Source organism: Methanococcus maripaludis (genome assembly GCF_002945325.1).
Taxonomy (GTDB): Archaea; AGJL01; Methanococci; order Methanococcales; family Methanococcaceae; genus Methanococcus; species Methanococcus maripaludis.
The window spans coordinates 1,375,405-1,490,747 of the sequence record NZ_CP026606.1; the positions used below are offsets into that span (position 1 = coordinate 1,375,405).

General features: G+C 33.4%; 123 protein-coding genes, 6 tRNA genes and 1 pseudogene (1 of these 130 running past the window's edge). 70 read left to right on the forward strand and 60 right to left on the reverse strand.

Annotation, left to right across the window (positions count from 1 at the left end):
* The 3 genes from MMJJ_RS07480 to MMJJ_RS07490 form a co-directional block, all read left to right on the forward strand.
* On the forward strand, positions 1-807 hold the 3' portion of the coding sequence (locus tag MMJJ_RS07480; protein WP_104838286.1) for an FAD-dependent oxidoreductase. Its footprint begins 348 nt before the window's first position; the window shows 807 of its 1,155 coding nt (coding positions 349-1,155); its start codon lies off the left edge, out of view; it ends in the stop codon at positions 805-807.
* 38 nt (positions 808-845) lie between these two features.
* Entirely contained in the window at positions 846-1,319 is a 474-nt protein-coding gene (locus MMJJ_RS07485; protein ID WP_104838287.1) for a YqaA family protein, read from the forward strand.
* A 96-nt stretch (positions 1,320-1,415) separates the two neighbouring features.
* Entirely contained in the window at positions 1,416-1,682 is a 267-nt protein-coding gene (locus tag MMJJ_RS07490) for a HypC/HybG/HupF family hydrogenase formation chaperone (protein WP_011171274.1), read from the forward strand.
* Positions 1,683-1,707: 25 nt separating this feature from the next.
* Here MMJJ_RS07490 and MMJJ_RS07495 read toward each other — a convergent pair whose 3' ends face one another.
* The 13 genes from MMJJ_RS07495 to MMJJ_RS07555 form a co-directional block, all read right to left on the reverse strand.
* Positions 1,708-1,896 carry a 4Fe-4S dicluster domain-containing protein gene (locus MMJJ_RS07495; protein WP_011171273.1) on the reverse strand — a complete coding sequence of 63 codons (189 nt, stop codon included), beginning with the start codon at positions 1,894-1,896 and terminating at the stop codon, positions 1,708-1,710.
* A gap of 47 nt (positions 1,897-1,943) precedes the next feature.
* A complete protein-coding gene (locus MMJJ_RS07500) occupies positions 1,944-2,879 on the reverse strand; it encodes a phosphopyruvate hydratase family protein (RefSeq protein WP_011171272.1) in 936 nt (311 codons plus the stop codon).
* Positions 2,880-2,910: 31 nt separating this feature from the next.
* Positions 2,911-3,084, reverse strand: a complete 174-nt coding sequence (locus tag MMJJ_RS07505; RefSeq protein ID WP_011171271.1) for a DNA-directed RNA polymerase subunit K — start codon at positions 3,082-3,084, stop codon at positions 2,911-2,913.
* 37 nt (positions 3,085-3,121) lie between these two features.
* Positions 3,122-3,195, reverse strand: a tRNA-Pro gene (locus MMJJ_RS07510).
* A gap of 37 nt (positions 3,196-3,232) precedes the next feature.
* Complete coding sequence (locus tag MMJJ_RS07515; RefSeq protein ID WP_011171270.1) at positions 3,233-3,439, reverse strand: DNA-directed RNA polymerase subunit N; 207 nt, start codon at positions 3,437-3,439, stop codon at positions 3,233-3,235.
* Positions 3,440-3,477: 38 nt separating this feature from the next.
* Entirely contained in the window at positions 3,478-3,882 is a 405-nt protein-coding gene (locus MMJJ_RS07520; RefSeq protein WP_104838288.1) for a 30S ribosomal protein S9, read from the reverse strand.
* 13 nt (positions 3,883-3,895) lie between these two features.
* A complete protein-coding gene (locus MMJJ_RS07525) occupies positions 3,896-4,309 on the reverse strand; it encodes a 50S ribosomal protein L13 (RefSeq protein ID WP_011171268.1) in 414 nt (137 codons plus the stop codon).
* Between the two features lie 20 nt (positions 4,310-4,329).
* Positions 4,330-4,692 (reverse strand): 50S ribosomal protein L18e, encoded by a 363-nt coding sequence (locus tag MMJJ_RS07530; protein WP_011171267.1) that lies wholly within the window; start codon positions 4,690-4,692, stop codon positions 4,330-4,332.
* A gap of 56 nt (positions 4,693-4,748) precedes the next feature.
* The gene (locus MMJJ_RS07535) at positions 4,749-5,291 is read right to left on the reverse strand and encodes a DNA-directed RNA polymerase subunit D (protein ID WP_011171266.1); all 543 of its coding nucleotides are present in this window, start codon (positions 5,289-5,291) and stop codon (positions 4,749-4,751) included.
* 57 nt (positions 5,292-5,348) lie between these two features.
* On the reverse strand, positions 5,349-5,723 hold the full coding sequence (locus tag MMJJ_RS07540; RefSeq protein WP_011171265.1) for a 30S ribosomal protein S11: 375 nt from the start codon (positions 5,721-5,723) through the stop codon (positions 5,349-5,351).
* 9 nt (positions 5,724-5,732) lie between these two features.
* Positions 5,733-6,269: a 30S ribosomal protein S4 gene (locus MMJJ_RS07545; RefSeq protein ID WP_011171264.1), complete on the reverse strand. Its 537-nt coding sequence runs from the start codon at positions 6,267-6,269 to the stop codon at positions 5,733-5,735.
* 23 nt (positions 6,270-6,292) lie between these two features.
* Positions 6,293-6,742: a 30S ribosomal protein S13 gene (locus MMJJ_RS07550; protein WP_104838289.1), complete on the reverse strand. Its 450-nt coding sequence runs from the start codon at positions 6,740-6,742 to the stop codon at positions 6,293-6,295.
* A gap of 58 nt (positions 6,743-6,800) precedes the next feature.
* A tRNA-Ser gene (locus MMJJ_RS07555) sits at positions 6,801-6,888 on the reverse strand.
* Between the two features lie 397 nt (positions 6,889-7,285).
* Between MMJJ_RS07555 and MMJJ_RS07560 the strand changes: the two genes are divergently transcribed.
* From MMJJ_RS07560 to MMJJ_RS07625, 14 genes are all read left to right on the forward strand, one after another.
* Positions 7,286-7,359, forward strand: a tRNA-Cys gene (locus tag MMJJ_RS07560).
* A gap of 202 nt (positions 7,360-7,561) precedes the next feature.
* Entirely contained in the window at positions 7,562-9,163 is a 1,602-nt protein-coding gene (gene lysS, locus MMJJ_RS07565) for a lysine--tRNA ligase (protein ID WP_104838290.1), read from the forward strand.
* Between the two features lie 145 nt (positions 9,164-9,308).
* A complete protein-coding gene (locus tag MMJJ_RS07570; protein WP_104838291.1) occupies positions 9,309-10,085 on the forward strand; it encodes a hypothetical protein in 777 nt (258 codons plus the stop codon).
* A gap of 99 nt (positions 10,086-10,184) precedes the next feature.
* Complete coding sequence (locus tag MMJJ_RS07575; RefSeq protein WP_104838292.1) at positions 10,185-10,982, forward strand: 2-oxoacid:ferredoxin oxidoreductase subunit beta; 798 nt, start codon at positions 10,185-10,187, stop codon at positions 10,980-10,982.
* A gap of 9 nt (positions 10,983-10,991) precedes the next feature.
* On the forward strand, positions 10,992-11,525 hold the full coding sequence (locus MMJJ_RS07580) for a 2-oxoacid:ferredoxin oxidoreductase subunit gamma (RefSeq protein ID WP_104838293.1): 534 nt from the start codon (positions 10,992-10,994) through the stop codon (positions 11,523-11,525).
* Positions 11,526-11,842: 317 nt separating this feature from the next.
* Positions 11,843-14,128 carry a DHH family phosphoesterase gene (locus tag MMJJ_RS07585; protein WP_104838294.1) on the forward strand — a complete coding sequence of 762 codons (2,286 nt, stop codon included), beginning with the start codon at positions 11,843-11,845 and terminating at the stop codon, positions 14,126-14,128.
* Between the two features lie 37 nt (positions 14,129-14,165).
* Positions 14,166-15,140: a flap endonuclease-1 gene (gene fen, locus MMJJ_RS07590; RefSeq protein ID WP_104838295.1), complete on the forward strand. Its 975-nt coding sequence runs from the start codon at positions 14,166-14,168 to the stop codon at positions 15,138-15,140.
* Positions 15,141-15,148: 8 nt separating this feature from the next.
* The gene (locus MMJJ_RS07595; protein ID WP_104838296.1) at positions 15,149-15,775 is read left to right on the forward strand and encodes a hypothetical protein; all 627 of its coding nucleotides are present in this window, start codon (positions 15,149-15,151) and stop codon (positions 15,773-15,775) included.
* Positions 15,776-15,793: 18 nt separating this feature from the next.
* On the forward strand, positions 15,794-15,952 hold the full coding sequence (locus MMJJ_RS07600; protein WP_104838297.1) for a DUF362 domain-containing protein: 159 nt from the start codon (positions 15,794-15,796) through the stop codon (positions 15,950-15,952).
* A gap of 29 nt (positions 15,953-15,981) precedes the next feature.
* Positions 15,982-16,587: an IMP cyclohydrolase gene (locus MMJJ_RS07605; protein ID WP_104838298.1), complete on the forward strand. Its 606-nt coding sequence runs from the start codon at positions 15,982-15,984 to the stop codon at positions 16,585-16,587.
* Between the two features lie 32 nt (positions 16,588-16,619).
* Positions 16,620-17,231, forward strand: a complete 612-nt coding sequence (locus MMJJ_RS07610; protein ID WP_104838299.1) for a DUF2119 domain-containing protein — start codon at positions 16,620-16,622, stop codon at positions 17,229-17,231.
* A 75-nt stretch (positions 17,232-17,306) separates the two neighbouring features.
* Positions 17,307-17,954 carry a fructose-6-phosphate aldolase gene (fsa, locus tag MMJJ_RS07615; protein WP_104838300.1) on the forward strand — a complete coding sequence of 216 codons (648 nt, stop codon included), beginning with the start codon at positions 17,307-17,309 and terminating at the stop codon, positions 17,952-17,954.
* A gap of 51 nt (positions 17,955-18,005) precedes the next feature.
* Positions 18,006-19,148, forward strand: a complete 1,143-nt coding sequence (locus MMJJ_RS07620; RefSeq protein WP_104838301.1) for a class I SAM-dependent rRNA methyltransferase — start codon at positions 18,006-18,008, stop codon at positions 19,146-19,148.
* Between the two features lie 62 nt (positions 19,149-19,210).
* Complete coding sequence (locus MMJJ_RS07625) at positions 19,211-19,972, forward strand: 4-phosphopantoate--beta-alanine ligase (protein WP_104838302.1); 762 nt, start codon at positions 19,211-19,213, stop codon at positions 19,970-19,972.
* 23 nt (positions 19,973-19,995) lie between these two features.
* Here MMJJ_RS07625 and MMJJ_RS07630 read toward each other — a convergent pair whose 3' ends face one another.
* A complete protein-coding gene (locus MMJJ_RS07630) occupies positions 19,996-21,399 on the reverse strand; it encodes an FIST signal transduction protein (protein ID WP_104838303.1) in 1,404 nt (467 codons plus the stop codon).
* Between the two features lie 215 nt (positions 21,400-21,614).
* Between MMJJ_RS07630 and MMJJ_RS07635 the strand changes: the two genes are divergently transcribed.
* The 8 genes from MMJJ_RS07635 to MMJJ_RS07670 all read left to right on the forward strand — a co-directional run bounded on the left by MMJJ_RS07635 (position 21,615) and on the right by MMJJ_RS07670 (position 30,013).
* On the forward strand, positions 21,615-21,974 hold the full coding sequence (locus MMJJ_RS07635) for a response regulator transcription factor (RefSeq protein WP_104838304.1): 360 nt from the start codon (positions 21,615-21,617) through the stop codon (positions 21,972-21,974).
* A gap of 27 nt (positions 21,975-22,001) precedes the next feature.
* Positions 22,002-23,921, forward strand: a complete 1,920-nt coding sequence (locus MMJJ_RS07640) for a cache domain-containing protein (protein ID WP_104838305.1) — start codon at positions 22,002-22,004, stop codon at positions 23,919-23,921.
* 209 nt (positions 23,922-24,130) lie between these two features.
* Entirely contained in the window at positions 24,131-24,376 is a 246-nt protein-coding gene (locus MMJJ_RS07645; RefSeq protein ID WP_104838306.1) for a selenium-binding protein, read from the forward strand.
* Between the two features lie 244 nt (positions 24,377-24,620).
* Positions 24,621-25,445 (forward strand): formate/nitrite transporter family protein, encoded by an 825-nt coding sequence (locus MMJJ_RS07650; protein WP_104838307.1) that lies wholly within the window; start codon positions 24,621-24,623, stop codon positions 25,443-25,445.
* Between the two features lie 37 nt (positions 25,446-25,482).
* A complete protein-coding gene (locus MMJJ_RS07655; protein WP_013999684.1) occupies positions 25,483-26,016 on the forward strand; it encodes a hypothetical protein in 534 nt (177 codons plus the stop codon).
* Positions 26,017-26,036: 20 nt separating this feature from the next.
* Positions 26,037-26,489 carry a beta-class carbonic anhydrase gene (locus MMJJ_RS07660; RefSeq protein ID WP_011171243.1) on the forward strand — a complete coding sequence of 151 codons (453 nt, stop codon included), beginning with the start codon at positions 26,037-26,039 and terminating at the stop codon, positions 26,487-26,489.
* Positions 26,490-26,789: 300 nt separating this feature from the next.
* Positions 26,790-28,814: a formate dehydrogenase subunit alpha gene (fdhF, locus tag MMJJ_RS07665; RefSeq protein ID WP_104838308.1), complete on the forward strand. Its 2,025-nt coding sequence runs from the start codon at positions 26,790-26,792 to the stop codon at positions 28,812-28,814.
* Positions 28,815-28,849: 35 nt separating this feature from the next.
* Positions 28,850-30,013 carry a Coenzyme F420 hydrogenase/dehydrogenase, beta subunit C-terminal domain gene (locus tag MMJJ_RS07670; protein ID WP_104838309.1) on the forward strand — a complete coding sequence of 388 codons (1,164 nt, stop codon included), beginning with the start codon at positions 28,850-28,852 and terminating at the stop codon, positions 30,011-30,013.
* Between the two features lie 12 nt (positions 30,014-30,025).
* Here the strand turns inward: MMJJ_RS07670 and pfkC are convergent, their stop codons facing one another.
* Genes pfkC through MMJJ_RS07685 form a run of 3 tightly spaced genes read right to left on the reverse strand, consistent with a single transcriptional unit; the run spans position 30,026 to position 34,357 of the window.
* Positions 30,026-31,417, reverse strand: coding sequence for an ADP-specific phosphofructokinase (gene pfkC / locus MMJJ_RS07675; RefSeq protein ID WP_104838310.1), 1,392 nt, complete (start codon positions 31,415-31,417; stop codon positions 30,026-30,028).
* 23 nt (positions 31,418-31,440) lie between these two features.
* Positions 31,441-32,757, reverse strand: coding sequence for a glucose-6-phosphate isomerase (gene pgi / locus MMJJ_RS07680; protein ID WP_104838311.1), 1,317 nt, complete (start codon positions 32,755-32,757; stop codon positions 31,441-31,443).
* A gap of 31 nt (positions 32,758-32,788) precedes the next feature.
* Positions 32,789-34,357 (reverse strand): glycogen synthase, encoded by a 1,569-nt coding sequence (locus MMJJ_RS07685; protein WP_104838593.1) that lies wholly within the window; start codon positions 34,355-34,357, stop codon positions 32,789-32,791.
* Positions 34,358-34,461: 104 nt separating this feature from the next.
* Between MMJJ_RS07685 and MMJJ_RS07690 the strand changes: the two genes are divergently transcribed.
* The 5 genes from MMJJ_RS07690 to rplJ all read left to right on the forward strand — a co-directional run bounded on the left by MMJJ_RS07690 (position 34,462) and on the right by rplJ (position 40,254).
* Positions 34,462-35,637, forward strand: coding sequence for a glycosyltransferase family 4 protein (locus MMJJ_RS07690; protein ID WP_104838312.1), 1,176 nt, complete (start codon positions 34,462-34,464; stop codon positions 35,635-35,637).
* 104 nt (positions 35,638-35,741) lie between these two features.
* Positions 35,742-37,607 (forward strand): glycoside hydrolase family 15 protein, encoded by a 1,866-nt coding sequence (locus tag MMJJ_RS07695; protein ID WP_104838313.1) that lies wholly within the window; start codon positions 35,742-35,744, stop codon positions 37,605-37,607.
* Between the two features lie 67 nt (positions 37,608-37,674).
* Positions 37,675-38,898, forward strand: coding sequence for a glycoside hydrolase family 57 protein (locus MMJJ_RS07700; RefSeq protein WP_104838314.1), 1,224 nt, complete (start codon positions 37,675-37,677; stop codon positions 38,896-38,898).
* A gap of 16 nt (positions 38,899-38,914) precedes the next feature.
* Complete coding sequence (engB, locus tag MMJJ_RS07705; RefSeq protein ID WP_104838315.1) at positions 38,915-39,607, forward strand: GTP-binding protein EngB; 693 nt, start codon at positions 38,915-38,917, stop codon at positions 39,605-39,607.
* A gap of 125 nt (positions 39,608-39,732) precedes the next feature.
* On the forward strand, positions 39,733-40,254 hold the full coding sequence (gene rplJ / locus MMJJ_RS07710; RefSeq protein ID WP_011171233.1) for a 50S ribosomal protein L16: 522 nt from the start codon (positions 39,733-39,735) through the stop codon (positions 40,252-40,254).
* 62 nt (positions 40,255-40,316) lie between these two features.
* Here rplJ and MMJJ_RS07715 read toward each other — a convergent pair whose 3' ends face one another.
* The 3 genes from MMJJ_RS07715 to dnaG are packed head-to-tail and all read right to left on the reverse strand — an operon-like array spanning position 40,317 to position 43,271.
* The gene (locus MMJJ_RS07715; protein WP_104838316.1) at positions 40,317-41,594 is read right to left on the reverse strand and encodes a UbiD family decarboxylase; all 1,278 of its coding nucleotides are present in this window, start codon (positions 41,592-41,594) and stop codon (positions 40,317-40,319) included.
* Positions 41,595-41,633: 39 nt separating this feature from the next.
* Entirely contained in the window at positions 41,634-41,927 is a 294-nt protein-coding gene (locus MMJJ_RS07720) for a UPF0058 family protein (protein ID WP_011171231.1), read from the reverse strand.
* A 33-nt stretch (positions 41,928-41,960) separates the two neighbouring features.
* A complete protein-coding gene (dnaG, locus tag MMJJ_RS07725) occupies positions 41,961-43,271 on the reverse strand; it encodes a DNA primase DnaG (RefSeq protein ID WP_104838317.1) in 1,311 nt (436 codons plus the stop codon).
* 233 nt (positions 43,272-43,504) lie between these two features.
* Here dnaG and MMJJ_RS07730 point away from each other — a divergent pair.
* The 3 genes from MMJJ_RS07730 (at position 43,505) to MMJJ_RS07740 (ending at position 44,589) form a co-directional block, all read left to right on the forward strand.
* A tRNA-Gly gene (locus MMJJ_RS07730) sits at positions 43,505-43,577 on the forward strand.
* An 18-nt stretch (positions 43,578-43,595) separates the two neighbouring features.
* Positions 43,596-43,668: transfer RNA gene (locus tag MMJJ_RS07735), tRNA-Gly, on the forward strand.
* A 120-nt stretch (positions 43,669-43,788) separates the two neighbouring features.
* Positions 43,789-44,589 carry a DUF2334 domain-containing protein gene (locus MMJJ_RS07740; protein ID WP_104838594.1) on the forward strand — a complete coding sequence of 267 codons (801 nt, stop codon included), beginning with the start codon at positions 43,789-43,791 and terminating at the stop codon, positions 44,587-44,589.
* Here the strand turns inward: MMJJ_RS07740 and MMJJ_RS07745 are convergent.
* A complete protein-coding gene (locus MMJJ_RS07745) occupies positions 44,586-47,021 on the reverse strand; it encodes a DUF5814 domain-containing protein (protein WP_104838318.1) in 2,436 nt (811 codons plus the stop codon). The genes MMJJ_RS07740 and MMJJ_RS07745 overlap by 4 nt on opposite strands.
* A 112-nt stretch (positions 47,022-47,133) precedes the next feature.
* Between MMJJ_RS07745 and MMJJ_RS07750 the strand changes: the two genes are divergently transcribed.
* The gene (locus MMJJ_RS07750) at positions 47,134-47,337 is read left to right on the forward strand and encodes a class III signal peptide-containing protein (protein ID WP_011171227.1); all 204 of its coding nucleotides are present in this window, start codon (positions 47,134-47,136) and stop codon (positions 47,335-47,337) included.
* Positions 47,338-47,374: 37 nt separating this feature from the next.
* Positions 47,375-47,926, forward strand: coding sequence for an AAA family ATPase (locus MMJJ_RS07755; protein WP_104838319.1), 552 nt, complete (start codon positions 47,375-47,377; stop codon positions 47,924-47,926).
* Between the two features lie 54 nt (positions 47,927-47,980).
* On the opposite strand, the gene MMJJ_RS07760 is transcribed toward MMJJ_RS07755, so the two are convergent.
* Positions 47,981-48,487 carry a GNAT family N-acetyltransferase gene (locus MMJJ_RS07760; protein WP_104838320.1) on the reverse strand — a complete coding sequence of 169 codons (507 nt, stop codon included), beginning with the start codon at positions 48,485-48,487 and terminating at the stop codon, positions 47,981-47,983.
* Between the two features lie 71 nt (positions 48,488-48,558).
* On the opposite strand from MMJJ_RS07760, the gene MMJJ_RS07765 reads away from it, so the two are divergent.
* Positions 48,559-48,897 carry a DMT family protein gene (locus tag MMJJ_RS07765; RefSeq protein WP_104838321.1) on the forward strand — a complete coding sequence of 113 codons (339 nt, stop codon included), beginning with the start codon at positions 48,559-48,561 and terminating at the stop codon, positions 48,895-48,897.
* Between the two features lie 71 nt (positions 48,898-48,968).
* Here the strand turns inward: MMJJ_RS07765 and MMJJ_RS07770 are convergent.
* Positions 48,969-49,043, reverse strand: a tRNA-Arg gene (locus MMJJ_RS07770).
* Positions 49,044-49,143: 100 nt separating this feature from the next.
* Between MMJJ_RS07770 and crcB the strand changes: the two genes are divergently transcribed.
* Genes crcB through tfrA form a run of 3 tightly spaced genes read left to right on the forward strand, consistent with a single transcriptional unit; the run spans position 49,144 to position 51,488 of the window.
* Complete coding sequence (crcB, locus tag MMJJ_RS07775) at positions 49,144-49,512, forward strand: fluoride efflux transporter CrcB (protein WP_104838322.1); 369 nt, start codon at positions 49,144-49,146, stop codon at positions 49,510-49,512.
* Between the two features lie 4 nt (positions 49,513-49,516).
* On the forward strand, positions 49,517-49,846 hold the full coding sequence (locus MMJJ_RS07780) for a DUF190 domain-containing protein (protein ID WP_104838323.1): 330 nt from the start codon (positions 49,517-49,519) through the stop codon (positions 49,844-49,846).
* A 22-nt stretch (positions 49,847-49,868) separates the two neighbouring features.
* Positions 49,869-51,488, forward strand: a complete 1,620-nt coding sequence (tfrA, locus tag MMJJ_RS07785; RefSeq protein ID WP_104838324.1) for a fumarate reductase (CoM/CoB) subunit TfrA — start codon at positions 49,869-49,871, stop codon at positions 51,486-51,488.
* A gap of 15 nt (positions 51,489-51,503) precedes the next feature.
* On the opposite strand, the gene MMJJ_RS07790 is transcribed toward tfrA, so the two are convergent.
* Positions 51,504-51,950, reverse strand: coding sequence for a hypothetical protein (locus MMJJ_RS07790; RefSeq protein ID WP_104838325.1), 447 nt, complete (start codon positions 51,948-51,950; stop codon positions 51,504-51,506).
* A 261-nt stretch (positions 51,951-52,211) separates the two neighbouring features.
* Between MMJJ_RS07790 and MMJJ_RS07795 the strand changes: the two genes are divergently transcribed.
* From MMJJ_RS07795 to MMJJ_RS07820, 6 genes are all read left to right on the forward strand, one after another.
* Positions 52,212-52,766 (forward strand): helix-turn-helix domain-containing protein, encoded by a 555-nt coding sequence (locus MMJJ_RS07795; protein ID WP_104838326.1) that lies wholly within the window; start codon positions 52,212-52,214, stop codon positions 52,764-52,766.
* 46 nt (positions 52,767-52,812) lie between these two features.
* Complete coding sequence (locus MMJJ_RS07800) at positions 52,813-54,486, forward strand: AMP-binding protein (RefSeq protein ID WP_104838327.1); 1,674 nt, start codon at positions 52,813-52,815, stop codon at positions 54,484-54,486.
* Between the two features lie 83 nt (positions 54,487-54,569).
* Complete coding sequence (locus tag MMJJ_RS07805; protein WP_011171217.1) at positions 54,570-54,809, forward strand: 4Fe-4S dicluster domain-containing protein; 240 nt, start codon at positions 54,570-54,572, stop codon at positions 54,807-54,809.
* Between the two features lie 10 nt (positions 54,810-54,819).
* A complete protein-coding gene (locus MMJJ_RS07810) occupies positions 54,820-55,875 on the forward strand; it encodes a 3-methyl-2-oxobutanoate dehydrogenase subunit VorB (protein WP_104838328.1) in 1,056 nt (351 codons plus the stop codon).
* Position 55,876: 1 nt separating this feature from the next.
* On the forward strand, positions 55,877-57,316 hold the full coding sequence (locus MMJJ_RS07815; RefSeq protein ID WP_104838329.1) for a 2-oxoacid:acceptor oxidoreductase family protein: 1,440 nt from the start codon (positions 55,877-55,879) through the stop codon (positions 57,314-57,316).
* 82 nt (positions 57,317-57,398) lie between these two features.
* A complete protein-coding gene (locus MMJJ_RS07820) occupies positions 57,399-58,715 on the forward strand; it encodes a bifunctional hexulose-6-phosphate synthase/ribonuclease regulator (RefSeq protein WP_104838330.1) in 1,317 nt (438 codons plus the stop codon).
* 39 nt (positions 58,716-58,754) lie between these two features.
* On the opposite strand, the gene MMJJ_RS07825 is transcribed toward MMJJ_RS07820, so the two are convergent.
* Together MMJJ_RS07825 and MMJJ_RS07830 are read right to left on the reverse strand one after the other, a co-directional pair.
* Positions 58,755-59,045, reverse strand: a complete 291-nt coding sequence (locus tag MMJJ_RS07825; RefSeq protein WP_104838331.1) for a YciI family protein — start codon at positions 59,043-59,045, stop codon at positions 58,755-58,757.
* A 17-nt stretch (positions 59,046-59,062) separates the two neighbouring features.
* Positions 59,063-60,079, reverse strand: a complete 1,017-nt coding sequence (locus MMJJ_RS07830; RefSeq protein WP_104838332.1) for a DUF1786 domain-containing protein — start codon at positions 60,077-60,079, stop codon at positions 59,063-59,065.
* 138 nt (positions 60,080-60,217) lie between these two features.
* On the opposite strand from MMJJ_RS07830, the gene MMJJ_RS07835 reads away from it, so the two are divergent.
* The 11 genes from MMJJ_RS07835 to MMJJ_RS07885 all read left to right on the forward strand — a co-directional run bounded on the left by MMJJ_RS07835 (position 60,218) and on the right by MMJJ_RS07885 (position 72,340).
* Positions 60,218-60,928 carry a peptide arginase family protein gene (locus MMJJ_RS07835; protein WP_104838333.1) on the forward strand — a complete coding sequence of 237 codons (711 nt, stop codon included), beginning with the start codon at positions 60,218-60,220 and terminating at the stop codon, positions 60,926-60,928.
* A gap of 96 nt (positions 60,929-61,024) precedes the next feature.
* Complete coding sequence (gene gatD, locus MMJJ_RS07840; protein WP_104838334.1) at positions 61,025-62,281, forward strand: Glu-tRNA(Gln) amidotransferase subunit GatD; 1,257 nt, start codon at positions 61,025-61,027, stop codon at positions 62,279-62,281.
* A 48-nt stretch (positions 62,282-62,329) separates the two neighbouring features.
* Positions 62,330-64,225: a Glu-tRNA(Gln) amidotransferase subunit GatE gene (gatE, locus tag MMJJ_RS07845; RefSeq protein ID WP_104838335.1), complete on the forward strand. Its 1,896-nt coding sequence runs from the start codon at positions 62,330-62,332 to the stop codon at positions 64,223-64,225.
* A 78-nt stretch (positions 64,226-64,303) separates the two neighbouring features.
* Positions 64,304-65,797, forward strand: a complete 1,494-nt coding sequence (locus MMJJ_RS07850) for a helicase HerA domain-containing protein (RefSeq protein ID WP_104838336.1) — start codon at positions 64,304-64,306, stop codon at positions 65,795-65,797.
* 15 nt (positions 65,798-65,812) lie between these two features.
* A complete protein-coding gene (locus MMJJ_RS07855) occupies positions 65,813-66,625 on the forward strand; it encodes a YkgJ family cysteine cluster protein (RefSeq protein WP_104838337.1) in 813 nt (270 codons plus the stop codon).
* 17 nt (positions 66,626-66,642) lie between these two features.
* Complete coding sequence (locus MMJJ_RS07860; RefSeq protein WP_104838338.1) at positions 66,643-67,170, forward strand: hypothetical protein; 528 nt, start codon at positions 66,643-66,645, stop codon at positions 67,168-67,170.
* Positions 67,145-67,717: a zinc ribbon domain-containing protein gene (locus tag MMJJ_RS07865; protein WP_011171205.1), complete on the forward strand. Its 573-nt coding sequence runs from the start codon at positions 67,145-67,147 to the stop codon at positions 67,715-67,717. Before MMJJ_RS07860 ends, MMJJ_RS07865 begins: the two co-directional genes overlap by 26 nt.
* Positions 67,718-67,828: 111 nt before the next feature.
* A complete protein-coding gene (locus MMJJ_RS07870; RefSeq protein WP_104838339.1) occupies positions 67,829-68,977 on the forward strand; it encodes an ABC transporter substrate-binding protein in 1,149 nt (382 codons plus the stop codon).
* Positions 68,978-69,204: 227 nt separating this feature from the next.
* Entirely contained in the window at positions 69,205-70,533 is a 1,329-nt protein-coding gene (locus MMJJ_RS07875) for an FAD-dependent oxidoreductase (RefSeq protein WP_104838340.1), read from the forward strand.
* A 142-nt stretch (positions 70,534-70,675) separates the two neighbouring features.
* Positions 70,676-71,644, forward strand: coding sequence for a porphobilinogen synthase (gene hemB, locus MMJJ_RS07880; RefSeq protein ID WP_104838341.1), 969 nt, complete (start codon positions 70,676-70,678; stop codon positions 71,642-71,644).
* A gap of 18 nt (positions 71,645-71,662) precedes the next feature.
* Complete coding sequence (locus MMJJ_RS07885; protein WP_104838342.1) at positions 71,663-72,340, forward strand: nuclease-related domain-containing protein; 678 nt, start codon at positions 71,663-71,665, stop codon at positions 72,338-72,340.
* On the opposite strand, the gene MMJJ_RS07890 is transcribed toward MMJJ_RS07885, so the two are convergent.
* From MMJJ_RS07890 to MMJJ_RS07950, 13 genes are all read right to left on the reverse strand, one after another.
* Positions 72,341-72,844 (reverse strand): pyrimidine dimer DNA glycosylase/endonuclease V, encoded by a 504-nt coding sequence (locus MMJJ_RS07890; RefSeq protein WP_104838343.1) that lies wholly within the window; start codon positions 72,842-72,844, stop codon positions 72,341-72,343. It abuts the gene before it with no gap.
* A 65-nt stretch (positions 72,845-72,909) separates the two neighbouring features.
* A complete protein-coding gene (pheT, locus tag MMJJ_RS07895) occupies positions 72,910-74,574 on the reverse strand; it encodes a phenylalanine--tRNA ligase subunit beta (protein WP_104838344.1) in 1,665 nt (554 codons plus the stop codon).
* A gap of 40 nt (positions 74,575-74,614) precedes the next feature.
* Positions 74,615-75,664 carry a phosphoribosylformylglycinamidine cyclo-ligase gene (gene purM, locus MMJJ_RS07900; protein ID WP_104838345.1) on the reverse strand — a complete coding sequence of 350 codons (1,050 nt, stop codon included), beginning with the start codon at positions 75,662-75,664 and terminating at the stop codon, positions 74,615-74,617.
* A gap of 62 nt (positions 75,665-75,726) precedes the next feature.
* A complete protein-coding gene (locus tag MMJJ_RS07905; RefSeq protein WP_104838346.1) occupies positions 75,727-76,626 on the reverse strand; it encodes a damage-control phosphatase ARMT1 family protein in 900 nt (299 codons plus the stop codon).
* A 120-nt stretch (positions 76,627-76,746) separates the two neighbouring features.
* Positions 76,747-77,586 (reverse strand): CBS domain-containing protein, encoded by an 840-nt coding sequence (locus MMJJ_RS07910; RefSeq protein ID WP_104838347.1) that lies wholly within the window; start codon positions 77,584-77,586, stop codon positions 76,747-76,749.
* Between the two features lie 22 nt (positions 77,587-77,608).
* Entirely contained in the window at positions 77,609-78,169 is a 561-nt protein-coding gene (locus MMJJ_RS07915; RefSeq protein ID WP_104838348.1) for a CBS domain-containing protein, read from the reverse strand.
* 90 nt (positions 78,170-78,259) lie between these two features.
* Entirely contained in the window at positions 78,260-78,763 is a 504-nt protein-coding gene (locus tag MMJJ_RS07920; protein WP_011171194.1) for a 6-carboxytetrahydropterin synthase QueD, read from the reverse strand.
* A gap of 92 nt (positions 78,764-78,855) precedes the next feature.
* On the reverse strand, positions 78,856-79,674 hold the full coding sequence (gene fwdC / locus MMJJ_RS07925; protein WP_104838349.1) for a tungsten-dependent formylmethanofuran dehydrogenase subunit FwdC: 819 nt from the start codon (positions 79,672-79,674) through the stop codon (positions 78,856-78,858).
* 33 nt (positions 79,675-79,707) lie between these two features.
* Positions 79,708-81,411 carry a tungsten-dependent formylmethanofuran dehydrogenase subunit FwdA gene (gene fwdA / locus MMJJ_RS07930; protein WP_104838350.1) on the reverse strand — a complete coding sequence of 568 codons (1,704 nt, stop codon included), beginning with the start codon at positions 81,409-81,411 and terminating at the stop codon, positions 79,708-79,710.
* A 22-nt stretch (positions 81,412-81,433) separates the two neighbouring features.
* The gene (gene fwdD / locus MMJJ_RS07935; protein WP_104838351.1) at positions 81,434-81,820 is read right to left on the reverse strand and encodes a tungsten-dependent formylmethanofuran dehydrogenase subunit FwdD; all 387 of its coding nucleotides are present in this window, start codon (positions 81,818-81,820) and stop codon (positions 81,434-81,436) included.
* A 40-nt stretch (positions 81,821-81,860) separates the two neighbouring features.
* Positions 81,861-82,103: a 4Fe-4S binding protein gene (locus MMJJ_RS07940; RefSeq protein WP_012194160.1), complete on the reverse strand. Its 243-nt coding sequence runs from the start codon at positions 82,101-82,103 to the stop codon at positions 81,861-81,863.
* Between the two features lie 22 nt (positions 82,104-82,125).
* On the reverse strand, positions 82,126-83,184 hold the full coding sequence (gene fwdF, locus MMJJ_RS07945; RefSeq protein ID WP_104838352.1) for a tungsten-dependent formylmethanofuran dehydrogenase subunit FwdF: 1,059 nt from the start codon (positions 83,182-83,184) through the stop codon (positions 82,126-82,128).
* Positions 83,185-83,206: 22 nt separating this feature from the next.
* Entirely contained in the window at positions 83,207-83,653 is a 447-nt protein-coding gene (locus MMJJ_RS07950) for a 4Fe-4S binding protein (RefSeq protein WP_011171188.1), read from the reverse strand.
* 203 nt (positions 83,654-83,856) lie between these two features.
* On the opposite strand from MMJJ_RS07950, the gene MMJJ_RS07955 reads away from it, so the two are divergent.
* Positions 83,857-84,471 carry a ThiF family adenylyltransferase gene (locus MMJJ_RS07955; protein WP_104838353.1) on the forward strand — a complete coding sequence of 205 codons (615 nt, stop codon included), beginning with the start codon at positions 83,857-83,859 and terminating at the stop codon, positions 84,469-84,471.
* 52 nt (positions 84,472-84,523) lie between these two features.
* Complete coding sequence (gene nadA / locus MMJJ_RS07960; protein WP_104838354.1) at positions 84,524-85,441, forward strand: quinolinate synthase NadA; 918 nt, start codon at positions 84,524-84,526, stop codon at positions 85,439-85,441.
* Between the two features lie 10 nt (positions 85,442-85,451).
* Here nadA and MMJJ_RS07965 read toward each other — a convergent pair whose 3' ends face one another.
* From MMJJ_RS07965 to MMJJ_RS08000, 8 genes are all read right to left on the reverse strand, one after another.
* A complete protein-coding gene (locus MMJJ_RS07965; RefSeq protein WP_104838355.1) occupies positions 85,452-85,811 on the reverse strand; it encodes a hypothetical protein in 360 nt (119 codons plus the stop codon).
* Positions 85,812-85,816: 5 nt separating this feature from the next.
* Positions 85,817-86,959, reverse strand: coding sequence for an O-phospho-L-seryl-tRNA:Cys-tRNA synthase (pscS, locus tag MMJJ_RS07970; protein WP_104838356.1), 1,143 nt, complete (start codon positions 86,957-86,959; stop codon positions 85,817-85,819).
* 27 nt (positions 86,960-86,986) lie between these two features.
* A complete protein-coding gene (gene larE / locus MMJJ_RS07975) occupies positions 86,987-87,754 on the reverse strand; it encodes an ATP-dependent sacrificial sulfur transferase LarE (protein WP_220127021.1) in 768 nt (255 codons plus the stop codon).
* 5 nt (positions 87,755-87,759) lie between these two features.
* Positions 87,760-88,743 (reverse strand): biotin synthase BioB, encoded by a 984-nt coding sequence (gene bioB, locus MMJJ_RS07980; RefSeq protein ID WP_104838358.1) that lies wholly within the window; start codon positions 88,741-88,743, stop codon positions 87,760-87,762.
* 77 nt (positions 88,744-88,820) lie between these two features.
* On the reverse strand, positions 88,821-89,021 hold the full coding sequence (locus MMJJ_RS07985) for a hypothetical protein (protein ID WP_104838359.1): 201 nt from the start codon (positions 89,019-89,021) through the stop codon (positions 88,821-88,823).
* 30 nt (positions 89,022-89,051) lie between these two features.
* Positions 89,052-89,795, reverse strand: a complete 744-nt coding sequence (locus tag MMJJ_RS07990; RefSeq protein WP_104838360.1) for a UPF0280 family protein — start codon at positions 89,793-89,795, stop codon at positions 89,052-89,054.
* A gap of 37 nt (positions 89,796-89,832) precedes the next feature.
* On the reverse strand, positions 89,833-90,258 hold the full coding sequence (locus MMJJ_RS07995) for a molybdenum cofactor biosynthesis protein MoaE (protein ID WP_104838361.1): 426 nt from the start codon (positions 90,256-90,258) through the stop codon (positions 89,833-89,835).
* Positions 90,251-90,970, reverse strand: a complete 720-nt coding sequence (locus tag MMJJ_RS08000; RefSeq protein ID WP_104838362.1) for a HesA/MoeB/ThiF family protein — start codon at positions 90,968-90,970, stop codon at positions 90,251-90,253. Before MMJJ_RS08000 ends, MMJJ_RS07995 begins: the two co-directional genes overlap by 8 nt.
* Before the next feature lie 79 nt (positions 90,971-91,049).
* On the opposite strand from MMJJ_RS08000, the gene fdhD reads away from it, so the two are divergent.
* Positions 91,050-91,751: a formate dehydrogenase accessory sulfurtransferase FdhD gene (gene fdhD / locus MMJJ_RS08005; protein WP_104838363.1), complete on the forward strand. Its 702-nt coding sequence runs from the start codon at positions 91,050-91,052 to the stop codon at positions 91,749-91,751.
* Between the two features lie 50 nt (positions 91,752-91,801).
* Positions 91,802-92,692: a phosphoadenosine phosphosulfate reductase domain-containing protein gene (locus MMJJ_RS08010; protein ID WP_104838364.1), complete on the forward strand. Its 891-nt coding sequence runs from the start codon at positions 91,802-91,804 to the stop codon at positions 92,690-92,692.
* Positions 92,693-92,712: 20 nt separating this feature from the next.
* Here MMJJ_RS08010 and MMJJ_RS08015 read toward each other — a convergent pair whose 3' ends face one another.
* The 5 genes from MMJJ_RS08015 to MMJJ_RS08035 all read right to left on the reverse strand — a co-directional run bounded on the left by MMJJ_RS08015 (position 92,713) and on the right by MMJJ_RS08035 (position 96,006).
* The gene (locus MMJJ_RS08015) at positions 92,713-93,162 is read right to left on the reverse strand and encodes an HAD family hydrolase (protein ID WP_181505166.1); all 450 of its coding nucleotides are present in this window, start codon (positions 93,160-93,162) and stop codon (positions 92,713-92,715) included.
* 28 nt (positions 93,163-93,190) lie between these two features.
* Positions 93,191-94,249 carry a nucleotidyltransferase domain-containing protein gene (locus MMJJ_RS08020; protein ID WP_104838366.1) on the reverse strand — a complete coding sequence of 353 codons (1,059 nt, stop codon included), beginning with the start codon at positions 94,247-94,249 and terminating at the stop codon, positions 93,191-93,193.
* Between the two features lie 72 nt (positions 94,250-94,321).
* Positions 94,322-94,624, reverse strand: coding sequence for an FUN14 domain-containing protein (locus tag MMJJ_RS08025; protein WP_104838367.1), 303 nt, complete (start codon positions 94,622-94,624; stop codon positions 94,322-94,324).
* Between the two features lie 94 nt (positions 94,625-94,718).
* Positions 94,719-95,366, reverse strand: a complete 648-nt coding sequence (locus MMJJ_RS08030) for a hypothetical protein (protein ID WP_104838368.1) — start codon at positions 95,364-95,366, stop codon at positions 94,719-94,721.
* Between the two features lie 13 nt (positions 95,367-95,379).
* Entirely contained in the window at positions 95,380-96,006 is a 627-nt protein-coding gene (locus tag MMJJ_RS08035) for a cobalt-precorrin-7 (C(5))-methyltransferase (protein ID WP_244901527.1), read from the reverse strand.
* Between the two features lie 114 nt (positions 96,007-96,120).
* Here MMJJ_RS08035 and MMJJ_RS08040 point away from each other — a divergent pair, with 114 nt between their 5' ends.
* Positions 96,121-97,278, forward strand: coding sequence for a geranylgeranyl reductase family protein (locus tag MMJJ_RS08040; protein ID WP_104838370.1), 1,158 nt, complete (start codon positions 96,121-96,123; stop codon positions 97,276-97,278).
* Positions 97,279-97,293: 15 nt separating this feature from the next.
* Here MMJJ_RS08040 and MMJJ_RS08045 read toward each other — a convergent pair whose 3' ends face one another.
* The gene (locus MMJJ_RS08045) at positions 97,294-98,058 is read right to left on the reverse strand and encodes an ABC transporter substrate-binding protein (protein WP_104838371.1); all 765 of its coding nucleotides are present in this window, start codon (positions 98,056-98,058) and stop codon (positions 97,294-97,296) included.
* A 115-nt stretch (positions 98,059-98,173) separates the two neighbouring features.
* Positions 98,174-98,938, reverse strand: coding sequence for an ABC transporter substrate-binding protein (locus tag MMJJ_RS08050; RefSeq protein ID WP_104838372.1), 765 nt, complete (start codon positions 98,936-98,938; stop codon positions 98,174-98,176).
* A 289-nt stretch (positions 98,939-99,227) separates the two neighbouring features.
* Between MMJJ_RS08050 and MMJJ_RS08055 the strand changes: the two genes are divergently transcribed.
* The gene (locus tag MMJJ_RS08055; RefSeq protein ID WP_104838373.1) at positions 99,228-100,706 is read left to right on the forward strand and encodes a methanogenesis marker 14 protein; all 1,479 of its coding nucleotides are present in this window, start codon (positions 99,228-99,230) and stop codon (positions 100,704-100,706) included.
* Between the two features lie 91 nt (positions 100,707-100,797).
* Here the strand turns inward: MMJJ_RS08055 and radA are convergent, their stop codons facing one another.
* The gene (radA, locus tag MMJJ_RS08060; RefSeq protein WP_104838374.1) at positions 100,798-101,766 is read right to left on the reverse strand and encodes a DNA repair and recombination protein RadA; all 969 of its coding nucleotides are present in this window, start codon (positions 101,764-101,766) and stop codon (positions 100,798-100,800) included.
* A gap of 148 nt (positions 101,767-101,914) precedes the next feature.
* Between radA and cbiT the strand changes: the two genes are divergently transcribed.
* The 8 genes from cbiT to MMJJ_RS08100 all read left to right on the forward strand — a co-directional run bounded on the left by cbiT (position 101,915) and on the right by MMJJ_RS08100 (position 111,833).
* Positions 101,915-102,460 carry a precorrin-6Y C5,15-methyltransferase (decarboxylating) subunit CbiT gene (cbiT, locus tag MMJJ_RS08065; RefSeq protein ID WP_104838375.1) on the forward strand — a complete coding sequence of 182 codons (546 nt, stop codon included), beginning with the start codon at positions 101,915-101,917 and terminating at the stop codon, positions 102,458-102,460.
* A 97-nt stretch (positions 102,461-102,557) separates the two neighbouring features.
* A complete protein-coding gene (glgP, locus tag MMJJ_RS08070; protein ID WP_104838376.1) occupies positions 102,558-104,120 on the forward strand; it encodes an alpha-glucan family phosphorylase in 1,563 nt (520 codons plus the stop codon).
* Between the two features lie 122 nt (positions 104,121-104,242).
* Positions 104,243-106,252 carry an ATP-dependent DNA helicase gene (locus tag MMJJ_RS08075; RefSeq protein WP_104838377.1) on the forward strand — a complete coding sequence of 670 codons (2,010 nt, stop codon included), beginning with the start codon at positions 104,243-104,245 and terminating at the stop codon, positions 106,250-106,252.
* Positions 106,253-106,378: 126 nt separating this feature from the next.
* Positions 106,379-107,626: an ornithine cyclodeaminase, nickel-pincer nucleotide-dependent gene (locus tag MMJJ_RS08080; RefSeq protein WP_104838378.1), complete on the forward strand. Its 1,248-nt coding sequence runs from the start codon at positions 106,379-106,381 to the stop codon at positions 107,624-107,626.
* 17 nt (positions 107,627-107,643) lie between these two features.
* Entirely contained in the window at positions 107,644-108,303 is a 660-nt protein-coding gene (locus MMJJ_RS08085) for a DUF2100 domain-containing protein (RefSeq protein WP_104838379.1), read from the forward strand.
* Positions 108,304-108,339: 36 nt separating this feature from the next.
* Positions 108,340-109,455, forward strand: coding sequence for a histidinol-phosphate transaminase (gene hisC / locus MMJJ_RS08090; protein WP_104838380.1), 1,116 nt, complete (start codon positions 108,340-108,342; stop codon positions 109,453-109,455).
* Positions 109,456-109,578: 123 nt separating this feature from the next.
* Entirely contained in the window at positions 109,579-111,057 is a 1,479-nt protein-coding gene (gene cobQ, locus MMJJ_RS08095; protein WP_104838381.1) for a cobyric acid synthase CobQ, read from the forward strand.
* A 98-nt stretch (positions 111,058-111,155) separates the two neighbouring features.
* On the forward strand, positions 111,156-111,833 hold the full coding sequence (locus MMJJ_RS08100; protein ID WP_104838382.1) for a hypothetical protein: 678 nt from the start codon (positions 111,156-111,158) through the stop codon (positions 111,831-111,833).
* A gap of 46 nt (positions 111,834-111,879) precedes the next feature.
* Here the strand turns inward: MMJJ_RS08100 and MMJJ_RS08105 are convergent, their stop codons facing one another.
* From MMJJ_RS08105 to MMJJ_RS08120, 5 genes and pseudogenes are all read right to left on the reverse strand, one after another.
* Positions 111,880-112,269, reverse strand: coding sequence for a Zn-ribbon domain-containing OB-fold protein (locus MMJJ_RS08105; protein ID WP_104838383.1), 390 nt, complete (start codon positions 112,267-112,269; stop codon positions 111,880-111,882).
* Between the two features lie 21 nt (positions 112,270-112,290).
* On the reverse strand, positions 112,291-112,380 hold the full coding sequence (locus tag MMJJ_RS09545; RefSeq protein ID WP_394340095.1) for an Rdx family protein: 90 nt from the start codon (positions 112,378-112,380) through the stop codon (positions 112,291-112,293).
* Positions 112,371-113,486 (reverse strand): annotated as a pseudogene (locus MMJJ_RS08110) (thiolase domain-containing protein); the annotation flags it as partial. The pseudogene MMJJ_RS08110 and the gene MMJJ_RS09545, both read right to left, overlap by 10 nt.
* A gap of 18 nt (positions 113,487-113,504) precedes the next feature.
* Positions 113,505-114,554 (reverse strand): hydroxymethylglutaryl-CoA synthase, encoded by a 1,050-nt coding sequence (locus tag MMJJ_RS08115; RefSeq protein WP_104838384.1) that lies wholly within the window; start codon positions 114,552-114,554, stop codon positions 113,505-113,507.
* Between the two features lie 62 nt (positions 114,555-114,616).
* On the reverse strand, positions 114,617-115,306 hold the full coding sequence (locus tag MMJJ_RS08120; protein WP_011171154.1) for a helix-turn-helix domain-containing protein: 690 nt from the start codon (positions 115,304-115,306) through the stop codon (positions 114,617-114,619).
* Positions 115,307-115,343 lie beyond the last annotated feature (37 nt).

The following is a 115,343-nucleotide window of genomic DNA, read 5'->3' on the forward strand; positions in this document are numbered from 1 at the left end:
GATTACGTGGTTTATGCGACAGGGCAAAATTATTCTAAAAATTATTTAGGAATTGAATGTGCAACACACAAAGAACTTCCATATTTAAAAAAATTGCCAAAAAAAATTTTAATAATTGGTGGTGGGACTGTTGCAGCAGAATATGCTTCGATTTTTTCTATTTTTGGAAGTGATGTAACAGTTTATGCAAGGTCAAAATTCTTAAAAAAAATTAAAGATGATGAAGTCAGGGATTACATCATAAATGACCTTTCAAATTTTAAAATAACAAATAATGAAGAAGAAATGAAGAAAATGCTTTACAATGACGAATATTTTAATATTTTGGCGATAGGCGGTAAAAAAAGATATGAAACAAACGAATATTTTCAGGTTTCTGGAAAATCAAAAGTTTATGCGTGTGGAGATTCAGTAAGGGGCGGATATACACCAATTGCCAACCGGGAAGGCAGAATTGTTGCAGAAAATATATTTAATGAGATAAATAATCTTCCCTTAAAAAAAATGGATTATGGGGTGGAAGTTGCTACAATTCGAATGCCAATTAATATATCCGTTGTTGGAAAACAGACTAATGATTTTAAAACGTCTTACAACCGTCCGGGAACAGGATATTACTTCAAAAAAGCTGAAAAACGTGGAATGAATAGAATTTATTATGAAAATGGAAAAGCAGTTGGAGCAGTTGTAATGACTAATTCGACTGAGCTTGCACCGTATTTTGCACAGTACTTAAAAGGAATTGAAGTTTACAAAGATTTTGTGGAAGTTTACCCAACAACAGATCCTTTTTACTGGCAGTTTTAAATACAAATTAAATTATATTTTTTAAAAAATGGTATAGTATGGATTTTGTTGCAGTGGGTATGGACCTTGTTAATACATATGGACTTTTGGCTATTTTTTTAATTGGATTTTCAGAGCCAATTTTCCAACCAATTCCAACCGAAGTTTTTATGGTGGGCGGCCTTGCTCTCGGACTTGATTGGCGGTATGTAATATTGGTATCCACGTTAGGGAGTACGTTAGGGGGAATTGTAACATATTTTATAGCTTCGAAATATGGTGAAAATCTATTTTTAAAACTATTTAACAAAGAAAAGTATTCAAGCGCAGAAGAATTTTTAACTAAATGGGGCCCTCTTGGAATAATTATTATAAGTTTCACCCCAATTCCATTTGAGGTTATCTGCTGGCTTTCAGGGATATTTAAAATGCCATTTAAAATTTACGTTTCAGCATTGATTATAAGCAGGATTATAAAACACGGGCTTGTAGTACTTCCTTTTGCGGCTTTAGGCAGTATATTTCCTTTTTAATGATCTTTTTTTAAAAATTTTATCGATATTTATAAATAGATTAATTGCAGATTTAGAAATATCACTTTTATCTTATGTTATTTCGGGTGAAATCAAATGTGTCTTGCAATTCCATCAGTAGTTATCGATATATTCGAAGAAGATGGTGAAAAATATGCTCTTGCAGAATACAAGGGTGTAAAACAAAAAGCAAAACTTGCACTCATAGAGGGCGTTGAAATTGGGGATTATGTATTGATCCACACGGGATACGCTCTTGAAAAAATGAGTGAAGATGAAGCAAAATTGAGTTTGGATGCATGGGAAGAATTGTTTGATGTACTCGATGAAATGGATGGAGTCAAAAAAGAAAATTCTGAATAAGTTAAATTGAAAAAATAATTAATATTTAGTCTTCTTTTACTGTTATTGCATCAGTTGGGCATACATCAACGCATACCATACATAATGTACAGTCTGATTCTTTTGCAACAACTACTTTGTCGTCCTGAATTTCAAAAACTTCTACAGGACATGTGTTTACACATTCGGCACATTCTGGGCCTTTACATTTATCATAATCAATTACAACACTCATTTTATCCCCTCATTTTGTTTACACAATATATTTTAAAACTCAAAGTATTAAAATCTTGTAATATTGGGGCTGTTTAAAATCCGTTCAATGTTCCAGATTTCATTTAATACTTTCGAGTTAATATTTGCACGCAAAAACGGAACTTTAAATCCAATTGCTATGTGGGGAAATGATGTGTTGTTTCCAGAAATTGTTGGAGTTAATCCTTTTTCAATTGTGTAATTGATATAATAATTCATTTCTGTAAGTGTTCCCATTAAATATGGGTCTACTTTTGAAAAATCCGCTTCTTCATCGATATTTTCAGTACATAAAATTCCGTCGAATTCGATTATTTCGGAACTTTCTAAGTAATCGAGTTCCTCGATTTCAGGGCTAAATTCAGAAATTTTTGCACCAACTAATATTTCGATATCTTCTTCTTCTGAAATATTTGCGACAATTCCTTTGAATTTTCCAATGTCGTTGAATAAATTTTTAGAAATATATTCTCCATAATTATTTTTAAAAGCGTATTCTTCAGAAAGTTCTGATAATAATTTATTGTAAATATATACCATTTCGCCAATCGATTCAGCCATAGGGATTGTCAAAAGCTGGTTTAAACCGTCTGAAACTAAAGAACATCCTACAATCGGGAGATTTGTCGATAATACTCCACCAATATGCTTAAACAATGGAATTTCAATACTGTTTGCAGCAGCTCTTGCAACACTTAACGAGGTACCCATTGTAGCTTTTGGGCTGTCTACTGAGGTGTCACATATTATTGAATCAATGATATCTTGGTCATACGCAGGATATCCAACAAGCTCTGGAGCAATTACATTTTCGACATCAGAAATTATATAGTCAGGATTTTCTGCATTTATTGTATCATAACCAATTCCTTTATCGGTCAGTGTAGCAATCCTTACTTGGATTTTTGAGTCTTTAAAAACCTTTTTTGCAGTTATCCTTTTTATGGATGTGCTGTTTTCCACGAAAATCCCCCAAAAGATTTAAAATAGTTATTTAATTTTTAGCCTGTTTTTTAACACATAATGGGAGTTTACCCTGTTTTACTTCATCATCTGCTAGATCTAACGATGAAGTCTTTTCTGATTCGATTGCGAGTGGAGCACCGTCCGAAATTTGGAGGGATCTTGCACCGATTAATCGCGCAGTTTCAAATTTGGTTAATTTCATAAAATCACCCAAAAGGACGTTATAAATTAATAAAAAGTGGGGCCGCCGAGATTCGAACTCGGGTTGCACGCCCCCCAGACGCACAGGATGGCCAGGCTACCCCACGGCCCCGTCTGAATAGATTGGTAATAAGTAAATAATAAAGTAATTATTTGTATTCGACTATGTCGTCAAATAATTCTCTGTCATTGTCCAATCTGTGGGATGCGAACATTCTTCTACAACAGTATTTTTTGATTTCTAAATCGTTTAAAATTTCTTCTGGGTTTTCGCCATTTTTGAGTCTAGTTCTGTATTCTTCATAAACTTCAGAAATTACATTCCCACAAGAAAAACATCTGATTGGAAATATCACTATTACCACCTAAAAAACGTAAAGGGAAAGAAAAATAATTATCTGTATGATTTCTGTCTTTTAGCTCTTGGACCTTTTGAGGACTTACTTGGTTTGTGTGGTTCGGTTCTTCTTGCGTCACTGACAAGTAATGTTCTGTCGTAACTTAAGAATTTTTCTTTCAAATCCATTTTACCAGTAAATTCAACAATAGCTTTACCTAAAGCGGTTCTTGTAGCATCCATTTGGCTTACTATACCGCCACCTTTAACATCAATATCTACATCAATGCTGCTTAAAGCTTCGCCTGCTAAGATAACAGGTTCCATTAATTTCATTTTGATGTATTTAGGTTCCATTAATTCTAATGGTTTTTTGTTAATTCTGATTTTACCGCTTCCTTCTTTTGCAGTAGCTCTTGCAATTGCGGTTCTTCTTTTACCTACTGTGTGGACTACTTTCACACTTTCACCTCAATTAGAATTTAGCACCTAAGAATTGGCTTAATTCTCCAACGGTTACATATTTGATTGTATTTGGTGCGCTACCTAAGTTAATATCGATAGAAACCCCTTCAGGAACTCCAACTTCAATTTTAATTTTTTTGAAAGCTTCTACTCCTCTAGGTTTTTTGTAGGGAAGCATTCCTCTGATAACTCTTCTTACGATGTCGTCAGGTCTTCTAGGGTATTTTGGACCCATTTTTTTAGGGTTTGAAATACTTTTTCTTGTTCTGAGTTGTACATATTTTTGGAATATGTATTCTTTGTTTCCAGTCATAATTGCTTTTTCAGCGTTTACAACGGTTATTTCTTCACCGCTTAGTGCAAGTTTAGCAACGTATGAAGCTAATCTTCCAACAACTGCATTTTCAGCGTTTACAACAACCATAATTCCACCTTCGTGTTTAATTACGCCATAATGGTTACTTTAGAACCTTTAGGGTTTTCTGCAATAAGTTCTTCGATTGTTAAACATTTTCCGCCTACAGCTTCAATTGCTGATTTCGCAGTTTCTGAGAATGAAAATGCTGCAACGGTTACGTTTACTTTTAATGACCCAGCACCGAGTACTTTGCCTGGAATTAATAATACATCGCCTTCTGATGCATATCTGCTGATTTTGCTTACGTTTACTTCAACTTTTTTTCTAGCTGGTTTAGCTAACTTTTTAGCAACATCTTTCCAGATTGGTGCGCTGTTTTTGAATGATTCTTCTTTTAACTTCTGAATCAATTCAGGAGTTTTTGGGTTTGTTGACATGATTTTTTTCATAAATTCACCCTTATGATATTGATTCATAATTTCCAATAATTTGGAAGAAAGAGTAATTAATTTTCGTCACTTAATTCTTGGCCTTCTAATTCTAATAAGAATTTTTCAGCTTTATTTTTTAAAATTTCAAGTGAAGATCTTATAATGTCTTCAGCATCCATGTTTCCGAATGACTCAATTTTAAATTCCACTTCGTCATTTGATATTTGTTTGTAACTTGCATTGCAGGGTTGCCATTTTGCATGAATTTTTCCTGTGCCAACAAGAGCTTCGGTTTCTAACTCAAGTTTTTGGTCTTCTGCTAATTTTACTATAGGAATATTTTCAAAAGCAGGCTCACCGGATTCTGATTTTAAATCTGATGAATATACTGTACAAGGTCCTTCTTTGGATATTGTAAGTACTATAACTTCATCACCGCTTACCGGAACTCCTTTTATTGGAATTAATCCAAGTCTGTGAGCTAGAACTTCATCGTACATTGAAGATGTGTTTTCATAAAAGTATACATTTTCAATAGCATATGTAGGAACTTCTGAAATCATTATTCTTCTCAATGCACTGGAAAAAGATAAAGGGGCTTTTAATTCCATTTTCATGATTTCCCCTATTCTCTTTTCCTCTTTTTGGATATTTTTTATCAAAAAAATCACCAATTATCTGTTCTTTCTTTTTGGTGTAGTACCATCGTGTGGAATTGGTGTAGCATCTTCAATTCTTCCGATTCTGATTCCTGCTCTTGATAATGCTCTGATAGCAGCTTGTGCACCAGGTCCTGGGTTTTTGGATTTCTGGCCGCCTGTAGCTCTGACCTTTACGTGTACCTGATCAATTCCTTTATCTCTCATCAAGTCTGCTATTTTGAATGCAGCTTGCATTGCAGCGTATGGAGATGATTCATCTCTCTGGTTTCTTACAATCATACCGCCTGAAACTTTAGCGATTGTTTCTGCTCCAGTTAAATCAGTAACGTGGAGAATTGTATTGTTGTATGATGCATAAATGTGTACTAATCCCCATTTTTGACTCATGTAATCACCTTATTGATTTTCTTCGCTTGTTGCGGCAGTTCTTTCTGGGTGGTTTTCTGAAGCCATTGGTGAGTTGGACACGTATTCTATCGCATCATTTTCAGCTACTGAAATCAAGTATGCTGGAGCTGTAACTCTTTTGCCGTTTACTGCAATGTGGCCGTGAACAATGAACTGTCTAGCTTGTTTTGGTGTTTTAGCGAGACCTTTTCTGAATACAATGGTCTGCAATCTTCTTTCTAAGATACTTTCAATGTTTAATGAAAGAACGTGATCGAGTGTTGGTTCTTCTTCAATTAAAATTGCGTATCTTTTTAAGACATTGAATAATTGAACAGCTTCTTTTCCACCTTGTGTGGTAGTGTCGCTGATTAATTTTCTTGCTTGTCTTCTGTAGTTCCTTAATTGGGTTTCCATTTTCCAGAGTTCTTTTTTGTTAACTAACCCATATTTTTGGCTAATTTCTTTTTCTTTCTGGATCCTTTCCCCAATCCATGGATGGTTAGGTGTGTCGTATTTTTTACCCAATCTTCTTGGATCTCCCATTTTTTCACCTTTTTATCATTTTATTATTTTTTCCTCTTAACTCCCATTGAAGTTCCTTTTCTGAATGAACCTCTGGTTCTCTGTCCCCTACATGGTAATCTTAATTCGTGTCTGATACCTCTATAGCATCTGATCTTTTTCATGTTGGTGATATCTTCTTGTACTGTGAGTACGAGGTCTGTTTCGATTAGGTGTTTATCGAGTCCTGAGTAAACATCTTTTTTCCTGTTAAACATCCATGAAGGAATTCCATGTGTTGCAGGGTCTTCTAATACTGATTCTATTTTTAAAACGTCTTCGTCAGCTAAGTAACCAGCTTGTTGTTTAGGGTCTAATTCAGTAACTCTAATTACTGCTCTAGCCATCGCTCTACCGATACCTTTCATGTCCTGTAGTGCGTATTCAAGTGGATTTTTACCTTCAAGGTCTGTTTTTGATATTCTAATTCTGTGTTTGAATTCTGTCTGAGTCACTCTTGCACCTCCAGAGATCTTCGTGTTTGACTGATAATTATAGTAATAAAAAAATAAATGGCGCAGAGAGGGGGATTTGAACCCCCGGGAGGCAAAGCCTCATACGGTTTCCAGCCGTACGCCTTCCCAGGCTAGACTATCTCTGCACACAGTACTCGTGCCAATAGACATAAATTTGGGCTATTACACTTTTTTATTTTATTATCTTATTAACCGTGTTTTATTTTATGGTCTCGTGTTTTCTATCACACTATACCTTATGAAATTTCATTTATATAGATTTCGATTTAATCTATGATCTGCCAATTTGGCGTCGTGTTTCTACCTTAATGACTCTCTACTTAACAACACATTTATTGTATATATTCCTTTGCATGGCTTAACCATATATTTTTAAGCTGTAACATTTATAATGTAATGATGCAGTTAAGAATAATGAATAATTAATACCCTGGAATGAAAAAAGAAAAAAAGAAAAATAAATCAATAGGTTTATATAGTTGAACCATAATTCTTATTCATGCGTCTAATCGTAGGAAATGTGCCAAGGTAGTCTAGTCCGGCGAGGCAGCGGACTGCAGATCCGCTTCAGAGGGGTTCAAATCCCTTCCTTGGCTTTTTTTATTTTGGGAATATTAATTTGTAAATTTTGATTAACGGATATAAATCTATTTTCAAAAATTTTTTTAACTTTTTCAACACATAATTATATAAAATGTTTTAGCCATAACCTAAAAAATTATGAATCTCGATTTAATTCAATATTTTTGTTTTTTTAATTGTTTAATTTAAATAATGGAAATCTCCGGAGGAAACACAATGCACTGGGCTGATGCAACATCGGAAAAAATCATGAAAAAAAGAAATGCAGAGGAATACGTGGTATCAAGTGGAATTACTCCATCTGGTCACATTCACATTGGGAATGCAAGGGAAACATTAACTGCAGATGCAGTTTACAAGGGCATGCTAAAAAAAGGTGCAGAAGCTAAATTAATTTTTATTGCGGACGATTATGATCCTTTAAGAAAATTATATCCATTTTTACCAAAAGAATTTGAAAAATACATAGGAATGCCGTTAAGTGAAATTCCATGCCCACAAGGTTGCTGTAAAAGCTATGCAGATCATTTTTTAATGCCGTTTTTAAACAGTCTTGAAGATTTAGGCGTTGAAATTACTACCCATAGGGCAAATGAATGCTATAAAGCTGGAATGTACAACGAAGCAATTATAACTGCACTTGAAAACCGGTTAAAAATCAAAGAACTTCTCGATTCTTACCGAAAAGAACCACTTGCTGATGATTGGTATCCTTTAAACGTTGTATGTGAAAAATGCGGTAAAATGCACGAAACAAAAGTTACCAGTTACAATTCTGAAGACAAAACAATAACTTACGTTTGTAAATGCGGATTTGAAAACACGGTTCAACCATTTAACGGCATTGGAAAGCTTCCGTGGAGAGTTGACTGGCCTGCAAGATGGAATATATTTGGAGTTACTGCTGAACCGATGGGAAAAGACCACGCAGCGTCAGGCGGTTCATACGATACAGGAATTAAGATTGCAAGACAGATTTTCAACTACCAAGCACCAGAAAAAATGGTTTACGAGTGGATTCAGTTAAAAATCGGGGATAAGGCAATGCCAATGTCTTCTTCATCAGGAGTTGTATTTGCAGTAAAAGACTGGACTGAAATCTGCCACCCTGAAGTTTTAAGATTTTTAATTTTAAAAGGAAAACCAACAAAACACATAGATTTTGATTTAAAAGCAATTTCAAATTTAGTTGACGATTACGACGAACTTGAAAGAAAATACTTTGAATTAATCGAAAAACAAAAAACTGAAGAATTAAACGACAACGAAAATGAAAAAATAAGTTTATATGAACTTGTTACACCAAAAATACCTGAAAGATTACCATTACAAGTTGCATACAGGTTCTGTTCAATTATTGCTCAGATTGCACTCGATAAAGAAACCCAAAAAATTGATATGGAAAGAGTTTTCGACATTTTGGGAAGAAATGGATACAATCCAGCAGAATTTTCAGAATACGACAAATCAAGGCTTGAAAAAAGGCTTTATATGTCTAAAAAATGGGCATCCGACTACGGTGAAAATTTAGAAATAAATGATTTTGAGCAAGCAAAAGAGCAGTACGAAACACTCTCAGAAGAGCAAAAAGCATGGTTAAAAGCATTTTCCAAAGAAGTAGAAAATATCGAAATTGATGCGAACACGATTCACGAATTGATGTATGAAACTGCAACAAAATTAAATCTTGCACCAAAAGAAGCGTTTGTTGCATCATACAAAATACTTCTCGGTAAAAACTACGGGCCAAAGTTAGGAAGCTTTTTAGCATCCCTTAAAAAAGAGTTCGTAATTGGAAGATTTAATTTAACAGAATAATATTCATAAAAACCCTTTTTTTTATTTTTTAAGTACTTACAGCGATTTTATCAATCTAAAAAACAGATTTATATTATTCAAATTTTATAAAGTTATAAAAATAGTAAGATAATATATAAGTCCTAACGAGTTTGAAGAGGATACTATGATTGAAACTATATCATACCAAGAATTAAAGGGAAATGACAAACAGATAGTCGATGAAAAGTTTGAGAATTTAATTGCAGAATTAAAAGAAACTTACAGCGCAGAAATTTTATCAAACGAGTCAGACGACGAAGGGGAACTTTATACTAAAATTGCGGAACTCAAAATAAAATTTGAAACAATTTTGGATTACATTAAATACTGTTTAAGATATGGTGCAGATTTGGATGTAGTATCTCCTACAAAATTGAAAATTTCTGGAAATGAAATGGGAAACACTATTCTTTACATTATCGACTTTTTTAAAAAATTTGCTAAAAAATACGGTGTCGCGTTCAACGTCTATGTAAAAAATGAAATTGATGCAGACATAAACGCTCTAAAAGAAGGCATCTATGACGAAGATGATATCTATTTGATGGAAAGTGAAGAAGGCCTTTTAAAAATAAAAACGGTATTTGAAGGCGATGGCAAATCCGAAGAAATAATCATTAAAAAAATACTTTCATCATTAAATCCCGACATTGTTGTAAACAAAGTAATTACAAAGTCAATGGATGAATCAAAAGGAATTTTTTCAGGACTTGTTGCAATAGAAATGTTTTGTAAACCTTTTGACATTGTAGAAGTTGCGTACAAATTTTTGCCTGTTGCAATTTCCTTTGAGAATGCAGACATTGAGCTAGATATTTCAGAATTACAGGATATTGGAAATGACCTTGGTGGAGCAGTATTTGAGCTTACACATGCTGCCGCAAATATGAATAAAAAATAACGATAAACATTAAGAATGACTTAAACAAATTATATTTGGATTTTAATTTTTTTATTTATTCGACTTATTAAACATGGTTTAGACATTAGGTGAGACAGAATGCATCCTTCGCTAAAATACATGAGAAAGGACCGGTTACCACACATATTTTGTTCCGGTTGTGGTAATGGTATTGTTTTAAACTGCTTTACAAATGCTCTTGATAAATTAGCCCTTAAAAACGAAGATTACATCGCAATTTCAGGTATTGGATGTTCTTCAAGAGTTTCAGGCTATCTCTTTTGTGATTCTCTTCATACAACTCACGGAAGACCAATAGCTTTTGCGCTTGGAACCAAAGTAATTCAAAACGATAAAAAAGTTGTCGTATTTACTGGAGATGGTGACCTCTCAGCAATTGGTGGAAATCACTTTATTCACGGATGCAGGAGAAACATTGACATAACTGTAATCTGTATAAACAATAATATTTACGGAATGACTGGAGGACAATGTTCACCAACAACTCCGCACGAGAAAAAAGCAACAACAGCACCTTACGGAAACCCTGAAAACCCGCTTGATTTATGCGAACTTGCAAAAGCAGCAGGGGCAACTTATGTTGCAAGATGGACAACTGCAAACCCGATTCAACTTGCAAATTCAATTAAAAAAGGAATGGAAAAGAAAGGATTTTCATTTATTGAAGTAGTTTCACAGTGTCCGACATACTACGGAAGATTCAATGTTTCGAGAAAACCTTCTGAAATGATGAAAAATTTAAAAGAGAGTGCTGTAACTCTTAGAAAATCAGAAAACATGGAAACGGAAGAACTTTTGAACAAAATAGTTGTTGGGGAGTTTTTAAATATTGAAAAACCAGAATATGTCGAACAGCTTAAAAAATTACAGGAATAATGTGATATCATGAGAAAAGAGATAAGATTTTCAGGTTTTGGCGGTCAGGGAATAATTTTAGCAGGTGTTATCTTAGGGCGTGCTGCATCCCTTTATGCTGGAAAAGAAGCAGTTCAAACACAGAGCTACGGTCCTGAGGCAAGAGGGGGGGCCAGTAAATCTGAAGTTGTAATTTCTGAAACTGAAATAGATTTTCCAAAAGTAATTCAGCCAGATATCCTCGTTTCAATGTCGCAACCTGCTTTTGATAAATATGGCTATGATTTAAAAGAAAATGCGAGAGTAATTGTTGATAGGGATTTAGTAACTCTTCCTGAATCTTACGAAGAAAAATACGAAGTATACAAAGTTCCATTTACTGAAATTGCAAACAAGGAAGTTGGACTTGGAATTGTTGCAAATATTGTAATGCTTGGTGCACTAACGAAATTGGCAGGACTGGTTTCAAAAGAAGAAGTTGAAAAAGCACTTCTTGACAGTATCCCAAAAGGAACCGAAAAAAAGAATTTAATGGCTTTTGAAAAAGGTTACGTTTACCTTTAAATTAAAATATTTTATTTAACTTTAAACTTTCATATTACAATGTTTAATTGTTTAAATTTCTAAAATACTAATTTTTATGGTTTAAATTTAATATTATTTAGTAAAAATTGAAAATTGTTAATATTTAAGCATGATTATTCGTTAAATGTCAATTATATATTTTTAGAACCTTTAAAAACAGTTAAAAACCCGAAAAAGCTTTTTTAGCGCAATTATTTTTTAATTAATTATATATAATTAAATCAACATTGTTTTTTAAAGAACTTGATAATTTTTTTATGATTTGGATATTTATCAATCTAATTTAAGAGGATACTATGATAGAAAACTGTAAAATATGTGGCGGAACCGGAAAAAAGGTAGTAAAATACGCGGAATGTCCGGAATGCGAAGGAACAGGATATTTAGAAGAGTTTGAAACAAAAAGTCATTTTAAAAATGCTTCCAAAAATTCAAAATACGATTTTGATGACGAGGAAATTCCATGCCCGACATGCAATGGATCTGGAAAAATTCCCGAATATGAAGATTGCGATTACTGCAACGGAACCGGAAAAGTTGTAAAATGCGACTCTTGTGGTTGTGAAATTGGAAAATACCCTGAAGACAAGGATTTAAAGATTTGTGAAAACTGTAAACAAAAAGAAGACGTAAAGAACGATAATAAAAAAGTAGTTTATGTTTTAGACAACATGTTTACCATGAACGACCTTGAAGAAGGCAAATTTTACAAAGGAAAAATTAACAGAACTGAAAAATACGGGGTATTTGTCCAGTTGAATGAAAAAACAAGAGGTCTTTTAAGATTTAGGGAAGTTGTTGGAAAAAGACCAAGCGATTTTAAAATCGGAGACGAAATTATTGTTCAAGTTTCTGAATTAAAACTCGAAAAAAGAGAACTTGATTTAAGATATGTTCCAATTGCAGGATACAAGCTCGAAAAACTCGAAAAAGAACACGAATTAATCGATATCAAGGAAATATTCGATACCGGATTAATGAATATGAAAGATAAAGTTATTAGGGTTCAAGGAGAAGTTCTCCAGGCAGCTCAAACTCCAGGTCCAACTGTATTTACTATTACAGATGGTTCAGAAGTTGCATGGGTTGCTGCATTTGAATCTGCAGGAGTTAGGACGCACCCTGATGTAATAATGGGTTCGATTATTGATGTAGTTGGTTCAGTATCTGTAAGAGATGGAAAACTTCAGATAGAAAGGATGAAGCTTGTAAAACTCGAAGGCGATGAAGAACAAAAAGTAAAAGACAAAATAGATGTTGAACTTGACAAAAAAGCAGAACCTGAAAGCGACATTGAATTTTTAGTTGAAAGCGACATATTGGAAAAATTAAGGCCAAAAATGGCAGATGTTGCAAAAAGGATTCGAAGAGCAGTTTTGGATGGAAGACCTGTAATTATCAGGCATCACGCAGATACTGATGGTTACTGCGGTGGAATTGCACTTGAAAAAGCAATAGTTCCTATTTTGGAGAAATTTTCAATGGATTCTGGTGCACAGTGGCACTACTTTAGAAGAAGCCCTTCAAAAGCTCCATTTTATGAGTTAGAAGATGTAACAAAAGATCTGTTATTTTCAATTGAAGATTACTTAAGATTTGGACAGAAAATGCCGTTAATCGTTCTTGTAGATAACGGAAGTACGGATGAAGATATTCCTGCAGTGTCCCAGGTCAAAGCATACGATATTGAAGTTGTTGTAGTTGACCACCACTTCCCTGGCGAAGTAATTGATGGAAAAGTAGAAATTGATGAATTTGTTGAAGCACACGTAAATCCCTACCTTGTTGGAGGGGACAGCAATCTTACAGCAGGTGCTTTAGCAACAGAAGTTGCAAGAATGATAAATTCAGACGTGACTGACCTTGTTGAACATTTACCTGGTATTGCAGTTGTTGGGGACCACGCAAAAGGCGATGCTGTAGAAGCATACATAAAAATAGCTCTTGAAAGACTTACAAAATGCAGTGCAGAATTTGGATCTGGAAAAATATATTCAAGAGAAGACGTTGAAAAAATTGGACAGTGCATGGATTTTGAAGCATTTTACTTGAAATTCATGAATGGAATGGGTATCGTAGAAGATATTTACGGAATGAACAAAAAAGACTTTGCAAGACATGAAAAACTCATAAAAATACTTTATGAAAGAGCAATGGCAATGGTTGACAGGCAAATGAAAGCTGTACGTCCTGCAATAAAAACAAAAACCTTACCAAATGGAATTATTTTCAACACATTAGATGTTGAAAAATATGCACACAAGTTTACATTCCCGGCTCCCGGAAAAACATGTGGATTTGCACACGATTCAATTGTTGAACAGTATGAACCAGGCACTCCAGTAATTACCCTTTCATACGGGCCTGATTTTGGAGTAGTTCGTGCAACAGATGCAGTAAGTGAAAAATTCAACTTTAACTTAAATCATATAGTAACTCAGTTTATCGATGAAATTCCTGAAGCATCCCTCGATGGTGGAGGACATGAATGTGCGGGAAGTTTGAAGTTTGTTGAAGGATTAAGAGAAAAAGTAATAAATAGATTTGCAGAAGTAGTTTTAGAAATGAAAGAAAAAGATTAATTAAATTAACTTTTTTTGGCGTAAATTTGGTGTTAACATGGGAGTTCAATTTGGAGATTTGATACCCAAAACAGAAATCTCTTTAAAATTTTTAAGAAATAAAACTGTTGCAATCGATGCAATGAACGTAATTTACCAGTTTTTATCGAGTATTCGGCTTAGGGATGGCAGTCCTTTAAAAAATAAAAATGGGGATATTACTTCAACTTACAACGGTATTTTTTATAAAACAATTTACATGTTAGAAAATGGGATGACCCCCATATGGGTTTTTGATGGCAAATCTCATGAATTAAAAGAAAAAACAAAAGAAGAAAGAAGAAAATCTCGAAAAGGTGCTCTTGATAGTTACATGGAAGCAAAAGAGCAAAATAATTTAGAAGAAATGCAAAAATATGCTAAAAGAGCAAATTTTTTGGATAGAAAAACAGTAGATAATTCCAAAAAGCTCCTCGAATTGATGGGAATTCCTTATATAAATGCCCCTTCAGAAGGGGAAGCTCAGTGTGCAGAACTTGTAAAAGCAAACAATGCATTCTGTGTTATAAGTCAAGATTACGATTCAATTCTTTATGGTGCGGAATACGTTGTAAAGAACATAACTTCATCAAATAAAGACATTGAATTGATAGAACTTGAAAAAACCCTGTCTGAACTGAATATTTCTCGCGATCAGCTAATTGATGCCGCAATACTGATTGGAACAGATTATAATCCTGGCGGTTTGAAGGGATTCGGTCCGAAAAAAGCGATCGATACGGTTAAAAAAGGTAAAATGGAAAATTACATTTCAGAAATTGAAAATTATTCTGAAATTAGAAAGATATTTGATGAACCTGATGTAGTATCTAACTATGATATAACTTTAAAAACCCCTAACTGTGATGAATTAGCAGAATTTTTGATCGAAGAAAATGATTTTTCCAAAGATAGGATACTCCCAAATATTGAAAAAATTAGCAACCTTTTGGGCAATAAAAAATCCCAAAAAAGTCTTGAAGCCTGGTTTTAGGTGTAAATATGATGAAAATATACAGTTTAAATAGAATATCCCCAATATTCTGGATATTTTTAATTCCTTTGATAATACTTGGATTAATTTTGATTATCCCCATAATATTTTTAGCAGTAGTTTTGGGAGCAATTTATCTGGGTTACAAAAAAATTAAATCCGGAATAAACGGAATTATTAGAAAATTAAAGACTAAAAAGATTAAAATTAACGGCAGTTCCGAAAATGGAGACGTTAAAATAAACTTTTCAAAAAAATTGGAAATTGTGGAAGAAACCCTCGAAGAATCTATACCTGTAATTTCTGAAGATGTTGGGGAAAAATGGGAACATAAGCAGTTTATTAATTATTTAAAAGACAATGGTTTATCCGAAAATAGTGAAAAACTATATTATTTCGATAAATCAGTGTATCCAATTTATAAAAAGACTTATCCTGTAAACGAGATCATAAAACTTTATGATGAAACTCCAGAAGAAGATATGATTGTTTTGGGTTTGAAGGGTGGTTATGATGACCCTAAATTATTATATTTGATTCCAAAAGAAGAATGTAAAAACAGGATGAGCATTTCGGAACTAAAAGATTATGAAATAAATTTAAAAAACCAAGAAATAAATAACCTTAATTTATAATGTAGTTAGTGTGAAAACATGGAAATATTGGATAAATGTGTAGGTTGTGCAGGATGTGTTCCATTCTGTCCAGTAGGGGCTATTTCGGTATTTGGAAAGGCAGAAATTGACATGGAAATGTGTACAAACTGTGCAGTATGTAAAGATTATTGCCCATTAGATGCGATATCTGAATAAAATAATAGGCTTTAAAATCAGGTGGTTTGATGTATATTGGTAGATTTTTGGTACTTGGAAAAACGGATGAAGGAAATCCTTTTGTTACATACAGGGTTTCAAGCAGGAGCTTTCCAAACAGGGTTGCAAAAGTAATGGATGATGAAACAGTTGCAATTTTACCAAAAGACTTGGAAGAAATGTTTAAAAATCCATACATTACATACAACTGTGTAAAACTTGTAGGAAACGTTGCAGTAGCTACAAACGGTTCACATACCGACATAATTGCAGACAAAATTAAGCTTGGACTTCCAATAAGGGATGCTTTATCATACTCATTATTAACTATGGACTATGAAAAAGACGACTACAACACTCCAAGAATTGCAGTCGTTTTAACAAAAGACAGTGCATACATGGGTTATGTTTCTGATAACGACGTTAGAGTTAAAAAAGTTGAACTTGAGGCTGGAAAAGCGTACTATTTGAGTGTATACGAAGCATGTAAAATTACGGAACACCAAGTAATCTCAGTTGCTGGAAAAACTGCAGAAGAATTAACTAAATTCGTAATGGAATACGAAGAATTTGAAAAACCAGTAACTGCAGCAACCGTTTTAGTAAAAGATGGATTTAAACTTGCAACACTTTAATTTTATTATTTTTTTAACTTTTTGGTGAAATTTTGAAAATTTACAATAATTTTGAAAATAATGTTCCAAAAAAGCTTTTTTTAGCAGGGATTCATGGGAATGAATCAAAATACACTTCACAGATTTTAGAAAATTTACAAAAAAATATTTCAAATTTAAAAGTTTTTGGAAATGTAATAATTGTTCCAGAACTTGTAAAAGATTCAAAGTATTATTCAACTCTAAATCCAAAATACTATGAAACAGCAGAAGGAAACTTCCTTTTAAAATTAATAGAAAAATATAAACCTGAATTTTATTTTGAAATCCATTCATATTCTGAGAAATCTTATTCTAATCTAACAGAATTAAAAAGAGTCGATTTAAAAGGAATTCCACCATTTGTTGATTTAAATAATGGAGTTTTAATGGCATCGATTTCTCCAATATTGCGAGAAAAATTTAAAAAAAGTGATTTTTGCATGACCCTTGAAGTTCCAAACTGGAAGGTTTTGGAAGTTGAAAATATTGTTCTTGAAATTTTGGAATTTGCAGTGACTTCAAAAGATAGAAATGAAATGATCGAAAAAATTTTTAATAAATATCCTAAATCTGCGAAAACTGCAAAATGGCTTGCCGATGAATTTAATCTAACTTTTTTATAAAATTTTCAAGCTACATTACTTATAAATATCTTTATTTATAACGTTAATAAAAGCGAAACACAAAATGGTGAAAGGATGAAGTTTTTTTTAGACACTGCAAATGTTGAAAAAATTAAAGAATTTAACGCACTTGGTTTAGTTGACGGAGTTACAACAAACCCAAGTTTAATCAAAAAAGAAGGAAGAGACTTCTACGAAGTAATCAAAGAAATCTGCTCAATTGTTGACGGTCCAGTAAGTGCTGAAGTTATCGCACTTGATGCTGAAGGAATGGTTAAAGAAGCAAGAGAACTCGTGAAACTTGCAGAAAACGTTGTAGTAAAAATCCCAATGACCAAAGAAGGAATGAAAGCAGTAAACATTCTTTCAAAAGAAGGAATAAAAACAAACGTTACATTAATCTTTTCAGCAAACCAGGCATTACTCGCAGCAAAAGCTGGAGCTTCATACGTTTCCCCATTCGTTGGAAGACTCGACGATGTTGGACAGGATGGAATGTTTTTAATTTCTGAGGTTATGCAAGTATTTGGCGCATACGGAATCGAAACAGAAGTTATCGTAGCTTCAGTAAGACACCCAATCCACGTTTTAGAATCCGCAAAAATGGGCGCAGACATTGCAACAATTCCATTTGATGTAATCGACAAATTATTCAACCACCCGTTAACAGACAATGGAATTGCAAAATTCCTTGCTGACTGGGAAGCACACATGAACAGATAATTTCTTTTAAATTATTTTATTTCGATTTTTTTTATAAATCCGGTGGTTTTTATGTCATTTCAAATTGATAAACGGGCTTATCAGTCTTTAAAAAATTTTTCAAACATAATTTACAAAAAAGCTATAGTTAATAAAGATGATTTTTCAAAAAACGAAGAAATTGTTGATATATCATACAATGGAAATTTCGTTGCAAAAGCACTTTATGATCCAAAATTTCCGTTAATAAAGATTTTAACGAGGAAAAACGAAGAAATTGATAAAGATTTCTTTTTTAAACGGATAAATAACGCAAATAATTACAGAACTGATATATTAAATTATAAGGATACTTACAGGATGATTTATGCAGAAGCTGACTATTTACCGTCAATAATACTTGATAAATACAATAAAATCGCTTCAATTCAGATTTCATCGAATATTATGGATAATTATTCAGATTTAATTTTTGAATGTATTTCTGAAATTACCGATGTCGAAACGATGTATGTTCAGAGTGGTAAAAAGGGAAGTGACGTAAAAACGAAGATTTTTGGAGATAAGTCGCAAATTGAAACCGTAATTTCCGAAGGAAACGCCAAATTTAACGTAAACATGAAAGGTCACAAAACCGGATTTTTCTTAGACCAAAGAGACAATAGGGCTGATCTTGAAAATTATGTTAAACCAGGAGATAAAGTACTTGATATTTGCAGTTACACTGGAGGATTTGCAGTTCATGCTGGAATCAAGGGTGGAGAAGTTACCGCAGTTGATTTATCGGATAAAGCACTTGCTGTTGCAGAAGAAAACATGGAATTAAACGGTGTTAAAAATTACAACTGCATAGTTTCAAATGCATTTGACGCAATGAAAGAAATGATTGGTAATAATGAAAAATTCGATGTTGTAGTGCTTGACCCACCTGCATTTACCGATTCTTCAAAAGACATTAAAAATGCACTAAATGCTTATAATTCAATGAATTACCTTGGATTAAAATTAGCAAAAAGAATACTTGTAACATGCTCTTGTTCACACCACATTGATCGGGAAAACTTTAAAAATACGATTGTTTCTTCATCAATACGGGCTAAAAAAGAGATAAGACAAATCGGTTCATACCGAACACAGGCATCTGACCACATAATAACAATGGCAAATAGGGACCTTGAATATTTGAAGTGCCTTTTCTTCAATGTAGTAAACTAATAAAAATGATCAATGCATATCTTTGAAAAATAAAAATTGTGAGAATAAAAAACGGTGAGAACATGATGGTTCCAGAATCCCATCCACGGTACAAATCATTATTAAATCGAGACAGAATTGTAGAAGCATTTGAATCAGGAGTTTTGGCAAAAGGCGGAATGATTGCTCATGGAAGAGGCGAAACTTTCGATTATTTAATTGGGGAAAGTACGACAGATATTGCACTAAATTCTATAAAAGTTTCAGCAGCTCTATTAGTTTTAGCAGAAAATCCTGTAATTTCAGTAAATGGAAACAGTGTCGCTTTAGCAAAAGACGAGTTTGTCGAATTAGCAAAAGAATTAAATGGGAAAATCGAAGTTAATTTATTCTACAGGACAACTGAACGGGAAGAAAAGATAAAGGACGTATTTGAAAGTGATATTAAAAATGGAATTGTTCTTTTAGGAATCGATAATGCAGATAAACAAATTCCCGGGATTGATCACTTAAGGGGAAAAGTTTCAGAATCTGGGATCTACACTTCAGATGTCGTTTTAGTTCCTCTTGAAGATGGTGATAGGGCTGAAGCACTTGTTAAAATGGGAAAAACAGTAATTGCAATTGATTTAAATCCCCTTTCAAGAACCGCAAGAAAATCAACAATTTCAATAATTGACGAGCTTACAAGATGCATTCCATTAATTACTGAATACGTAAGAGAATACAAAAAAATGGATAGTACTGAACTTTTAAAAATTGTTGAAAATTACGATAACGAAGAAAATTTGCGAAATATCTTGAATTTGATTTCAAAAAGGTTAACTTCAGTAGATTTAATTTAAATTTTTATTTTATTATTTTTTAATTAAAATTCGAATTTAAGAAGCAGTTTTCCAAATTCCGTGATATTTATTACGGCCTGATCTTTTTCGATAAATCCGTATTTTAAAAGCGGATCGATTCTATCATATGCAGATCTTCTATGTATTCCAAGCGATTTTGCAAGTTCTTCAACTTTTACTGAACCGCCAAGTTCATGGATTTTTATGAGGGTTTCTTTTGTAGCAGGATGTTTTGTGAACATGTGAATTCCTTCTTTTGCACTTATTGTAACCAGATCTGGTGCAAAAGAACACATACTAATTGAATAATTTCCATATTTTTTAAGGGAAATTTCTCCAAACGTCGAACTTCCAAAAAATGGATTAATGTCTGATTTTTCAATCAATTTTTCAATTTCAGCAGGATTAATTTCTGATAAAAATGATGAAATATTGCAAAAAGTGAGTGCTGGTTCATAATGCGGTTGTGTATTGTTTAAAACGGATGTATTGGTTTTAAATATATTTTTTATCGCATTTTTATCAATATTTTCTATTTTTAATTCATTTGAATTGCTTATATTTGAGCCAGTAATTAATTTTTTATTTTTTATTGAAATTGGGCCTTTAAGGTGGATATCGCCCGTAGTATCTAAAATACCAAGTGGGTGGGATAAATAAAATTCAGGATCATTTTCAAGTTCGTTTACAGTTCCTTTGTATCCCGAAATTTCAATATATCTTTTTACGGCTGAAATATTTCCTATCTCTTCGATAGAACGCTTTTCAGATTTTGTAATTATATTTTCTAATTTTCCTGAATTTTCCCCATATTCGTAGTTATTGTAAGAAATTTTTGGTACTATGTCTCCGCCAAACGCGACACAGACGATACTATCTAAATAAACGTCGTTTCCGTACTGGTATGTATGTTCAAATTCAAAGTCATCTGAGGAAACTCCTCCAAAAATAGGGATGGTAACACCAAGTTCCTCAATAATTCCTTTCAAAACCTGTTCTTCACATTTGCAAAAATCTGTTATTACATAGAGAAGTTTTGGAAGCATTCCAAGGTTTTCAACTGCATCTTTAACTGCTTTTTTTCCTGATTCTTTCGGATTTATCGAAATTCCAAGGCCAACACCCATTCCGGTATTAAAATATTTTGAACCCAAAATTCCAACTGAAACCCCGTTTTCTAAAAATTTATTACCACAAATTTGGAATTTTGAACTGCCCCCTACTATTTGGACGCTATTTCCAAGAATTAGTTTAACGCCATTAAGTACCTCTTCAGGGTCATAATCGGGAGAGGAGTATAAAAAAACGATATTTGGTTTTTCAGAATACTTTTTCATCATTTTGAGTGCATCGGATGCGGCATGTGCCCCCGCCTTTAAAGAGTTTTCATCTGTTGAAGTACCATACCCAAATTCGATAAATTCCACAATAACACCAGTATTTAGATTAAATAATAAGTTTAAAGCACAGGTAAGCAAATAACAATATATATGCTTCGTAATCTATAAATATTATATTGTCGTAGGTTTTTATTAGTATATTAGGTCGTATTTATATATTTGATGTGTGCTCCGAGTACCACAACCATCTTTTTTAAATTAAAGGTTTTATAATAACCTAAACCTAAAATCAGGTGTGCATAATGAAAAAAATTTTAGTAGTTGAAGATGAAGAAGATATATTAAATCTCGTTAGAATTATTTTGGAGATTAATAATTATAAAGTTATTGTTGCACATGATGGCTATCAGGGACTTGAAATGGTTAAAGAAAATCCTGATCTTATCTTACTCGACATTATGATGCCAGGAATGACAGGATGGGAGTTTTTAGATAAAATTAGCGCAGATGGATATGATATTCCTGTAATTGTCCTGACTGCAAATGCGCAAATGAGTACTCTCGAAACTGCAATTAATAAAAAAGTAGATGATTGCGTTGTAAAACCTTTCGATAGGGAAGATTTAATGGAAAAGGTTAACTCTATACTCAATAAAAATTAAGGTCTATTAAAGGGTTAGGGGATTAATATGAACACTATACCACCTATTAAACGATTAGGAACTAAATTAATAATTTATTCCATAATCACAGCATTAATTCCGATAGTGATGCTTGGTGCGGTATCTACTGACACGATAAATACCGAAATGACCAAACAAGCACAGGAAAAAATAAACGATGATTTAAATACTGCAGAAAGTGTAGTAAATCTCAAATTGGATAAGATTTCTTCATTGAATAAGTATATTATTTCAAATGAAAAAACGATTAATATTTTAAAGAATAATGATACGAAAGAACTAAAAACTTTAGCAATATCTTATAAAAATACATCTGCGCCGGATTTTGTGGTCTTTTTTGATGGGCAGGGAAATGTTGTTGCAAGATCAAATTCTGATGTGACAGGGGATAATTCTTACGAAGATCTTTTCAAAAAAGTAGTAAACAGTACCGGATATACCTCGATAGAAGTTCTTGACAAAGATTCCATAAAATACGAAAATGTAGGCGAACTTGTAAATATTGACATAAAAGGAACTGATGATTCTATAGACTATTCAGACAGTGTCCAAGACAGTGCAATGGCTTTGGTATCTATAGAACCAATTTACGATAAAAATGGAAAACTACTTGGGGCTGCAATGGCTGCCGATATTTTAAACAAGGATTATTCTATTGTTGATACAGTAAAAGATGCCTCAAAAGATGCTACAACCATATTTTTAGATGGGGTTAGGGTTTCTACTAATGTTCAGGACAACGGCGGAAGGGCCATTGGAACACTTGTTTCAAAGGAAGTTTATAATCACGTTGTTTTGGATGGAAAAACCTATTATGGTAGGGCTTTTGTTGTAAATGAATGGTATTTGACAGCTTATGAGCCAATATATGATTCTGATAATGAAATTATAGGAATGCTCTTTGTAGGAACTCCTGAAAGTAAATTTTTAGCACTTCAGGCAAATGTTAGAAATCAAACATTTGTAGTTGGATTGATCGGGTTATTAATTGCTTTAATTGTTTCATACCTTATAAATCGAGGAATAATAAAACCACTCGAACAGTTAAAACAAGGTGCTGAATGGGTAAGTAACGGTAGATACGATCAAAAAGTTATTGTTGATTCAGACGATGAATTTGGTGAACTTGCAAAAGCATTTAACAAAATGGCAACCCAGATCAATATTTCTGATGAAAAATTAAAAAAACACGCAGAAGAGTTAAAAACATCTTACAATGAATTAAAAGAACTTGATAAGTTAAAATCTGAATTAATTGCGATTGTTTCACACGAATTAAGAACACCACTTACATCCATAAAAGGTTACGTTGAACTGGTTTTGGATGGAACAATGGGTACAATAAATGATTCCCAGAAAAAGTGCCTGCAGGTTGCAGACGACAACATTGTAAGACTTAGAAGATTAATTGAGAGCATGCTCGATCTTTCAAAAATAGAGCGTGGAGAACTCGAAATGTATCGAGAAAAGGTAAATCTCAGGGCAATTGTATGCGATGTAATTGAATATTTAAAACCTCTTGCTACAGAAAAGAATATTAAATTAAACAAGGAAGTTGAAGATATTGCTATTGAAGCAGATAAGGATAGAATTACTCAAGTTTTGACAAATCTGATAGAAAATGCGATAAAATTCAGCCCGGCAAATGAATCCATACTTGTAAGTGGTGTTTTAGAAGACGAACACATTCATTTAAAAGTAACGGATCGTGGAGCAGGTATTCCTAAAAAAGACATGGAAAAAATATTCAATAGATTCTATCAGGTTGATTCATCAACAAAACGGAAAAAAGGTGGATCAGGTCTTGGTCTTGCAGTGTGTAAAAGTATTGTTGAAGCACACAAGGGTTCGATATGGGTTGAGAGTGAACTTGGAAAAGGAAGTACTTTCCATATCATTCTTCCAATTTCTGCAAAAGATCAGTAAATTATTATATTAATTTTTTTAAAATTTTTTAAAGGAAAAGTGACATTTTACACTTATTTTTAAATTCAAAGGGGAATTGCCTTTAAAAACGATTTTTAATATTTATTTTACAATTTTTATTATTAATATTCAGATAATAAATTATATATATTTTCAAAATCAAAAATATAAATGGTTTTGTGGGGCGCACATATATAAGAGGTGTCCTTATGGTTTTTGAAGGAAAGTTTATAATTACTACTGCAGATGACATTCCCGGACTCGGGCTGTACTATATGGGCATAGTCTCTGCAGAATCTGATAACGTAGACGCTATCGTTGAATCTTTAAAAGAAAAGGTACTTGCTAAAGGCGGTATGGGATTAGTTGCTTTTAGAATTACTCACGCAGATGGTAAATATTTGGGATACGGTACTGCAGTTAAAGCAGACGAAGGTCAGTTTACAATGGCATAATCTTAATTTTCTACTTTTATTTTATTTTTAAAGATGCAGTTACTAAAAATTTCAACCACTTGATGTTAATTACTACTAATTAACAAAAATTATTATTTAATTTCTATAAATTACCCTTTTTTTGGACTATAACGCAGTATTTAACCTTTATGATATCGTTCCAACCGATAACTATAATATATACTACATACATATGTGGTGTTAGTACCCCACAAGACCACAATATTCACATGGAGGTAATATCATGGATGTAAACCCACCTGACAAAATGGTGGAACTTGCAGGAAATGCAGGCCAAGTAAAAGGAAACCTTAGTCCAAGCCAACTTCTTGTCAGAGGAGTTATGGGCGGTGCTTACATTGCAATGGGTGGTGGACTTGCTACCGTTGTAGGAACAGGAATTGGTGCAGCAATGGGTGCTGGTTTAGGTAAATTCATGGCAGCCGCAGTATTCCCCGTAGGGCTGATCTTGATTATCTTAACCGGAATGGAGCTAGTTACTGGAGATATGATGTTATTACCAGTGGCAGTTTTCCAGAGAAAGGCGTCATATGCACAGTTAATAAAAGTATGGATTTATGTTTACATTGGTAACCTCATTGGTTCCTTAATATATGCTTCAATGATGGCATTTGGCCCATTGAGATCATTTGATTCAGCGACTGGCGCAGCTAGCGTAAATGCATTTGGTCAATCAGCAATAAACACTGCACAAGCTAAAGTTTTACCTTACATGGCAGCAGGATCCATGGGTTGGCTTGCAGCACTTGTTAAAGGTATTGGTTGTAACTGGTTAGTTAACCTTGCAGTTATAGGTTCAATGGCTTCAACAAGTATCCTCGGTAAGTTCTTCATGATTTGGTTCCCAATCATGGCGTTCGTTGCAACAGGATTTGAGCACTGTGTGGCAAACATGTACTTTATTCCAACAGGAATGATGCTTGGTGCAACCGTGAGTGTTGCAGACTGGTGGCTTTGGAATATCATTCCAGTAACCATCGGAAACATTATCGGTGCAGTAGTATTCGTAGCAATGATATACCAATTCGCATACGGTAAAAAAATCTAAAGATGAAGACTACTAACTTCATCTTTTTGGTGTTAAAATGCAGTTAAACGTATCTCTAAGTGATCTAAAAAGACATGCGAAAACCACGCCTTCAGCATTTATTTCGCTGATGATATGCTTGGTATTTACCGCATGGTCACTTTATATCAGTAGAAATATTTGGATATTAATAATGGCAATTCCATTTATCTTAGGTTTAACATTAATTCCGATTAAAATTTCACAAATGAATAAAGAATTATCTGATCAACTTCTCCCCGAATACATACATTACGCAGATGAATACAATATATCGGAAATAAATAAAGATACTTTAAACCAGAGAGTTAAAATCGTAGGAAAATTGGATAAAATAATATACGGAATATCTACAAAACCAACGATTCGAATTAAGGATGATACTGGAGAGATATTCTCCAACTTAATTTCCCCAGTTCCGGAAGGAATAAAAAAAGGAGATATTATAGAACTCTATGGGGTTGTAGCTAAACACTACAAATTTTTCGGAATAATGGGTATTCCAAACCTTTGGAAGCCTAAAATATATGGAATCGGTGTCCGAAAAATCTAAAAATACATGGAGGTTATAACTTGGGAGAAAATGCAAAACCAAAGAAGAAACTCGCAATTGTGACCTGCATGGATACAAGACTCGTCAACTTTCTTTCAGAAAAGCTCGGAATAGCTCAAGGTGACGCGAAAGTAATCAAAAATGCAGGAAATATTATAACAGAAGATGTAATCAGGTCTTTAGTAGTTGCAGTATATCTGCTCGGTGTTGAAGACATTATGATTATTGGCCATACCGATTGTGGAATGGCAGCTGCTGACTTTGAAACAGTCAAGAAAAAAATGGTAGAAAGGGGTGCAAATCCAAATTTCACACCAGATTTTGAAGCATGGCTTGGCAGAATGTACTGCGAAGAAACCAATGTTAAAGAAGGTGTCGATCTTTTGAGAAACCACCCTGCAATGCCCAAAGATATCACCATCGATGGGTATGTAATGGACATAGAAACAGGAGATTTAGTAAAAATAGCCTAAAAAGGGTAATGTGGATGATGCTTGACCAGCGGACACATCCCGTATCTAACCCATTAGAGTTTAACTAGCCAAATTAGCCAAATAGTTCAGATAAACTAGCCTAACTTTATCTGCCTACAATAATATACTTAACTATATCTACCATTTTTTGTATTTTAATTTATTCATTTAATCTTATCCGTCATATCATAATTAAAAATAATAGCACAAATTTGAATGGTGTGAACCGGTTTTTTGGAACATCATTCTTTAATTGAACCAAACCTTGCCATTTTATAATTATAAAATGGTGATCGAAATATGGAATTAGACTTCATTCATACGATTTGCCCATATTGCGGAACAGGCTGCGGTGTGGACCTCGTAGTAAAGGATGGAACACTTGTTGGGACCAATCCTTTTAAAAGACACCCTGTAAATGAGGGAAAAACCTGTATTAAAGGTAGTTATTGTCACGAATTTGTACACCGTGATGATAGGTTGAAAACTCCATTGATTCGAAAAAATGGAGAATTGGTGGAAGCATCATGGGATGAAGCATTAGAACTGATTTCTGGTAAATTACAAAATTATTCCCCTGAAGAAGTCGGATTCTTTTCATCTGCAAGATGTACCAATGAAGACAACTATGTATTTCAAAAATTTGCAAGAACAGTAATAAAAACTAATAATGTTGATCACTGTGCGAGACTTTGACACTCGGCAACTGTGGTCGGTTTAGGGCAAGCCTTTGGTTCAGGTGCTATGACAAATTCAATTTCTGATATAGAAGATGCAGACTGTATATTCATAATTGGTTCAAATACGTTTGAACAACACCCTTTGATTGCGAGAAGAGTCGTTCGCGCAAAAGAAAAAGGAACTAAAATAATTGTAATAGATCCAAGATACACGCCAACTGCAAAACAGGCTGATTTGTACTTACAGTTATTACCTGGTACAAATATTGCAGTGTTAAACGCAATAATGCATGTACTCGTAAAAGAAAATCTTGTTGATGAAGAATTCATCAAAAACAGGACAAAAGGATACGAAGAACTTAAACAAACGCTTGAAACCTATACTCCTGAGTATGCGTCAAAGTTGTCAGGCGTATCTCCGGAATTAATTGTTGAAGCTGCTAAAATGTATGGTAGTGCAAATGCAGCATCAATACTTTACTGCATGGGTATAACGCAATTCACAACCGGTGTAAACAACGTAAAATCTTGCTGTAACTTGGCAATGATTACCGGAAATATTGGAAAACCAGGAACTGGTGTGAACCCATTAAGGGGTCAGAATAACGTTCAAGGAGCATGTGACATGGGAGCACTTCCAAACGTATTCCCTGGATATCAGGCAGTTCCTGCAAACCATGAAAAATATGCAGAAGCATGGAATACCTGTGTTGATCCAAATGTTGGTCTTTCGATTCCAGACATGCTTGCAAAAGCTGGAGAACAGGTTAAATGTATCTATGTAATGGGAGAAAACCCAATGGTTTCAGACCCTGACATTCACCACGTAGAACATGCATTGAAAAGTCTTGATTTATTGATAGTTCAGGATATTTTCTTAACTGAAACTGCACAGGTTGCAGATGTAGTTTTACCTGGAGCTTCATGGGCTGAGAAGGATGGAACTTTCTCAAACACTGAAAGAAGAATCCAAAAAATCAATAAAGCAGTAGATTCTCCTGGTGAAGCAATTGCTGACTGGAAAATCGTAAAAATGCTTGCTGAAAAAATGGGTCAAGGAGAATTATTCAACTTTAACACTGCTGAAGAAGTATTCCAAGAAATTGCAAAAGTAACGCCTCAGTATGCAGGTGTAACTTACGAAAGACTTGGTGTAGATGGACTCCACTGGCCTTGCAAAACTTGTGAAGACCCCGGAACTCCAATTCTCCACTGTGAAAAGTGTTTAACTCCTGATGGACTTGGAAATATCTTTGCAATAGACTATGCAGACCCTGACGAAATGGCAGATTCGGAATATCCAATGACTCTGACAACAGGTAGGATCATTTTCCACTACCACACAGGAACAATGACCAGAAGAAGTAAGCATATGGCTGATGAAATAAACGAAGGATTTGTTGAAATTCATCCGGAAGATGCTGAAAAGATGGGAATTAAAAACAAACAGAAAGTCAAAGTTTCAACCCGAAGGGGCGAAGTCGTTGTAAATGCGAAAATAACACCAAATATCAAACAAGGTGTTGTATTTATGCCGTTCCACTTTGCAGAAACTGCAGCTAACATCTTAACAAATCCTGCTCAGGATCCAAACTGTAAAATCCCAGAATACAAGGTATGTGCTGCAAAGGTGGAAAAAATATAATTTTCCCAAAATCGGGATTTTAAACGAGGGATATCATGAGCAATGAAATGTATTATGTACAGGCTTCTGACCCGGCAATACTCGAAAAAGGAGAATGTGGTGGTGCAGTTACTGCACTCTTCAAATATCTTTTAGACAAGGGTATTGTTGACGGTGTTTTAGCTTTGAAAAAAGGTGTTGATGTATATGACGCAATTCCAACGTTTGTTACATCTTCAGAAGATTTGTTGAGTACTGCAGGTTCTCTACACTGCGCCCCTACAATGTGGGGCGGAATTATAAAAGAATACTTACAAGATGCAAAAATTGCAGTTCCGGTAAAACCTTGCGACATGAGGGCAATTGTTGAACTTGCAAAAAGAGCACAGATTAATCTTGACAACGTCTACATGATTGGATTGAATTGCGGTGGAACAGTTCCTCCAAAAACCGCAATGGAAATGATAAAATTATTCTACGAAGTAGATCCAAAAGACGTTGTAAAAGAAGAAATCGATAAGGGTAAGTTTATAATCGTCATGAAAGACGGAACCCACAAAGAAGTTAAAATGCACGATCTCGAAGACAACGGCTACGGAAGAAGAGTAAACTGTCAGAGATGTGATGAAAAAATCCCCCGAAAAGCAGATATTGCTGCTGGAAACTGGGGTGTAATTGGAGAAGATGCTGGAAAATATACCTTCATGGAAGTATGCACTGAAAAAGGTAAGCAGTTACTTGAAAGTGCAGAAAAAGATGGATATATTAAGAAAAAAGCTCCAAATCCAAAAGGACTTGAAATAAGGGCAAAAGTAGAAAGCTCAATGTTAAAAATGGGCGAAGACTACAAGAGAAAATGGCTCGAAGAAGAATATCCATCAATTGAAGAGTGGAATAGACAGTGGAATAAGTGTATAAAATGCTACGGCTGTAGGGATGTATGTCCAGTATGTTTCTGTAGGGATTGTGCACTTACTGCTGACTACGTTGACACAGGATCAATACCGCCTGATCCAATAATGTTCCAGGGCGTTAGAATGTCTCACATGGCATTTAGCTGTGTAAACTGTGGCCAGTGTGAAGATGTATGCCCTATGGAAATTCCAGTTGCAAGAATATTCCACAAAATTCAGGAAAAAACAAGAAAAGAGCTTGGATACAGACCAGGTGTTGACGATGAAGCACCACCTGCACTTGGAGGGTCATGCCCAACTCAATAAATTATTTATTAATTATTTATTTTTTAATTTTTTTAGTTCTGAAACATAACCTACAAAAGCACCTGCTGAAATTGTATCCCCAAGTCCAACGGTACTTTTTGGGTTCTCAACGATTCTTGAAGGAACTAAAATAATTTTGTAACCCTCTAATTCTTTTTCTTTTGAAATGTTTTCAACTATCTCTTTTAGTAACTCGCCGTGTTTATTATGGGGTATTTTAAGACCGGTTTTTAAATCATCGATACATGAAATCTGTCCGAGAGCGGCTTTTGTTGATGCTAAAACTGTTGCAAATTCGAGGGTTTTTTCCAAAGATTCGTCACTTAAAATGCCTCCCTTTTTACAGAGATACATTATGTAGTACATTGTATGTACCTGCATTCCTTCTAAATTGTACTTTTCAAGAAGTATTTTTGAAGCTTTTAGCACATCTTCGATTTTACTGTATTTTAAAATTCCTTCACTTAATTCTTCATATCCTAAAACATGAATTATGTTTGCAATTTCAGTTTCATCCATCCCAACACAGTCGACTTCGGGTAAAATTGATTCTGCAATTTTTTTTCTCATTTCGGTGTTTTGAATCGATGCAAATTCAAAATGTACTTTTAAGTCTTTATTTTCTTTTTTTAACGATTTTATATCTTCTTTAACTTTATTTAAGTAGTATTCTGAAGTTTTTCCATCAGAATACTCTTCTTTAATCGCTTGAACCCCTGAAATTATTGCACAATCGACTAATTTTCCAATTTCTGGCACATGGTTTTTTAATTCATCCTTTATTTCAATTCGTAAATTTTCCGGGCGAGATGCAACGATAAATCGGTTACTTTGAGGAGTTATAATTTTTTTGTCCTGTAAATAAAATTCAATATCTTCTTTGTACTCAAAAATCCGATTTATTTTAAGTTCATCGTTTTTAAAAGATTCAATTGGTTTTTTTAAAACCAGTTTTCCATTCGTAATATTTGGAAATACTAAATTTTCATTATTTTCAAACATTTCAGCCTGTTTTTTTGCCAAAATTGGAGAATAAAAAATTATTTTTTTTAAATTTAAAATTGAGAGTAAATTTGAGATTATTCCTACCTGCCCCCCTATTCTTTCTTCATTGTAGTTTAGGCTGTTTAAAAAAGTATCAATTTCTAAATTATTTTTCAAGGGAACTTCTGCAGGTTTTCCAGATTTCATCGCATGAATTAACCTTGCAACAAAATCTATCGGTTTTTCAATTGTTCGAGGGTACTCTTCAATTTTCATTTTAATTTCTGAATCGCTAAAATTTTCTTTTAATTCTTCAATATCTGAAAGATCTGCCAGATATTTTAATGCATCGACATTTACATTATATGCTAAAAAAATAGAAACGTTTGAAAAGTCTTTAAAATGATTAATCAGTTCCATATCTACCCCCTCTCAAAATAAAATTATTTGGAAGTTATAATATATTTTCCATTTATGTATTTTTTTTCATAATCAATTTTTGAACCTGTTAAACATTCATGAGCTATCTTTTTTCCATATTCAACTGCAGGCTGGTCAAATGCATTAATCCCGTAAAGTTCTCCAGAAATCGCAGTCTGCATTTCGTACATCAAGAAAAGTTTTCCCATGGTGATTTCATTTAATTCTGAAAGTGTAATCTTTACATTTGGAATATCATTATGTTTCATCGAGTTTTCAGTTCCAACTAGTTCTGAAGTAATTACTTCGGATAAATTATGGCCTGAAAGATGGTGGTCATATTCGTACTCAATTTTCAAGTCATTTCTATATTTATTTACTTTTAAAAATGTCGCGATTTTATCATCCGGGCCGTCCATATAGAGTTGTAGTTGGGAATGCTGGCTTGTTGCACCAACTGCAATAACTGGAGTCTGTCCAAAACCATTTTTTCCAAGACTTTCAGCCCAGAGCTGTCCGTACCACATTCCAAAACTTCTAAGTCGTTCAATATAGGGCATCATTACTGAAACAGTTTTTCCTCGGTTGTACATAAGTTTATGAATTACTGCATTCATTAAAGCTGGATTTTTGAAAATATCTTCGCATTTGCAAGATTTTTCTATACTTTTAGCACCATCAATTAATTTTTTGATATCTACATTAGTACATGAAAGTGGAGCAATCCCAACTGATGATAGAACAGAAAATCTTCCTCCTACATTTTCTGGAACTTCAAAATGAATGTATTTTTCTTTTTTCGTAATTTTTTCAAGTTCCCCGCCGCTCGTAATCGAAACAACATGTTTTTCCAAATCAATGTTTTTCTTTTTCATTAAAGTTCTAACTATAAAGAAATTTGCGAGGGTTTCAACGGTATTTCCCGATTTACTTATGACAAATACGAGGGTTTTTTCCAAATCAATGTTTGATAAAATATCATGGGTTTTTTCAGGGTCAGAATTGTCCATATAGTATATTCTTGGAATTTCGTACCTTGATGTGAAATTTCCAAGTATTCCTGTTTCAGCAGCCCTTAAACCTAAATTTGATCCACCTATTCCAATAATAAGAATATTTTCAAAGTTTTTGGAGTACTCATTTAATTCGTAATATTTATCTAAATTATCATTCAAAACATCTAAAAATCCAAATTCCCCATTAAGTTCTTTTTCTTTTAAATTTTCAATAATTTTTGAAGATTCATTGTTAAATGATTCTAATTCTACATTATTAATTCCCAAATTGCCCAAAGTTTCTTCCATTACATTATCGTATTTGAAGGATAGTTCCCCGTTCATCGTACTCCTCCCGAAAAATAGTTATGGTTATTTAAAAGTAGTGTTTGTACATTGCACCGCCAAAAAGTGCCCTGTATCGTTCAGAACTGTCGTTATTTTGCCAGCTCAGGTTTTTTTGTACATGGTGGTAGCAGTTTTTAATTAACATGTATAATGGACTATTTTCCTCATACGGACTTTCTGGGCAGTGCACGTGTTTATAATTTATAAAAAGACAGGCTTCTTCTAAATTGTAAAACGACCAGTAGAGCCCGTGTTCAATACCCCATTTAAATCCGTATTTATCATAATCATTAAATAAAACACCTGTTGCTATATCAAAATTTGGATTTTTATGCGGATCAGGGTGAAGTGAAATTACAGTATCACTTAAACCTCCAGTATTTCTGGCGATTACTGGAGTTCCATAAGACATTGATTCCATCTGTGTTAATCCACAAGGCTCCCAAAGAGACGGCACAACAGTCCAGTCGCATCCTGCATAAATAATGGGAATTATTGGAGGGCAGTGTCCAACTAATGCCATGATTTTGTCAGGATAACTTTCTGCAAAATCTTTTATTTTTTCCTCAATGGATTTTTCCCCTTTTGATACAAGTACGAAATTAGCGTTATTTTCTTCTAATACTTCGGGCATTGTTTCAAATATCAAATCAAAACCTTTTTGATAGGTAGCACGGCCTACAAATCCGATCATTGGAGTTTTCAATTTTCCTTTGATATTGCCGTGTATTTCAATATCGCTGCCCGAAATATTACTTTTATCCATCTCGTTCCAATCATTAATATATTTTTTTAAATTTTCGCATTTACAAAACCACGATTCTTTTATTTTTGGTTTTACTACCGCTGCATTTGAAATATCGTAATTTTCAATATAACAGTAATCTTTAGGGTTTAGTTTTCCGTTGCTTAAATTTTTCATTCTTTCAATAATCGATTCTGGAGAATAAACGTCCGTGTCTATTCCATTAATTATCCCGTGAAAGGGTTTTTCCTTACATAATTTTTTTAAAAAGTCTAAATTTCGTATTTCTTCTGCATGGTTAGGACTTACAGTATTAACTGCATCGCTAAAATATATCCCATGTTCTAAAAATGAGAATATGTGGCCTTTGTATTCAATTATTGGGCCTTTAAATGCTTCGTTATGTATTGTAAGTGTCGTTGGAAGATTTAGTTTTTCATGACATTTTGCAATTGCAAGTCCGCAAGGCCAGTCGTGTCCTGACACACATTCAATGTTTTCAATATCTGAAAGGAAAGATACAACTAAATCTGCAAAAATTTCGTATTTTATAGGATCCCAGCTATCAAGCTGATTTATTTCAGGATTACTAAATGCAAAAATCTCAAAATTAGAACTTGGATGAACTGCTTTTACCACGTCAAAAAAGAGTTTTGAGCCTTGATATTTTACTTCTATTTTTTTTACAATCTCATGAGGTCTTTTTGAAATTTTGTTTTGATGATCATATGTTATTACATATACTTCATTTCCTAAATTCTTTAAAAATTTTGGTAAATCTTCTAAAATATCCCCTAGTCCCCCTATCGACGTTAAAGGCGCTATTGTCGGTGTTAATGTAACTATTTTCATAAAAATACCCCTTCTCATATACTCCCGTATTTTTATATGCTAATGAAAATATATGTTTAATAGAGAATATATTAGTTTTTAATCTTTGAAGGGGAGTATGTGAAATGAAGGTGTCCATCGTTACTTGGGAGTACCACCCCGTAATGGTTGGTGGTTTAGCAGTACATTGTAAGGGGTTATCTGAAGCGCTCGTAAGGGCAGGAAACGAAGTTGACGTGATAACTGTCGGCTATGACCTTCCAGAATATGAAGAAATAAATGGGGTAAATGTTTATCGGGTAAAGCCAATTTCCCACAATAATTTTTTAACTTGGGCAATGTTTATGGCAAGTTCCTTTGAAAAAAAGATAGGGAGTTTAGGTGTTGAAAATTATGACGTAATACACTGCCACGACTGGATGACTTCGTTTGTCGGTTCAAATATAAAGCACACGACAAAAAAGCCATATGTTCAATCAATTCACAGTACTGAGCGAGGACGTTGTGGCGGAATTAATTCTGAAGATTCAAGGGCAATAAACGATGCGGAATGGTGGGGAAGCTATGAAGCAAATCAATTAATTGCAGTAAGTCATTCAATTAAAGATGAGATGTGTTTTGGATTTAATACGCCATGGGAAAAGGTAAACGTGATATATAATGGCGTAAATCCTTGGGAATTTGATATTAATGGCGATGATAATGAAAAATACAATTTCAGACGAAATCTGGGTGTAAATGATAATGAAAACATGATTCTTTACGTTGGAAGGCTTGTTTATCAAAAAGGGGTTGAACATTTAATCAGGGGATTTCAAAAGTTTTTAATTGGACATCCTAATTCAAAACTAATAATTGCAGGGGAGGGGCACATGCAGGGCCATTTGGAGCATTTAGCATGGGTTTTGGGATGTGGTGACAGAGTTATTTTTTTAGGATTTAAAAATGGAACTTTTCTAAAAAAACTATACAAATATGCGGATGCATGTGTTATTCCTTCGGTTTATGAACCCTTTGGAATTGTTGCACTCGAATCAATGGCTGCAGGAACTCCTGTTGTTGCAAGCGATGTTGGAGGCCTTAGTGAAATTATAAACCATGAATACAACGGGGTTAAAGTTTACCCGAGAGACGCAGATTCTATTGCATGGGGTCTTGATAGGGTAATTTCTGACTGGGGATTTAGAGAATGGGTAGTTAAAAATGCAAAGCACGATGCATATACGAAATACAGCTGGGATGCAATCGCAAATCAAACGATTCAGGTATATAAACGTGCAATCGAAATGATGAAGCAATAAATTATTATAAAACTTGGAATTAATATATTTAATAAGACTTAATTTTGATTTTTACATTTTTTATATTATTTAAATAATTTTTCAATAGATTCAGGGTGGGGCTGATGGTTGGAATTATTGGAAATGGAAATATCCTTGCAAAAATAGATGATTCAGGGTCTATTGAGTACATGTTTTACCCGAGCCTCGGCTATGAAAAACACATTTTTGACGCTTCTTTTGCAATTTACAATCACGGCCTTAGGTGGGCGTGGGACAATGGTTGGGAAATTAATCAAAGTTACGTGAAAGATACGAATATTTTGCGTACCACTTACGAATGCAATGAATTTTTGATGGAATCAAGAGATTATATTCCAATTTCTCACAATATAATAATAAAACAGATTTCAATATCTAATAAAACCGATGAAACTCAGGATTTGAAATTATTTTTTTATGAAAATTTACGAATGGGTGAAATTCCAAGGGAAAATACCGTCCAGTTCATGAAAGACCCCAGAATGATTATGAAATACGATGGAATGTACTCGATGTGTATTGGAAGCGATAAAAAAATCGATTCATACCAATGCGGGGTTAGGTCTTCTGATAAAAGTGCATTGATTGACATTTCAAATGGAATTTTAAAAGAATATTCTACTTCTTCAGGCCTTATAACTGATAGTGCTATTTCATGGGATTTAAAACTACTTCCTGGTCAAAAACAGTCAGTTTCTGTTTATATCATCATGAACGAGTACAAAGGAGACCAGTATAAATTGATGGAAACAATGGATTCTATTAAAGTTGTTATTGATAATCACGAAGACTTCTACCAACTTACAAACTCATACTGGAAAAATTTGCTCGAAACAACGATAAGTAAATTAAGTGCAAATGAATTAAACCGGGTTTCAATGTGCGAAGATTTGTGTAAACGGTCTCTTTTAACACTGCTTCTTTTATGTGATCGGGGCGGGGGAATAATGGCGTCCCCATCTCTTTATCCTGATTACCGACATGTATGGTGCAGGGATGGCGGATATATTGCAGTTGCACTTTCGCTCTGCGGACAGTCCAGCATTGTTGAAAAATATTTTGAATGGTGCAGAAAAACCCAGAATGAAGATGGTTCTTGGGTTCAGAGTTATTATATCAATGGAATTCCTCGTTTAACTGCAATGCAGATAGATCAGGTTGGAACTACGATTTGGGCAGCGTTAATTCATTATCGAAAGAGTGATAATGAAAAATTTTTACGAAAAAATTGGGCAATGTTAAAAAAAGCAGCAGATTATCTATCAAATGCAGCAATTGCGCTTTCTCCAAGTTACGATTTATGGGAAGAAAAATACGGAGTTTTCACATACACTTTGGGTTCAATGTATGGAGGACTTAAATCTGCAGTAAAAATTGCGAAAATTTTGGAAGAAAATGAGGGATTGGTTGAAAAATGGCAAAATTCGCTGAAATTTTTAAAAGAAGAAGTCGTTGAAAAAATATATTTGAATGATAAAAATAGATTTTCAAAAGCACTGCATCCAAAAGACGAAACAACTGATTCAAGTATACTTGGAATAACGGTTCCATTCAACTTGGTAAATGCAGATGATCCAAGAATGGTTGCAACAGCAGACCAGATCGAATCTGCATTTGATTATAAAGTTGGAGGAATTGGCAGATATCCAAAAGACGTCTATTTTGGCGGAAATCCTTGGATTATAAATACGCTATGGCTTTACATGTATTACGAACTGCTTATATATGATCTTTCAAAAAATAAGTCAATTAAAAAGGAAATTTTGAATAATTATCGTGAAAAAAGTTCAACTCTGTTTGACTGGGTATGTAAATATAATTTTAGCGGGTTAATGCCTGAACAGATACACAAAGACCTCGGGGTTCCAATTTCCGCAATGCCTCTTGGATGGTCACATGCAATGTTTATAATTGCGGTTCACGGGGATTTTGAGATATTAATTCCCTAAATTAAGACATATTATATACTATTAATAACACTATTTTCATGTAGTTTTAAATCTGTGGGGGATAATTGTGTTGCTGTCTCTTAATTTCGAGGTCCATCAACCAAACAGGCTCAGAAAATCTGTAAATTTAAACAGTGGGGATTTATGGAACCGCTATGTTGACGTAGAATTAAACAAAGAAATTTTTAACAAGGTAGCAGATAAGTGCTACATTCCTTCAAATATGATAATGCTCGAATTAATTGATAATTATGATATTGAGCTATCTTATAGTATTACAGGCGTTTTTTTAGAACAGGCTCTCGAATTTAATGAAGAAGTCGTTGAATTATTTAGGGATTTAGCAAAAACCGGAAATGTGGAATTTTTAGGTGAGACTTACCACCATTCATTATCTAGTCTTTTTGAAGATCACGAAGAGTTTAAAGAAGATATCCTCGATCATAAAAAATTAATAAAAGAGCTTTTCGGGTACAAAACAACGACATTTAGAAATACCGAACTGATTTTTAACAATAAAATTGCAGAAACAATCAAAGAAATGGGTTTTAGAGGAATATTTACCGAAGGGGCTAACCGTATTTTAGATTGGAGGTCTCCAAATTACGTTTACAGTGCATTATCTGGATTAAACGTACTTTTTAGAAATTACAACTTAAGCGATGATATAGGATTTAGATTTTCTTCAAGGGATTGGAAAGAATACCCTTTAATGGCTGACAAATATGCAAGTTGGCTTTCAAATACTCCTGGGGACTGTATAAATTTATACATGGATTATGAAACTTTTGGAGAACACCAGTGGGCCGATACCGGAATTTTTGAATTTTTAAGGTATCTTCCAAAAGAGTTGGAAAATTATAACCATATCGAATATTCAACCCCTTCTGAAATACTTGAATTGTGTACGCCAAAAGATACCGTTGATGTTTTTGAATTTTCAACCCTTTCGTGGGCTGATTCAGAAAGAGATCTGAGTGCATGGCTTGGAAACCGGATGCAGCAGTTATCCTTTCAAAGATTAAAAGAAATAAGGAAATACCTTGGTAATTATTTAAAACGATATGATGAGAAAGAGCGAAAAGAGTTAATAGAATATAAAATCTATAAGAATATGCAGACTAGTGATAATTTTTACTACATGTGCACGAAAGGTTTTAATGATATGGATGTTCATTCTTATTTCAGCCATTTTTCAACGCCTTATGACGCTTATTCAGCGTATCTTGATGCATATTATGATTTTAAGAATCATCTAGTTTTAAAACTAATTTCAACATATTTCAAGTAGTTAAAAGTGGTTATAAATGTACGAAAACACGAACAGTGAAGAAAATAATAACAACATTCAAAGTCAGAATATGGATATTCAGAAATTTAAAAAATATATTCGAACCGAAAAGAAAGCAGATGAGCGACCGAAAGTAATTGTAATGGGCCGTTCAAACGTCGGAAAATCTACTTTCGTAAAACTTGTAACTGGAAAGAATGTACGGGTTGGAAAAAAGCCCGGAGTTACACTAAAAATTACTGAATATGATATGGGAACTTATATCTTGGTAGATTTGCCAGGTTTTGGGTTCATGGAAGGAATAGAAAAAAAAGCACAGGAAAAAATTAAAGACGAGATCATTCACTATGTAGAAGACAATAAAGATGCAATTGCAGCATCGATTCACATTTTGGATGCTAAATCTTTCATTGACATAGTTGAGAGATGGGGCAACAAAGGAGAGGTTCCAATTGATCTTGAAATGGCTGATTTTTTAGAAGAACTTGAATTAAACCCTATATTTGTAGTAAACAAAATGGATAAAATAAAAAATTCTGAATGGGATAACCACCTTGACAAGGTTTCAGAAACACTTGGATTTTTACCCCCTTGGAGACAGTGGCTTGATAATTTTGTTCCAGCAATAATGAGGGACAATTATGGAATTGATGGAATAAAACACAGAATAAACAAAAGAATAAATAGCTTTAAAAAATCAAAGAAGTAACGACCTTTTTTGAATTTTCAACCCATTCTGCCTTAAGAAATGTTTATATATCATTAGATAGATGTATATTGTAGCACGCTTATGAATGGCTTTTTTATAAACACGAAGCATATGGAGGAACAATTATGGCACTAAGACCAGCAAGATGTTACAGAACTATAGAAAGAAGATCGTACACAAGAAAAGAGTACGTAAGAGCAGTACCTCAACCAAAAGTTGTTCACTACGTTATGGGCAACCCAAGCGCTGAATTCCCGGTACAAGTACAGCTTGTATCAAAATCAGATATTTTAATAAGACACAACGCTTTGGAATCCTCAAGGATTGCAGGTAACAAATACATATTAAGTGAATGTGGTAGAACTGGGTACTTATTCAATATCAGAGTTTACCCTCACGAAATATTAAGAGAAAACAAAATGGCTGCAGGAGCAGGTGCGGACAGGATTTCCGATGGAATGAGATTATCATTCGGTAAAGCTGTTGGAACAGCTGCAAAAGTTAAAAAAGGACAGGAAATCATCACAATTGGTGTAAACCCTGAAAAATTCTACGCAGCAAAAGAAGCATTAAGAAGATGCTCAATGAAATTACCTACAGCATGCAAAATTGTTGTGACAAAAGGAAAAGAATTAATTAAAGATTAATTGGTTATTTCCTATTTTTTTTCAAAATAAAAATTTTTAAAAAAGTATAAGTTTTTTTAAGGTTATTCATCATCTTTTGGAACTTCTGCTCTAATAAATTCCTCTTTTCCTTTTAACAAACTCATTGTAGCATCAATTCCCATTTTTGCAGTTAATTTATTTTTATGGTCCGCTGATGGATCTAAGGATGATCCTTTAGCTCCGGGGATGATTATAATATCTTTATCGCTTTGAACTCTTGTAGCAACCGCGTATTCCACATCGTTTGCATCGTAAATGTTAATATCATCATCTACAACAGTTACGTGTTTTAAACTTGGATGTGCTGCAAGTGCTGCAAGGATTGCGTTTTTACCATCGCCTTCAGTTTTTTTATCGATTGAAACAACGGCATTTAACCAACAGCATCCTCCTTGTGTTAAGGCAACATTTTTAAGTGATGGAACTGTGTTTCTGATTCCTTTGTACATTCTTGGTTCTTGAGGTATGCCCATCAAGAGTTTGTGTTCACTTCCTCCAGGAAGTAGTGCATGAAATATTGCATCTTCTTTTCTTCTAAGTGCTGTTACTTTAATCAATGGCTGTTTTCTTATAACGTCGTATGTTCCAGTAATGTCAACAAATGGTCCTTCATCAACCATTTCTGCCGTTATTTTTGCTTCAATTATAAATTCTGCTTCTGGAACTTCCAAATCAACGGTTTTACATTTTACTAAATTTAATGGTTTATTCATCAATGCAGAAGCGTATTTTAATTCATTAAATGAAACATCTCCTGAAGTTGAAGCTGCAAGTAAAACTGCAGGGTGAACTCCAATAACAATTGCACAATCTACTTCGCCATTACCGATATTTTTGTTGTAGATGTAGTGGAGGTGTCTTTGTTCGACCATTCGAATTGCTAAATTACCATCAGGCCTGACTAAAATCCTGTGAATTGATGCATTTACTCCTTCGTCTTTATCTTTTACAATAACTACACCTGATGTAAGGTATGGACCCGCATCTTTTCCGTAGTATGTTGGAATTGGGTATTCATGAATTTTTTCCAAATCATCATCAATATAAAGTTTTTCTAAACTTTCATCAACGATTAATTCCCCATTTTTTTCATTGTTCATGGATTCAACCATGTGTTTCATTAAATCTTCTTTTTCAATGCCAAGACTCTCTGCAATAACTTCTCTTGTACACAAGTTTCCAATAACTGGGTATCCATTTACATCTTTAATAAAAACTGGTTTATCGTCATTTTCTTTTAAAATTCTTGAAACTCCAAATTTTTTGGTAGATTTTTCAAAAACAAGTTTTTCAATAGAATTTACGAGGTTTTTTACCATATGACCACCTGAAAAGTAAATTAAACAAAAATAAAAAGATTATCGTTTTTTTCTAGCAATTTCTTTACTTAATTTTTCGCCAGTATCATTCAACCTGCTTGCAACACTTCTTGGAACGTTGCCCTTTTCAGACAGTATTTTTCCAATTGTTCCAGATAATAAAAAAATAGCAAAGGTATGTTCTGATTTGGTTCTGTGAATGTGGTGAGGCCTTATATTTAAATCATCATATTCTTTAAACGATTCTTCAAGTTCGATTCCAAATTTTCTTGCCAAATCTTTTCTCATATAAACCAAAAGCTGGTGTAATTGGATGAGTTCATCCTTATGCATTTAATCACCTTTAAATTTAAAAGAAATTGTTATTTAAGCTACAATTTCGTCAAATGAAAATAATCGAAGGTTTACGGGTTTTTTAGTAACATTTATTTCTTTTCCAACAATTATCGGGGTTTTATCATAAAGTAAATCCACAATTTTTTGACTTATCGGCATATCTGCTGCAAAGAAGTCCATTTTTTTGATTTCATGGATATTTGTTAGAAATTCTTTGAATGTATTCGTTTTTTCGGTTCCATCAACAACAAACTTGACGTTGCCTGTATTTTTAATGCTATCCACTATTTCTTTAACTCCGCTGAACTTTTTTTCAGATTGAGTTTCGTTTGTAGCATCAACATCTATAATTTCAGTTTCGGCTTTTTTTACAGACTCTACTATAATTGTTTCTTCTTCAATTGCGTCTTCTTTAAAAACCGGTTCAATAACTGCCGGTGTTTCTACTTTTTCAAAGTGTTTTGGGGTTATTGGTTCAACAATTTCTTTTGGAGTATTTAATTCAATAACTCCAGAACTATTGCAGTTGTTTCCAACGATCTGTTCAACAGGAACTTTTGCCCTCAAACATTTTATCAGTTCTTTTTTAGACGTTCCTTCAACTTCTTTTCCGTACGGTGCTCTTGCAACGTAGTCGATGTCGCAAGTTTGAAGAAGTTCTTTTAAAATTAACTCCCCTCCTCTATCTCCATCGGTAAAAGCGGTTGTGGTCTTTTTCTTTGTTAGTTCCATGATTGATTTTGGAACAGACGTTCCTTCAACAGCTACTGTATTTTTAATTCCACATCTTAAAAGGTTTAAAACGTCGGCTCTTCCTTCAACAACAATAATAGAATCGGAATGTATTATATTGGGACCACAAGGAAGGTTTTCTGGCCCATATTCCATAATTTCTTCAGTTCTTAAAGATTCTTTGATTTCTTCCGTTATTTCATAGGTGTCAATCATTTCGTCCATTAATTTTCTTAAAATAGATCTTGCACGGTTTGTGATGTACTGTCTTTTTGATACTCTGATGTCTTCAACTTCAGTTATCTTAACCGTGGCAAAACAGGGACCAACTCTGTCAATCGTTTCAAGAGTTGCTGCAAGTATCGATGTTTCAACCTTGTCAAGACTTGAGGGCAGTGTTATTTTAGCAAAAGATTTTCCATTGATATTTTCAAGTTCAACATCAATTCTTCCAATTCTCCCGCTTTTTTGCAAATCTCTCAAGTCAAGTTCGTTACTCAACAGTCCTTCAGTTTGTCCGAAAATTGCACCGATAACGTCGTGTTTTTCAACGTAACCATCCGCAATGAGCTCGGTATAAATGATATATTTTGTAGTTCCTAAATCCATAAATGATCCTCCTTATGAAGTTTAACCGACCAGTCTCAAAACCAAATTTTCTCGAAATCATTATTCTAATTTCATCTATCTACTTATAATATTTTTTGTATATATAATTAATATGAAAATTTTCTTTTATTTTGAAGAACAATCTTTTAGCACTCAACTCAACCAAAAAGTTTATATATGAGATACTACAATGTGTAGTATGCTCTGAGATGAGTGAGAATTGGAATGAAATAGCGGCTTTGATGTAGACTGGTATCATACGGCCCTGCCACGGCCGACACCCGGGTTCAAATCCCGGAGGCCGCATCTCTACAGTTAGAACGTGCGCCAGTGGTGTAGCCTGGTATCACTTTGGCCTTCCAAGCCAGTAACTCGGGTTCAAATCCCGACTGGCGCACCTTTTTATTTTAGGCATATTAATTTGTTAATTTAGATTAATAAATGATATGGTCTTATATATTTCAAAACACACTATTTTCAAATACTTATCAACCATTTTACGGGGATATATTTGAAAATGGAAACCCTAATTTTTTTTATTTTAATTTTACTAATTTCAGCAAATTTTTCAAGGTTCTCATCTGAAGACGATTCAAAAGACGAAAAAAACATTTTTGAACCAGTAATTTTGATTCACGATGTTAGCCCTGTTTATTTAGAAGATTTAAAGGAAATTGATGAAGTAATTAGTAAATATGGGTATCCCAAAAGAACGTATCTTTTTTTAATAGTTAATCATGCAAATGAATATCCTTTAGAAGAAAATCAAGATTTCGTTAAATATGTTAGATATCTTCAAACAAAAGGATATAATGTTGAATTACACGGGTACGACCATATTGGATGCGAATTTAATTGTAATTGTACCCTTGCAACGGAAAAAATAGAAAAATCGCTTGAAATATTAAATGGTTTAAAAATTGACGGTATTTCATGTATCCTTCCGCCAAGATATGGGATTTCTGAAGATTCAAAAAAAGCAATGCTTAAAAAGGGTTTTTCTATAATTGTTGGGCAATATGCTTTTGAAGTGGATAATGGTACAGTTTATACATATAATATTACAAATAAGGAATATACTTGGTATCTTGAAGAAAATAATACATTAAATGAAGTAGATATTGCTAAAAAAGAATATTTGGAGTCGGAATACAAATATTTCCTTTCAATACATCCAAAAGCCGTAAATTATGGCGGAGGTATTGAATTTTTGGATGAATTTTTGAATTTTACAAAAGAAGAAAACAGGTTTGATTCTAAAAATCCAAAAAAAGATATTTATTCTTATTTTGGAATTAAAAAAATAGATTTTAGTTAATTTTTATATGGATTTTCCATTTTTTTCTTTAATTTCTCGGATTCTTTCGCTATTTTTTTATTGTAAATATTACCAATTCTTTCAACCGCATCAAGGGTATTTATCGATGTTTCAAGGTAGGAATAGATATCTCCGCTGTATGTTTGAAGTTTTAGGGTATCATGGATTATTTTTGATATTTGAAGCGGTGTTTTTTTGTTTATTCTTAAATTCAGAACTTTTTTGGAATTGTAGTTTATAATATCCTCTTCAATCAATCCATCAAATTCGATTAACCAAGGCAGAATTTCATCCCTTAAGGTTTTATCTTTTATTTTTTCAAAATTTTCTTTTATTACTTCGAAAGCATCGGTAAATCTCGTTGGAATATTTACATTCGTGGTTTTTGAGATTTTATTTTTCAGGTTTGCAGGAATATATGCATTTTCAAAGGGTGAAATTGATACAACAATGTCGAGGGGATTTTTATGCAGATTTTTCCTTATTTTTTCAGCATCTTTAGGATACAAAAATGAAATTGACGTTGCATAACCGTATCGAGTTGTATTTATGTTTTTGTTCTGCAAATCAAGCATTTGATAGCCCGAAAGTGATTCTAAAACATAATTTAAACCCAAATTTTTACCAAGAACTGGAACTTTTGAAACATCAGGAATTGTAACTTTATTTTTGTAATTTTTAATTGAACATACGTTTGCTAAAACCTGTTCAAATTCTTCATCTTCGCTGTATTCTAATGAAACTTCTTCAGGTTCTGAATTTAGCAGTTTAAACGAAACTTCATCTTCAGAATTTTCCATTTTCGCGTGATATTTTTTACCAATTTCAACAAGGCTGTAAACTTTTCCTTTATCATGCATTCCTTTTCTTCCTGCTCTTCCGCACATCTGCTGGAATTCTGACGGGTTTAACCAATCTCCACCCATTGCAAGACTTTCTAAAACAACAGTGGACGCTGCAAAGTCCACACCTGCTGCAAGTGCGGCGGTAGTTACTACACACATTGTTTTCTGCTTTAGAAAATTATCTTCAACATTTCGCCTTTTAGAATACTCCATTCCACCGTGGTAATAATCTGACTTTATTCCTTTGGTATTTAGATAATTTGAGATATATTCTGCTCTTTTTCTTGAAAATGTAAATATTAAACTTTGCCCTCTAAATCCGTACTTTGATTTTGAGCTAAATTCCTGTTTAACAATATCTTTTACAAGATTTAACTTTCCGTAATCGTTTTTGGTAAAAATTAAATGTCTTTCAAGTGGAACTGGCCTTCCATTGTACAAAACAAGTTTTGATCCTAATTTTGAAGCTAATTCTTCTGGATTTCCAACAGTTGCAGAAAGATATATCATCTGACAGGTGAATAAATACCTTAATCGTCCGATAAGGCCGTCAAGACGTGCACCACGTTCATCCATATTCATAGAGTGGACTTCATCAATTACAACGGTTCCAACATCTTTTAATTTTCCCGATCTTATCAAATAATCTATTCCTTCGTAGGTTCCAATTATTATGTCAGAATCAAGGCTTGAATTGATACCGCTTCCTTTATTTTCAGAAAGTCTTCCGGTTCCAACTCTTAAAGATACTGAATAACCTTCTTTTTCGTATCTATCTTTAAATTCAACATATTTTTGATTTGCAAGGGCAACTAATGGAACCAAAAATAAAAATTTACCCTTTTTTTCAGAAATATTTTTAATTCCTGCAAGTTCTCCAATCAAAGTTTTTCCAGAAGACGTTGCAGAAGTAATTAATAAATTATCATTTTTTAAAAGCCCAGCTTTTACAGAAAGAGTCTGAACAGGAAGTAATTCATCGATTCCTCTATTTTTAATAATTTCTTTTAAAAAATCAGGAATATCCAGTTCATTTATTTCATAATTTTTTATATTGTCATCAACATTTCCTGTTAAAACGTCGTATTTTGTAAGTTCCGGATTTTTAAGTGGGTTTTTTGATTTGAAAAGTTCAATTACTTTATTTGCGTCTTTGAATCTTCTAAGTAATTTTTCAATAAACTCCTCATTGATATTTACTTCGTGTTTTACTTCGTCGATTGCACATTCAAGGCAGATCTCGCTGTTGTAAATTTTATATTTATCCGTGATCTCGCTAAATTTTCCTTTAATAATGCAAAAAGGGCATAAATCAATATATCCGTGTTTGATATTATTTTGTTTGAGGAATTCTTCTAATTTTAACGATTCTTCGTCCCCACTTAATAAAACTTTGTTTGATCTAACGAAATTTATCAATTTTGAAGGTTGTATCGGGTTTACATTTCCTGCTTTTTCTTCCCTACATTTGTAAAGTGTAATTCTATTGTTTGCAGGTCTTATTATCCCATAATAAGTCTTTTCATCGGTTAAATCAATAAATTGGATCTCTTCTTTCTTTTTCTTTAATTTTCTCACGATAATCATGGATTCACCAAATAATCACTAATAAAAACCATAAATTACAGATAATATTATAAATCTATGAAAATGGTACAAAGCTATATAATTTAAAGGTATATAATAAAATGGTGGTAAAATGTCTGTTGCTTTAAAGAAGTTTTTTTCGAAACGGGGCCAATTGAGTCTTGAATTTTCAGTGCTGGTTCTTGCGGTCATTACAGCGGCAATTCTTTTAGGATATCACTTGATTGTAAGTTCAAAAGCAGTTCAGGAATCAAATATTGACACGATCAATAATACTCACAACACGGCAATAGATGCTTTAAGTGAAGTTAGTTAAACAATTAAAGTTAAAAAATATTAATAATCGGGATAATATGAAGTTAATTGGAATTACTGGAATGCCAGGATCTGGAAAAAGTGCAATTACGAAATTAGCGGAAAAATATAAGATAATAACTGTTTCAATGGGCGATGTTGTAAGGCACGAAACATTAAAACAAGGAATACCATTAAATCCTGAAAATGTCGGAAATACGGCAGTAAAACTTCGAGAAATTCATGGAAAAGAAGCAATTGCTGTTCCATGTCTTGAATATATCCATGAAAAATACGAAGATGAGGATTTTGTTGTAATTGAGGGAATAAGAAGTATTTATGAAGTCAATTACCTTAAAAAAAATGCCAAACTCGATATTATTGCAATTCACTCTTCACCAAAAACCAGATTTGAACGATTATCTGGTAGAAACCGTGAAGATGATTCAAATGACTGGAATACTTTCGTTGAACGCGATGAACGAGAATTGAATTTTTCAATTGGTAATGTAATATCACTTGCAGATTACATGGTTGTAAACGAAGGAAATTACATGGATTTTATGCACGACCTTGAAAACACGTTTAAAAAAATAATTAACGTGAATTAACTTTTAAATGTGCAATTTAATCCCATTTTTTTAAGTTATTTTTAAAATATATCTTTAATTCTTACTTTTTTGATAGTTTTCTGAGAGTTCATCTAATTTATCTCCCGTTAATCTATAAATTAACCAGTTATCAACGGGAATTGCGCCCATTTTTTCGTAGAATTTTCTTGCAGGGTTCCAGTCTAAAACTACCCAGTCAATTCTTCCGCAATTCCTTTCTGTTGCAAGATTTGATAAATATTCAAATATATTTCTTCCAATGCCCATTCCTCTAAATTCTTCTTTAATGTAGAGGTCTTCGATATAAATTCCAGGTTTTCCAAGGAATGTTGAAAAATTATGGAAAAATAAAACGAATCCCGCAGGTTTTGAATCTGCTTCAACAATCAATGTTTCAGCGTACTGTTTCTTTCCAAATAGTGATTCTTTTATTATTTCTTCTGTAGCAGTAACATGGTCTTCTAAGTTTTCGTATTTTGCAAGTTCTTTGATAAATTTAAAGATTAAAGGAACATCGGAAACTGTTGTTGGTCTGATATTAATTTTTAAATTAGTATTCACAGTAACACCATCAAAAGATTTTAATAAACAGTTTAATTCTATATACTTAAAAAATATAAAAAAGGTAGGGTATGAAACAGTATTTGCCAGTTTTACTGCTCGTTTTATCAAATATTTTCATGACTTTTGCGTGGTATGGTCATTTAAAGTATAAAATGTCTCCACTTTGGATCGTTATACTGGTAAGTTGGGGGATTGCATTTTTTGAGTACTGCTTGCAGGTTCCAGCAAACAGGATCGGCTCAAACTACTTTACACCCGCACAGCTAAAAGTAATTCAAGAAATAATAACTCTTGTAATATTCAGTATTTTTTCAGTACTGTATCTAAAAGAAGAATTTCGGTGGAATTACGCAGTAGGATTCTTTTTTATAATCCTTGCAGCCGTTTTTATCTTTAAAAAATGGTAATCTTTTAAATTTTTTAATAATAATTTTAAAAAAGTGTAAATACTTCTTAAATTTTATTTTTAAAATGTTGACGAGCCCGGAGGGATTTGAACCCCCGACCACAGGGTCCGAAGCCCTGTATTCTATCCAAGCTAAACCACGGGCCCAAACTTATATATCATTTTAAGAAGTACTTTTCAATATAATTTATTATATAGTATATAAATCTTTTAGTTAGGCAGACTAATATGGCTATTTGGTGATTTTTTGAGAGAAATTCTACTTATCGGCCTTGGTGGATTTTTCGGGGCGATATTAAGGTATCTCGTTAGCGGCATAATTCCCGTAAAATTTGGGATTCCAACAGGTACTCTTATGGTAAATCTTTTGGGAAGTTTTATTATTGGCTTTTTAATATACTCTTCATTATTTGGGTCATTATCTACTGAATACAGGTTATTTATAATAACCGGGTTTTGCGGGGCTCTTACTACGTTTTCTACATTTAGTTACGAGTCATTTACTATGTTAGAACATAATTATTATTTAAAAACAGGATTAAACATTTTATTAAATGTTTTTGGATGTTTGGGAATGGTATATCTTGGAAGACTCGCATCAATGTTTTTCTGGTGATTTAATGAAAAAAATATCTGCAAAACTTCTCAGGATTTATTTAAAAGAAGAAGATAGGTATGGAAAAGAACTACTCATCAATTCAATAATAAAAACCCTAAAAAATAATGGGATTGCGGGCGCAACGGTTTTTAAAGGATTTTGTGGCTACGGAACAAGGGGCATTTCTAGAATTGATATACTGAGACTCTCAATGAACCTTCCAGCAGTAATTGAATGTATCGATTACGAGGAAAAATTAAACGATATAATGCCAAAACTTGTTGAAATGGTTTCAGAAAACGGCCTTATAACAATACAGGACATTGATGTATTCAAGGAATTAAAAAAATAATATTTAGGTATCTGGTGATTTTATGATAACAGATGTACTCATAATTGGTGGCGGGGGTGCTGCAGCAAGGGCTGCAATAGAATGCGGACAGAAAAATGTTGTAATTGCTTCAAAAGGCCTTTTTGGAAAAAGTGGATGCACAGTAATGGCTGAAGGTGGGTACAATGCAGTATTGAACGAAAAAGATTCGTTTGAAAAACACTATTCTGACACGATGAAGGGTGGGGGATACATAAACAATAAAAAACTCGTAGACGTTTTGGTAAAAAATGCACCAAATGAATTTAAAAACTTGGAAAAATTTGGATGTATTTTTGATAGGTCTGAAAGTGCAGAATTTGCACAAAGACCCTTTGGAGGACAGAGTTTTAATAGAACTTGCTACAGTGGGGACAGGACAGGCCACGAAATGATTGCAGGATTGATGGAGTATTTAAACAAATTTGAGCGCATAAAAATTTTAGAAGACACGATGGCAATAAAATTAATTGTCGATGAAGTTGAAGAAAACGGAAAAAAACTCAAAAAATGTTTTGGGGCAGTATTTTTAGATTTATTAAATGGAGATATTTATCCAGTATATGCAAAATCAACAATTCTTGCAACTGGCGGGGCAGGCCAAATTTACCCTATAACATCAAACCCTAAACAAAAAGTTGGGGATGGATTTGCAATTGCTTATCGTGAAGGGGTCGAACTAGTCGACATGGAAATGGTTCAGTTTCACCCAACAGGAATGCTTGGAACTGGAATTTTAGTAACCGAAGCTGTGAGGGGCGAAGGCGGAATTTTATACAATAAAAATAAAGAAAGATTCATGAAAAACTACGATTCAAAAAGAATGGAATTATCCACAAGGGACGTAGTTGCTAAAGCAATATATAACGAAATTCAGGAAGGAAGAGGAATTGATGGTGGAGTTTATCTGGACGTAACTCATTTAGAACCAGAAGTTATCAAAGAAAAACTCGAAACAATGTTTTCACAGTTCATGCTTGTTGGCGTGGATATTAGAAAAGAGCCGATGAAAGTAGCTCCAACAGCACACCACTTTATGGGTGGAATTAAGATAAATGAAAATTGTGAAACAAATATTTCAGGATTATTTGCATGCGGGGAAGTTGCAGGTGGACTTCACGGTGCAAACAGGCTTGGCGGTAATGCACTTGCTGAAACACAAGTTTTTGGATCAATTGCTGGAAGAAATGCTTTAATTTATGCTGAAGAGAAAGTTGATATTTCAAAAGTATATAATTCAGTTGAAAAATACATTGAAAAATTGAAAAATACAGTTAATGAGTCTAATTCTGGGGATAACGTATATTCATTAATTGATGAATTAAAAAATACTATGTGGGATTTTGTTTCTATTTCAAGAGATGAAAACGGGTTAAAAACTGCCCTTGAAAAAATAAATGAAATCGATGGAAAAAAAGTTTTGATAAATGGAATAGTTGACTTTTCAAAAAAATTAGAACTTGAAAACATGATTTTGGTTTCAAAAATTGTTATAAATTCAGCAATCCTTAGAAAAGAGACCCGTGGGGCACATTTTAGAAGCGATTGCCCCAAAACAAATGATAAATGCACTGGAAACTTTGTAGCAGTTGACGGAAAAATTAAATTTATAAAAATTGAATAGATTACTTTTTTGTTTTTAGTCTGTTGAAATGATTAGTTTATCGGAATTTAATGAATCATAACTGAAAAAGTCTGTTTTTGATGTTGCTTTTATTGTTTTATTTTCAGAATTTAAAATGAGAATATTTATCGATGAACCGAATTTATCTTCATTTTTAAACGTCCATTTAAGATATGTTTCCGAAATATTGTATTTTTCGTTAAATATCGTAGTATTTTTTGGTTCTGGCCCATAAACAGTATTTATATATGTTGTACCGTTTGGAAGTACCATTTCCACAGTGGTTGTTCCAAAATCACTCTTTTTAATGACATCTACATCAATATTAATAATATCGCCCGTTTTTGGAGAATAATTGTCTGCAGATATGTTGATATACGTTTCAGGCAGTACAAACAAAGTCATTACAATTATTGCGAGAATTGCCACAAAAATTAAATTTTTAAAACTTATTTTATACAAATTTCCAAACCCCCTAAAATTAAATTAATTATATTCATGTTGCTCCAACATTATGCTAGTTTTGTAGATCTTTTTAGTGCATTTTTCGTTTTCTGAACAGTATATTTTGAAATTATAATTATCGATCATTATATATAGCGGAATTAAATAGTTATTTTAAATACCAATATAATTTTTCATATAATATCAAACAAAACACGCAAATTTATGCGGTCTGAGATATCTTTTAACTTAATAATGATTATTTTAACGGTGCAGACTATGACTGAAAAAATGAAAGAAATTGCAGCAAGAGTTCGCGAATTAAGGGAACTCTCGGAAATTTCAATTGAGGAGATGGCAAATCACTTACAAATTTCACCAGAAATTTATCAACATTACGAAGAAGGAACCTGCGATATTCCAGCAAGTGTTTTGTATGAAATTGCACACAAATTTGAAGTTGACATGGGACTACTTTTGACTGGAGAAGAAACCAGAATGCATATTTTTACGGTTACAAGAAAAGGAAAAGGAGTTTCTGTAGAAAGAAGAAAACAGTACAAATACGAAAATTTGGCTGAAAAATTTGTCCACAAAAAAGCAGAACCATTTATTGTAACAGTGGAGCCAAGAACTGACGGAAAAAAACCATCCAAAAATTCACACCCTGGTCAGGAGTTCAACTATATTTTGGAAGGATCTATAAAATTATACATCCACAAAAATGAAGTTATTTTGGAAGAAGGAGATTCTATATTCTTTGATGCAGGGTATGAACATGCAATGGAAGCATTAAATGGAAAAACTGCTAAATTCCTTGCAATTATAATGTAACTTACTGTAAACTTTATTATTCTCAAAAACGAAAAAGGGCATGATTATGGTATCATTACTTACTAAATTTGTTAAAACGACGGAATTTGAGTCATACGAAGATTTTGTGGAAAATTTTAAGATAGATGTTCCAGAAAATTTTAACTTTGCTTATGACATCGTTGATGAATATGCAAAAATTGCGCCGGAAAAGATTGCAATCATATGGTGTGACGATAACAACGATGAAAAAATCTTTACATTTAATGATATGAAGAAATACAGTGATAAAGCAGCTAATTTCTTTTTAAAACACGGTATTAAAAAGGGAGATACTGTAATGCTCACTTTAAAGAGCAGGTACGAATTCTGGTTTTGCATGCTTGGACTTCATAAAATTGGGGCTGTCGCAATTCCTGCAACACACATGCTTACAACAAAAGACATCGTGTACAGGATTGAAAAAGCAGGCTTAAAAATGATAGTCTGTATCGGTGAAAACGGGGTTCCAGAATATGTTGATGAAGCAGTATCTGAAATTAATTCAGATGTTTTAAAAGCATGTGTTTCAAATTTAAACAATGATAGTTGGATTGATATTTCAAAAGAATTGGAAGAATCATCAGAAGACTTTACAAGGCCTGTTGGAGAAATGGATACTAAAAATGACGATGTATTAGTTGCATATTTTTCATCAGGAACAACAGGATATCCAAAATTAATTCAACACGACCACGAATATCCTTTAGGACATATTACGACTGCAAAATACTGGCAAAATGTTGAAGATGATGGACTTCACTACACTGTTGCAGACAGCGGATGGGCAAAGTGTATCTGGGGAAAACTCTACGGACAGTGGATTGCAGGAACTGCAGTATTTGTCTACGACTACGACAGATTTGATGCAGGAAACATGCTTGAAAAAATTGCAAAATATAAAATTACAACGTTCTGCGCACCACCTACAATTTACAGGTTCATGATTAAACAGGATATTTCAAAAGCAGACTTTTCAAGTTTACACTACGCAGTAACTGCTGGAGAACCTCTAAACCCTGAAGTTTACAACAAATTTTTGGAGTTTACAGGACTTAGGCTAATGGAAGGATTTGGGCAGACTGAAACTGTTGTATCTGTTGCAAACTTTACATGGATGGATCCAAAACCCGGATCAATGGGAAAACCAGTGCCAATTTTTGATTTAATGATAAAAGGGCCAGATGGAAAAGAATGTGATGTAGGTGAAGAAGGAGAACTTGCATTCAAAACAGAAGATGGAAAACCTCTTGGTCTTTTCTCAGGATACTTTAAAGACCCTGAAAGAACTAAAAAAGCCTGGTACGATGGATATTACCATACTGGGGATACTGCATGGAAAGATGAAGATGGATACCTCTGGTTTGTTGGAAGAAACGACGATTTAATCAAAAGTTCGGGTTACAGAATCGGTCCTTTTGAAGTAGAAAGTGCACTTATTTCACACCCGGCAGTACTTGAATGTGCAATAACTGGAGTACCGGACCCAGTAAGGGGCCAGATTGTTAAAGCTACAATTGTTTTAACGTCTGAATATCAAGCAAGTGAAGAACTCAAAAAAGAACTTCAAGACCACGTTAAACACAACACTGCCCCATACAAATACCCTCGAGCTATTGAATTTGTAAAAGAACTCCCAAAAACAATCAGCGGGAAAATCAGGCGTGTAGAAATCCGGGAAACTGATGAAAAAAATAAATAATTAACTATCATAAAAAATTATTTTTTTTAAGGTACATTGATCGAAAAATTATTTTTAAAATTTAACTAAGAAAAGATGAAATTATGGAATGTTCTACAAAAAAACCCTATCCTGTAATTAATGCTCTTGAATGCAAAGCATGTGAAAGATGTATAATTGCATGTCCAAAAGACGTCTTAAAAATGAGTAAAGACTGCAATGAAAGAGGATATAATTACGTAATTTACACTGGCGAAGGATGTACTGGCTGTGGAAACTGCTACTACACCTGCCCAGAACCTTTAGCAATAGAAGTACACATCCCGCTTAAAAAGTGCGAATAGAGGAGATATTATGGCAACACAACTTGTAAAAGGAAACACTGCTGTTATTGTCGGAGCCATGTATGCAGGATGTGACTGTTACTTTGGATACCCGATAACACCTGCAAGTGAAGTACTTCACGAAGCTTCAAAATACTTCCCAATGGTTGGAAGGAAGTTTGTTCAGGCAGAATCAGAAGAAGCTGCAATAAATATGGTTTACGGTGCGGCATCAACTGGAAAAAGAGTGTTATGTGCTACATCAGGTCCAGGAATGAGTTTAAAACAAGAAGGAATCTCATTTTTAGCAGGTTCTGAACTTCCATGTGTTCTTGTAAATGTGCAGAGGGCAGGCCCGGGTCTTGGAAACATCGGACCAGAACAGGCTGATTACAATCAGGCTGTAAAAGGTGGGGGACACGGAAACTATAAAAATATAGTTTTAGCTCCAAATTCAGTTCAAGAAATGTGTGATTTTACAGCAAAAGCATTTGAACTTTCAACAAAGTACAAAAACCCGGTAATTGTTCTTTCAGATGGTGTTTTAGGTCAGATGGTTGAGCCATTAAAATTCCCAGAACAGGCCATAAAACCTGAAATCGACGAAAGTTGGGCAGTCTGCGGAACAAAAGAAACAAGGAAAAATTTGGTTACTTCAATCTTTTTAGATTTTAAACAACTTGAAGAATTTAACTACAAATTACAGGATAAATACGAAATAATTAAAGAAAATGAACAAGATTTTGAAGGATACATGCTAGATGATGCTGAAATTATCCTTGTTTCATACGGAATAAGCAGCAGAATTTCAAAAACTGCTGTAGACGTTGCAAGAAAAGAAGGATTAAAAGTAGGATTATTCAGGCCGAAAACCCTATTTCCGTTCCCAGAAAAAGAAATGAACAAACTTGCAGAGAAAAAATGCACATTTATTTCAGTTGAAATGAGCAACGGTCAAATGGCAGAAGATATTAAACTTGCAACATGCTGTAAAAGGCCAGTTGAACTTGTAAACCGGCTTGGCGGAAATTTAATTGAAGTTGATCAGATTTTAGCTAAAATTAAAGAAATTGCAGGAGGCAACTAAAATGACAGAAATTACGGAAAAAGTTTTAAAAAAGCCAAATGCAATGCCTGAAATCTTTGAAAGAAAGGGCGGTTCTGCACCAACTGCAACGCACTACTGTGCAGGCTGTGGACACGGAATAATCCATAAATTAATGGCAGAAGCAATCGATCAACTTGAAATACAGGATAGATGTGTTTTAATCAGTCCAGTTGGCTGCGCAGTATTTGCATACTATTACTTTGACTGCGGAAATATTCAAGTTGCTCACGGAAGAGCTCCTGCAGTTGGAACCGGTGTTTCAAGAGCAGAAGACAACGCAATTGTAATGTCGTACCAGGGAGATGGGGATTTAGCATCAATCGGGCTAAATGAAACAATCCAAGCAGCAAACCGTGGAGAAAAAATGGCTGTATTTTTCGTAAACAACACCGTTTACGGAATGACTGGCGGACAGATGGCCCCAACAACACTTATCGGTGAAAAAACCGTAACTTGTCAGACTGGAAGGGATCCAAGATTTGCAGGCTATCCAATTCATATGTGTGAACTTTTAAGCAGTCTGAAAGCTCCAGTATTTATTGAAAGAGTTTCTGTTTCAGACATTGCACACATAAGAAAGGCAAAACGTGCTATCAAAAAAGCTCTTGAAATTCAAAGAGATGGAAAAGGATATGCATTTGTTGAAATATTATCCCCTTGCCCAACAAACTTAAAACAAAATGCAGAAGCTGCTGAAAAGTTCATAAACGAAGAGATGGAAAAAGAATTTCCATTACAAAACTTCAGAGACAGAAGTGCTGAAGTTGAAACATTGAATAGGGGAGAGAGCGACTTTTCAAAAGAATGCCTTGATAATATATTTGAAGTAAATTCAAAAGGTTCAGAAGATCCATCAAAAGACGATTCTTTCGAAGAAAAACTTGTAAAAATTGCAGGATTTGGTGGACAGGGAGTTTTGAGTATGGGTTTAACTCTCGCAGAAGCTGCGTGTAGGGCCCAAAAATACGTTTCCTGGTACCCTTCATACGGTCCAGAACAAAGAGGTGGAACTTCAAACTGTTCGGTTATCATTTCAGGACAGGAAATTGGATCTCCTGTTGTGTACAACCCCGGAGTTTTAATTGCGCTCAATAAACCTTCACTTGAAAACTTTGCAAAAGACGTGAAAGTTGGCGGAACAATAATTTACGATGAAAATATCGGTGAATTTGAAATTCCAAACGGAGTTACTGCAATAAAAGTTCCAGCTTCAAAAATCGCAACTGAAATGGGCGTTTCAAGAGCTGCAAATACAGTAATGCTCGGAGTTTTGGCGGAAATTGGATACACCGGACTTTCTGAATCCGTATTTGTTGGTGCAATAGAACAGACATTCTCAAAAAAACCTAAATTAATTCCAATAAACGTTGAAATATTAAATGCAGGAATTGCATGGGCTAAAGAAAATTTGGCCTTATAATTAATTTTTTTGATTATCAATCAATTTTTCAAAATATTCTAATTATTCATATTCTTTATTTTTAATCGAATGGGGCGATATCATGCAGTTTAAATCAGAATTACCTCCGGTGCAGGTTGCGCTTGATCTTGTTGATCTTCCAAGGGCAATAGAAATTGCAAAAGAAGCAGTTTTAGGCGGGGCTACATGGGTTGAGGCTGGAACTCCACTAATAAAATCCGAAGGAATGAATGCAATTCGAGAACTTAGAAAAAACTTCCCAAATCTTACAATCGTTGCAGACATGAAAACAATGGATGCAGGAAGCACGGAAGTTGAAATGGCTGCAAAAGCAGGTGCAAATGTTATATTGATATTGGGCGTTGGTCCAGATTCAATGATAATAGATGCTGTAAAAGCTGGAAAAAAATATGGAGTTTTAGTTGGAACTGATTTGATTGCAACGGAAGACCCGGTAAAACGGGCAGTTGAACTCGAAGAAATGGGTGTAGATATTATAAATATCCACGTGGGACTCGATCAGCAAGTTTTAAATGTTGATCCTGTTGAACTTGTAAAAAGAGTTTCTGAAAACTGTAAAAAAGCAAAAATTGCAGCAGCAGGTGGTTTAAACAGCGAAACTGCTGTAAAAGCATACGAAGCAGGAGCAGATATAATTATTGCGGGAGGAACGTTATATAAGTCCGCAGACCCTGAACAAACTGCAAGAGATATTGTAAAAAGTCTTGAAACTGGAAAACCTGTAAAAACGGATAAATTTAAGAAATTTAATAAAGATGAACTTGCAAATGCGTTTGATGTTGTAAGTACTTCAAATATAAGCGATGCAATGCATAGAACTGGAGAAATGAAAGGTTTAAAACCAGTTTGGAACTCTGAAAAACCTTTAAAATTTGCAGGACCTGCAGTTACAGTTAGAACTTACTCTGGAGATTGGAGTAAACCTGTAAGTGCGATAGATGAATGTGTTGCAGGAAATGTTTTAGTAATTGACAACTGCAGTTCTGAAATTGCCTGCTGGGGCGGACTTGCAACGCTTTCATGCAAAACCAAAGGCTTAGTTGCAATTGTAATAGATGGTGCTGTTAGAGATGTCGAAGAAATTTTAAAAATTGGAATTCCAGTATTTTCAAGAAGTATAACTCCAACTGCGGGAGAGCCAAAAGGATTTGGGGAAATAAATGCTGTAATTGAATGTGCTGGAAGAACTGTTGAACCTGGAGACTGGATTGTCGGGGATGAAAATGGAATTATTGTAGTTCCAAAAAATGAGGCAATGGAAATTGCAAACAGGGCAATCGATGTAAAAGAAAGAGAAGATAGAGTTAAAGAAGAGATAACGCGTGGAACAACGCTTGCAAAAACAATAAGGTTAAAAGATTGGGAATTGAAAAAATAAAATGGACATTTAATATTTTATTTTAAAATTAATTTATATTTAGATTTCTTTTAAAAATTCCAATTCTTTTGAAGTTAACGAAGGAGTAAATTCGATTATTTCGTAGTCATAAATCTCATTGATGTAGAATGGGTCATCTTTTAACATATCAAGTACTTCTTCTTTGGTTTTAACATTTGAGATGATTACTCCGCCAGTTCTTGGAACTTTTCTGCCGGATGCTAATAACTTTTGAAGTTCATAGTTTTTCTTTAAAAATTCAATATGTTCAGCCAAATATTTTTCAACGACTTCAATTGGTTTTTTGTACGTTACAGAAATTATAAACATGAGTTTAACCTCCAACTTTAAATTTTTCTTAATTTTTGGTAAACGTCTAAAAGGCCGATACAGCCTGTAATCATTACATCTCCTCCAGGATATGCATAATTACCGTAATTTTTAAATAATTCTCTGTTTGGCCCTGCAATAAGCACTGATTCAGGTTCAGTTTTACAAGTTACGCATGCACCGTGGCCGTTGTCGTTATATATATCCTCATTTTTTAAAGATCCATTGCATGTTCTTTCAACAATGTCTTTTAATTTTTGATCGTCGATTAATCTTGTATGGTGTTCAAAAAGGCCGTTAATTTTTTGATTTTGCATTGAAACTCCCAAAGTATGGCCGTTTCCAATGTCAAGGCCGATAAATTCATTAATATTATTTTCATTTGCATAATTTAAAATACCGCAAACCGATGCCATTTTGCTGTCCATTACAAATCCTTTGTATTTATTTTCACCAAGGGTATTTAAAATGGATTCAAATCGCGAAAAATTGTCTGTTTTATACTTTTTATTATCAAAATAAAATTCATACGGGTCTTTTGTTTCATTTAACTTTTTTTCAAAATATTTAAATCGGGTGATCCGATCACTCTGTCCTTTTACAAATCCGTGATCTTGACATGCTACACAAACAACTTCAGGAGAGAAATCCTGTCCCATCGAAGAAAATATTGTTTTTAACATTTCAAAATCTAAATCTTCTAAATTTACATTTGGATTTTCAATATTTTCTTTTATAACAATTCCTTTTTCCCTAACTTCGTCTAAGTCGTCTCTAATTGTTCTCGCACACTGTTCGGAAATTTCTACTTTGTATCCTTTTTTTAATTTCTGCATTATTGCAAATGAAACTGGGCCTCCTCCCATTAATTTTCCGTCAATTCTTAAATCTTCTTTCAATTTCATAATTTTTCGAGAAATAATCGTTGTAGGGGAAGGTAGTATTAATTTAATTGCATTTTCAACGTTTTTTTTAGTGTCAAAGTATAAAATGTCCTGAGTTCCTTTTCCAATATCGATGCACAAAATATTCAAAGTAATCACCTTAAATGACATTTTTTGATAAATGTTAATTATATTTGATGATACTATTACACTTCTATATTTTAAGATTTTTTATTTATATCATGAATTTTATAGTTGTCCTTGCTTTTAATTGATTTTTGTGAAACTATGAGAATTTTAGATATTGATCTGGACTTTTTCTTAAATAAAATTGCATTTTGGAAAAAAGGAAACAAAAGACTCGACGAAAAAGAGTATGTCGTTTGGAAAAAAGATAAATTTATCGACTTTTTAGAAAACAACAGTAATTTATCGAAAAATAATAAAATAAAAGGAAGAATTGTTAAAAAACACCACGAAGCTTTTTATTTTTGGAGAGAACTTATCGAAAAAAATGAACTCGAAACTCCCTTTGAAGTTGTTCACATCGATGCTCATGCTGATCTTGGGCTTGGGGACTTTTCCTACAAATATATCATGGAAGAATTGCTTCACAAACCCGTTGAAAAAAGAAATGATCCTGAAATGATGTATGAAGGAAATTATCTTGCTTTTGCAATTGCAAATCGGTGGATTAGTAATTTAACTTATGTTACACACCCGAAAGGCGGAAATGATCTATTGAATTTTCATTTTAAGAACTACGATGTAAAAAGTGAAATTATTCAGCTTAAAAAAACTGAAAAAATAGAAAATGAAATTAAAAATGTAAAAATTTTAGATTTGGAGCCAGAAATTCCTTTAAAATTAATATCTGGGAAAGATTACCTTGAAGAAGGAACTTTTGATTATGTTGTATTCAGCATATCTCCAAAATACACTCCAAAAACGATAGATAGATTAATTCCAATTGTAAAGGAATATATTGAGGAAATTTAGGTATCATTCCTTAAATCTTTCAAGTTTAATTTTTTTATACCATAATGACGTATTTTATTTAATCTTCATATTATTTTTATCAAAAAAGGTGGAAAAATGGATATCGGTGATTTTGTAAAACTCGAACTGGAAAACACGACGTATTCTGGAACAGTAATGCCTTCTTTAAGCGAAGATACTGTTGTAATCAAAATGAAAAGCGGATACAACGTTGGACTCGATAAGAAAAAAATAAAAAATATTGAAATTTTGGAATCAGGAGATAAGCCAAAATACGGCCTTCCGCCTCTAAATTTAGAAAAAAACCCAAAATTAAAAAATATCTCTATTTTATCAACTGGTGGGACAGTTGCTTCAAGAGTGGACTATAAAACAGGAGCAGTTCACCCAGCATTTACCGCAGATGATTTAATTCGGGCAGTTCCTGAATTAATGGATGTTGCAAACATTAAAGGAAAAGTTATTTTGAATATTTTAAGTGAAAACATGCTTCCAAAGTACTGGGCGATGACTGCAGAAGCGATAAAAGAAGAAATTGAAAACGGGGCTGAGGGAATTGTTATTGCACACGGAACCGACACTATGCACTACACCGCATCAGCACTTTCATTCATGGTAAATTCTGAAGTTCCAATTATTTTAGTTGGTGCTCAAAGAAGTAGTGATAGGCCTTCTTCAGATGCAGCATTAAACATAATTTCAGCAGTAAAAGCTGCAACTGAACCGATAAAAGGAGTTTATGTACTTATGCACGGTGAAACTGGGGATACAGTATGTCATTTACACGAAGGCACAAAGGTTAGAAAACTTCACTCTTCAAGAAGAGATGCATTTAAATCAGTAAATGAAACTCCAATAGCTGAAATTAACCCATTTACAAAAAAAGTAACATATTTAAGGGATGTAAAAAGTCAGGACAAGTCAAAAATCAAAGAAATAGTGTTAAACACAAATTTGGAAGAAAAAGTTGCTTTAATTAAAGTTTATCCCGGAATTGATTCTGAAATTTTGAAATTTTACGTTGATAAAGGATACAAAGGAATTATTTTGGAAGGAACTGGTCTTGGACACACTCCTGAAACCTTTTTTGAAGGAATCGATTACGCAAATGAAAACAATGTTTTAGTTGCAATGACTACACAGACGATCAACGGTCGAGTAAACATGAATGTTTATTCAAATGGGCGAGAACTTCAAGCAAAAGGCGTAATTCCTTGTGAAGACATGCTTTCAGAAGTTGCATTTGTTAAATTAATGCATTTGCTTGGAAATTATGAATTTAAGGAAGCAAAAGAATTAATGTCTAAAAACATTGCCGGAGAAATTAACGAATCTATTAATCTGGAGTGTTAATTGTTTAAATGGATTTATTCAGTATTTACTTTGATTTTTGGTGATAATATGGATTATGATTACGAAAAACTTGGATTGAAAGTTGGACTTGAGATACACCAGCAGTTAAACACTAAAAGAAAACTTTTCTGTAACTGCCCAACAAAAATAAGGGATGACGAACCTCACGGGGAAATTGAAAGGGTTTTAAGACCTTCTCAGAGTGAAATGGGTCACGTTGATAAGGCGGCGCTTCTCGAATCAAAAAAGGAAAAGAAGTTTATCTACCAATATTACAACGATACGACGTGTTTGGTGGAACTTGACGATGAACCGCCTCACGACGTTGCTCCTGAAGCAGTGGACACTGCATTAGAAGTTTCAACATTGATGAACATGAAAATGGCTGATGAAGTTCAGATCATGCGAAAAATGGTTATTGATGGTTCAAACACGTCAGGATTTCAAAGAACAATGTTTGTATCCCAAGAAGGATTCATCGAAACAGAATATGGAAATATTGGGGTTACAAGCCTCTGTTTAGAAGAAGATGCGTGTAAAAAGATTGAAGATGGAAAAGACTACACGAAATACTGTGTTGATAGGCTTGGAATCCCTCTTTTGGAAATTACAACTGAACCCGATATCACATCTCCAAAAATGGGTAAAGAAGCTGCAAGAAGAATTGGAACCATTTTAAGGGCTACTGGGAAAGTTAAAAGGGGCCTTGGTACAATTCGACAGGATGTAAACATTTCAATTAGGGATGGTGCAAGAATTGAGGTTAAGGGGGTTCAAAACCTTGATTTAATTGAAAAAATCATCGAAAACGAAGTTACAAGACAGATCAGTTTAAACGAAATTAAAGAAGAACTTTTGAAAAGAAATGCAGAAGTTGTCGATGAAATCAAAGACATCACCGAATTTTTAAAAGATACGGAATCAAAAGTTTTGAAAAATGCACTTAAAAATAAAGGTGTAATTAGAGCAATATTATTGAAAGGATTTTCAGGAATGATTGGAAGAGAAGTTCAGCCGGGAAGACGACTTGGAACAGAATTTTCAGACCGTGGAAAGGTACTTGGTGGAGTTGGAGGATTATTCCACACCGATGAACTTCCAAAATACGGAATTACTGAAGAAGAAGTTATAAAATTAAAAGAATACATGAATTGCGGCGAAAATGATGCTGTAATTTTGGTTGCTGACAAGAAAAACAAGGTCGAAAGAGCACTTAACGCAGTAATCGAACGGGCAAAAGAATCAATGATCGGAATTCCTGAAGAAACGAGAAAAGCACTCGATGACGGAAATACATCATACTTAAGGCCACTTCCTGGAGCTGCAAGGATGTATCCCGAAACAGATGTTCCAACAATTACAATTACTGAAGAAAAGATCGAATTTGTTAGAAATAACCTTCCAGAAATGCCTGAAGAAAAACTTGTAAGATTTGTAAAAGAGTATGAATTAAACGAAGATCTTGCAAAACAGATGGTAATGTCTTACCATGTTGATTTGTTTGAAAGTCTCTCAAAAAAATATTCAAAAATCAAGCCTACGCTCATTGCAACGACCCTTGAAGCTACAATAAAAGAAATAAAAAGAGAAGGGCTTGACACTGAGTTATTGACTGAAGAACACCTTGATGAACTTTTCAAAGGGCTTTCAGAAGACAAAATGTCAAAAGAAGCAGTTCCTGAAGTTATAAAAGGATTTATTGAAAACCCTTCAAAAAAACTCGATGAAATTTTAGAAATTAAAGGAATGTCATCAATGTCTGTTGAAGAAGTAGGATCAATAATTGAAGATATAATCAATCAAAACATTTCCCAAGTAAACGAAAAAGGAATGGGTGCAATGGGTCTTTTGATGGGAAGATGTATGGCGCAGCTCAGGGGAAAAGCTGATGGAAAGTTAATAAACACAACGTTACAGAAAAAACTCAAAGAAAAAGTTCAGTAAGTAAATTAAAATAATTATTAATTTTTTTTAAGTATTTTCAACTTTTAAATATTTTATATTAGTCGGAGGGCGGTATTTTTGGATAATTTAATGGGCTACGTTATAGGTGAAACCTCAAATACTGAGTTAAATTTTCTTGCAAAGCACATGCCTGAAATTGGAAGTTATGTTTCAATCAATTACTGTGATTTAGAAATTTTGGGAATGGTTGAGTCGGTTAATCAAGGATGCAAAATCTTTGAAGACGTATACAATGTAAAAGATTTTGAAAAATTAAAAGATTTTGAAAATAACGATTCTTACTACACGATTGGAAAAATAAAAATTTTGGGCGATGTAAAAAATATGCAGATCCCAAGAATTCCGCCAAAACCTGGAACTGAAGTTTACAATGCATCTGAAAAGATTTTGGGAGAAATTTTTTCAAAAGGAACAATTGAAATTGGAAATTTAATTTCAGCAGATTCAAAAGTTAAACTCGATGTAAACAAGTTATGTTCGAGACACTTGGCAATACTTGCAATTACTGGAATGGGTAAGTCAAATACCGTTTCTGTTCTTTTGGAAGAATTAAATAACATTCATGCAACCGTTTTAGTTTTTGATATGCACAGGGAATATGTTGAAATCGAAGCAAAGAGCAGTATAATTCGAAGAAATATCATAAAACCAAAAATAAACGTATACAACATGTCATATGACGCATTAATGTCTCTTGCAGGAGTTGACCCACAAGCTACAGTTCAAAGGGCAATGGGAAGGCGTGCAATGAAAAAAATCAAGGAATCCAAAAAGGAAGTTGATTTTAATACTGTTGATGAGTATATAAACTCGATTATCAATGAACTCAATTATTACATGGGTATGGATGAATTTAAGAGCAAAGTGGACAGTATTTTAACATTGATTATGCGATTTGAAGATTTGATGACTTTTAAAGATAAAATTACTGCGATAAATTACAATCCTATTCAAGATATAAAAGAAAATTATGTGAATATTGTTGATATAAGCGAATTAGACGAAAGCAGTACCGATTTAATAATCTCTTACTTTACGGGGGAGATTTTAAAGGATAGAAAAAAAGTTTTATGGAATACAAAAGTTGCAAAACCAATATTTATAATATATGAGGAAGCACATCTTATTGTGCCACAAAACAGGCCCACAAAATCCAAGATTCCGATTTCAAAAATTGCAAGGGAGGGTCGTAAATTTGGTGTAGGAATTTGTCTTGTTTCACAAAGGCCAAAAACCCTTGACCAAGAGTCGCTATCCCAGTGCAACAACTTTATAATTTCAAAATTAATTGAGCCAAGCGATCAAAAACACGTCCAACACGCATCAGAAAATTTAAGCGAAGACTTATTAAATCAGCTTCCAGGCTTAAACGTTGGGGAAGCAGTAATAATTGGCCCTTGTTTGAAAATCCCTGCAATGGTAAAAATAAAAAGATTTGAAGGGGAATATGGTGGTGAAGACGTTAAATTTGATGAACTTTGGACTACTGAAAAAGAAAAGAATATTCCTGAATTTATAGAAAGTAATGAACTTTTTAATGACGATTTGTAGAGTCAAGAGGCGTTTATGAGCTTTGAAGTTACATTTGACGGAATGAGATACTCTTGCGTTAACTGCGCTTACTGTTGCAGTTGCAAAAATTGGAGAGTATTTTTAAGTTATTTTGACATGATGAGACTAAAAGGCTATGAAAATTATATTGAAAAGTCAAATTCAAATTATGAACATGTTTTAGCCCTTAGAAATGGAAAGTGCGGCCTTATCGAGAATAATTTATGTAGAATACAGCTTGAAAAAAGCTATGATACGAAACCTGCAATGTGCAGGCTGTTTCCCTTCAGTTTCATGGTAAAATGGAATGGGGACTTACTTTTGATTTTAAAACACTACTGTAGTGGTGTTCAGGTAGGTAAATGCAGTAAAAAAACTATAAAACATGCAATAGAATGCTGTGAAGAATTATATCACGACCAACTTTCGGAATTTTCCTTAGACTTTGCTGAAAGAAGTGATAAAACTTCTTTAAATGAAAAAACAGAAATTTGTTGGGAAGAAAGGGCAGAACTTGGAAAATACTTCTTTAAAATTAAAAAATTTGATAGTTTTTCTGAAAAATATTCTGAAATATTTTCTGAAGATATATCTGACTCTATTGAAAAATTAAAATCAAAAAACAATGGTTTTGATGAAAAAACTCAAAAATTGCGTGAAAAAGAGACTTTACGCTATATGTATGAGTTGAATAAAAGAGAACATTTTAGAAAAATGTCTTTTAAAAAAGAACTGGATAATCTTATAAACGTTGGAATCATTATTGATGATTATAAAGATTTACTCAAAGGTGAAGGTGCAGTAGATTCAAAACTCCTTCTTAACTGAGACGAATTGTGAAAACTATGTCTGTAAAAGAATACCTCATTATTTTAATAATTGTTTTAATTTTTGCAGCAGTCCCACTGATAATTTTGCAGGAAAAAAAGGATAACCTTTCAGAAATGCAAGAATTTGAAAAATACGGGGTTTACGAAGTAAAAAAAATTAATTCGGAAGACGGAAATATATTAAGGGTTTTTCAAATTAGAAATACTATCGGAGAAAGATTAAGGGGAGAACTTGATAAATCTGCAAAATTAGACCTTTGTTATATCCTTTGGTATTCATACAACAATTTTGAGGATATAAACTCTGTAGAAGTGTTTTCTTACTATAATAACAGTGGAGATATGAAGATTTATTACCTTTACGAGATAGGAACAAGAGAAATAGAAATTTCGGAGCTTTCAAACGCGACTGAAGCAGAAGTTATGGCTTATATGGAATATTATTATCGTAAAATAGTTAAACTAGGAAATTTAAATGTAATGGATGAGAATATCCCCTACTGGAAGGAGGCAGATAATGGTTACGATAGTTCCAATAAATGAGGAAGAAAGGGCAAGCATAATAAACGGGCTTAAAAGTTCAGTACCTGCTACTAAATTAATCACTTTGAAAAAAATTGTTGATTTAACTGTTTTAAGACCTGAATCATTGCAGTACATGGAAATGACCGACAAAATGGCAATTCAGAGAATAGTTTCGGGAATTGAACGAATAATGGAATATGATATTGATGAAGTTTTAAAAAGAGAGGCTTCAATTGCTCTTGAAAAACTCAAAGTAACTCTTGGTTCAAAATTTGTACAAAATTTATTTTACTGTCAAAACTGTAATGGTGTAGTTGATATTGGCTGGGAAAACTGTGCAAATTGCGGTGCAAGTTTGGCAGAAATGGAGTTTGCTGAAACAAAACCTTGTCCAAACTGTAACAAACACACCTCTGAAAACTGGAATAACTGTGCACACTGCGGATTCCAACTTATCAAAGAAGAAGATAAAATTCAAAAATGCAGCGGTTGTAAAAGAGAAGTTGATCCAACGTGGATGGTCTGCCCATACTGTGGAACGAGACTTAAAGTTTCGAAAAAATAAGGCAAATATCTCTTTTTTAAATTTTTAAACTTTTTAAAATTATCGAGTTTATATTTTTTACTGTAAATTTTATATATTTAAATACATATTTTCTATGAATGATTATTTGAGGTGTTAATTATTAAAAAATTTGTAATAATTGCAAGCTTATTATTGGCACTTTTATTTGCAGGTTGTACGGATAGTACTACTTCAGATGGGGAAGTTGCTGACTTGAAGGTTGCATACCTTCCATCAGACCACGATGCACCGTTATTTGTTGCAGCAGAATATCCTGATGTATTCAAAGACGAATATGGCGTATATTTACAAGAAGTTGAGAATAAAAAAACATACGAACTTTATGAAAACGATAAACTCGTAGCAAATGTTGAATTTATAAAAGTTATTGAAGGTGGAGCGAAAATCATGACTTTGATGGCACAAGGTCAGATTGACGTTGGATTAAACGGAGTTCCTCCTGCAGTATTCTCAATTGATCAGGGAACTGCTGCAAAAATTGTAAGCCCTGCTCAATCAGAAGGTTCAGCAATCGTTATTAAAAGCGACATTCCTGCTAAAACATGGGAAGAATTTGTAGTTTACATAAAAGAACAGGCAGAATCAGGAGTACAGGTTAAAATTGGACACCCGCTCCCTACCTCAATCCAATATGTTATGATAAAATCAGCACTCGATGCTGAAGGAATTACCTACACAGAAAATCCAAATGATGAAGATACAATGGTTCAGCTTATCAACTGTAAGGGTCAGGGAACAATGCCACAGTTATTAAGCAGCAATGAACTCGATGCAGTAATTGCATGGGAACCAACACCAGAGCAGTTAGCAGTTTCAGGAATTGGAAAACCAGTAATTTATTCCGGAAACGTTCCACCTGAAGGAATGTGGGAAAACCACCCTTGCTGTGTATTTGTTGCATCAAATAATGCAATAGAAAACAAAAGAGAAGGCGTAAAATCATTCTTAAAATTAATGGCTTTAGCAAACAATGAAATTACGGCAAATCCAAAACTTGCAGTAAATGCAAGTGCTGAATGGCTCGGAACTGACTTAGAAGTTGAAGAACGTTCAATTCCAAACATCGGATTTACAAATGAAATTGGTTCTTTAGAAGCTATTGGACCTGAATTTGTAAAAGTTATGGATGAACAAGGTGCAATGACTGGCCAATTAGCAGGACTTGAAGATGCTGAAGAAATAAATGCAATTCTCTACGATTTCACATTATATAATGAAATCATGGAAGAAATACAATAATTTTCATAAACTTTCTTTTTTTAATTAATTATGATGTACTCTATTTTAAGAATTTTAATAGCCATTATTTGGATATACGCGGTTTAAAATTAAAAAAATGCTTTTTTAGGGCTCTATTTGATTAAATTTTTGTTATTATCAATTAAATTTATATATTTGAAAAAAGCTCCTATATTCTAAGAATTATTCGAAATTTACACAAATTTTTTAATTATTTTGGTGAAAATATGGACGTAGTAATAATAGGAAGCGGTGCAGGGGGACTTACAACTGCATCAAACATAAAAAAACACGATAAAAATGCAAAAGTAACAGTAATTACCTCAGATAAATATATTGCATACTCACCATGCGCTATACCTTACGTAATTGGTGAAGAAATTGCAGATTTTGATACTATTATCATGCACACACCTGAAGATTACAAGGCAAAAGGAATCGATGTAATTGTCGAAGCTGAAGTTTTAGACGTGATTTCAGGCGAAAACAAAGTAATTTACAAAAAAGATGGAAACGAAACAGAAATTAAATACGATAATTTAGTTTTAGCAACTGGGGGAACTCCATTTGTACCTCCGATCGAAGGAGTAAATTTAGATGGCGTATTTAAAGTAAGAACTATTGAAGATGGTCAAAAAATAACCGAATGGGCAAAAGACACTAAAAATGTAGTGGTTGCAGGTGCTGGAGCAATCGGCATTGAAATTGCATTTGGATTAAAAGAAATTGGGTTAAACGTAACTGTTGTTGAAATGGTTCCACAAGTATTCCCAAGAGCACTCGACCCAGACATGGCAGAAACTGTCCAAAAATATTTGGAAGAACAGGGAATTAAAATTATTCTTGAAAAACCTGTTGGAAAAATTATTGGAAACGACAAGGTCGAAGCTGTTTTAGTTGGCGAAGAAACAATTCCTGCAGAAATGGTAATTATGTCAACAGGAGTTAGATCAAACATCCAACTTGCTAAACGCGCAGGCTGTGACATTGGAAGATGGGCAGTTCTTACAAATGAAAAAATGCAGACATCAATCCCAAACATCTATGCAGTTGGAGATTGTGTTGAAGTAATCGATGCAATAACAATGCAAAACACACTTTCACCATTTGGAACAACCGCAGTAAGGCAGGGAAAAGTAGCAGCTAAATGTATTGCAGGACTTGAAGCAGAAATTAAACCTGTATTAAACAGTATGGTTTCAAAAATCGGAAAGCTTGAAATTGGTGGAACTGGAATGACTGAAACCGCTGCAAAGATGAATGGAATTGAAATTGTCTTAGGATACTCAAAATCACTTACAAGAGCAAGATACTACCCTGGCGGAAAACCAATTTACATAAAAATGGTTGCTGACAAAATGACGAGAAAAGTAATCGGTTGCCAGATTATTTCAGAAGAAAGAGTCGCAGAAAGAGTAGATGCAATGTCAGTTGCAATTTCAAATGGAATGACTGTTGAAGAATTAGCAAATCAAGAATTCTGTTATGCACCACCAGTTTCAATGGTAATTGACCCGATAGTTTTCGCTGCAGAAGATACGCTCGATAAATTTTAAGTACGATTATCGGCATCTCAGCCTTTTTTAAACTTTTTTATTGAATTTGAAAACAAAAACTATTATATTGTTTTAAACTATAATTTTTGATTACGACATATAATATATAATTTTAACAATTAATATACGATCAGGCGATTAAATGTTAATAAGGCCAAGAAGACTTAGAAAAAACCAGAAAATTAGAGATTTGGTAAGAGAAACCGTTTTAACTAAAAACGATTTAATAATGCCAATTTTCGTAGATGAAAATTTAAAAAACGATGAAAAAACTCCAATTAACTCAATGCCTGGACAATTCCGGTATGGTGTAGATTCCGCAGTTAAAGAATGCGTTGAAATTTCAAAATTGGGAGTTCCCGGAGTAATTTTGTTTGGAATTCCAACTGAAAAGGACGAATTTGCAAATTCTGCGGTAAATGAAAACGGTGGAGTTCAAAAGGTTATTTCAAAAGTAAAGGCCGAACTTGGGGACGATCTTTTAGTAATTGCGGATGTCTGTATGTGTGAATACACAAGCCACGGGCACTGCGGTATAATTAAAGGAGAAGAAATTTTAAACGACGAGACACTTGAAATACTTGGAAATATTGCTCTGTCATATGCAAAGGCCGGTGTTGATATTGTTGCACCATCTGACATGATGGATGGAAGGGTTTTAAAAATTAGAAATGTTTTGGATGAGAATGGATTTAAAAACGTTTCAATAATGAGTTATGCTGCAAAATATGCATCAGCATTTTACGGGCCATTTAGGGATGCTGCAGAGAGCACACCGCAATTCGGGGATAGAAAATCATACCAGATGGATATGGGAAACTCAAGAGAAGCCATAAAAGAGATAGAACTCGATATAAAAGAAGGTGCTGACTTAATTTTGGTAAAACCAGCTCTTCCGTATCTTGATATTGTAAAAATGGCAAAAGAAATATCTAATGTTCCAGTCGGAGGATACTGTGTAAGTGGGGAGTATTCAATGATTGAAGCAGCGGCAGAAAAAGGATGGCTTGATAGGGAAAAAGTAATATATGAAACGCTTTTAAGCATAAAACGGGCAGGGGCTGACTTTATAATAACATACTGGGCAAAAGAAGCTGCTACGTGGCTATAAATAATTATGAGGGGGATTATGGGATTTATAACTTCACTATCAAAACATAGTTTATCACCGATAAGTGGAAAATTAAATGAATATCCATTAAGTTTATTTTTAAGAAATCTTGATAAAAAGGATTATTTCATTTTAAAAGATTATAATCTGGGCCGTAATGGTAATTTAAGCGTTATCGATTACATCATAGTTTCAAAATACGGAATTTTCGTTATAAATTCAAAAAATCTGCCTGGAACTATTACAAATAAAGACGGTAAGTGGGTTCAAAAAATAAATGGATCTGAAAATTTAATTGAAAATCCTGTTTTAGAAACTTATAATTTAGTAAATTTATTAAAAAAAGAAGTTATTGCAGTAAAAGATATCGAAATAATTCCTATAATAATATTTAATGCTACATCAAAACTTGATTTTAATTTGGATGGCATTATAAACAGCCCTGAAATCATTAGAAAAATAAAAAGTTATAATAATCCGATAATCACCCAAAAGAAATGTGAAAGTATAATTTACAGTCTTTTACAGCCTAATAATTCAAAGAATGGATTGAATGTGGTTAAGTATCCTGTAAAAAAAATCATTGATGAAGGTAATAAACATTTCTGCCCAAAATGCGGTTCAAAACTTAAAGTTTCAGAAATCGAAAAAAGTTTTGTATGTCCAAATAATAAAAAATGCGGCTCAAAATTATAGTTAAATTTTGTTATTATTTTTATCTTTAATTCCCTTTAAATACCATTCAGGCGCTTTTCTTTTAGACCATTTACAAAAACTCGATTTTTCAGATATGTAGTAGTTGCGATATGCAGTTACAGCATTATCTGAGGTATATTCTTTTGGTATTGCCTGTGCAAAAGGTGTTAACTCAGTAATATCCGATTTTACCGGATTATATTCTAAGTATTTTAAAAGTTCAGAAGATTTATGTATTTTCCCGTATCTAAAAGTATATTCTGATAAAAGTGCTTTTAAAAGAGATAGCGCCCATTCGTAGTTTTTAGGAGATTTTGAAGCCCATATAACACAGGGGTGTTTTTCGTGCGTTTTTTTATAGCATTTTTCTTTATAAATTGAATCATGAATGTGGTGAACTGTTGATAAAATTTGTGCAGCTTCAAGAGGCATTTTTACAACGTGTTTGTCGCAGTGCATTTTAGCAGCTTTTAGTGGATCGCTATCTAAAATAAAAAGTTGCAAGATTGTTCACCTTTTGAAATTAAAAAATGATTTAAATTAATTTATGTCAAAAAAAGTTAAAATAGTTATTCGATAGTTATTTCAAATCCAACTACTGGATGTTCGAGTTCGAAGTTTAAAATAACTTCGGGGTGTATTTCTCCAAAGAATCCAACTTCTTTTCCACTTTTAAGTATTTTTGCACATCTTCCAGCTATGAATGCTGGGTGTTCATAGTTTTCAAATTCAAAACCTTCAAAAAACTCCCTTAGGAGTGCTTCAGTTGAGCTTTTTATTTCGTTAAAGTTCGTTAAAGGGTGTGTTATTGCACCCGCAATTTTCTTGATATTTTTACACTTTGTATCAGTTTCAGTATCTTCTTCATCGATAACTACACAGTCACCAACTTCAAATATTTTTTGAGGAAGAGCATTGTGCTTGTTAATGTAAAGCGTTTCCAAAAGAAGCGGTAAAATCGAAGTTCTAAGGACCCTATGTTCAATTGAAGCAGGTTTTAAAACTTCGATATAATCTTTTTCATCCACTTTTAAATTCATCTTTTCAAACAACGTGTCTTGATTTGAAAGTGTTAAATTCATAACTTCGTAGAATCCAAGTCCAATCATTAAATCAGACATTGCACTACATTTTTTCTCAACAGGATCTTTTGAGCCGGTAGTTGCAACCGAGGGTAATTTTCCTTCGAATTTCTCATATCCATAGTTTATAGCAATTTCTTCTTTCAAATCAACGTTATGCAAGATGTCATTTCTGTATGCAGGAATTTTTACAATCAAATTTCCATCTTCATAAAGTGCATCCATTCCTGATTTTTTAACAGCCTGAATTATTTCTCCAGGATTTAAATTTAGTCCTAATTTTTTATTAATTGATTCAACGGAAATTATTCTTGATTTTGGAGTCAAATCTGGATATTTTTTCCCGTTAACATCTACTGAAACAATGGTTCCGCGTCTTTCTGCAAGTGCACAGACGATAATGTTTAGTGTTTCTTCAACCGCTTCTTTTTCAGTTCCGGTAATGTCAATAAGTAAATTTTTAGATGTTGGGGTTACTTTTGTTAATGTTCCATTGATTATTGGAGGCATTGAAAGAACTTCGCCATTTACATCGACAATAATTGGGAATTTATCGTCTTGAATTAAATGGGCGTATTTTATTCCTTTTTCGTGTTTTTCAATAATTTCTCTAGGTGTCATTTCTTCGTTTTCATAACCTAATGGAACAAATTTAATTTCATCCCCTTTGATTTCTTTGTAAGTAAATGGAGCTTTTACTTTATCGAAGTCGTGAATTCCAATTGCAAGTTTCTTTCTATCTCTTCCAATTGCCCAGTGTAATTTTTCCTGAAGGTTTATCATGCTTTCAAGGACAAGGTCATCCATTAAAACATTTTTAACAAGTGCAAATGCGACATAAGGTCTTGTTTCATTTTCTTCAACAGTTACTTTAATGTCTGAATCAATCACTTCAAATTCTTGGATTCCTGTAGTAATTCCCATAAATCCTCTAAAACCTCTTGCAAGGCCTTCAACACTTAAATAATCTGGCCTATCAGGATTTATTGAAAACTGCACCATGTTCTGTTTTTTCCCGTTTTTATCGACTTCTTCGAATATTTCTTCTACTTCAACACCCATCATTGGGAATCTATCTTCTATTAATTTGTCCGAAAGCGAAATATTGCTCAATCGTTCCAAATCTACTTTATTCACGTTAATTGTAGGCACAGTATTCACCCATATTTTTAATTTAAACGTATATTCTAAATTATTCCATTATCATTTTTTTGTTATTGTATTCGACTAAAACTGTTTCTTTTTTAGTTTCGCCATTTACTTCAACGCTGTCTTCGATTTTTCCAATTACAAATGCAGGAATGTTGTGGTGGTTTGATATTTCAATTATTTTTTCTGCATCTTCCTTTTCAACAATTACACAAAATCCAATGCCCATATTGAATGTTTTAAACATTTCTTCATCTGCTACATTTCCTAAATTCTGCATTTCTTTAAATATTGGAAGAATTTCGGGTAATTCATCGATTTTGTAACATACTTCTTTGTTTAATCTTTTTAATTTTCTAAAACCGCCGCCAGTAATGTGTGCGAGTCCTTTTACATTCACTTGTTTAATCATTTCTAAAACTGGTTTCACGTAAATTTTTGTAGGGGTTAAAAGCTCTTCAGCAACTGTTTTTCCGTGTGATAATTTGCTGTTAACGTTGAGGTTTGCGATATCGAAAAATACTTTTCTTGCAAGTGATAAACCGTTACTGTGAATTCCACTGCTTCTTAAACCAACGATTAAATCACCAGGTTTTACTTCTTTTCCAGATACGATTTCATCTTTTTTAACAACTGCAAGAACAGTTCCTGCCAAATCTACTCCTTTAATCATGTTTGGAAGTGATGCAGTTTCTCCACCGATTAAATTGATGTTTGATTCTTTTATTCCGTCATTCAATCCTTTTCCAATTTGTGATGCAATGTCTTCTGTGATATCTTCAACAGCCATGTAGTCAACGAGAGCAACTGGTTCTGCTCCAATACAAATTGCATCGTTTACGTTCATTGCAATCATGTCAATTGGAACGGTGTCGAATTTGTTTGCCATTTCCGCAACAACCATTTTACTTCCAACACCATCAGTACAGAGCACTAAATAATAATCTCCAAATTCAATAGCTCCTGCATAGTGTCCTTTTAAATCAGCAGGTTTTATTGCATCAGTTCGTTCAAATTTAATTTGTGAAGCAAGCGCCCTTATGACCTTGTCTTCTTTATAAATATCCACACCAGCGTCTTTGTAAGTTACCAAAATACCACCTTAAAAATAAATGAATAAATGTTTTTCTCTATTGTAATCTGCCTTTATTAATTTTAAACTTTACTTATCTCTTTCCTTAAAAGAACGTTATCGCCTTCACATACTCCAACGTGTTCGGCAACAGGCTCACATTTTGCCTTTAAAATATAATAAACCGGAATTTTTTCAGAGTTTTGTCCGTGTTTTTCTTCATATTCGGTTAAACTTTCGTAATTTCCCATTCCTTTTGCAATAACAAAATCAGAACTGTTTAATTCATTTATGAATTCTTTTGAAGATTCTTCAAACCTTATTCCAATTGCATCAGTTCCGCTTGTAATTACTTTTGTTACTTGGTCGATTCCTGCGGTTTTAACGTCTTCGAGTGTTGCATCGTTTAATATTGGACTTCCTTTAACCGAAACAACAACTTCAACATAATTTTTAAGTTCTTTTATTAATGGAAGATCAAAAACAATTTCTCCCGCATTGTCGCAAGTGTAAAATACTTTTTTTGAATTTTTAAGTTCATTTAATAATTCTTCACTAAAATCAATATCTAATTTTCCATCAAGTGTTGATTTTACCATATTTTCGATATTGACTCCTGTACTATACGGGCCAAAATCAATTACGTTTCCTGCAATTGCTAATTTTACTTTTTTCTGCAATCTTTCAAGTTCATCATCACTTTCAAGTAATTTTTCAACATCATTTAGGTATTTAAGAGCAAATTCGTTTGCAACATCTTTTAAATTTTTGTAAGGGTCGCTATTTTTAGTCATTTCTTTTATGTATCTGTGAATTTCAGTACCCATAAATGATGGAACGGATGATTCACCATACATTTCGGAGATTTTTTCGAGTCCCCAACTTATAATTTTGAACTGTTCAGCTTTATCATCAGTTATTTCTTTTGCAACATCTACAACTTGCCGTGTAATGCAGAGTGCGCATTCTGGTTTAATTCTCAAAAGTCATCACCGGTAATGTAATAATCAAATTTGAAAAATAATAGTAAATATCACTATAAAAAATAAATGCCATTAAAAAAATAAAAATATAAAAAAAGTTAGTAATTTTTCAGTTATTATCTATTTTTTGTAAATGCACTTTACAATATCTTTTTCAGTAATTAATCCAATGAGTTTTTCCCCATCAACTACAGGGAGTACCCCAATATTTAATTCGTTCATCTTTTTAATTGCATCAATTAATTTAATATCCGAAGTTACTGAAACAATATCTGTTTTCATAATGTCCTGTATTCTTACGTTCGTAATTTCTCGAATATTTCCTGTTTTCATGTGGTTAAATGCCCAGTCACTTCCAAATAATTTTACAAAGTCCGTTGAAGTGATTATACCAACTAATTTTTCTTCAGAAACCACGGGAAGTCTTCTAAATCCATTTCTAAGCATTGTTCGTGCAACATCCTTTAATCTTTCCCCAGGTGTTGCAGATACTACGTTTTCAGTCATGCAGTCTTTTACAAGAAGCTTTTCGTCAACCTGGTCTTTTAAATATTTTATAACGTCCCTTTCGTTAATGGTGGTAATTAAAACGCCTGATTTATCAATTACGGGCATTCCACCAATTTTTTTTTCAACATATAAATCAATTACTTCATTTAATTCTGCATTCTCCTTTATTAATACCACATTGTCGGTCATTATTTCTTTCACAGGCTCGTTGATAGCAGAAAGCATGTTGTGATTGTGTTTGAACTTTACGAGGTTATATTTAGAGCCTCCTCCGAGAAAGTCCACAATATCCATGTTCGTCAAAATTCCTTCTACCCTTCCAGTTCCCGGATCTGCAACACATATCCTTCTGACGTTTTCTTTATCCATCATTGTGAGTGCTTCAATAATTTTTGTTGTAGGGTATACTTTTTCGACTTTTTTTTCGCCGACAATGGTTTTTATTTTCAAAATATCCCTCTTTTTTAGATAATTACTCTTCTTCGCCTTCAGAATCTTCATTGCAGTTTTTACAGATGTATCTTCCGTTGATGTAATTTACACTGTCTGTACTTCCGCAAATTTCACAAATCCCTTCAATTTCCTCATTTTTCGAGTACGGGTATTCTGAATTATGAATCTCGTTTGTTTCGACCATAATGTTGAAAAGTTCAGGAGATAGTTTTGTAATGTCGCTTACTGTAACTATTCCAAGTAACTCATCACCATCGATTACAGGGAGTCTTTTTACATTTTCCGCGTCCATTTTTCTAGCTGCATCCATCAGCGTAGATTTTGGAGCAATTGCTATTAATTTTGAAGAGGAAATTTCTTCAACAATTACTTCTTTTGATTTTAAATTCCTTGAAACAACTCCGAGTGCTAAATCCCTTTCTGTTATGATACCTACCGGTTTTCCAGCATCGTTTAACACTACTAAACATCCGATTCCTTTGTCTTTAAGGATATTTGCCACGTCGTAAGCTGTGGTATCCAATGTTACAGTGGCTACCGGAGTACTCATGGCTTCAGTTACTGAAAGCTCCAGGTTCATGTTATCACCAGGTTTAGAAAATAATCATGCTAAAAGTGTGCAAATTATAATTTATATAAATTTTTATTTGATTTTACGCCTTTTACACTATTATTTCAAGTGTAGGGTGTATCTTGCACCCTGTCCAATTCCTTCATTTACTGTAGTTTCAATCCATTCGATCGACTTTTCAAGATCCATTTTTTGAAGCTTATCTTCAATATAGTTCGTAAAGTAAATGGATAGGTCTTCTGCAGTAGTTGATTTTAAAGGGAGTAAATTAATGTCCTCTACGGGAAACATGTATTTTTTTACATTTCCCGATTTTTCAACGTATTCTAAGTAGATTGAATCTCCTTCCATTGAATATTCCATATTTTCATGGTCTCTTGGAACAAGCAGTTTATGGTCGAGTTCACTGCAAAGTTCTTTTACAATCTGTTTTAATATTTTAAAATCACAGACAAATCCAAATTCTCCTGATGGCTCCCCAGAGAGTTTTACGTCTACATAATAAGAGTGGCCGTGAATTACTCCGCAGCTGTCATGTCCAAATACAATGTGTGCTGCTGAAAATCGGAGCCCTGCATAAATTCCGTTTAATTCTAAAATCATAGTAGTCCTCCTTATTCTATAATTGATACTATACATATAGGAGTATAAAAAATAATTCAAAATAGCATTAATTTCAAAAATTAAAAAAAGTATTAAATTAAGTTTTTATTGTTTTCAATTGCTGCGTAAAGCTGTCCTTTTGGTTTTGTGTTTACGTAGTCTCCGCTGAATTTTATAAATGTTCCTTTCAACTGAGTTCCAGCATCTTTTTTAGATAATTTAACGAGTGGATCTTCAACTATTCCTTCGAATTTAAATGATGGAAGCGGTTCTAAGATTTTACCGTAAACTACGATAGCACCTTTCATCATTTCTCCACCAGCTCTTCCTTCAATATCTCCTTCGATGATAATCATACCGCCGTTTTGGTGAATTCCAGGCATTATTTTTGTGTTACCTTTAATAACAATCGTTCCACCTTTCAGGTACTCTCCAAGTTCGGATCCAGCATTACCAGTAATGGTAATTTTTCCACCGCTCATTCCTCTCCAGTCGCCCCTGTATGCAGAACCTACGTAGTTTTCAGCGTTTCCGTTGATGATGATTTCTCCGCCTTTAAGGTTTTGACCTACCCAGCTTTCAGCATCACCATTTACAGTAATTTTTCCGCCTTTCATTTCGACTCCAACGTACATTCCAGCGTCCCCGTTTACAACGATTTCGCCGGATGTCATTTTTTCGCCGATTCTTTTAACTTTTTTACAGCAATTGTTAATTGTTACTTTTGAAACAGGGCTTTCTTTGAGTTCAACGTCAAAGATTTCGCTTACTTTAGCAGTTTTGTTTCCCTGTATTAATTCAATTCCAGAAATTTCTTCTAAACTCATTTCTTGAATTTTTTCAGGAATTATTTTGTCCATTTCAACAGGGACTGATACATCGCCCTTCAAATTAAGAATTAATTCATTCATAATTTCACCTTAAAAAGATTAAATAAGATTTCCTTATTGTATTTCCGTAGCATCAATGTTTATTGGCATCCAGCTGTTTGCGTAAGCATCTTGAACTGGGTAGTTTTCCATATTTACGGAATAGAGTTTTTTAAACTTCATGTTGAGGTCTTTTAAAAGTTCTGCTTCTAAACTCTCGTTTATCTCTGCATTTACAAAGATTGTATCTCCGTAAACTTCTTTTACAACATTTCCGTTCTTTACAACTACATCGCCGTCTTTTAAAACATAAGCTGCTTCGAGGAATGCTTTTTCTATCTTTTTACCTGATTTTTCTTCAGGGTCGATGTCGTATATTGAAATGTCTGCTTTAGCACCAACGCCCAAATGGCCTCTGTCGCCGCTTAAACCAAGTACTTTTGATGAGTTTGCTCTTGTTATCTGTGCAATGTCATACATTGAGTATTCTCTGTCGGTTTCAGTTATATGGCTTTTTTCTGCAGCCCATTTGTGAACCCTATTTTGAATCCAGTCATCTCTGTATTCTTTGCTAAGTAACCAAGCGATAACTCTCGGGTATCTTATGAATGGTCCTGCATTAGGGTGGTCAGTTGTTAAAATCAATTTTTCAGGGTTTGTATAGAGGAAAATGTCTAAACCAATAGCCCACTGGAGGGAATAAACTGGTCCTTTTGGTGAGTAGATAAATGGAACAACACCTGAACCGGTTTCAAGTTCAACGTCACAGTTTGCCCATTTAAGGCCATTTGTCATGTGAAGATCGTATTCCATTGGTCCGTCAGCAGTCATGGTTGTAGTTTCATCAAGTGTAACTTGACCAACATCAATCATTACGTGTTTGTGTTTGTTCACGTAATCTGCAGTTTCTACTCCTTTACTTACACAGTCTTTCCATGAAGTTCCACCGTATGAGTGGAATTGGAGGTGCGTGTTATAGTAAACAGTATCTCTGTCGCCGAATTTTGGTTTAGCTTTGATATCTTTTACACAGTCCATTGTATCAATGGTGGTTTCCCAGTTTCCTGGGTGACCGAGGTTATTTGGGTGTACGTGAACGGAATGAGGTAACCCGAGCATTTCGTTTACTTTTGTAAGTCCTGTTACGATTTCTCTTGGTGTAATTCCAAAGTATGGGACTTCGTCATCTAACCCGTGTACGTTTTTACCCCAACCCCAAGCTTCTGTTCCGCCAGGGTTTACGATTTTTATTGCAAATCCTTTTGTTACTCTTAAAAGCCATGCAACGTATGCAGCACACATACTCAAATCGCCGTTTTTCAAGTACTCAAGTACCATCCAGCTGTTACCAAATAATGGCATTGCAGCTTTGTCAATTTGTGGTAAATCCATAAATTCTTCGTGTGTGTGTCTTGCAACAAGCGGAGGCATAGCTGCTTCGATAACTGTTGTGTAACCCATACCTGAGTATTGGTAACCTGTTTTGAATGTCGAAGGTATTGAAAATCCTGATCCTTGTCTCAATCCTTCTTTTGAAAATAGATCTTTTTTACTGTCTTCAGGTCTTAATGTCCTTCCAGTATTTACTTTAGCTCCTGCAATGTGGCTGTGTGAATCAACACCGCCTGCCATTACTACTTTATTATTTGCATCAATTTCTAAAGCATTTTTTGATACAGATTCTACGATTTTTCCGTCTTTCACGCAGATATCCATCTTTTCTCCGTTGACCTTGTTTAATGGGTCAAAGACGGTACCATTTCTTATGATATATTCCATGAGATCACCCAAAATATTCCAGTTATTCAATGTATGCTTTTCTCATTAAATCAGACATTAAAAGTACTTCTTCGTCAGTTTTTTCAACTTCTACTTCAAGAGGCCCTTTGAAAGAAGGCATTGCAGTACTTTCAGTATCTGGTAAAACAACTCTGTTTGCCCAAGGTCCCATTGGGATAAATATCATTCCAAGAGGCGCTGGCTGGTCAGTTGTAATTGCATTTACTGCAACATCACCGTATTCTGAAATTACTTTTATTGCATCGCCATCTTTAACGCCCAATGCATCCATGTCTTCTGGGTTCATGTAGCAGACTGCTGCAGCTTTTCTGTACATTTCAAGGTTCTTTCCAGCTTCAATGGCTTCGCCTTGCCAGATGGTTCGTCCCGTATTTAGCATAAATTTCATAATATCACCAACAATAGATAAGATATGCTTAAAATCTTAGTTATTTTACAATAACTAATTTAATGGCATCAACAGGGCATGCTTCAATACATGCACCGCATCCACCGCATAAGTCCCCGTTTACGATGGATACAACACCATTTTCTACTCTCATAATTAATTTTTCATCACTGCTTGGTCCTTTGCCACCATATACATCAGGATCTTGTGCGTTTACAGGGCATGCAACAACACAGTTTCCGCATCCGTGACATTTTTCAGGATATACTTCGAGTTTGTACATTAAATCACCTATAATATTCAAATTATTTCATTAATTTTGAGAAAGCTTTTTTCCATGCAGGTGCATTTGCTTCGGTCATATTTATTTTTGTTCTTTTAACTGTTAATGCATCAACAGGGCATGAATGCGTACATGCACCACATAAAATACATACATCCTGATTAACTACAACATTAGGTACTTTGTCTCCCTGTTTTTCAGGTTGAGGGAATACAAGTGCGTTACATGGACAAACTGAAATACATGCACCACAAGCGTTACATGCAGGCTCATCGATGATTAATTCTCCTTCAAATGGTTTTTCAACTTCTATTGCGTCAGCAGGACAGATGTTTGCACACCATCCACAGGATACACAGAGGTCTTTGTCGATGTTTGTTTGTCCTTTGATTTCGCCGTAGAGTTCTGGCTTTTTAATTTTGCTTGCAAGTGGACATTTGTAACAAATTGCTTCAATTGCATTGTGCGGACATGCTTTTTCACATACTTTACAGTACACACAAGCGTCTAAGTCTATTTTAATATCTGCAATTGGATTTAAGCTTAAAGCGTTCATGTCGTTTGGAATTAATTCAATTGCATCAGCAGGACAGTATTCAGCACAAATTCCACATAAAACACAATCATCTTTTTTAATTGTGATTTCTCCTAATACTAAGGATTTTCTTTCAGGAACTTCTCTTTCAACGTCAATAGCACATTGAGGGCATACTAATTCACACTGTTCACATAAAACACATTTGGATTGATTTAATTCAATTCCTCTTTTGATTTTAGGGTACTGTGGCATTTCAGTGATTGGTTTGTCGTTAATGCTTAATTTAACAGCATCGAATGGACATGCACATGCACACATACCGCACAAAACACATTTTTCTGAGATGTCTAATTTTGGAGCATCAATGTCCCCTTTAAAAATAGCACCTAATGGCCCCATTTCTATAGCGCTTGTAGGACAGATTTCGCTACAAATACCGCAACCAACGCAGGTACAGTCGTCCCATTTCAAGACTCTTTTTTCAACGCCAGATCTTGAAATTTCAATGACGCCATCATTTTCGTCTTTTTTGAAGTTTTTCATTGTACTTCCTCCCTAATTTCGATTATTTGACTATTTTCAAAGCACCAACAGGACATTCGGAAACGCATTTGCAACAGAGAATACACTTTTCCCTGTCTATTGATATGCCAATGTCTTCGGAATATACCGAAATTGCCCCGTATTCGCATTCAAGGCATTTGCCACATGCGATACACTTTTCCATGTCAATACTTATTGTTATATTGTATATCCGTTCTATTAACTTTTTAGTAATCTGCTTGTTGTCACCAAGCGAAGTAATTAATGGAATGCCGTGTTCTTTGGGTAAAGATATAATCTCTTCAGAGACTCTCATGACCTTATCTGATGGATATCTGCCGTGTAAGTAGTGGGAGATGATTGAACGATCCATTTCTAGAAACTCTGCTATTTCTCTTTGAAGTTTCCCTTCTTTTCGCATATTTATTGCGACTACTGCTTTGATCCCGGATAGTATATGTTCTGGCATAATTTCATCTCATGTGAGTCATATACAACATACACCTCATTTCTATATATATGATTCTTCTAAATTCAAATGATAAGTTATATATACAGATGTTAGGTTTGCTAACGTTATCTTTATATTAATAAAGGATAATTATATTTTAAATTGAAAAATTTAATTGAAAAATGTCAATTTTAAATAAATATATTATTTGTGTGGTTTTTATGGATATTAAAGCACTAGAAGATAAATTAAAGCCAAAAGGAACTGTTTCTATTATTGGATGTGGAAGGTTAGGGATTAGAATTGCAATGGATCTTTTGGAAGTTCACAGGGGCGGATTTGAAAAGATCCAGATTTTTGATGCAGCAAGGATTGATCAAAATGATATAGTCCACAGAAAACATGGTGCAAAACTTGGAGAATATAAAATAAATTTTTTAAAAGAATTTTTCCCTGAAAAAATTGAAGCATTTTTTGAAGATGTCAATGAAGAAAATATAAAAAAAATAACTGGCGATGTTGTTTTAATTGTTTTTGCAGGTGGAAATACTCTTCCAATTAGGAAAAAAATTGTAGACTACTGTAATAATACTAAAAAAGTTGCAATTGGAACTAATGGGGTATTTGGATTTGATCCTGCAATTAAAATTGGAGATGCGAAGACTGAAAAAGGCCCTGTAGAATTTTTAAAAGTGGAAAGTGAAGGGCATTTGGTAGTTGGCACGGGTAAATTTATAAAAGATATGGAACCAATAACACCATACACTTTAGATGAGATGGCAAAACACCTCGTTATTGAATCTTTGAAAATCAAAAAAGAATTACTGAAAAACTAATAACCTAATAAAACAATGATTCAGGTTAAAATCACAAAGTTCTGGTGTTTTTATGGATATAATTGAGAGAATAAACAAATTGAAAAACGAGAAAAACGCAGTAATTTTGGCACACAACTACCAGCCAGAAGAAATCCAAAAAATTGCAGATATTATTGGAGATTCACTAGAACTCTGCATTGCTGCAAGAGATACCGATGCAGATGTAATCGTATTCTGCGGTGTAGATTTCATGGCAGAAACGGCAAAAGTATTAAACAGTGGGAAAAAAGTACTTATTCCCGAAATTATTGAAACAGACTGCCCAATGGCACACCAACTTCCCCCAGAAGTGATACTTGACGCAAAAAAAGAGTATCCTGATGCAAAAGTTGTAATTTATGTAAATACACTTGCTTCTGCAAAAGCACTGGCTGACGCAACATGTACTTCTGCAAATGCTGATAGGGTTGTGAATTCTTTCGAAGAAAACGAAGTATTATTTGGTCCAGACAATAATTTGGGTTATTTTGTATCAAAAAGGTCAAATAAAAAAATTATTCCAATGCCTGAGGGCGGACACTGCTATGTTCACAAAATGTTTACAATTGATGATGCAAAAGCAGTAAAAGAAAAGTATCCAAATGCAGAACTTTTAATACACCCTGAAAGTGACCCAAAATTACAGGAAAGTGCTGACTACGTGATGAGTACTGGTGGAATGGTAAAACACGTTTTAAATTCAGAATGCAGCGAATTTATTATCGGAACAGAATGCGACATGATATCCCGGCTTAAAATAGAATTGGAAAAAGTGGGGAAATCAAAAAAACTAATTCCTTTAAGAACTGACGCAATCTGCAAATCGATGAAAAACATAACTTTAGAAAAAATAGAACAATGTCTTTTGGAAGAAAAACATGAAATAACGCTTGATGAAAAAATAATTGAAAATGCAAGAAAAGCAATTGAAAGAATGCTTTCAATTTAATTTTTTTATTTTATTCTTCTTTTACGTAGTATCTAACCATTTCTTCGGTTTCATCGAATATTTCAGCTTTGTAATACTCTACATCGCCGTTAGTATCGACTTTTACATATACATTTTCTACATTTTTGTATTTTTCACCAGTTTGAGCAACCCTCGGGGTAGCCGCTTGTGAAAATGCGTCCCCTTCTCTTGTGTATTCAAATATTATGTTTTGACCTTCAACAGTGTATCCTTGGTATTCTACGCCGCCCATACTAAAGGTAACTCCTAAAAATACGTACTTTTCAGGAGTATCTGGCCCAAATGAGAAATATATTGCGCTCGCAAGAATTAAAAGCGCAATTACTGGGAGTATATACTTAGAACTCATTAAATTCACCTTAACTCGTTTATAATAGATTTCATGCTATTTATCACGTAGTCAACTTGAGTATTGGTTAATCCATAAACACTCATTTTGAATTCTTTTGTAACTCCTCTTCTGATTCCGCCGATTCCTCTTTTCTTCAATTCTTCGTAGAAGAAAAATCCTCTTCGTTTATCTTTTTCTGCAATTTCATCTAAAATCGGGGTTTCAAATCTTATGATATCGTGGTTTCTTGGTCTTTCCCCAATCTGTTTAAATCCTAATGGTTCAAGCTCATTAACCACTTTTCTTGTTTTTTCAAGTTCTAAATCCCAATTTTTAACTCTTTCAATCAGGTGTTCAAAGCTTGCCATCAAACTTAAAATTGGAATTCCTCGGCTAGTGCAACCAAGCATCTGGAGTTCTTTTAATACATTTACTTTTGAAGTTTCAAGCACTTCATCTTCATATTTTTTATTTATTGAAAGAAGACCGCATGGGCCAGATGCAGCCATACTTTTGTGTCCTGATGCTGCAATAAAGTCCACATTTAATTTTTTTCCATCAATTGGCATTCTTCCCGCAGAATATGCACAGTTTAATAAAAATGGATATCCTTTAGATTTTGCAATTTTTCCAACCTTTTCAACATCTGCAACGTTTCCGTAATTTCCATCAACGTGTGTTAAAAGGATTAATCCGATATTTTTTTTAGAATCTTCGAGCATGTCAATTTTTTCAGCATAACTTTCAGGAATTACTCTAAATGTCGGGTATTCTTCAATTTCAGTTCTTTCGTAGTTTAATTTAGCTCTTTCAAGTGCTACATATGAAGTATAGTGGGCATTTCCATCCAAAACTACGTAATCGCCTTCTTTACAGATGGAATTCATAACAGCGTATTTACTTTCCCTTGCACCGTGTGTAGGTCTTGTTATGTCCATTCCTAAAAATTTGGACATGTCTTCTAAAAATTCGTTTATAGGGGGAGTTTCGATTTGGTCGAGTCTTCCTGAACAGTAATCGCAGACACTGTACCCATCCCAGTATTCATAGATTATTTTCTTAGATTCAGTTGGTAGGATTCCTCCTCTCTGAATTGGATTTAAGTTAATCATTTCTCTTTCGAGATTTCTAGTAATATTTTTGTATTTATCAGTATTTATCTCCATAAAATCACCAATTCTCGCGTAATTTAATTATTTAAAATTGAGGTCGAGTACAACCTTTTCAAACCCTATTTTTTTAAGTTCTGTATTTATTATTTCTATCGAATCATTATCAAATATTTTTTTTGATTCTTTTTTAGTCATCTCGATAATTGCAATATTTTCAAGGTATCGAACCCTTAAATAACTTTCAATATGGAAGTTTGATTTTATAAACGCTTCTGCTAAATTCGATTTAGCCATATTTTCTTTAGAAATTGGCGCTGATAAAATACGGGTTGCCATACAGGTATCTTTTTTTGGAATATCAATTTTCAAGTATTTTGATAATTCAAAAACATCATTTTTACTGAATTTTAAATTAGAAAGGGGGGAAATTATATTTTCTTCATTAAAAGCTTTTATTCCCGGCCTATCTTCAAATATATCATCGTAAATTGTTCCATCGACAATGATATCATAGTTCAATTCATTTTTTATTCTTTTAAGTTCTTCTGCAATTCTTTTTTTACAGTTGTAGCATCTGTTTTTTAAGTCTTTTGAAATGATTTCATTTAAATAATCTATTTTCATGGTTTTTTGAGGAATGTTGTATTTTTTAGCACGATTTTCCGCTTTTTTTATTACATTTTCAGAAAAAAATCCGTTATCAATCGTTACCGCAAGTGTTTGTGCATTATCGCTTGCAATTTTTGAAATAAGTGTGCTGTCAACACCCCCAGAATATGCAACAACCACTTTTTTGTTTTTGAAAAACTCAAGTAACGAGTTATATTTTTCAAGCAAACCTTTTTTCATGATTTTCACCGCTCAAAACCCATTTCTTCAATCATTTTTAAATCAGACTGGATATTTTGCCCATTTGTAGTTAAATAGTTTCCAATCATTAAACCATCAAGTGCAAGAAGTGAATATTTCTGCATATCTTTTAAAACATGTTCTCTTCCACCACAAAGCCGAATTACTTTATCTGGAAGTGCAATTCTTGCAATACATATCGATTTTAATGCATCACGGGAATTAATTCGAGATATATCTCCAGAATATATTCTATCATGAATTTTGGTACCGTAAATTGGATTTAGTAAATTTAGAGCAACACTATCAACATCAAGTTTTTTTAACTCCATAAATAAATCAATCCTATCTTCAATAGATTCACCCATTCCAAAAATTCCGCCGCTGCACATCTCAAGCCCTATTTTTTTAGCTTCGAGAATTACTTTTACTTTTTCGCTGTAATCGTGGCTTGTACAGATATTTTTAAAGTAGTTTTCAGATGTTTCAAGGTTATTGTGGATTCTTACGTTTCTTTCTTTTAAAGCTTTTAATTTATCTTTATTTAAAAGCCCTAATGAAACGCAAACCTTTAATTTCGTTTTATTTTGAATTTCTTCAATCGATTCAATAATATTTTCAAATTCTAAATCTGTAACTGTTTTTCCACTAACAACAATCGAAAAGCGGTTTGAATATTTTTCAACCGATTTAGCATTTTTTAAAATCTCTTCTTTTGATTTTAATCCGTAAGTTTCTATTTTTGAACGGTTATGTTTTGATTGAGAGCAGAATATGCAGTTTTCAGGACAGATTCCTGATTTGGCATTTATAATTGAGCACAAATCAATATTATCCTTATTAAATAATTTTTTTAAGTTATATGATATATCTAGCAAATCATTTAAGTTTAAATTCCACAAATCAATTAAATCGTTTCTATTTAGTTTTTCAGAAGCTGATTTTTCGTAAATTTCTAAAGAATCAGAATTTAATTTAATTTCCTTCAAAAAACCACCTTTATGGCGAATAAGTTTCTAAAATAATTTTAAAAATAGTATTTGTTTTTACATTTTAAATTTAATGATCATCTATTTTCTTCAGATCCATACGGTTCATCATTTGAATTATCGTATTTTTCTTCGTTTTCTTCTTCATATTCTTCGTTTAAAACGGCGGCCTGAACAGTTTCGTTTGACGGATCAGTGTAGTCGGCACATCCTGTGAGGATTATGCAGAATATTATTGTAGAAATTAAAATTATACCTTTGATTGCTCTTGAATTCATGATTTACACCAATTATATTATAATTTTACATCAAACCATTTCAAAAACATTTCCTAAAACTTCTTTTTTATCCGTTTTTATCAATTGAGGTATTTTTCCAATTTTTCCAGCGTGTTCTCCAAATACTACAAAAACACCATCAATTTTTGAAATAGTTTCAGCTTTTTCAAGGCAATTATTTATTGCATCAACAGCATTTCCAACTGCAAAATTTCCAATCGAAGTTGCAACAGCATCGGCAATAATCGCAGATTTTGAAAAAACTGTAACTGAATCGGCATTTCCAAGGCTTACGGAGTGTCCGACAGTTCCTGAGGAAGTACAGATTCCATATCCATTTTTCATTTTTTCTTTTTTTAGTTTAAATCCTAAATTTCCAGAAAGTGATGAATTTCCTGCATAAAGCCCGACAGTCGTATCCATTTCGCATTTTAAACAGATATCTCCACCATTTTCAGAAATTGCATTTTTACAGTCATTTTCAATTAAATTTTCAACAATTAATTGGCTGAATGTTCCTGCAACTGCTGCCATTGGTCCAACATCTGCATTAAATCCAGCTTCAGCCATTAATTTTATAATTTCTGGTGCATTATCTGGCACTTCAACGGGAGAATAACTAGTTAAAAATATGGGATTTCTTAAAATATAATTTTCAAGGTTTAATCTTTCATTAATAATTGTATTTTTCGCCATTTTAAAAAATTTGGGATTATCTACTTTTAAAAGAATATTTGTTTCTTTAATGGATATTTTTTCTTGAAAAAATTTCATAGTATTCCTTTTTAAAATTAAAATAAATTAGAATGATTTAGTGTTGTTCTACCCAGTAGGAACCATCTTTTGAAAATTCCTTTTTCCATATTGGAACTTCTTCTTTTAAGCTGTCGATCAAATATTCACAGGCTAAAAATGCTTCTTTTCTGTGTTTTGCTCCAACAACTATCAATACAATATTATCCCCTACTTTTAGCGTTCCAATCCTGTGAATCAATGTAGCATCGATAATGTTAAACTTTTCAATCGCCCTATTTTTTAATTCTTCAAGTTTTTTTGAAGCCATCTGTTCGTAGCATTCAAATTCAATAAATTCAGCCTCTTTTTCAACGCCTTTATTGTAACCTACGTTTCTAACAACCCCTACAAAATTTACAAGTCCACCTATTTCAGGATGATTTTTTAAAAGGGCTTTAGTTTCAACGTCAATGTTAAAATCTTCATTAGACACTCTAATCATTTAAACCACCGCAAATTTTACATTCAGGATTTTTCTTTATATTAAACGTGAAATAGTCATTTGTTCGCATATTTATTGAAAGCAATTTATTTTTTAAAGGAGTTCCAATTCCAGTTATTAATTTTATCGCTTCACTCGCCTGAATTGAACCAATTACTCCAGGGGTTACTCCAAGTACCGGAAAAGACTTATTTTTTTCTTCATCTTTTAATTTAAAAATACATTCAATACATGGAGTTTTATTTGGAATTATCGTTGTAACCTGGCCTCTTAAATCTTCAATTGCGCCATGAACGAGGGGGATTTTATATTTATTTGAAAATCTATTTAATAAATATCTAGCTTTAAAATTATCAAGACAGTCAATAATAACATCTGAATTTTTGATGTGATTTTCGTTTACTTTTTCAGGATAAATTTCAATGTTTATCTCTGAATTAATACTTTCTAACTTTTCTTTTGCAGAAATAACCTTTTTTATTCCAATGTCCTTTTCAAAATGCAAGATCTGTCTGTTTAAATTTGAAAGTTCAACTTCCTGATAATCAACTAATTTTAAGTTTCCAACTCCTGCGGCAGCTAGATATTGTGAAACAACGGTTCCAAGGCCCCCAACACCGACAACAGTTACAGTTGCATCTAGCAGTTTTTTTTGGCCAGTTTCTCCGAAATCATCCATTAAAATCTGTCTTTTGTATCTTTCCAAGTTCATAGTATCACAGTTATTTAAACAACTATATGCTTTAAGTTATAATAATATTGATGGTATGATTTTGGAGTGTGGTGTAAAAATGTCTAAAATGGTTACAAAAGTTAAAACGTATTCTTGGAGCGCAGAAAAAGGGCTTTTAGAAAAAGAAGACACGATAGTAACTGAGGATTTTTATGAATTATACCTTGACGGAAAATTAATTGAAACAATGGTCGTATCTCCTGAAAATATTGAAGAATTGGGTATTGGATACACTATTTCAGAAGGATACATCGCTCCAGAAAGTTTTTCAGAAATTAAGATAGATGATAAAAAGATATATGTAAACTCAAAAGAACTGGAAAAAGTAGATACAAAAAAAGGTAACGTAAATTTAAAATTGAGTACAATTAAAAAAATCATGGAAACCATGCCTACTCTTTCAGACACCTGGAAGATAACCGGTGGAGTTCACTGGGCAGCACTCTTTGATTTTTCAGGAAACAAAATAGTTTATTTTGAAGATATCGGAAGGCACAATGCAGTAGATAAGGTAGTTGGATACGCTGTTTTAAACAATATTGATTTAAACAATTGCGTACTTGCATCGAGTGGAAGACAGCCAACAGCAATGGTTAAAAAGGTAGTAAATTCTAAAATTCCCGTAATAATTACGAAATCCCCGTCAACAGATAAGGGGGTAATTTTGGCGAAAGAAAATGATATTTTATTAATCGGTTTTGCAAGAATTGACCGATTTACCGTATATCATGGAGTAGAAAAGATAGATTTTAAATCATAATGTTTATTTTTTCTAACGTAATCTAATTAATTTAAAGATATGTGGGTTATATGGATAATAATCTTGAATTTAGACCTTGGACGCAAAATAAGCGAAATTTAAAGCATTTAAATCAGTTAAAAGAAGATATTTTAAACAATTTTGAAGATTTGAATTTAAAAGATGAAAAAATAATTGTAATGCTCAGTGGTGGAAAAGATAGTGCCGTTTCACTTGCAATTGCAAAGGAACTTGGATTAAACGTTCATTTGTGTGTTCATTTTGTCCACAAATGGAGTTGGGATATTTCAACAAACGAAGCAAAAAAATTAGCAGATCGATTTAATGTACCGATAATATTTCCAGATATTACTGAAGAACTGGCCAAAAAAACACAGGGTGCCAAAGGAAAAAGCATCTGCCGAATTTGTAAAACTATAATGAAAGCTCGAATGATAGATATTGCGAAAGTCGAGAATGCAAAAATAATAATGACTGGGGAAACTGCACTTGAAAAAATTGCAGGCCCTGTTTTTCAATATATCCGTGAAAATAATGCAAATGTTAAAAGAAAAGATGAATTTGAACTCTACAAAAAAATGGAGATTACAAAGGTTCCAAAAAGATACAAAATTCATTTTTTTAGGCCTTTAATTCGTGTTGGACATTTTGATGTATTTAATCTTCAAAAACACTACAAGATAGATATAAAACGTGTAAGCGAAGCCGGAAATAAAATCGGATACTGGAGAGAGGGGTGCTGTCTTCAGTACTGTACTCCAACTTGCGAACTGACAACTGAATTATTTGATGATTTATATAAAATAAATAAAAAAGCAACAGAAATTGCGCGAGATTGTGGATTTAGGGCATCAATTACCCTTCCAGCAAAAGAAATAACTGTAATTCCAGAAGAAGAAAAAAACTTTAAAAAGATCGAAGAACTTTTAAAAGAGATTTAATTTTAAATTTTATTTTTAATTTATTTTCTAAGTGTTGCAATAAGTCTTTTTTCATTTAAAAGCAGATTTATCGCATCTTTTATATTGTTAATCACGATATCTGACTTTAAAAGTGCATTTGTTGATGCCCCTTCTTCCCCGATTATTAATATTCCAAGTTCACTTTTTTCAAGCATCATGCAGTCGTTATTTCCATTTCCAATTCCAATATATGGAGAATATTTTTCAGCAGCATTTACTTTTTCTATTTCGTTTTTAATCCTGTCAACTGCAATTGGAAGACCTTTGAATTCTTTTTCCAACGTTCCGTAAGTGTCTGCCGTAAGTACAACGAGTTTGTAAGTTTTTCCAAGTTCTTTTAAAAGTTCTTTTATTTTCTCACTTACAAGCCCATCGACTGCCAAAGTCCCGTTTAAATCAAACACAACTGTTTTAGAAGTTATTTTTCCGTAATTTGGAATATCAATAATAATACCACCCTAAAAAGAAGAAAATTAATTATTTAGCCAATTTTACGTATTCATTAAATGCTTCTCGAGTAGTTCCAACAACAACTCGTTTGTAAGTTTCTTTTCCATAAACTTCTTCTAGTTTTCCGCGAACAATAATTTCTTCGCCATTATATGTGGATCCAGCATAAGTGTGGGTAAATGATACCACTTCTTCAATTTCAGATGCTAAAACTTCTGCATTATTTTCATTGTTTAAAATTTCGACATTTTCAACTTTGTACACGGCAGGATTATCAAAAACAAAGGTATCGTCTTTAACTTTTGCTTTAATCTGGATAAATCCTAAATTTTTGTATTTTTTATCCCCATAGTTTTCAGTTATTTCATCCCATTCTCTTGTTGCAAGTAAATCAAACATTACGCCATCAACAACGCCCCTGTTCAATTTTCTCTTTTCATGCCAAACAAACTCATCGTAAGTTAATGTTCCATCTTTTATTCTTTTTACATATGCTTTTTTCCAGAAATCTTCAGAAAGTGGTTCTAAAACGCCATCTTTAAAAGTAACGGATAGAATTTCTCTTGCAATTTTGTGTTTTTCCATCCCATAAATTACAAAATCAATGTCTGAATTTTCATTGTTTAGTTTTAAAACGGTTGAACCTGAAACTCCCATATTTTTATATTCAAGCCCGTAATCATGAAGCGTATCTGCTAATTTTGCACATTTTATTTCAGCTTCAGTATTTTGTTCATTTAAAACTTCTTCTAATCTTTTTTGGGGGCTCAGAATTTCTTTAATGTTATTTTTAGGAATTGCATGCAAAAGCACGTCGTTTATTTCATCATAAAATAAATATTCTGGGTAGTATTCTTTTAAAATTGCGTAAGCTTTGCTACTATCTGCCACTTTTATGAATCTTTCCCCATTAAGTATTCTTATGTCGTTTTCATCAAGATCATAGTCTTTTAAAAGATGATTTCCAATTTTATCGATATTTATGTATCTTAAAAAAGAAATAACTGAATTTTCTGGATGATAATAAGTATTTACTGCAAAATAACCTTCATTAGTTTTTACAAAATCCCTGATACGAGTATCCATAATTTCACTTCTTAAAAATTAAAAGAATATGAGTTTATCATATATTTTATGGTACATATAATTCAATTTAAATTATCCCTGTTTTAACCCAACTGCGGCCCCTGCTGCAAATCCTCCACCTAAAGATACAGAATGAATTAATCCAACAGCTAAACTTCCATAAGACATCACTGCACCTTCTACATTTCCAACAAGACCAAATAATGCATCTACATTTATTGAAATAACCCCTAAATTACTCAGGTAAATTAAACTGAATACATAAAGGCCCATTAACGCAATAACCACTTTTAGGGCTATTTTAATTCCCCAGCCAACAATAAATCCAGTTATAAATCCGGTTCCAAGGTCCGGAACAAATTGCAGTATGTCCATGATTTATACCCTTTTTACGCTTTTATATTGATATTATTTATTCGTTAAACATTTTTTATATCTTTTTATTTGGGTTTTAAAAATTAAACGTTTTTTAAGACGCGGAAGTAATATTCATTTTAAATAAGCTGTTATTAATGTCACCAACAGGAATTCCATTTTCTAACACGTAAGTTCCAAGTAACAAGTCGTCATTTTCAATAATTGTTCGATTTATAATATTTTTACCTGCAATATCATCAATATTTTCCATGAAATATCTATTTTCGTTTAAATTTTCTGTAATTAGTTCAGCGTAATTATATTCTTCGCCAATTTCTATGAATATCCCATAATTTTTGTTATAGACAATAACGTCGTTATAATTAAGGGGTTTATTGTATTTAAGATCTGGTTTTTGAACGTAATCTGAATTTAAAAATATCATTCCATTTTTCGTTTGTATATTTTCATCTGCAAAAAGGCTTCCAAATCTCCATAAAGGGGTTTTTACAGCTATTTTTGAATAGTTATTCTTATCAATGTACGCCCCATCAAATATTATAAAGAAATAGTCTGGAGTTTGATGTTCTGAAGTTTTATTTGTAACTAATTTTAGCATATCTTTATTTAAGTAGATAAATTCTGGATAAGGGCTATTTTCAACGATTTCAACAGAGCTGTAGTCGTTTCCGATACATCCTGAAAATGAGGTTAATAGTAATAATCCAAAGACTGAAAGTAAACTGGCTACTTTTTTCAAAAGTATCTCCTCTTTAGTTTATAATGCAGACCAAAAGGTAAGAATAATCATTTTCCATTAAATTTGATATTTTATCCGTAATTATTCTTTCGTTTGAATATGAAAGATTTTCAAGAACGGTTATTTCTTTTTCGTCCGAAATTCCATTTTCAATCAAGAATTTAAGGTCATTTTTTAAATTATTCGGTAAAAAAATCACTTTTTCATCATTTTTCACATAATCTAACAGCTTTTTTAAATTTTCTTCTTTTCCATGTATTGTTAAAATGTTATAATCTTCCCAAGATATTTTGGCTTTTGCAGCTGCCATTTGAATTGACGAAATTCCAGGGATCACTTCAAAATCTTCTTTTTTAATAAAATCAAATGAAGATATAGTTTTTAAAAGACCGCTGAAACACGGGTCCCCCGTTGAGAGTATCGAAACCTTTTCTTTAGGATTTGAATTTTTATAGTTTTTTAAAAATTCATAAAGTTCGTTTTTAAGATTTACCGTAAGTTCTATTTTTTTTCCGTTAGTTTCAAAGATTTCAAGGGACCTTTTACTTCCCAAAACAAAATCCGAAGTTTTAACTGTATCAACTGCTTTTTCTGTAACATAATCCCTGCTTCCAGGCCCAATTCCAACGATATAAATCACTGTATCCCATTTATAATTTTTTTTGAAGAAAATTTAGCGAAACTATATTTAAAATGATATTTAATATAAGATTTAAAAACTATTAATCTTTCGAAAAAATTTTTCAGGAATATCATGGATTTTGAAAAGTACGATGTGGTAATTGTCGGTGGCGGGCCTTGTGGATTTATTACTGGAGAGAATATTAAAAATAAAAATGTTCTCGTTTTAGAGGAGCATCAGGAAATTGGGGTTCCATTTCAGTGTGCAGGGCTTTTAAGTAAAAAATGTATAAATGAACTGGGAAATCCTAAAGGTTCAGTAAATAAAGTTAGGGGGGCGCATATTTATTCAAAAAACAGTTCTATTACGGTTGGAAATGAAGAAATCAGGGCAGAAGTTTTTGAAAGAAAGGTAATGGATAAAGATATTGCCGTCAGGGCTTCTAAAAATGTGGATATTTTATTAAAATCGTACGGAAAAATTAAAAATTCAAACAATTTATCCAATCGCGATAAATGTATGCATAATTTGGAGATAATGCACATTGGGGACACTTTCGAAATATCTCCTGAAATAATTATCGGGGCTGACGGGATCAGGTCCACAATTGGAAGATCGTTGAATATGCTTGATAAAAAACGGGAAATAATTTCGGGAGTTCAGATCGAATTTGTCAATGCGAAAGTTGACGATGATTTTGTTTACGTAATTTACGATAAAAAATATTCTGAAAAATTTTTTACATGGATAATCCCCCTTGGAAACGATAGGGTAAGGGTTGGAATGTGTGATTCAAATAATTCTTACAAAAAATTAATAGATTTTATCGAAAATAATCCTGTTGCAAAAGAAATTTTAAAAAATGCAAACCCGGTTGAATTCATTTGCGGTGCAATTCCAATTGGTTATTCAAAATCTGTAAAAAATAACGTAATGCTTGTTGGTGATTCTGCAGGCCAAGTAAAGCCTTTAAGTGGCGGTGGGCTTTATTATGGTGCAAAATGTGGAAAAATCTGTTCAGATACAATAAACCAGTATTTTGAAGGAAATTATGACATTGAATTTTTGAAAAACTATGAAAAAAACTGGAAAAGTGAAATTTCATCTGAAATTGATAAAAATATTAAAATTAGAAAAATTTTAAACATGATAAATAACGATAAAATGGATAGAATTTTTGATTTTATCGATAAAAACAACCTTGTAGAATTTATAAATGAAAAAGGGGATATGGATAATCCATCAACTGTTGTCAAACCGATTTTAGATCGGGTAATCTTTGGAAAATAAATTAATTTTAAATAATTAATATTTGCCGTACCATTTAAGCTTTAATTCATCAAGAGTTCCATCATTTTCCATTTCTAAAAGTACATCATTTATCGAGTTTCTTAAGTTTGGATTGTTTTTATTAATTGGAATTGCCCAGTAGCTTACGGATAATTTTTCGTCTAAATATCTTTTTTGTACGTTACATTTAGTGGATATGTGTTCGATGTACATTTCATGCCCAATTACTGCATCAACTTCCCCATTTTCTACAGCGTAGGTTAAATTTTCCGGGGTATCGTAATATATACACTTACAGCCTACATTAGTTAAATAAGATTCAACCAGTTCTGAAGAGACACTGCCTTCAATAACGCCTAAATTTTTACCTTTTAATTCTTTAAGCATGGTTACTGAACTACTTTCTGGAACTGCAACCCTGACACTGTCATAATAATAAACTCTCGTGAAATCAATAAATTTTCTTCTTTCGTAATTTACAGTTCTTGATCCAATACAGTCGACCTCATTCTTTTCCAAAGCATCGAAAAGTTCAGATTTGGAATTGTAAATCTTAAAATTTGTATTTAATTTCATTCTTTTTGCAATTTCATTCATTAAATCAAAATCAAAACCTGCCAAATTTCCATTTTCTTCATATATTGTTGGAGGGTACTGCGCACATACTCCAACAGTTAATGTACCTCTTTTCATAGTGTTTTGACTTGAAATACAGCCGGAAATAATTGAAATCGATAATAAAAATAGCAAAATGGTAATCCCAATAGAATGTCTTTTCATAAACGGCCCCCACCTTATTTCATACATTATAGTTTTTATGAGGGGGTATTTAATATTTTTTAAATAAAAATAACTGAAAATTTAGTTGAATAAAAAAGTAGTTAGGTAATGGTAACTAATCGTACCATTTATTTTTTAATTCATAAAGTGCTTCATTCTCTTCCAATTCAAATAATGCATCGTTTATTTCATTTTGGAGATCGTGATTATCTTTTTTGACTGCAATTGCCCAGTATTCAATTGTCATTTTTTCGAAAATCAATCTGGATTCAAAACTTTTCTGCTTTGAATAGTAATCCAGCTGGATCTGATCAGTAACCACTGCATCAATATTTTTCGAATATATGTCTGAAACTAATCCTTGAATTGAGTCATAGGATTTGATATTTGCGTTAATACTTCCCAAGTAGTCTTTGGCCCAATCTTCAGTATATGTGTTTGTCACAACTGCAATATTTTTACCGTTTAAATCTTTAAGTTCGCGATAAGGACTGTTTTCAAAAACTGCAACAACCACATATGTTTGGATGTATGCCCTTGAAAAATCCATGTCTTCTTTTCGTTCTGGTGAAATCGTCATCGAGGGGAGACAATCGATTTCTCCGTTTAAAAGTGCTTCGTGTGCACCGCCATATTCGTAAATTTTGAATTCGGGTTTTAAGCCCATATTGTTTGCAATTTCTTTCATCAAATCGATATCAAAACCTTTCAGTTCACCCTCTTCATAATATTGTTGTGGCGGCATTTCTGGCGTAATTCCAACTGTTAATACGCCGGGAGTTACTGTATTATATTCTTTGCCATAAGAAGAGATACATCCTGAAAAAGAAGTTAGTATTAATACTGATGATATTATTACGAGGATTGTGGGGATTTTCACATTATCTCCTTTATGGTTGATAACAGATACTAATATTCTTTACTTTAAAGATATATTAACTTTTACATGTGATTTGGTCGTATTTCATGGATAGTAATTAAATTTATTATGTTTTTAAAATTATGTCATTACTATTATTAAAATTAATATGGGATATTAAATAGTCTAGGTACCTATAAAATTAAAATTCAAAAATGCTATATTTATATAATCAAATTTCCATAATTTATAATGTTTTTTTAAGCATTTAATGTCTGTAATTCATTTTAAAATTAAGGAGAAGATATACATGGGGTTTCTTGATTCAATTAAAGGAATATTTAGTAAATCACCAAAGATACACTATGCAAAATCACAGAGTATTGATGTAATGGATCTAAATCCAAAGAGGGTCGGTCCAAATCAGCACATATTGCCGTATTATACTGTAGCATCTGTTGAACTTGGAAACACGACAACAAAAGCAATTATATCTGCAACAGAGATGGGATCTGGAAAAACATATGTAGTTTCAAAAGAAGTTAGGATGACAAGGGATGTAAGGCCTCCAAAAAAAGGAGAACAGGTTTTTGGAAGGACTATCTGGGACGTTGAACTTACAAAAGAAGCAGTTTCTGAAATGGTTCGAGATGTATTGAAAGGTGCAATGGATAAGGCCCATTTAACTGTAAACGATCTTCATTTTGTTGTTAGAAGTACGGGGGTTACTGCAGGTTTTGCAACGCCTGAAGAAGTAGGGGTAATGATCGTATCTCTTGCTGAAGGATGCAGAATGGCAGGAATTCCAAATGGAAAGATGACGCCGATAATGACAAAAAAACAGCTTCCAGAAATACTTCAAGATTACACCTTGATTGAAAAGTTGATTTTTGATGGGGCAGTAACAGGGGTAGTTCCTCCAACTGGAAAAGAAGTAGTTGCAAATGAAATGGAAGGAGAACTTGTAACTGCAGGATTGAAAATTGGAAGTAAGTGGACCGGTGTTGACTACAGAAACCCGTGTATCAGCATTGATTTTGGAACAACACTTGCCGGAAGAATTACAAACAATGGTGAACCTTATGCAAAAGTTGTTGGAAACTTGTGCGGACTTGCAGGTGCAGTTTCAGATGCAGTTGTTCGTGGAACAGATTTGGTAAGTAAAAGGGGCGGTGCAGTTTTAGATATTCACGCTGAAAAGGGAAGCCCAAACAAAGAACTCGCGAAAAAATATGCAGAAGAAATTCACGGGCACGTAATAATAAAAGAAGTTCCAAAAGGGATGGAAAGATTTGGAACGGTTCCAGTAAATCCTGAAAGTGCAGAAAAAGCTGGAACATTTTTAATCGGTTGTGATGTCGGTGAAAATGGAAGCGATATTCCAGAACTTGAAAAAATTGGTGCAAAAATTTTAAAAGAATCAAATCTTCCAACTTTAATGTATACTTTAGACATTGTTTCTTCAAAAATCACTCAGAGATTGATAAAGATTGCACATGAGGAAGGAATTATAAATGGAGATACGGCAATAGGGATTACTGGAAGAGCAGGAATTACTGGTGAAAAGCCAAAATTGATAATTGAAATGCTTTCAGAACTTGGAATATGGGATAACGTGTCTGAAAACATAATTTTCGTTGAAGACGGACTTGCTCTTGGTGCAAGTGTAATGGCAAGATGCATGAACTGTCTTGGAACTCCAAAAGTTCCAATCGGCGGAAAAAGAAACGGCCCATGCATATTATCTCAAAGGATAAAACGGCAAAAAGAAATGGGAATGATAAAATAATTTAAAATAACTAAAATACTCAAAAATTTCTATTTTTTAATTTTAATGAAAAAAGAAAATATTAAAATTTATTTTTAATTTTTAAAAGATATTAATCTTGAATACCTTTTTCTGTAATTCTAAAGACTGCTTCTGAATCCGGCAAGTGTGGGGAGTCGTATAATTTTGCAACTCTTTTATCTCCTTTTGATTTTCTTAAGAAGAATCTAAATGTTGCAGCGTGTCCAACAACGTGTCCACCAATTGCTTGTTCAGCAACACCAAAGTATGCATCTGGTTTTGCAGCAACCTGGTTTGTAACTAGCACAATGCAGTTGTATAAATCTGCAAGTTTGTTTAGTGTAGCCATGTGCCTACCTAATTTTTGCTGTCTTTCAGCCAATTTACCTCTTCCTGTAAATTCGTTTCTGAAAGTGCTTGTAAGGGAGTCAATAATTACTAATTTAATGTTATTTCCGCCTTTGATCAGGTCTTCAATTTTTTCAGCAAATAACATCTGCATGTCTGAATTGTATGCTCTTGCAACGAAGGTATTGTCCAAAACAGTTTGGCCATCGATTCCAGCCCCTTCAGCCATCTGAACAACTCTTTCAGGTCTGAATGTACCTTCTGTATCGATATAAACTGCTTTTGGAGCTTCAAGTTCTTCTTCAACTACTCCTTCTAAATCTGCAAATATTTTTTCTCTCATCTGTAAATTTACGCAAGTTTGATGCATAATTTGCGTTTTACCACTTCCAAACATACCTGCAAATTCCGTTACAGACTGGCTTTCGATTCCCCCTGCAAGAACTGTATCTAATTCAGTGCTTCCAGTTGAAAGTCTCCATACACTCTGTCTTTGTTTTAATAATTCAACACCACTTTTGAATCCAAGGTCGCATAAATCTCTTGCAGCCATGATCATTTTAGCAGCAGCTTTTTCACTGATACCTTCAATATCAGTTAATTCACCGATAGTTGCTGTTGCAATTTTCATAAAATCGAGGTATCCCCCTTCAATTAGTTTATCTGCAGTTGATGGGCCTACCCCAGGCAATTCGGTCAAAACGTCAGCCATAACTTCACCTTTTTGTTAGATATGATGAGAATAGTAATATGTGTATAAAAATACCGTGATTGTTAATATTTAAAAATTAAGCTAATGTATAAGTAGCCAAAATCAGTATTTATAACTTGTTAATCAAAATAATAAATAATGTGAAAAAATGATCCAAGACAGTGAATTTTTTAGAATGGAAGGCGTTCCGATAACTAAAGAAGAAATTAGAGCCGTAAGTATCGGTAAATTAAATTTAGATCCTGAAGACATAGTTTTAGACATTGGCTGCGGTAGTGGGGGCATGAGTGTTGAGATCTCAAAACGGTCAAAATTTGTGTACTCAATTGATAACAGCGAAGATGCAAAAAATACGGCATTAAATAACTTAAAAAAGTTTAATGTAGAAAATTGCACGGTTTCACTCGGAAATGCAGAAGATTTAATTTCAAAATTTGATTTTAACAAGGTATTTATCGGCGGAACCCAAAATATTGAACAGATCTTGGAAATTTTAAAAGAAAAGAACATTGAAATAATAGTTGTAAACACAATTGTTCTTGAAAATAGTGTAAAAATAATTAATAAATTTGAAGAACTCGGCTACGACGTAAATTTTGTAAATGTTTCTGTTTCATACGGAAAAAAAATTAATTCCGGGCACATAATGCTTTCAAAAAACCCGATAACAATCATAACAGCCACTTTAAAATAGATTTTATTAGTCTTTTTTAGATATATTTAATAAATATAACATAGAAACATAATATTACTCAGGGAAGTTTACGTTTTATATTATTTTGAGGGATTTAATGAAAAACACTGCTTATTTTAGCATGGAGTTTGCAATTGATCAGTCTTTAAAGACGTATGCGGGAGGACTCGGGTTTTTAGCAGGATCCCATTTTAGGGCAGCTAAACGCCTTAACGTACCCTTGGTTGGGGTTTCAATGCTTTGGAGCTACGGCTACTACGACCAGGTGCGAGATCGCGAAGGCCGTATGAAAGTTGAGAATATAAGGAAATACTACGATTTTTTAACAGATATTGATTTAAAAGTTCCAGTTGTAATAAATGGGACGAATATTTGGGTTAAAGCGTATAAATTAGAGGAAAATACATTTAATACCTGCCCAATTTATTTTTTAACAACAGATATTCCAGAAAACGATCATTTGTCAAGAACCATTTCTTACGGACTTTACGATGGGAATAATTTAACACACATCGCCCAAGAAATCGTATTAGGAATTGGCGGATACAAAGTCATTCGAGAATGTGAAAATGTAAAGCGATATCATATAAATGAAGCCCATTCTCTACCTGTCGCATTTAAAATGCTCGAAGACTATGGAACTGATTATGTAAAAGAACATTTATTGTTTACTACACACACTCCAATTCCTGCTGGAAATGAAACACAGGATATAAATCTGCTAAAAAGTATGGGTTTTTTTGGAAGTATTGACACTAAAACTGCTGAAAAATACGGTGGAAATCCATTTAATTTAACTGTCGCAGCTTTAAGAATGTGCAAACGATCGAATGCCGTTTCAGAACTTCACAGGGACACTTCTGAAAAAATGTGGGCATGGGTTACAAATCGAGAGCCTATAATGAACATTACAAATGCACAGGATAAATATTACTGGCAAGACAGACAGATACGAGAATCTGCGGGAAAAAAAGATATAAAAATGCTTCGCGAAAGAAAAATGGAATTAAAAAAACAGCTTTTTGAAGAAGTAGCGGACCAGACCGGAAGCCTTTTTGATCCAAACATTTTAACGGTCGTTTGGGCAAGAAGATTTGCCGATTATAAACGACCTTCATTTTTATTGAGGGATGAAAAAAGGTTTAAAAATTTGATTAAAGGCGGAAAAATTCAAGTAATCTGGGCTGGAAAACCACATCCTGCTGATTCAAATGCACAGATTACATTTAACTGGATAGTTTCAAAAACTAGGGAACTTAAAAATGTTTCAGTTTTAACAGGATATGAATTAAAACTTAGCAAACTCTTAAAGCAGGGTTCTGATGTATGGTTAAACACCCCGAGAAGACCAAATGAAGCATCAGGAACTTCAGGAATGACTGCATCGATGAATGCGTCGATACACATGAGTACAATGGACGGATGGCATGTTGAATGGGCAAAAGCATATCCAAAAGATAGTTTTACTATCGGAGACGGTGTAAATCTTGATGAAGATTACGAGGCAAATGAAATGTATAAACACCTCGAAAGGACTATAAAGATTTATGATACCGATGAATGGTGGGAAAAAGCTATAAATTCGGTAAATCACGTCGTGGAATATTTTGATGCTGAAAGAATGATTATGGAATATACTAAAAAATTTTACAGTGATTAATCTCTTTTAAATTTGATTTTAAATCCTTAACGGGTTTTTTGTATTTTTTACGCGATAAATACATATATAAAAGGCGGCACCTTATTAAATTTTCAAAACTATTTTCGAGTTATGTGGTAATCATGGATTTTTATGAATTTAAAGAATATTCCAAAGAAAAATTTCCATATCATGGAATGAGGCCCCAGCAAGAAGTTTTGATGGGAAAAATTTACGAATGTGTAACAAAAAAGAAAAATCTTGTAGTTGAGGCTCCAACAGGCGTTGGAAAAACTCTTTCTTACCTTATCCCTGCACTGTACTTTGCAGAACGCGGAAAACGAGTAATGATTCTCACAGAAACGATTGATCAACAAGAAAGAATCGTAGAAGATTTAAATTCGCTCAAACACAATTTAAAAGTATCTTTTATGATGGGAAAGGGAAATTTTTTCTGTAAATCAAAAGGGGAAAAGGCAAACACGCTTTACTGTCAATTAAATAAAGGCTGTATTTACAGGCCAAACAAAAAACCAGTATGTGTCTGCGGTACAAAAAAAGAAAAAATTGAATTTGATGGAAATACAACATTTTACTGCCCGCTTTGTCTGTGCGATTATCAAAAAGCAAAAATCGAATCTTTTGATGCAAATATAATCGTGATGAATAACAGTATTTACTATTATTTAAAAGACGAAATCGACAAAAAGAAACAAACTGACATTGTAATTTGTGACGAAGCCCATAAACTTGAAGGAAGTATTAGAAATGCTGCAACAATTGTTATAAATCCAAAATATGCCTTAAGAAGACTTAGATTTATGGCATACCACTACTCAAATTCAAGATTAAGAGTGCATATGGATAGGGTCACTGAAGAAGATGACGAAATTTTCTGGACGATAGTTGAAGATTACGTTGTAAAAAATGCATCCGGAAAAGATTGTAAGAATTCTTTAGTATTTGATGGATTTAAGATTACTTCATTTGGATTAAAAGAAGATGTGGCAATTTTGGGAACTCTTCTCGAAGGTTACAACGAAATAGTAAAAATTAAAGAAAAAATTGAAGATTTATCTGAAAATGAAGAACTTGAAAAAAAAGATTTGAAATTTAAAATCGATAACAAGGCATTAATCCCGTTAGAACTTCAATTTGTTGCAGATAGAAGAATATCCGATGTTCCGATGGTGGAATTTTTGGAAAATCTAGGAAATCTTAGGAATATTACTGGAAATTTTGTAGTTTATAAAAATAATGGATCGATTCTTTGCGAACCCGTACTCGTTTCAACGTATTTAAATAGACTTTACGGGGATGCATCAGTAGTTCACTGTTCTGCAACACTTGGTGATCTGAAAATTCACGCGATAAAGACAGGAATGGGAAGAAGTGAAACACTACTTTTGGACAGCCCATTTTCAAAAGATAGGCGAAACATAATCGCGCTATCTGATGGGGAAGATATGAAATTTAATTCCATAGATTTTCAATCAAACAATAAAAAAAGAAACAAGGCAAATGAAAATCTGTTTAAAATGGTAAACGCCGCAAAAGGAAATACTTTGATACTTTTTAAGAGTTTTGGAGATTTGAAAACGGCTCACGAATACTTTTTAGATGCGAGGTATCGAGGAAATATATACTGCTATGAGTCAGGAATGGATGGAAAAGCCGCAAAAAAATTAAAGGAAGACTTTCAAAAATACGGGGGACTCCTTTTAGCAACAGGACGGTTTGCAGAAGGTGTGGATATTCCTGGAGATGCACTAACTTGTGTTATAATAGATAGCCTGCCATTTCCCGTTCCAACTCCACTTTTAAAAAGAGAACAGACCCTTCTTGAAGAGCGTTTGAAGTCAAGAAAAGTTAAAGATGCTCACTGGAGTGCATTTTTGATGACATCCTTTCACATAATGGCAAGAACAGTTATACAAATGATTGGACGATTAATAAGGACTGAAACTGATTATGGTGTTGTAGTTATACAGGATAAAAGATTTAATGATTGGGTTGGCTCAGAAATGCTTAAAAGAAAGTATTTAAAAGACAAATTCCTCCCAATGTCAGTTGATACTGCTACAGAATACATTCCAAAGTTTATGAAAAAGATGAAAGAAGATAATTTAAAAAATAGCTCTTTTTTTAAATAATTTAATGCTAATTCTTTTTATCAACTTTATCCACCTATGCACTTATATTACATTCAAAAAATTATATATTCATGTAGCACATAGGAATTGATAACTAAAATTTAGAGAGATTTATCGGGTGATTTAATGTTCATGAGGGAAATTGAATTAAAAGGGCACATAATTGACAGCTTTATACTTGCAAAAGTTTTTGATAGGACTTTAGAACTCGGCGGAGATTATAAGGTTTTGGAATTTGATATAGGAAAGAAAAAAATCGATACATCATACGCAAAATTATTAATTTCAGGAAATACCCAGCAGCACCTCGACCAGATTTTGGAGGAACTTCAGAATGTTGGTGCAAATATCCCTGAAATTGAAAATGCTAACTTAAAACCTGCTTTAAAAGATAGCGTTTTACCAGATGGATTTTATTCAACTACAAATCACCCAACACACGTAAAAGTAAATGACGAATGGATAGAAGTTGCAAATCCAAAAATGGATGCAGTAATTGTTGTTTATCCTGAAGAAAAACGGGCAGAAACAAAAGTCATTAGAAAGGTAAAGAAAGGAGACTTCGTATTAATTGGCCACAACGGAATTAGGGTAATGCCTCCAGAAAAATCAAGAGAAGCAGGACAGCTTTTTGAATTTATGAACTCCGAAGTATCTTCTGAAAAGCCAAAAGAAGCGATTATTAAAAGAATTGCAAAAGAAATGCACGAAATAAGAGAAGAATACAAAAAAACTGGAACTGGCGGAATTGCGATTGTTGGCGGCCCTGCGATTATACACACAGGCGGAGGTCCAGCTTTAGCAAAAATGGTCGAACTTGGATACATTCAAGCAATTTTGGCAGGAAATGCCCTTGCAACACACGACATCGAATCCGCATTATATGGAACTTCACTTGGAGTAAATATAAAAACTGCAAAACCTGTAACTGGGGGACATAAACACCACATTTATGCAATAAATGCAATAAATGATGCTGGAAACATCAAAAATGCGGTGGAAAGCGGCGTATTAAAAGAAGGTATAATGTACCAGTGTATAAAAAATAATGTTCCATACGTTCTTGCAGGAAGTATTAGGGATGATGGACCAATTCCTGACGTTATAACTGATGCCATGGTTGCACAAGATAAAATGAGAACTACTGTAATGGACAAAAAAATGGTTATAATGCTATCAACACTTCTACACTCCGTTGCAACAGGTAACTTAATGCCGTCATACATAAAAACAGTCTGTGTCGATATACAGCCTTCAACCGTTACTAAATTAATGGACAGGGGAACTTCTCAGGCAATTGGGGTAGTTACTGACGTAGGGGTATTTTTAGTCCTCTTATTAAAAGAATTAGAAAGGCTTGAACTACAGGAATAATTGTTTTGAGGAATATCATGTCAGAAACACAGTATTCAAAAGAATTAATTAAAAAAGCAGTAGAAACGATTTCAAAGGCAAAAACAGTTTCTGCTACTCAAAATTTTGAAAAAAATGAAAATAAAAAAACATTTTCTGATGCAAAATCTGGAAAAATCGATACAATAGAGTTTAAAAAGGCAGTACATTCACTTTTTGAAGCTGATGAATATCTTTACAAATATGCACCAAATCATGATTTAGACGAAGAAAAAGCCAGAGAATTTTCAAAACTTTTATTCGATGCACAAAAACATATTAACAATGTTTTAGGCGGATTTGGATTTGATATTGAAACAGTTGCTTTAGATGGGCAGGCTTTGTATATTGTAAGCAATAAAAAAGTTTTAAAATCATTAAAAGACATCAATCCATATTTAAATATTATTTCAACAGAAGGAGTTTTGGAAATCGAGGATATGAAAGTTGTAAATCCAAAGATTCCTGAAAAAGCACTGCCTGGAATAGAAAAAAAATGTAAAATTACAAAAGAACAGATTTCAAAAGTTATATCAAATATATCTCCTTCTAAAGTCGTAGTACTTGTTAAAGATGGAGATGTTGCTGATGAATTAATATACAAACGGGCAAAAGAACTTTACAACGCAGAAAAATTAAATGCTGACGAAATACTTTAATTTTTTATTCATTTTTATTTTATTTAAGGTGTTTTTATGTCGATTGATGATAAAGTAAGATTAATAGTTAAGGAATTTAAAGCATACGTTCCTGGAAAATCAAAAGAAGAAATTGCACGAAATTACGGAATAAATCCAGAAAAAATCATTAAATTGGGATCAAATGAAAACCCATGGGGCTGTTCACCAAAAATTGGAGAAAAATTAATAAATGAAGTTTCAAATCTCCACCAGTATCCTCAACCTATAAACCCTGAATTAATGGATGAGATAAGTAAATTCACAAAAATGCCTGTTGAAAATATTATTGTTGGAGGAGACGGGGCTGATGAAGTAATCGATAACATCATGAGGATATTAATCGATGAAGGCGATGAAGTAATCATTCCAATTCCAACATTTACGCAGTACGCAATTTCTGCAAAAATTCACGGTGCAAACATAAAATGGGCAAAATTTGACGAAGAAAATGGATTTAAACTTGATTTAGAAAGCGTTTTGAACAATATAACTGAAAAAACGAAAGCAATATTTTTATGTACTCCAAATAACCCTACTGGAAACGTAATTCCAAAAGAAGATATTAAAAAAATCGTTGAAAGTACAGACGCACTTGTAATGATTGACCACGCATATATCGAATATTCAAAGGAAGAATATGATTTAACCAGTTGGGCTTTAAAATATGACAATGTACTTGTTTTGAGAACATTTTCAAAAGTATTCGGGCTTGCAGGACAGAGAGTCGGATACGGTGTTACAAGTAAAAAAGTTGTTGACTACATGATGAGAATAAAACCAATCTTTAGTTTAACAAGAGCATCGCAAGTCTCTGCAATAACTGCACTTTTGGACAAGGAATTCTTTGAAAAATGCTTAAAAGAAGGAATCGAAAGTAGGGAAGAAATTTACAATGGTTTGAAAAAATTCAAACAACTTGAAGTTTATCCAACTGAGGCAAACTACATGCTCGTAAAAGTTAAAAACGGTATGAATTCGAGCGAGTTTTGTGAAGCACTTTTGAAAAAAGGAGTAATTGTAAGGGACTGCTATTCTTTTGAAGGGCTTGAACCATATTATTTTAGAGTTTCAATTGGAACATTTGAAGAAAACGAAAGATTCCTAAAGATAATGTCCGAAATAGTTGAATAACTCTTATTTTTTAATTTTATTTTTTTAATAATGTTTTAAATTTATCGCAAATATTAAATGTCTTGTTTTTCTATAGTTTCGCTAAAGAAAATTTACAAATTAAAAAATTTCTCGGTGTGTAAAATGGCTAAATTTATCATGGTCGTAGGAACCTCTTCAAACAGTGGGAAAACCGTTTTGGTGTCTGGAATCTGCAGGATGCTCTCAAACAAAGGTTACAAGGTAGCGCCATTTAAATCACAGAACATGAGTTTAAATTCGAGAGTTAGTGTCGAAGATGGGGAAATTGCAGTAGCACAGTATACTCAGGCAATGGCTGCAAGAGCTGAGCCATCTGTTCATTTTAACCCGATTTTATTAAAGCCAAAGGGAAATTTTGTATCCCAAGTGATCGTTCATGGAACTCCTTACGAAGATAGGGATTACAATGAATACCGGTCTAAAAAAGACGAATTTTTGATTAAAATAAAAGAAAGCATTGATTATTTAGATGAAAATTATGATTATGTTGTAATTGAAGGTGCTGGAAGCTGTTGTGAAATAAATTTATTAAAAGATGACATTGCAAACTTAAAAGTTGCAGAAATTGCTGGAGCTGATGCAATACTTGTGTCAGACATTGATAGGGGCGGTGTTTTTGCATCAATTTATGGAACAGTCCAATTATTGCCTGAAAATTGGAAAAAGCTATTAAAAGGATTTGTAATTAATAAATTTAGGGGAAATATTGATGTTTTAAAAGATGGATTTGAAAAAATTGAGGAACTTACAAACATTCCTGTTATTGGAACAATACCTTACGATGAAACTTTAGTACTTCCTGAAGAAGACAGCCAGGCATTGGAGGGTAAACGAGTATTTGGAAATTTAAAAAGCCCAATTGAAGTAAATGTAGTTAAATTTTCAAAGATTGCAAATTTTACAGATGTTGATCCATTTTCAAGCGACTGTTTAATGAAATACATTGATTTTAATGAAAATATAACTGGGGATATCCTGATATTGCCTGGAACAAGATGTTCTACCGTTGAAATGGATTTGATGAAAAAGTATGGAATGGATAAAAAAATTTTAGAATTTGTGGAAAATGGTGGAATCGTCCTTGGAATCTGCGGAGGATACCAAGCGTTAGGAAAAATGCTATTTGATGAAGATTTTTCAGAAGGCGATGTTGGAACAATTTCGGGCTTGGGATTATTTGATATGGAAACGACTTTTGGAAATAAAAAGGCAATAAAAAATTCAACTGGAAAAATATCTATCTTTAATCAAAATTTTAATGTGTCGGGCTATGAATTGCATGAAGGATATTCAGTTTCAAATGAAACTCCGTTAATATCTCTTTCAAAAGGTTTTGGAAATTGTGGGGATTCATATGACGGCTCCTTTAAGATGATTGGAGATTCGTATATTTTTGGAACTTACTTTCACGGGATACTTGAAAATTTTGAATTTAGAAATTACCTCGTAAATCTTGCAAGAAGCAAAAAAAATCTATCAAAAATTGAAGACGACACTTATGCTGAACTTTTCAATGAAAATATGGATAAATTATCTAAAATAATTGAAGAAAGTTTGGATTTTTCAAAAATTATAGAATAACCTAAATCTCAATTTAAATTTTTAATACTTTTTTTAAAGATTTTTAATATTGGTTCTCACATATTTTTTAATATCTCTATTTTTGGGGAGGGTGACTTATGATCGATGAAAAAGCTAGATCCGAACTTGAATATTACATTCGTTATGAACTGAGAGGAGTTTATAAAAGCAGGATGGATGAAGACATTTACGAAATCGAGTTTGAGAATATGTCATATTCTAAATATTTTAAAAAATTACTCGAAAAAGATGGCATAAAAACTAAAGATGTAAAAAACATCTCAAAAGTTGCAATTTTTAAGGATCAGTATATTGGAAGAATAATTGCATTATTAAAAAAAGAGCGAATGGATGAATTAATTGAATCAATGAACTTTCAAACGTCAGTAATTGAATTTATATCTCGAAATTTTAATCCGATAATTACAAGCGGTCGTGAAAGCGGTATAATTCGTTTTAAAATGATAGATGGTGGGGAAAATTATGCATACAAAGAATTAAAAGAACTTGGGTTCAATGTATCAATTGAAAACGGTTCAATAACTGTAGATATTTCCAAAACTGTCAAAGAAATGTTTAAAAGAGTATCAACTGTTTTTGATCTAGAAAATATGACTCCATATTACGCATTTAGTGTAACTGAAGACGAAGCAGTTGACAAATGTAAAAAACTAGATGAATTATTCGTACCATACAAATATTCCGATGTTCATCGCGAAATATACATTGATTTTGATTCATTAAAATATGAAATATCAAAATTTAATGGTAATTAGAACTTGCTAATTTTAATTAAAAAAAAATAAAAAATGTATTTATTTATTATTCAGTTGGAACAAATTTGTATCCGTAGCTGATTACGCCATCGCATCCATCTTCTCTTATTTTTCTAAATGTTGCTTCTACAGGCATTCCTATTTTAACTTCTTCTGGTTCACAGTCGATTTGGGATGTGATTTTTGTACCTTCTTCAAGTTCCACGATACCAATTACGTAAGGGGACTGTTTTTCAAAGTCTTTAGGTGCAGCGTATACTACGGAGTAGGTGTACACTTTACCTTTACCGTTTAATTTGTAATCTTCCAATTCTCCTTTTCTTCTGCATTCTGGGCAGACACTTCTTGCAGGGAAGTAAACGGTTCCACATGTTTTACATTTTGATCCAATAAGGTTGTACCTTTCTTGCATGCTTCTCCAGGTTCTTACTACCATAATCTCACCGGAAATCATTTTTTAGCTTAAATTATTAATTATCTTTTGTTTGATAAAACGTGAGTACAAACTGTACCGCCTGTTCCACCGACATTTGCTGCAATAGCGTATCCGTTTTTAATTGCAGCCTGTCTATCTTTACATTCTTTATCCTGTTTTAACTGCCAGTAAAGTTCACCGACCTGTCTGATACCTGTAGCACCTAATGCGTGGCCAGCAGCTTTTAATCCACCACTTGGGTTTACTGTAACGAAGCTTTCGTCGTCGATTCTAGTTTTTCCAGATTCTACAACTTTTCCCGCATCTCCTTTTTTACAGAATCCGAGGTCTTCAGTTAATACCAATCCATTAATTGCAAAACAATCGTGAACTTCTGCAACGTCAACTTTTTTAGCATCAATTCCTGCAATTTTGTATGCTTTGTCTGATGCAACTTTTGCAGCATTCAATGTAGTCATATCTTTTCTGTCGTGCAGTGCAATAGTGTCTGATGCCTGAGTAGATGCTTTTATGTAAATGATTTCATCTTTTGGAGCATATTCTGTTGCTTTTTCGGCATCACAGATGATAAGTGCTGAGGCACCATCTGAAACCGGTGAGCAGTGCAATAATGTTAATGGGTCTGCAACTGGCGAAGCTCTCATAACCTGATCAATTGTTACTTTTGATCTGAACTGTGCGTATTTGTTATGAACTGCATTTTCGTGAGCAATAGCACTCCAGCTTGAAAGCTGTTCAATGGTTAGCCCGTATTCATGCATGTATCTTTTTGCCATCATTGCATAGAGTGATGGGAATGTTGCACCAACGAAAGCTTCCCATTCCTGGTCTGATGCTGTTGCGATTGCTGAAGTTGCGTCTGCAACATCAGTCATTTTTTCAACACCACCTACTAAAACAACATCGTGTGCACCACTTGCAATAGATAAACATGCACTTCTTAATGCTAAACTTCCAGAAGCACATGCAGCTTCAACTCTGGTACATGGAACGGGGTTTAATCCTGCATAGTCTGCAATTAATGATGCAGAGTGTTCCTGTCCTACGAAAAGACCTCCACTCATGGTACCGACGTACATCGCATCAATGTCGTCTCCGTCAACGTTTGCATCACTAATTGCTTTAACTCCTGCTTCCACAATTAAACTTCTGAATGATTCTTCCCAGAGTTCACCAAATTTAGTCTGTCCGTATCCTATAATTGCTACATCCTTCATTTTATCCACCTGATGAAGTTACATTCTAATTTTTCCTCTGTATTTCAAGTAAACTGCATAATCAACGTATTTTTTCTGTTCTAAAAGTTTTTCAGTTGTTATTTCTTTGTCAACTACTTCTGAAATCCTGTCAGTTACAGTAATGTCAAATGCGTCACTTCCTGCACCACTACCGTATGAAACAACGAATATTCTGTCGTCTGCTTTTGCATGGTCTAAAATGTTCGAAAGTCCAAGTGGAACGGCTCCTGAGTATGTGTTTCCTAAATATGGTGTTAAAAGTCCATATTTGTACTGTTCTTCCGTAAATCCTAATTTTTTAGCCGCAGTTAGGTAGAATTTTCCATTAGGCTGGTGGAATACACAGTAATCGTAATTTTTTGATGTTGTACCCATTTTTTCCATCATACCTTTTGCACCGTTTAAAACGTGTTTAAAGTATGCAGGTTCACCTGTAAATCTACCACCGTGTTTTGGGTAGTGTTCATGTTCTCTTCTCCAGAAATCGGGAGTATCTGTGGTGTAAGAGTAAGTTCCGTTAAATTTAGCGATAAATTCTTCTTTTTTTGCACCGATAATGAATGCTGCACCGCCAGCTGCTGCAGTGTATTCAAGGGCATCCCCTGGAGCGCCTTGAGCAGTATCTGCACCAACTGCCATAGCATATTCCATCATTTCGCTTCCAACTAAACCCATACACATCTGGATTCCTGCAGTTCCTGCTTTACATGCAAATTCTAAATCTGCAGCTGTAAAATCTGGTGATACACCACATGCTTCAGCAACAATTCCAGATGTTGGTTTTACTGCGTAAGGGTGGCTTTCACTTCCTACGTAAACAGCACCAATATCTTGTGGATTAATTCCTGCTCTTGATAATGCTCTTCTTGCAGACTGTACTGCAATTGTTGCAGTGTCTTCGTCAGGTCCTGGAACGCTTTTTTCGTTTACAACAAGACCTCTTTTGATTGCTTGAGCATCTTTACCCCAAGCACCAGCGATATCTTCAGCTTTTATTCTGTATTTTGGAAGGTCACTTCCATATCCTACAATACCTACTTCTTTCATTTGCTCACCATTTTTTTGTTAATGAACAATTGTTAAATTCATAACAATATAAACAAAAAAAATTATTTCATTTCTTTTAATCGTTTTAAAAGCTCATCGGTACTTAGTTCGGTTACTATAAGAGATATTCCCTCAAGTTCAGCAAGTTTAACCGCGAGCTTGTCAAGTTCGGAAACTCCGTTAAAGATCACGACTCTTGGTTTGATGTTGCTTACACGAATTGCAACCATAGGACTTCGTCCACCAGAAACTTCGGTAAAAATCAATGCCCTTTCGGTTGTCCAACCGTATAGATTTAAAAAATCTTGACCGTTCATTTCTAAAATAGCTTTAACACTGTCTACAACAGTATGGCCAAATAGCTGGTTACTTAGATTGTTTTCGCCACAGATTACTTTTCCTTCGATTGTGGAAAGTAATTCTTTGACTCCAATTGGGTTTTGGTATTCTTTAATCTGTAAAATCGCCTTCATCGAGGTAGGGTTCAACACCTTGCTCAATGCTTTTATGGTATGCCCGCCTCTTTCTTTGTCAATTTCTAAGAGTGCATATACATATTTTTTGACGATATTTACTCCTGGATTTTTTCTTCTGCCAACTTCGTAATCACTGATTACAGATGGGGAGACATCTAGGTACCTTGCAGTTTCTATCTGCGGTATGCCAAACATTTCTCTCCATTTTTTCATGGCTTTACCGATATCTTCGGACAATACAATTTCTCCCATGATATGTATCGCTATTTTCTCCATGGCAGTATATGTGAGCTAATTCTTATATAAATATTTC

What these genes read in the sequence shown, in the direction of transcription:
- MMJJ_RS07605 (WP_104838298.1), top strand. Translation starts at nt 15,982, where the DNA reads ATGTATATTGGTAGATTTTTGGTACTTGGAAAAACGGATGAAGGAAAT.
- MMJJ_RS08120 (WP_011171154.1), bottom strand. Translation starts at nt 115,306, where the DNA reads ATGGAGAAAATAGCGATACATATCATGGGAGAAATTGTATTGTCCGAA.
- MMJJ_RS07585 (WP_104838294.1), top strand. Translation starts at nt 11,843, where the DNA reads ATGATAGAAAACTGTAAAATATGTGGCGGAACCGGAAAAAAGGTAGTA.
- MMJJ_RS07670 (WP_104838309.1), top strand. Translation starts at nt 28,850, where the DNA reads ATGAGCAATGAAATGTATTATGTACAGGCTTCTGACCCGGCAATACTC.
- MMJJ_RS07495 (WP_011171273.1), bottom strand. Translation starts at nt 1,896, where the DNA reads ATGAGTGTTGTAATTGATTATGATAAATGTAAAGGCCCAGAATGTGCC.
- MMJJ_RS07820 (WP_104838330.1), top strand. Translation starts at nt 57,399, where the DNA reads ATGCAGTTTAAATCAGAATTACCTCCGGTGCAGGTTGCGCTTGATCTT.
- MMJJ_RS08080 (WP_104838378.1), top strand. Translation starts at nt 106,379, where the DNA reads ATGTTCATGAGGGAAATTGAATTAAAAGGGCACATAATTGACAGCTTT.
- MMJJ_RS07740 (WP_104838594.1), top strand. Translation starts at nt 43,789, where the DNA reads ATGGAAACCCTAATTTTTTTTATTTTAATTTTACTAATTTCAGCAAAT.
- fdhD (WP_104838363.1), top strand. Translation starts at nt 91,050, where the DNA reads ATGTCTAAAATGGTTACAAAAGTTAAAACGTATTCTTGGAGCGCAGAA.
- MMJJ_RS07750 (WP_011171227.1), top strand. Translation starts at nt 47,134, where the DNA reads ATGTCTGTTGCTTTAAAGAAGTTTTTTTCGAAACGGGGCCAATTGAGT.
- MMJJ_RS07640 (WP_104838305.1), top strand. Translation starts at nt 22,002, where the DNA reads ATGAACACTATACCACCTATTAAACGATTAGGAACTAAATTAATAATT.
- MMJJ_RS07955 (WP_104838353.1), top strand. Translation starts at nt 83,857, where the DNA reads ATGGATATTAAAGCACTAGAAGATAAATTAAAGCCAAAAGGAACTGTT.
- pgi (WP_104838311.1), bottom strand. Translation starts at nt 32,757, where the DNA reads ATGAACGGGGAACTATCCTTCAAATACGATAATGTAATGGAAGAAACT.
- MMJJ_RS07990 (WP_104838360.1), bottom strand. Translation starts at nt 89,795, where the DNA reads ATGAAATTTTTTCAAGAAAAAATATCCATTAAAGAAACAAATATTCTT.
- MMJJ_RS07810 (WP_104838328.1), top strand. Translation starts at nt 54,820, where the DNA reads ATGGCAACACAACTTGTAAAAGGAAACACTGCTGTTATTGTCGGAGCC.
- MMJJ_RS07505 (WP_011171271.1), bottom strand. Translation starts at nt 3,084, where the DNA reads ATGAAATTAACCAAATTTGAAACTGCGCGATTAATCGGTGCAAGATCC.
- MMJJ_RS07650 (WP_104838307.1), top strand. Translation starts at nt 24,621, where the DNA reads ATGGATGTAAACCCACCTGACAAAATGGTGGAACTTGCAGGAAATGCA.
- MMJJ_RS07875 (WP_104838340.1), top strand. Translation starts at nt 69,205, where the DNA reads ATGGACGTAGTAATAATAGGAAGCGGTGCAGGGGGACTTACAACTGCA.
- MMJJ_RS07755 (WP_104838319.1), top strand. Translation starts at nt 47,375, where the DNA reads ATGAAGTTAATTGGAATTACTGGAATGCCAGGATCTGGAAAAAGTGCA.
- MMJJ_RS08000 (WP_104838362.1), bottom strand. Translation starts at nt 90,970, where the DNA reads ATGAACTTGGAAAGATACAAAAGACAGATTTTAATGGATGATTTCGGA.
- hisC (WP_104838380.1), top strand. Translation starts at nt 108,340, where the DNA reads ATGTCGATTGATGATAAAGTAAGATTAATAGTTAAGGAATTTAAAGCA.
- MMJJ_RS07685 (WP_104838593.1), bottom strand. Translation starts at nt 34,357, where the DNA reads ATGAAAATAGTTACATTAACACCGACAATAGCGCCTTTAACGTCGATA.
- MMJJ_RS08115 (WP_104838384.1), bottom strand. Translation starts at nt 114,554, where the DNA reads ATGAAAGAAGTAGGTATTGTAGGATATGGAAGTGACCTTCCAAAATAC.
- pscS (WP_104838356.1), bottom strand. Translation starts at nt 86,959, where the DNA reads ATGGAGATAAATACTGATAAATACAAAAATATTACTAGAAATCTCGAA.
- MMJJ_RS08025 (WP_104838367.1), bottom strand. Translation starts at nt 94,624, where the DNA reads ATGGACATACTGCAATTTGTTCCGGACCTTGGAACCGGATTTATAACT.
- MMJJ_RS07865 (WP_011171205.1), top strand. Translation starts at nt 67,145, where the DNA reads ATGGTTACGATAGTTCCAATAAATGAGGAAGAAAGGGCAAGCATAATA.
- MMJJ_RS07485 (WP_104838287.1), top strand. Translation starts at nt 846, where the DNA reads ATGGATTTTGTTGCAGTGGGTATGGACCTTGTTAATACATATGGACTT.
- MMJJ_RS08045 (WP_104838371.1), bottom strand. Translation starts at nt 98,058, where the DNA reads ATGAAAAGACATTCTATTGGGATTACCATTTTGCTATTTTTATTATCG.
- MMJJ_RS07835 (WP_104838333.1), top strand. Translation starts at nt 60,218, where the DNA reads ATGAGAATTTTAGATATTGATCTGGACTTTTTCTTAAATAAAATTGCA.
- MMJJ_RS07985 (WP_104838359.1), bottom strand. Translation starts at nt 89,021, where the DNA reads ATGAATTCAAGAGCAATCAAAGGTATAATTTTAATTTCTACAATAATA.
- MMJJ_RS08055 (WP_104838373.1), top strand. Translation starts at nt 99,228, where the DNA reads ATGGGGTTTCTTGATTCAATTAAAGGAATATTTAGTAAATCACCAAAG.
- nadA (WP_104838354.1), top strand. Translation starts at nt 84,524, where the DNA reads ATGGATATAATTGAGAGAATAAACAAATTGAAAAACGAGAAAAACGCA.
- MMJJ_RS07635 (WP_104838304.1), top strand. Translation starts at nt 21,615, where the DNA reads ATGAAAAAAATTTTAGTAGTTGAAGATGAAGAAGATATATTAAATCTC.
- larE (WP_220127021.1), bottom strand. Translation starts at nt 87,754, where the DNA reads ATGAAAAAAGGTTTGCTTGAAAAATATAACTCGTTACTTGAGTTTTTC.
- MMJJ_RS07595 (WP_104838296.1), top strand. Translation starts at nt 15,149, where the DNA reads ATGATGAAAATATACAGTTTAAATAGAATATCCCCAATATTCTGGATA.
- MMJJ_RS07535 (WP_011171266.1), bottom strand. Translation starts at nt 5,291, where the DNA reads ATGAAAATGGAATTAAAAGCCCCTTTATCTTTTTCCAGTGCATTGAGA.
- MMJJ_RS07745 (WP_104838318.1), bottom strand. Translation starts at nt 47,021, where the DNA reads ATGATTATCGTGAGAAAATTAAAGAAAAAGAAAGAAGAGATCCAATTT.
- MMJJ_RS07815 (WP_104838329.1), top strand. Translation starts at nt 55,877, where the DNA reads ATGACAGAAATTACGGAAAAAGTTTTAAAAAAGCCAAATGCAATGCCT.
- engB (WP_104838315.1), top strand. Translation starts at nt 38,915, where the DNA reads ATGTACGAAAACACGAACAGTGAAGAAAATAATAACAACATTCAAAGT.
- MMJJ_RS07885 (WP_104838342.1), top strand. Translation starts at nt 71,663, where the DNA reads ATGGGATTTATAACTTCACTATCAAAACATAGTTTATCACCGATAAGT.
- MMJJ_RS07915 (WP_104838348.1), bottom strand. Translation starts at nt 78,169, where the DNA reads ATGAACCTGGAGCTTTCAGTAACTGAAGCCATGAGTACTCCGGTAGCC.
- MMJJ_RS07645 (WP_104838306.1), top strand. Translation starts at nt 24,131, where the DNA reads ATGGTTTTTGAAGGAAAGTTTATAATTACTACTGCAGATGACATTCCC.
- MMJJ_RS07860 (WP_104838338.1), top strand. Translation starts at nt 66,643, where the DNA reads ATGTCTGTAAAAGAATACCTCATTATTTTAATAATTGTTTTAATTTTT.
- MMJJ_RS07855 (WP_104838337.1), top strand. Translation starts at nt 65,813, where the DNA reads ATGAGCTTTGAAGTTACATTTGACGGAATGAGATACTCTTGCGTTAAC.
- MMJJ_RS07825 (WP_104838331.1), bottom strand. Translation starts at nt 59,045, where the DNA reads ATGTTTATAATTTCTGTAACGTACAAAAAACCAATTGAAGTCGTTGAA.
- MMJJ_RS08010 (WP_104838364.1), top strand. Translation starts at nt 91,802, where the DNA reads ATGGATAATAATCTTGAATTTAGACCTTGGACGCAAAATAAGCGAAAT.
- MMJJ_RS07625 (WP_104838302.1), top strand. Translation starts at nt 19,211, where the DNA reads ATGATGGTTCCAGAATCCCATCCACGGTACAAATCATTATTAAATCGA.
- MMJJ_RS07695 (WP_104838313.1), top strand. Translation starts at nt 35,742, where the DNA reads ATGGTTGGAATTATTGGAAATGGAAATATCCTTGCAAAAATAGATGAT.
- MMJJ_RS07800 (WP_104838327.1), top strand. Translation starts at nt 52,813, where the DNA reads ATGGTATCATTACTTACTAAATTTGTTAAAACGACGGAATTTGAGTCA.
- MMJJ_RS07940 (WP_012194160.1), bottom strand. Translation starts at nt 82,103, where the DNA reads ATGTACAAACTCGAAGTATATCCTGAAAAATGTCACGGATGCGGAAAC.
- MMJJ_RS07995 (WP_104838361.1), bottom strand. Translation starts at nt 90,258, where the DNA reads ATGATTAGAGTGTCTAATGAAGATTTTAACATTGACGTTGAAACTAAA.
- fwdF (WP_104838352.1), bottom strand. Translation starts at nt 83,184, where the DNA reads ATGAAAAACTTCAAAAAAGACGAAAATGATGGCGTCATTGAAATTTCA.
- MMJJ_RS07795 (WP_104838326.1), top strand. Translation starts at nt 52,212, where the DNA reads ATGACTGAAAAAATGAAAGAAATTGCAGCAAGAGTTCGCGAATTAAGG.
- lysS (WP_104838290.1), top strand. Translation starts at nt 7,562, where the DNA reads ATGCACTGGGCTGATGCAACATCGGAAAAAATCATGAAAAAAAGAAAT.
- radA (WP_104838374.1), bottom strand. Translation starts at nt 101,766, where the DNA reads ATGGCTGACGTTTTGACCGAATTGCCTGGGGTAGGCCCATCAACTGCA.
- MMJJ_RS07570 (WP_104838291.1), top strand. Translation starts at nt 9,309, where the DNA reads ATGATTGAAACTATATCATACCAAGAATTAAAGGGAAATGACAAACAG.
- cbiT (WP_104838375.1), top strand. Translation starts at nt 101,915, where the DNA reads ATGATCCAAGACAGTGAATTTTTTAGAATGGAAGGCGTTCCGATAACT.
- MMJJ_RS07805 (WP_011171217.1), top strand. Translation starts at nt 54,570, where the DNA reads ATGGAATGTTCTACAAAAAAACCCTATCCTGTAATTAATGCTCTTGAA.
- MMJJ_RS07580 (WP_104838293.1), top strand. Translation starts at nt 10,992, where the DNA reads ATGAGAAAAGAGATAAGATTTTCAGGTTTTGGCGGTCAGGGAATAATT.
- MMJJ_RS07600 (WP_104838297.1), top strand. Translation starts at nt 15,794, where the DNA reads ATGGAAATATTGGATAAATGTGTAGGTTGTGCAGGATGTGTTCCATTC.
- gatE (WP_104838335.1), top strand. Translation starts at nt 62,330, where the DNA reads ATGGATTATGATTACGAAAAACTTGGATTGAAAGTTGGACTTGAGATA.
- fwdC (WP_104838349.1), bottom strand. Translation starts at nt 79,674, where the DNA reads ATGAATGAATTAATTCTTAATTTGAAGGGCGATGTATCAGTCCCTGTT.
- MMJJ_RS07530 (WP_011171267.1), bottom strand. Translation starts at nt 4,692, where the DNA reads ATGAAAAAAATCATGTCAACAAACCCAAAAACTCCTGAATTGATTCAG.
- pfkC (WP_104838310.1), bottom strand. Translation starts at nt 31,417, where the DNA reads ATGGAACTGATTAATCATTTTAAAGACTTTTCAAACGTTTCTATTTTT.
- MMJJ_RS08020 (WP_104838366.1), bottom strand. Translation starts at nt 94,249, where the DNA reads ATGGATACTCGTATCAGGGATTTTGTAAAAACTAATGAAGGTTATTTT.
- gatD (WP_104838334.1), top strand. Translation starts at nt 61,025, where the DNA reads ATGGATATCGGTGATTTTGTAAAACTCGAACTGGAAAACACGACGTAT.
- hemB (WP_104838341.1), top strand. Translation starts at nt 70,676, where the DNA reads ATGTTAATAAGGCCAAGAAGACTTAGAAAAAACCAGAAAATTAGAGAT.
- rplJ (WP_011171233.1), top strand. Translation starts at nt 39,733, where the DNA reads ATGGCACTAAGACCAGCAAGATGTTACAGAACTATAGAAAGAAGATCG.
- MMJJ_RS07715 (WP_104838316.1), bottom strand. Translation starts at nt 41,594, where the DNA reads ATGGTAAAAAACCTCGTAAATTCTATTGAAAAACTTGTTTTTGAAAAA.
- MMJJ_RS08100 (WP_104838382.1), top strand. Translation starts at nt 111,156, where the DNA reads ATGATCGATGAAAAAGCTAGATCCGAACTTGAATATTACATTCGTTAT.
- MMJJ_RS07780 (WP_104838323.1), top strand. Translation starts at nt 49,517, where the DNA reads ATGAAAAAAATATCTGCAAAACTTCTCAGGATTTATTTAAAAGAAGAA.
- MMJJ_RS07950 (WP_011171188.1), bottom strand. Translation starts at nt 83,653, where the DNA reads ATGCCAGAACATATACTATCCGGGATCAAAGCAGTAGTCGCAATAAAT.
- MMJJ_RS07920 (WP_011171194.1), bottom strand. Translation starts at nt 78,763, where the DNA reads ATGATTTTAGAATTAAACGGAATTTATGCAGGGCTCCGATTTTCAGCA.
- MMJJ_RS07765 (WP_104838321.1), top strand. Translation starts at nt 48,559, where the DNA reads ATGAAACAGTATTTGCCAGTTTTACTGCTCGTTTTATCAAATATTTTC.
- MMJJ_RS08040 (WP_104838370.1), top strand. Translation starts at nt 96,121, where the DNA reads ATGGATTTTGAAAAGTACGATGTGGTAATTGTCGGTGGCGGGCCTTGT.
- fwdA (WP_104838350.1), bottom strand. Translation starts at nt 81,411, where the DNA reads ATGGAATATATCATAAGAAATGGTACCGTCTTTGACCCATTAAACAAG.
- MMJJ_RS07545 (WP_011171264.1), bottom strand. Translation starts at nt 6,269, where the DNA reads ATGGGAGATCCAAGAAGATTGGGTAAAAAATACGACACACCTAACCAT.
- MMJJ_RS07720 (WP_011171231.1), bottom strand. Translation starts at nt 41,927, where the DNA reads ATGCATAAGGATGAACTCATCCAATTACACCAGCTTTTGGTTTATATG.
- fwdD (WP_104838351.1), bottom strand. Translation starts at nt 81,820, where the DNA reads ATGAAATTTATGCTAAATACGGGACGAACCATCTGGCAAGGCGAAGCC.
- MMJJ_RS07965 (WP_104838355.1), bottom strand. Translation starts at nt 85,811, where the DNA reads ATGAGTTCTAAGTATATACTCCCAGTAATTGCGCTTTTAATTCTTGCG.
- MMJJ_RS07690 (WP_104838312.1), top strand. Translation starts at nt 34,462, where the DNA reads ATGAAGGTGTCCATCGTTACTTGGGAGTACCACCCCGTAATGGTTGGT.
- MMJJ_RS08075 (WP_104838377.1), top strand. Translation starts at nt 104,243, where the DNA reads ATGGATTTTTATGAATTTAAAGAATATTCCAAAGAAAAATTTCCATAT.
- MMJJ_RS07525 (WP_011171268.1), bottom strand. Translation starts at nt 4,309, where the DNA reads ATGGTTGTTGTAAACGCTGAAAATGCAGTTGTTGGAAGATTAGCTTCA.
- MMJJ_RS07655 (WP_013999684.1), top strand. Translation starts at nt 25,483, where the DNA reads ATGCAGTTAAACGTATCTCTAAGTGATCTAAAAAGACATGCGAAAACC.
- MMJJ_RS08085 (WP_104838379.1), top strand. Translation starts at nt 107,644, where the DNA reads ATGTCAGAAACACAGTATTCAAAAGAATTAATTAAAAAAGCAGTAGAA.
- dnaG (WP_104838317.1), bottom strand. Translation starts at nt 43,271, where the DNA reads ATGGATTTAGGAACTACAAAATATATCATTTATACCGAGCTCATTGCG.
- MMJJ_RS08105 (WP_104838383.1), bottom strand. Translation starts at nt 112,269, where the DNA reads ATGGTAGTAAGAACCTGGAGAAGCATGCAAGAAAGGTACAACCTTATT.
- cobQ (WP_104838381.1), top strand. Translation starts at nt 109,579, where the DNA reads ATGGCTAAATTTATCATGGTCGTAGGAACCTCTTCAAACAGTGGGAAA.
- glgP (WP_104838376.1), top strand. Translation starts at nt 102,558, where the DNA reads ATGAAAAACACTGCTTATTTTAGCATGGAGTTTGCAATTGATCAGTCT.
- fsa (WP_104838300.1), top strand. Translation starts at nt 17,307, where the DNA reads ATGAAGTTTTTTTTAGACACTGCAAATGTTGAAAAAATTAAAGAATTT.
- MMJJ_RS07490 (WP_011171274.1), top strand. Translation starts at nt 1,416, where the DNA reads ATGTGTCTTGCAATTCCATCAGTAGTTATCGATATATTCGAAGAAGAT.
- fen (WP_104838295.1), top strand. Translation starts at nt 14,166, where the DNA reads ATGGGAGTTCAATTTGGAGATTTGATACCCAAAACAGAAATCTCTTTA.
- MMJJ_RS07620 (WP_104838301.1), top strand. Translation starts at nt 18,006, where the DNA reads ATGTCATTTCAAATTGATAAACGGGCTTATCAGTCTTTAAAAAATTTT.
- MMJJ_RS07540 (WP_011171265.1), bottom strand. Translation starts at nt 5,723, where the DNA reads ATGAGTCAAAAATGGGGATTAGTACACATTTATGCATCATACAACAAT.
- tfrA (WP_104838324.1), top strand. Translation starts at nt 49,869, where the DNA reads ATGATAACAGATGTACTCATAATTGGTGGCGGGGGTGCTGCAGCAAGG.
- MMJJ_RS07575 (WP_104838292.1), top strand. Translation starts at nt 10,185, where the DNA reads ATGCATCCTTCGCTAAAATACATGAGAAAGGACCGGTTACCACACATA.